This is a genomic window from Acinetobacter sp. X9, assembly GCF_054889255.1.
The window spans coordinates 2,249,187-2,364,529 of record NZ_CM142679.1 but is presented as its reverse complement, the minus strand read 5'-3'; the positions used below and the strand labels follow the sequence as shown (position 1 = coordinate 2,364,529).

The 115,343-nt window shown below is 38.3% G+C and carries 96 protein-coding genes (1 of these 96 only partly in view); 66 read left to right on the top strand and 30 right to left on the bottom strand.

What is annotated here, in order from left to right; genetic code table 11:
• The first annotated feature begins 246 nt into the window (after positions 1-246).
• Complete coding sequence (locus ACYU0V_RS11210) at positions 247-3,027, top strand: type VI secretion system Vgr family protein (RefSeq protein ID WP_461847478.1); 2,781 nt, start codon at positions 247-249, stop codon at positions 3,025-3,027.
• A gap of 7 nt (positions 3,028-3,034) precedes the next feature.
• Positions 3,035-6,037: a hypothetical protein gene (locus ACYU0V_RS11205; RefSeq protein WP_461847476.1), complete on the top strand. Its 3,003-nt coding sequence runs from the start codon at positions 3,035-3,037 to the stop codon at positions 6,035-6,037.
• A 28-nt stretch (positions 6,038-6,065) separates the two neighbouring features.
• Here ACYU0V_RS11205 and ACYU0V_RS11200 read toward each other — a convergent pair whose 3' ends face one another.
• Complete coding sequence (locus ACYU0V_RS11200; RefSeq protein WP_033850381.1) at positions 6,066-7,034, bottom strand: SUMF1/EgtB/PvdO family nonheme iron enzyme; 969 nt, start codon at positions 7,032-7,034, stop codon at positions 6,066-6,068.
• An 811-nt stretch (positions 7,035-7,845) separates the two neighbouring features.
• On the opposite strand from ACYU0V_RS11200, the gene ACYU0V_RS11195 reads away from it, so the two are divergent.
• From ACYU0V_RS11195 to ACYU0V_RS11105, 19 genes are all read left to right on the top strand, one after another.
• Positions 7,846-8,535: a hypothetical protein gene (locus ACYU0V_RS11195; RefSeq protein WP_461847474.1), complete on the top strand. Its 690-nt coding sequence runs from the start codon at positions 7,846-7,848 to the stop codon at positions 8,533-8,535.
• Positions 8,536-8,551: 16 nt separating this feature from the next.
• Positions 8,552-9,055, top strand: a complete 504-nt coding sequence (tssB, locus tag ACYU0V_RS11190) for a type VI secretion system contractile sheath small subunit (RefSeq protein WP_005041656.1) — start codon at positions 8,552-8,554, stop codon at positions 9,053-9,055.
• Positions 9,048-10,529, top strand: a complete 1,482-nt coding sequence (gene tssC / locus ACYU0V_RS11185) for a type VI secretion system contractile sheath large subunit (protein WP_014206356.1) — start codon at positions 9,048-9,050, stop codon at positions 10,527-10,529. The genes tssB and tssC overlap by 8 nt, the downstream gene beginning before the upstream one ends.
• A 49-nt stretch (positions 10,530-10,578) precedes the next feature.
• Positions 10,579-11,082: an Hcp family type VI secretion system effector gene (locus ACYU0V_RS11180; RefSeq protein WP_000653195.1), complete on the top strand. Its 504-nt coding sequence runs from the start codon at positions 10,579-10,581 to the stop codon at positions 11,080-11,082.
• 78 nt (positions 11,083-11,160) lie between these two features.
• On the top strand, positions 11,161-11,637 hold the full coding sequence (tssE, locus tag ACYU0V_RS11175) for a type VI secretion system baseplate subunit TssE (protein ID WP_002048404.1): 477 nt from the start codon (positions 11,161-11,163) through the stop codon (positions 11,635-11,637).
• A 16-nt stretch (positions 11,638-11,653) separates the two neighbouring features.
• The gene (gene tssF, locus ACYU0V_RS11170) at positions 11,654-13,465 is read left to right on the top strand and encodes a type VI secretion system baseplate subunit TssF (protein WP_461847465.1); all 1,812 of its coding nucleotides are present in this window, start codon (positions 11,654-11,656) and stop codon (positions 13,463-13,465) included.
• A complete protein-coding gene (gene tssG / locus ACYU0V_RS11165) occupies positions 13,429-14,427 on the top strand; it encodes a type VI secretion system baseplate subunit TssG (RefSeq protein WP_461847464.1) in 999 nt (332 codons plus the stop codon). The genes tssF and tssG overlap by 37 nt, the downstream gene beginning before the upstream one ends.
• Entirely contained in the window at positions 14,424-15,833 is a 1,410-nt protein-coding gene (locus ACYU0V_RS11160; RefSeq protein ID WP_461847463.1) for a hypothetical protein, read from the top strand. Before tssG ends, ACYU0V_RS11160 begins: the two co-directional genes overlap by 4 nt.
• A 30-nt stretch (positions 15,834-15,863) precedes the next feature.
• Positions 15,864-19,685: a type VI secretion system membrane subunit TssM gene (tssM, locus tag ACYU0V_RS11155; protein ID WP_461847462.1), complete on the top strand. Its 3,822-nt coding sequence runs from the start codon at positions 15,864-15,866 to the stop codon at positions 19,683-19,685.
• Positions 19,686-19,722: 37 nt separating this feature from the next.
• The gene (gene tagF / locus ACYU0V_RS11150) at positions 19,723-20,682 is read left to right on the top strand and encodes a type VI secretion system-associated protein TagF (RefSeq protein WP_014206363.1); all 960 of its coding nucleotides are present in this window, start codon (positions 19,723-19,725) and stop codon (positions 20,680-20,682) included.
• Positions 20,683-20,684: 2 nt separating this feature from the next.
• The gene (locus ACYU0V_RS11145; protein WP_461847461.1) at positions 20,685-21,452 is read left to right on the top strand and encodes an OmpA family protein; all 768 of its coding nucleotides are present in this window, start codon (positions 20,685-20,687) and stop codon (positions 21,450-21,452) included.
• 16 nt (positions 21,453-21,468) lie between these two features.
• Positions 21,469-21,732 carry a PAAR domain-containing protein gene (locus ACYU0V_RS11140; protein ID WP_004793184.1) on the top strand — a complete coding sequence of 88 codons (264 nt, stop codon included), beginning with the start codon at positions 21,469-21,471 and terminating at the stop codon, positions 21,730-21,732.
• Between the two features lie 148 nt (positions 21,733-21,880).
• Positions 21,881-24,562 carry a type VI secretion system ATPase TssH gene (gene tssH, locus ACYU0V_RS11135; protein ID WP_461847460.1) on the top strand — a complete coding sequence of 894 codons (2,682 nt, stop codon included), beginning with the start codon at positions 21,881-21,883 and terminating at the stop codon, positions 24,560-24,562.
• A 22-nt stretch (positions 24,563-24,584) separates the two neighbouring features.
• Complete coding sequence (gene tssA, locus ACYU0V_RS11130; RefSeq protein WP_461847459.1) at positions 24,585-25,679, top strand: type VI secretion system protein TssA; 1,095 nt, start codon at positions 24,585-24,587, stop codon at positions 25,677-25,679.
• A 16-nt stretch (positions 25,680-25,695) separates the two neighbouring features.
• A complete protein-coding gene (tssK, locus tag ACYU0V_RS11125; RefSeq protein WP_005076735.1) occupies positions 25,696-27,060 on the top strand; it encodes a type VI secretion system baseplate subunit TssK in 1,365 nt (454 codons plus the stop codon).
• Between the two features lie 17 nt (positions 27,061-27,077).
• Positions 27,078-27,884 carry a type IVB secretion system protein IcmH/DotU gene (gene icmH / locus ACYU0V_RS11120; RefSeq protein WP_002114531.1) on the top strand — a complete coding sequence of 269 codons (807 nt, stop codon included), beginning with the start codon at positions 27,078-27,080 and terminating at the stop codon, positions 27,882-27,884.
• Between the two features lie 12 nt (positions 27,885-27,896).
• Positions 27,897-28,520 carry a hypothetical protein gene (locus ACYU0V_RS11115; RefSeq protein WP_373883152.1) on the top strand — a complete coding sequence of 208 codons (624 nt, stop codon included), beginning with the start codon at positions 27,897-27,899 and terminating at the stop codon, positions 28,518-28,520.
• A gap of 4 nt (positions 28,521-28,524) precedes the next feature.
• Positions 28,525-29,478 carry a M15 family metallopeptidase gene (locus ACYU0V_RS11110; protein ID WP_032003326.1) on the top strand — a complete coding sequence of 318 codons (954 nt, stop codon included), beginning with the start codon at positions 28,525-28,527 and terminating at the stop codon, positions 29,476-29,478.
• Positions 29,479-29,495: 17 nt separating this feature from the next.
• Positions 29,496-30,653 carry a winged helix-turn-helix domain-containing protein gene (locus tag ACYU0V_RS11105; RefSeq protein ID WP_461847457.1) on the top strand — a complete coding sequence of 386 codons (1,158 nt, stop codon included), beginning with the start codon at positions 29,496-29,498 and terminating at the stop codon, positions 30,651-30,653.
• A gap of 38 nt (positions 30,654-30,691) precedes the next feature.
• Here the strand turns inward: ACYU0V_RS11105 and ACYU0V_RS11100 are convergent, their stop codons facing one another.
• Positions 30,692-31,147, bottom strand: coding sequence for a GNAT family N-acetyltransferase (locus tag ACYU0V_RS11100; protein WP_174724732.1), 456 nt, complete (start codon positions 31,145-31,147; stop codon positions 30,692-30,694).
• Positions 31,148-31,259: 112 nt separating this feature from the next.
• Here ACYU0V_RS11100 and pdxR point away from each other — a divergent pair, with 112 nt between their 5' ends.
• Positions 31,260-32,735: a MocR-like pyridoxine biosynthesis transcription factor PdxR gene (pdxR, locus tag ACYU0V_RS11095; RefSeq protein WP_461847456.1), complete on the top strand. Its 1,476-nt coding sequence runs from the start codon at positions 31,260-31,262 to the stop codon at positions 32,733-32,735.
• 274 nt (positions 32,736-33,009) lie between these two features.
• Here the strand turns inward: pdxR and ACYU0V_RS11090 are convergent, their stop codons facing one another.
• The gene (locus ACYU0V_RS11090; RefSeq protein WP_262452736.1) at positions 33,010-33,669 is read right to left on the bottom strand and encodes an epoxyqueuosine reductase QueH; all 660 of its coding nucleotides are present in this window, start codon (positions 33,667-33,669) and stop codon (positions 33,010-33,012) included.
• Between the two features lie 454 nt (positions 33,670-34,123).
• Between ACYU0V_RS11090 and ACYU0V_RS11085 the strand changes: the two genes are divergently transcribed.
• From ACYU0V_RS11085 to ACYU0V_RS11075, 3 genes are all read left to right on the top strand, one after another.
• On the top strand, positions 34,124-34,417 hold the full coding sequence (locus ACYU0V_RS11085) for a hypothetical protein (protein ID WP_016141447.1): 294 nt from the start codon (positions 34,124-34,126) through the stop codon (positions 34,415-34,417).
• Between the two features lie 202 nt (positions 34,418-34,619).
• Entirely contained in the window at positions 34,620-35,084 is a 465-nt protein-coding gene (gene soxR / locus ACYU0V_RS11080) for a redox-sensitive transcriptional activator SoxR (RefSeq protein WP_461847455.1), read from the top strand.
• A 163-nt stretch (positions 35,085-35,247) separates the two neighbouring features.
• The gene (locus ACYU0V_RS11075) at positions 35,248-35,682 is read left to right on the top strand and encodes an I78 family peptidase inhibitor (RefSeq protein ID WP_031947948.1); all 435 of its coding nucleotides are present in this window, start codon (positions 35,248-35,250) and stop codon (positions 35,680-35,682) included.
• Between the two features lie 71 nt (positions 35,683-35,753).
• Here ACYU0V_RS11075 and ACYU0V_RS11070 read toward each other — a convergent pair whose 3' ends face one another.
• Positions 35,754-36,377 carry a hypothetical protein gene (locus tag ACYU0V_RS11070; protein WP_461847454.1) on the bottom strand — a complete coding sequence of 208 codons (624 nt, stop codon included), beginning with the start codon at positions 36,375-36,377 and terminating at the stop codon, positions 35,754-35,756.
• A 470-nt stretch (positions 36,378-36,847) separates the two neighbouring features.
• Between ACYU0V_RS11070 and ACYU0V_RS11065 the strand changes: the two genes are divergently transcribed.
• Complete coding sequence (locus ACYU0V_RS11065) at positions 36,848-38,227, top strand: L-serine ammonia-lyase (RefSeq protein ID WP_461847453.1); 1,380 nt, start codon at positions 36,848-36,850, stop codon at positions 38,225-38,227.
• A 43-nt stretch (positions 38,228-38,270) separates the two neighbouring features.
• On the opposite strand, the gene paaZ is transcribed toward ACYU0V_RS11065, so the two are convergent.
• Positions 38,271-40,373, bottom strand: a complete 2,103-nt coding sequence (paaZ, locus tag ACYU0V_RS11060) for a phenylacetic acid degradation bifunctional protein PaaZ (protein ID WP_461847452.1) — start codon at positions 40,371-40,373, stop codon at positions 38,271-38,273.
• 264 nt (positions 40,374-40,637) lie between these two features.
• On the opposite strand from paaZ, the gene paaA reads away from it, so the two are divergent.
• From paaA to ACYU0V_RS10995, 13 genes are all read left to right on the top strand, one after another.
• Positions 40,638-41,576: a 1,2-phenylacetyl-CoA epoxidase subunit PaaA gene (gene paaA / locus ACYU0V_RS11055; protein WP_014206395.1), complete on the top strand. Its 939-nt coding sequence runs from the start codon at positions 40,638-40,640 to the stop codon at positions 41,574-41,576.
• Positions 41,577-41,608: 32 nt separating this feature from the next.
• Positions 41,609-41,899, top strand: coding sequence for a 1,2-phenylacetyl-CoA epoxidase subunit PaaB (paaB, locus tag ACYU0V_RS11050; RefSeq protein ID WP_000389648.1), 291 nt, complete (start codon positions 41,609-41,611; stop codon positions 41,897-41,899).
• Positions 41,900-41,911: 12 nt separating this feature from the next.
• Complete coding sequence (gene paaC / locus ACYU0V_RS11045) at positions 41,912-42,667, top strand: 1,2-phenylacetyl-CoA epoxidase subunit PaaC (RefSeq protein ID WP_086400001.1); 756 nt, start codon at positions 41,912-41,914, stop codon at positions 42,665-42,667.
• Between the two features lie 16 nt (positions 42,668-42,683).
• Positions 42,684-43,184 (top strand): 1,2-phenylacetyl-CoA epoxidase subunit PaaD, encoded by a 501-nt coding sequence (gene paaD, locus ACYU0V_RS11040; RefSeq protein ID WP_086400000.1) that lies wholly within the window; start codon positions 42,684-42,686, stop codon positions 43,182-43,184.
• A gap of 23 nt (positions 43,185-43,207) precedes the next feature.
• Positions 43,208-44,269, top strand: coding sequence for a 1,2-phenylacetyl-CoA epoxidase subunit PaaE (paaE, locus tag ACYU0V_RS11035; RefSeq protein ID WP_086355191.1), 1,062 nt, complete (start codon positions 43,208-43,210; stop codon positions 44,267-44,269).
• An 8-nt stretch (positions 44,270-44,277) separates the two neighbouring features.
• Positions 44,278-45,051 carry an enoyl-CoA hydratase-related protein gene (locus ACYU0V_RS11030; RefSeq protein ID WP_461847451.1) on the top strand — a complete coding sequence of 258 codons (774 nt, stop codon included), beginning with the start codon at positions 44,278-44,280 and terminating at the stop codon, positions 45,049-45,051.
• Positions 45,051-45,842 carry a 2-(1,2-epoxy-1,2-dihydrophenyl)acetyl-CoA isomerase PaaG gene (gene paaG, locus ACYU0V_RS11025; RefSeq protein ID WP_372544059.1) on the top strand — a complete coding sequence of 264 codons (792 nt, stop codon included), beginning with the start codon at positions 45,051-45,053 and terminating at the stop codon, positions 45,840-45,842. Before ACYU0V_RS11030 ends, paaG begins: the two co-directional genes overlap by 1 nt.
• A 2-nt stretch (positions 45,843-45,844) precedes the next feature.
• Positions 45,845-47,383 (top strand): 3-hydroxyacyl-CoA dehydrogenase, encoded by a 1,539-nt coding sequence (locus ACYU0V_RS11020; RefSeq protein WP_461847450.1) that lies wholly within the window; start codon positions 45,845-45,847, stop codon positions 47,381-47,383.
• Positions 47,384-47,395: 12 nt separating this feature from the next.
• Positions 47,396-48,604, top strand: a complete 1,209-nt coding sequence (gene pcaF / locus ACYU0V_RS11015; RefSeq protein WP_461847449.1) for a 3-oxoadipyl-CoA thiolase — start codon at positions 47,396-47,398, stop codon at positions 48,602-48,604.
• Between the two features lie 40 nt (positions 48,605-48,644).
• Complete coding sequence (paaK, locus tag ACYU0V_RS11010) at positions 48,645-49,934, top strand: phenylacetate--CoA ligase PaaK (RefSeq protein ID WP_017481515.1); 1,290 nt, start codon at positions 48,645-48,647, stop codon at positions 49,932-49,934.
• A gap of 53 nt (positions 49,935-49,987) precedes the next feature.
• On the top strand, positions 49,988-50,953 hold the full coding sequence (gene paaX / locus ACYU0V_RS11005; protein WP_000062822.1) for a phenylacetic acid degradation operon negative regulatory protein PaaX: 966 nt from the start codon (positions 49,988-49,990) through the stop codon (positions 50,951-50,953).
• Positions 50,940-51,545, top strand: coding sequence for a DapH/DapD/GlmU-related protein (locus ACYU0V_RS11000; RefSeq protein WP_022574860.1), 606 nt, complete (start codon positions 50,940-50,942; stop codon positions 51,543-51,545). The genes paaX and ACYU0V_RS11000 overlap by 14 nt, the downstream gene beginning before the upstream one ends.
• A gap of 77 nt (positions 51,546-51,622) precedes the next feature.
• A complete protein-coding gene (locus tag ACYU0V_RS10995; RefSeq protein ID WP_461847444.1) occupies positions 51,623-52,006 on the top strand; it encodes a PaaI family thioesterase in 384 nt (127 codons plus the stop codon).
• A 97-nt stretch (positions 52,007-52,103) separates the two neighbouring features.
• Here ACYU0V_RS10995 and ACYU0V_RS10990 read toward each other — a convergent pair whose 3' ends face one another.
• Positions 52,104-54,983 carry an HD domain-containing protein gene (locus tag ACYU0V_RS10990; protein ID WP_461847443.1) on the bottom strand — a complete coding sequence of 960 codons (2,880 nt, stop codon included), beginning with the start codon at positions 54,981-54,983 and terminating at the stop codon, positions 52,104-52,106.
• A gap of 766 nt (positions 54,984-55,749) precedes the next feature.
• Here ACYU0V_RS10990 and ACYU0V_RS10985 point away from each other — a divergent pair.
• Complete coding sequence (locus ACYU0V_RS10985) at positions 55,750-56,331, top strand: TetR/AcrR family transcriptional regulator (RefSeq protein ID WP_461847442.1); 582 nt, start codon at positions 55,750-55,752, stop codon at positions 56,329-56,331.
• Between the two features lie 50 nt (positions 56,332-56,381).
• Here ACYU0V_RS10985 and ACYU0V_RS10980 read toward each other — a convergent pair whose 3' ends face one another.
• Positions 56,382-57,293: a LysR family transcriptional regulator gene (locus tag ACYU0V_RS10980; protein ID WP_461847441.1), complete on the bottom strand. Its 912-nt coding sequence runs from the start codon at positions 57,291-57,293 to the stop codon at positions 56,382-56,384.
• A gap of 98 nt (positions 57,294-57,391) precedes the next feature.
• Here ACYU0V_RS10980 and ACYU0V_RS10975 point away from each other — a divergent pair, with 98 nt between their 5' ends.
• Positions 57,392-57,988, top strand: coding sequence for an NAD(P)H-dependent oxidoreductase (locus tag ACYU0V_RS10975; protein ID WP_461847440.1), 597 nt, complete (start codon positions 57,392-57,394; stop codon positions 57,986-57,988).
• Between the two features lie 54 nt (positions 57,989-58,042).
• Here the strand turns inward: ACYU0V_RS10975 and pobR are convergent, their stop codons facing one another.
• Positions 58,043-58,858, bottom strand: coding sequence for an IclR family transcriptional regulator PobR (pobR, locus tag ACYU0V_RS10970; RefSeq protein WP_005076648.1), 816 nt, complete (start codon positions 58,856-58,858; stop codon positions 58,043-58,045).
• A 141-nt stretch (positions 58,859-58,999) separates the two neighbouring features.
• Here pobR and pobA point away from each other — a divergent pair, with 141 nt between their 5' ends.
• Positions 59,000-60,214: a 4-hydroxybenzoate 3-monooxygenase gene (gene pobA, locus ACYU0V_RS10965; RefSeq protein ID WP_461847439.1), complete on the top strand. Its 1,215-nt coding sequence runs from the start codon at positions 59,000-59,002 to the stop codon at positions 60,212-60,214.
• A 147-nt stretch (positions 60,215-60,361) separates the two neighbouring features.
• On the opposite strand, the gene alr is transcribed toward pobA, so the two are convergent.
• Positions 60,362-61,654: an alanine racemase gene (alr, locus tag ACYU0V_RS10960; RefSeq protein ID WP_373883135.1), complete on the bottom strand. Its 1,293-nt coding sequence runs from the start codon at positions 61,652-61,654 to the stop codon at positions 60,362-60,364.
• 1,176 nt (positions 61,655-62,830) lie between these two features.
• Here alr and ACYU0V_RS10955 point away from each other — a divergent pair.
• Positions 62,831-63,451 (top strand): LysE family translocator, encoded by a 621-nt coding sequence (locus ACYU0V_RS10955; RefSeq protein ID WP_347745910.1) that lies wholly within the window; start codon positions 62,831-62,833, stop codon positions 63,449-63,451.
• A 239-nt stretch (positions 63,452-63,690) separates the two neighbouring features.
• Here the strand turns inward: ACYU0V_RS10955 and ACYU0V_RS10950 are convergent, their stop codons facing one another.
• Together ACYU0V_RS10950 and ACYU0V_RS10945 are read right to left on the bottom strand one after the other, a co-directional pair.
• Positions 63,691-64,941: an MFS transporter gene (locus ACYU0V_RS10950; RefSeq protein WP_461847438.1), complete on the bottom strand. Its 1,251-nt coding sequence runs from the start codon at positions 64,939-64,941 to the stop codon at positions 63,691-63,693.
• Between the two features lie 61 nt (positions 64,942-65,002).
• Positions 65,003-66,154, bottom strand: a complete 1,152-nt coding sequence (locus ACYU0V_RS10945) for an acyl-CoA dehydrogenase family protein (protein ID WP_461847437.1) — start codon at positions 66,152-66,154, stop codon at positions 65,003-65,005.
• A 331-nt stretch (positions 66,155-66,485) separates the two neighbouring features.
• On the opposite strand from ACYU0V_RS10945, the gene ACYU0V_RS10940 reads away from it, so the two are divergent.
• Positions 66,486-67,703: a CaiB/BaiF CoA transferase family protein gene (locus tag ACYU0V_RS10940; protein ID WP_461847436.1), complete on the top strand. Its 1,218-nt coding sequence runs from the start codon at positions 66,486-66,488 to the stop codon at positions 67,701-67,703.
• Between the two features lie 186 nt (positions 67,704-67,889).
• A complete protein-coding gene (locus ACYU0V_RS10935; RefSeq protein WP_461849938.1) occupies positions 67,890-68,735 on the top strand; it encodes an IclR family transcriptional regulator in 846 nt (281 codons plus the stop codon).
• Positions 68,736-68,799: 64 nt separating this feature from the next.
• On the opposite strand, the gene ACYU0V_RS10930 is transcribed toward ACYU0V_RS10935, so the two are convergent.
• Positions 68,800-69,609, bottom strand: a complete 810-nt coding sequence (locus ACYU0V_RS10930) for an enoyl-CoA hydratase (protein WP_461847435.1) — start codon at positions 69,607-69,609, stop codon at positions 68,800-68,802.
• 230 nt (positions 69,610-69,839) lie between these two features.
• On the opposite strand from ACYU0V_RS10930, the gene ACYU0V_RS10925 reads away from it, so the two are divergent.
• Positions 69,840-70,811: an NAD(P)H-dependent flavin oxidoreductase gene (locus ACYU0V_RS10925; protein WP_461847434.1), complete on the top strand. Its 972-nt coding sequence runs from the start codon at positions 69,840-69,842 to the stop codon at positions 70,809-70,811.
• 39 nt (positions 70,812-70,850) lie between these two features.
• Here ACYU0V_RS10925 and ACYU0V_RS10920 read toward each other — a convergent pair whose 3' ends face one another.
• The 6 genes from ACYU0V_RS10920 to ACYU0V_RS10895 all read right to left on the bottom strand — a co-directional run bounded on the left by ACYU0V_RS10920 (position 70,851) and on the right by ACYU0V_RS10895 (position 77,423).
• The gene (locus ACYU0V_RS10920) at positions 70,851-72,023 is read right to left on the bottom strand and encodes an MFS transporter (RefSeq protein WP_416658685.1); all 1,173 of its coding nucleotides are present in this window, start codon (positions 72,021-72,023) and stop codon (positions 70,851-70,853) included.
• A gap of 63 nt (positions 72,024-72,086) precedes the next feature.
• Positions 72,087-72,929, bottom strand: coding sequence for an IclR family transcriptional regulator (locus tag ACYU0V_RS10915; RefSeq protein ID WP_000081480.1), 843 nt, complete (start codon positions 72,927-72,929; stop codon positions 72,087-72,089).
• A gap of 109 nt (positions 72,930-73,038) precedes the next feature.
• Positions 73,039-74,244, bottom strand: coding sequence for a 3-oxoadipyl-CoA thiolase (locus ACYU0V_RS10910; RefSeq protein ID WP_017385561.1), 1,206 nt, complete (start codon positions 74,242-74,244; stop codon positions 73,039-73,041).
• Positions 74,245-74,258: 14 nt separating this feature from the next.
• On the bottom strand, positions 74,259-75,782 hold the full coding sequence (locus ACYU0V_RS10905; protein WP_461847432.1) for a 3-hydroxyacyl-CoA dehydrogenase: 1,524 nt from the start codon (positions 75,780-75,782) through the stop codon (positions 74,259-74,261).
• Positions 75,783-75,843: 61 nt separating this feature from the next.
• Positions 75,844-76,605, bottom strand: coding sequence for an SDR family oxidoreductase (locus ACYU0V_RS10900; RefSeq protein ID WP_000101928.1), 762 nt, complete (start codon positions 76,603-76,605; stop codon positions 75,844-75,846).
• A gap of 29 nt (positions 76,606-76,634) precedes the next feature.
• Positions 76,635-77,423 (bottom strand): enoyl-CoA hydratase, encoded by a 789-nt coding sequence (locus ACYU0V_RS10895; RefSeq protein WP_461847430.1) that lies wholly within the window; start codon positions 77,421-77,423, stop codon positions 76,635-76,637.
• A gap of 311 nt (positions 77,424-77,734) precedes the next feature.
• Between ACYU0V_RS10895 and ACYU0V_RS10890 the strand changes: the two genes are divergently transcribed.
• The 6 genes from ACYU0V_RS10890 to ACYU0V_RS10865 are packed head-to-tail and all read left to right on the top strand — an operon-like array spanning position 77,735 to position 84,189.
• Positions 77,735-78,889: an acyl-CoA dehydrogenase family protein gene (locus tag ACYU0V_RS10890; protein ID WP_000617391.1), complete on the top strand. Its 1,155-nt coding sequence runs from the start codon at positions 77,735-77,737 to the stop codon at positions 78,887-78,889.
• A gap of 58 nt (positions 78,890-78,947) precedes the next feature.
• A complete protein-coding gene (locus tag ACYU0V_RS10885) occupies positions 78,948-80,231 on the top strand; it encodes an MFS transporter (RefSeq protein WP_197970761.1) in 1,284 nt (427 codons plus the stop codon).
• 47 nt (positions 80,232-80,278) lie between these two features.
• The gene (locus tag ACYU0V_RS10880) at positions 80,279-80,947 is read left to right on the top strand and encodes a 3-oxoacid CoA-transferase subunit A (protein WP_000608704.1); all 669 of its coding nucleotides are present in this window, start codon (positions 80,279-80,281) and stop codon (positions 80,945-80,947) included.
• On the top strand, positions 80,947-81,600 hold the full coding sequence (locus tag ACYU0V_RS10875) for a 3-oxoacid CoA-transferase subunit B (RefSeq protein ID WP_000116037.1): 654 nt from the start codon (positions 80,947-80,949) through the stop codon (positions 81,598-81,600). Before ACYU0V_RS10880 ends, ACYU0V_RS10875 begins: the two co-directional genes overlap by 1 nt.
• 36 nt (positions 81,601-81,636) lie before the next feature.
• Positions 81,637-82,953 (top strand): outer membrane trimeric porin-like protein DcaP, encoded by a 1,317-nt coding sequence (gene dcaP / locus ACYU0V_RS10870; protein WP_461847427.1) that lies wholly within the window; start codon positions 81,637-81,639, stop codon positions 82,951-82,953.
• An 18-nt stretch (positions 82,954-82,971) separates the two neighbouring features.
• On the top strand, positions 82,972-84,189 hold the full coding sequence (locus tag ACYU0V_RS10865) for an MFS transporter (RefSeq protein WP_461847425.1): 1,218 nt from the start codon (positions 82,972-82,974) through the stop codon (positions 84,187-84,189).
• A gap of 20 nt (positions 84,190-84,209) precedes the next feature.
• Here ACYU0V_RS10865 and ACYU0V_RS10860 read toward each other — a convergent pair whose 3' ends face one another.
• Positions 84,210-84,659, bottom strand: coding sequence for a PaaI family thioesterase (locus ACYU0V_RS10860; RefSeq protein ID WP_079284144.1), 450 nt, complete (start codon positions 84,657-84,659; stop codon positions 84,210-84,212).
• A gap of 304 nt (positions 84,660-84,963) precedes the next feature.
• Here ACYU0V_RS10860 and ACYU0V_RS10855 point away from each other — a divergent pair, with 304 nt between their 5' ends.
• Together ACYU0V_RS10855 and ACYU0V_RS10850 are read left to right on the top strand one after the other, a co-directional pair.
• Positions 84,964-86,766: an acyl-CoA dehydrogenase C-terminal domain-containing protein gene (locus ACYU0V_RS10855; protein ID WP_461847424.1), complete on the top strand. Its 1,803-nt coding sequence runs from the start codon at positions 84,964-84,966 to the stop codon at positions 86,764-86,766.
• 196 nt (positions 86,767-86,962) lie between these two features.
• Positions 86,963-87,766, top strand: coding sequence for a thioesterase family protein (locus ACYU0V_RS10850; RefSeq protein ID WP_461847423.1), 804 nt, complete (start codon positions 86,963-86,965; stop codon positions 87,764-87,766).
• Positions 87,767-87,827: 61 nt separating this feature from the next.
• Here ACYU0V_RS10850 and ACYU0V_RS10845 read toward each other — a convergent pair whose 3' ends face one another.
• Positions 87,828-91,310, bottom strand: a complete 3,483-nt coding sequence (locus tag ACYU0V_RS10845) for an indolepyruvate ferredoxin oxidoreductase family protein (protein ID WP_461847421.1) — start codon at positions 91,308-91,310, stop codon at positions 87,828-87,830.
• A 204-nt stretch (positions 91,311-91,514) separates the two neighbouring features.
• Here ACYU0V_RS10845 and ACYU0V_RS10840 point away from each other — a divergent pair, with 204 nt between their 5' ends.
• Complete coding sequence (locus tag ACYU0V_RS10840; protein WP_461847419.1) at positions 91,515-92,456, top strand: LysR family transcriptional regulator; 942 nt, start codon at positions 91,515-91,517, stop codon at positions 92,454-92,456.
• Between the two features lie 252 nt (positions 92,457-92,708).
• On the opposite strand, the gene ACYU0V_RS10835 is transcribed toward ACYU0V_RS10840, so the two are convergent.
• Genes ACYU0V_RS10835 through ACYU0V_RS10815 form a run of 5 tightly spaced genes read right to left on the bottom strand, consistent with a single transcriptional unit; the run spans position 92,709 to position 99,222 of the window.
• Positions 92,709-93,611 (bottom strand): hydroxymethylglutaryl-CoA lyase, encoded by a 903-nt coding sequence (locus ACYU0V_RS10835; protein ID WP_461847417.1) that lies wholly within the window; start codon positions 93,609-93,611, stop codon positions 92,709-92,711.
• Positions 93,608-95,599, bottom strand: coding sequence for an acetyl/propionyl/methylcrotonyl-CoA carboxylase subunit alpha (locus tag ACYU0V_RS10830; protein ID WP_372550370.1), 1,992 nt, complete (start codon positions 95,597-95,599; stop codon positions 93,608-93,610). Before ACYU0V_RS10830 ends, ACYU0V_RS10835 begins: the two co-directional genes overlap by 4 nt.
• 11 nt (positions 95,600-95,610) lie before the next feature.
• Positions 95,611-96,414: an enoyl-CoA hydratase/isomerase family protein gene (locus ACYU0V_RS10825; RefSeq protein WP_461847414.1), complete on the bottom strand. Its 804-nt coding sequence runs from the start codon at positions 96,412-96,414 to the stop codon at positions 95,611-95,613.
• A 9-nt stretch (positions 96,415-96,423) separates the two neighbouring features.
• Positions 96,424-98,025 (bottom strand): carboxyl transferase domain-containing protein, encoded by a 1,602-nt coding sequence (locus tag ACYU0V_RS10820; protein WP_461847412.1) that lies wholly within the window; start codon positions 98,023-98,025, stop codon positions 96,424-96,426.
• Between the two features lie 24 nt (positions 98,026-98,049).
• Positions 98,050-99,222: an isovaleryl-CoA dehydrogenase gene (locus ACYU0V_RS10815; RefSeq protein WP_029424157.1), complete on the bottom strand. Its 1,173-nt coding sequence runs from the start codon at positions 99,220-99,222 to the stop codon at positions 98,050-98,052.
• A gap of 144 nt (positions 99,223-99,366) precedes the next feature.
• Here ACYU0V_RS10815 and ACYU0V_RS10810 point away from each other — a divergent pair, with 144 nt between their 5' ends.
• The 5 genes from ACYU0V_RS10810 to ACYU0V_RS10790 all read left to right on the top strand — a co-directional run bounded on the left by ACYU0V_RS10810 (position 99,367) and on the right by ACYU0V_RS10790 (position 105,556).
• Complete coding sequence (locus ACYU0V_RS10810; protein ID WP_002114305.1) at positions 99,367-99,984, top strand: TetR/AcrR family transcriptional regulator; 618 nt, start codon at positions 99,367-99,369, stop codon at positions 99,982-99,984.
• Between the two features lie 109 nt (positions 99,985-100,093).
• Positions 100,094-101,788: an AMP-binding protein gene (locus tag ACYU0V_RS10805; protein WP_461847410.1), complete on the top strand. Its 1,695-nt coding sequence runs from the start codon at positions 100,094-100,096 to the stop codon at positions 101,786-101,788.
• 71 nt (positions 101,789-101,859) lie between these two features.
• On the top strand, positions 101,860-102,531 hold the full coding sequence (locus ACYU0V_RS10800) for a class I SAM-dependent methyltransferase (protein ID WP_199996884.1): 672 nt from the start codon (positions 101,860-101,862) through the stop codon (positions 102,529-102,531).
• Between the two features lie 279 nt (positions 102,532-102,810).
• Positions 102,811-104,100: a DcaP family trimeric outer membrane transporter gene (locus ACYU0V_RS10795; RefSeq protein ID WP_461849936.1), complete on the top strand. Its 1,290-nt coding sequence runs from the start codon at positions 102,811-102,813 to the stop codon at positions 104,098-104,100.
• Positions 104,101-104,200: 100 nt separating this feature from the next.
• Positions 104,201-105,556 (top strand): aromatic acid/H+ symport family MFS transporter, encoded by a 1,356-nt coding sequence (locus ACYU0V_RS10790; protein ID WP_461847408.1) that lies wholly within the window; start codon positions 104,201-104,203, stop codon positions 105,554-105,556.
• A gap of 49 nt (positions 105,557-105,605) precedes the next feature.
• On the opposite strand, the gene ACYU0V_RS10785 is transcribed toward ACYU0V_RS10790, so the two are convergent.
• Entirely contained in the window at positions 105,606-106,844 is a 1,239-nt protein-coding gene (locus ACYU0V_RS10785; protein WP_372543831.1) for an SGNH/GDSL hydrolase family protein, read from the bottom strand.
• A 111-nt stretch (positions 106,845-106,955) separates the two neighbouring features.
• Here ACYU0V_RS10785 and ACYU0V_RS10780 point away from each other — a divergent pair, with 111 nt between their 5' ends.
• Positions 106,956-107,861, top strand: a complete 906-nt coding sequence (locus ACYU0V_RS10780; protein WP_161282036.1) for a LysR family transcriptional regulator — start codon at positions 106,956-106,958, stop codon at positions 107,859-107,861.
• On the opposite strand, the gene ACYU0V_RS10775 is transcribed toward ACYU0V_RS10780, so the two are convergent.
• On the bottom strand, positions 107,854-108,156 hold the full coding sequence (locus tag ACYU0V_RS10775; RefSeq protein ID WP_068528646.1) for a hypothetical protein: 303 nt from the start codon (positions 108,154-108,156) through the stop codon (positions 107,854-107,856). The two genes, ACYU0V_RS10780 and ACYU0V_RS10775, sit on opposite strands and share 8 nt — an antisense overlap.
• Before the next feature lie 905 nt (positions 108,157-109,061).
• Here ACYU0V_RS10775 and ACYU0V_RS10770 point away from each other — a divergent pair.
• From ACYU0V_RS10770 to ACYU0V_RS10760, 3 genes are all read left to right on the top strand, one after another.
• Positions 109,062-109,208: a hypothetical protein gene (locus tag ACYU0V_RS10770; RefSeq protein ID WP_002114459.1), complete on the top strand. Its 147-nt coding sequence runs from the start codon at positions 109,062-109,064 to the stop codon at positions 109,206-109,208.
• 266 nt (positions 109,209-109,474) lie between these two features.
• Positions 109,475-109,903 (top strand): hypothetical protein, encoded by a 429-nt coding sequence (locus ACYU0V_RS10765; RefSeq protein WP_039765735.1) that lies wholly within the window; start codon positions 109,475-109,477, stop codon positions 109,901-109,903.
• Positions 109,904-109,998: 95 nt separating this feature from the next.
• Entirely contained in the window at positions 109,999-110,220 is a 222-nt protein-coding gene (locus tag ACYU0V_RS10760) for a hypothetical protein (protein ID WP_002114549.1), read from the top strand.
• Between the two features lie 84 nt (positions 110,221-110,304).
• On the opposite strand, the gene surA1 is transcribed toward ACYU0V_RS10760, so the two are convergent.
• From surA1 to ACYU0V_RS10745, 3 genes are all read right to left on the bottom strand, one after another.
• On the bottom strand, positions 110,305-110,622 hold the full coding sequence (gene surA1 / locus ACYU0V_RS10755) for a surface antigen protein 1 (protein WP_000132045.1): 318 nt from the start codon (positions 110,620-110,622) through the stop codon (positions 110,305-110,307).
• Between the two features lie 115 nt (positions 110,623-110,737).
• Positions 110,738-110,965: a hypothetical protein gene (locus ACYU0V_RS10750; RefSeq protein ID WP_016141364.1), complete on the bottom strand. Its 228-nt coding sequence runs from the start codon at positions 110,963-110,965 to the stop codon at positions 110,738-110,740.
• A gap of 280 nt (positions 110,966-111,245) precedes the next feature.
• Positions 111,246-111,722 carry a CinA family protein gene (locus tag ACYU0V_RS10745; RefSeq protein ID WP_130172812.1) on the bottom strand — a complete coding sequence of 159 codons (477 nt, stop codon included), beginning with the start codon at positions 111,720-111,722 and terminating at the stop codon, positions 111,246-111,248.
• 317 nt (positions 111,723-112,039) lie between these two features.
• Here ACYU0V_RS10745 and ACYU0V_RS10740 point away from each other — a divergent pair, with 317 nt between their 5' ends.
• On the top strand, positions 112,040-113,458 hold the full coding sequence (locus ACYU0V_RS10740; RefSeq protein ID WP_461847400.1) for an iron-containing redox enzyme family protein: 1,419 nt from the start codon (positions 112,040-112,042) through the stop codon (positions 113,456-113,458).
• A 41-nt stretch (positions 113,459-113,499) separates the two neighbouring features.
• Positions 113,500-115,343 carry the 5' portion of a catalase HPII gene (gene katE, locus ACYU0V_RS10735; protein ID WP_461847398.1) on the top strand. It continues 301 nt past the right edge of the window, so the window shows 1,844 of its 2,145 coding nt (coding positions 1-1,844); the start codon lies at positions 113,500-113,502; the stop codon falls past the right edge of the window.

Here is a 115,343-nt window from a genome sequence, read left to right as displayed (position 1 = left end):
AGTCAAAAATTTGTGGATGCTATTAATAAATTTAAATTAAAAATGAATTTCTTAGAATACTAAAATATTAACAATTTTTAAAAGTGAATTAATAGCGTAAGTTTTTATTTCACTTTATATCTTTATTACGTTCATTATCATCATCCATTCTTGTATTCATATGGTTAAGTTTTCCTTTACAAAATAGACAGATGTTTCTGTATTTTATAAAATAATGCCAATCCTGACAAAGTTTTCATAAAAAAGATGTTATCTCATATACATAGAATTCTAGAAGATTTGGGTATCAGCTCGCAAAAGCGCGTGCTTCATGTTCAGTTTTCTAATCCATCGTTGAATACTCAAGTCTTTTTACAAAGTATTGAAGGACAGCATCAGCTAAATGAAGGACTGACTGCCGATTTATTTTGTCTTTCTACCAATGCCCATATTTCATTAAAACAATTTATTGGTTGTCAGGTTGCAGTCGATCAAGTCACTGATCAGGGGCAGCTATTTAGAACTACAGGAATTATTACAGAAGCCAGTCAGGGGCAGAGTGATGGTTCATTAACATTGTATAAACTGAGATTGCAAGATCCAACCGCACTATGGCATAAACGCCGCAATAGTCGTGTGTTTATGAATAAGAGTGTACGGGACATTACTGAAATTCTATTTACAGAATGGCAAAACAAAAGCCCGTTGTTTGCTTCTGGTTTAACTTTAGATTTAAAAAACCTAAGCCAAGACTACGATGTTCGACCTTTTGTCATGCAAAGTAATGAAACAGATTATGAGTTTTTAACTCGACTTTGGCGTAGTGAAGGCATTAACTGGTTGGTTGATGAAGCTCAGCTTTGGGTCGCTGATAGCTCGGATGAGATTCAACCACAAAAACTACGTTTAATTGATAATAATGAATCATATTTAGCATTAGACCGAAGAAATATCCGTTATCACCGCAGTAGTGCAGTTGAACAACAAGATAGTATGACGAGTCTTGTGCCAACTCGAAGCTTACAAGCTACAGCCGTGCATGTGCAACGCTGGCAGGCTGATGTTTTAAGTCAAGAAGAAGGCATGGGAAGTGTTCAGTCAAAGCATAGTCATAGTGTTAATCAGGATAATGCGAGTTTAAGTCTAGAACAGGCATGGCACCTTAGTCCTGCTTGGATGCAAGACTTAAAAGGTGAAGATCAAGCTACCGCATCGGGTCACCAGCAGCTAGAAAAACTCAATCAAAATCTATCTGATTATTATGCATTTCAATCAAAATACTTTCATGCACAAACCACGGTACGTGATGCGCAAGTTGGCTATTGGTTTGAATTGAATGAACATCCAGAAATAGATACGCATAACGGATCAGACAAAGAATTTCTGATTATTGGGAAAAGCTTCTATCTGCAAAATAATTTGCCCAAGGATTTGCAACAGCAAATCAATCAACTTTTTAGTCAAAGCCAATGGCAAAACAATCAATCAGGGCCAAATGACCAAACCGAGCGTCAGGGTAATGAACTCATCTTGTCGCGTAGAAATATTAAAGCGGTGCCTGAATATAACCCGCTAGAACACCGACCAGCTGCTCACCCACAGCGCGCTAGAGTAGTGGGGCTAGAAGGTGAAAGTATCCATGTTGACCAATGGGGACGTATTAAAGTCCGTTTCCTATTTACCCGAGCTGATGACCATAGCCATGATGGTGGAGCAGGAAGTAACGACAATGACACCGACTCTGCTTGGGTCGATGTATTGACCCCATGGGCAGGTGCAGGTTATGGTGCACGCTTCTTACCTCGCGTAGGTGAGATCGTGGTGATCGATTTCTTTGACGGCAACATTGACCGCCCATTTGTAGTCGGACGCATTCACGAAGCTGAACGACATCCAACTCAGTTCGATCAGAAAGGCCAGTTACCTGATACCAAAAAACTGAGCGGCATTCGCTCTGAAGAAGTTGATGGCAAAGGATTTAACCAGCTACGTTTTGATGACACTACAGGCCAGATCAGTGCCCAGCTACAAAGTAGCCATGCTGTAAGTCAGCTAAACTTGGGTAACTTAAGCCATCCAAAAGACAAGGCAGAGGGTGAAGGTCGAGGTGAAGGTTTCGAGCTACGAACAGACCAGTGGGGGGCAGTCAGAGCAGGCAGCGGCTTACTCATTAGTACACATAAACAGGACCAAGCTCAAGGTGTACACCTAGAGGCAGCTGAGGCTAAACAGCAAATCGAAGGCGGCCTCAACAATGCCAAGGCACTTAGTGAAGTAGCTAAAAATCAGCAAACTGACCCCTTAGATATGCTTGAGAATATTCAGACGTTCTTAGAAGTCCTCAAACAAGAAGATCCTAAAAAAGCTGCTGAGTTTCAATCAGCAGTGATGCTGCTGGCATCTCCAAAAAGTATTGCTGTAAGTAGTAATGAAGATATACACCTCAGTGCAAATGGTCAGCTTACTCAAAGTGCTGGAGATAGCATTAATATTAGTACGCAAAAGAATATAGTGAGTCATGCGAGCCAAAACATTAGTCTATTTGCCGCTCAGGAAGGTGCTCGACTTTTTGCTGGCCAAGGCAAAGTAGAAATTCAGGCTCAAGGTGATGGCTTAGATGTCATTGCTCGAAAAGGCGTACAGATTACTTCAACCGAAGACACGGTTTTTATTACTAGTCCAACTGAAATTAATCTGATTGCAAATGGATCTCAAGTTAAGTTGAATGGTTCAGGTATTTTTCCTGTTACGGGCGGTAAGCTTGAGGTGAAAGCAGGGCAGCATTTATTTATGGGGGGAGAACAAGTTACTCCTCCTAAAAAGCAGGAAAATAAACCTTATTATTTGACTTTTGAAATTACTGATTTAGATGGAAAGCCAGCGAAAAATGTAGAGTATATTGCATTTAGAATGAATGGTAGCCGGCAAAAGGGGCGAACTAATGCCCAAGGTTTAACTCAAAGATTTGAAACTGATGGCTCAGAACAAATTTCTATTCATATTAGTGATGAAAATGCTTCTAAATATAAACTAGCGGCAAAAGGTTAGAGATATAATGACTCCTTATACTACGTTTGAATATACAATAGTATTTTATAATCAAAGAAATCAAGAATTACCAAATGTAAAATACAGCATAATCTTTTTCTGTGAAGATGGAACAAAAAAGACTTATGAGGGTGCTACAAACCCAAAAGGACAAACAAAACCAATTTCATTAAATCAAAATGGAAAATTGCATATTTTTGTTGAGGGGCATGAAACTATTTTTAGCCCTAAAAAGATTATAAAGCCTATTTTGGCTGAAGGAAGCAGTATTGTTGAAGTAAACTCCATAAGCCTTAAAAAAAATACTTTTTTCTTAACAAAAGCTCAGTATGAACTCAAGCAGAGCAAAGCAAATAAAGATTTAGAAGAGCTAAGAAAAAATGCTAAATCAGTTAAACAAAAAAACTTTTTTAATTTATCAAAAATACAACCAACTTTTCCTTTAGATTTAGCAGAAGAATTAAATGAAAGAATTAATATGTCTTATGAGGAATATAAAAAAAAGAATACTCATGTTGTAAAAAAAACAAAATATCTTAAGTTTAAAAACTATGCTTTATATAGATTTATTGATAGCGCAGGGAATGGAATTCCAATTGTAGATTATCAAATCTTTGGACAAGGTCAGGATAAGCCCTTAGTAAACTTGAAACCAGGGCCACCTGATAAAAAAGGGTATACCCAATTAGCTTATACGCATTTGAAGAGTAGAGTTATATATACTTTAGGAACTACTAAAAAAAATAGTGAATGGTATGAGCCAATAACTTGTGTAGATAAACAAGTTATTTATCAAATTATTTTCCCGACTTCAACAGCGGTAACTCAACCTGATATTAATCATAAGGAAAATATGGGTGCAAGACAAAAACCACCTATTGTGATTAACCCGTGTACCAATGAAGTGCTTGTTTTGCCGCCTGCAGTCTATGCTGAATTTGATAAAAAAACTAAGATATTATCTGATGCAGTAAAGGAAGTTCACAAGTCTAATAAAGATCTAACGCAAGCAATCCAAAGTCGTGATTTGGAAGAAATTAAAGAATTGGAAAAGCGTTTAAATATAAATCAGGAAAAGGCCATTGAAAAGATTAATGGTGAATTTAAGCAAAGAGCTGATTTAAGAGAAGTATGGGTAGTTGAGAGCACAGGTAAAACAAACGAACAAGCATCTAAATATAATTTAAAACGACGTTATTTAAAAGTTACTGAATATGAGGAGTTAAAAGCAAAGCGTAGAAATCCTCAGACAAATGTGGATGTAACTGCGAATCAATATACAGTACAACAACCTGCACAAATCCGTAGTAGTTTTGAAAAACTTTCCCAGCAACTTTTGACAGCAAAAGGAAGTATTGGAAGTGATGAAAAAGCTGTTTATAACTTGATAGGAGGTTTGGGTGGCGAAATTGCTGAAGAGTATAAAAATAGTAGGGATATTACCGTTACCCAAGAAGCACAATGGATGCGCATGGTCGCTGGGGCAAGCGGTGAAGGCTCAATAAGTGCTGCACCTAAAGGGGTAAGTATTAAGGCTTCTGGAGATATGTCTACTAAATGGACATTATTTGAAGGAGTGAAAGAGTGGCGGAAATTTTATCCTTGTGAATCGGGCTGGAAACTTGAATATGATAACTATGATTTAGGAACAATCCGTTTTTTAATTGGGGCGGAGATATCCGGTTTTTCAGGAGCAAATTTAGGGATCGCTGGTAATCTATCTGTTGATATTTCTTATCAAGGCACAACACAGGTTATAAAAGCTGTGGTAAGACCTCCTGAAAGATCTATGAGTCAAATGGTAGATCATAATAAAAAACCTATGTTTCAGCCTGCACAAGGGAGTTTAAAAATAATTGGTGCTAATCAGCAAAATGCACAGAATCAGGGAAATATTGGTATTAATGCTTTTGCTGGAGCCCAAATACAAGGTTTGCTTAAAGGGGCTGTAGAGTGGTTTAAACCTAAAGGTGATGGTAGTGGTGAAGGAGAATTTGTTGCGATTGCTTCAGCTGCAGCTGGAGGTGGTGTAAGTGCGGGTGCGGGGGCGCAAGGTCAATTTCAAATTGGCTATGATCAAACTTCGGGTAATTTTAAAATATTGGTAGCAGCTCATTTGTGTTGGGGGGTAGGAGCGAAAGGAGTTGCATCATTCGTTGTAGGAACAGAGCATTTTTTAAGTTATCTTGGTTTTATAAAATCCCAAGTTGCCCATGCAGGATTTAAGACACTTTTATATATAAATCAAACAGCATTTCTATTAGCTGCACAAGTTCTGGCTTATTGTATAGGGGAGAATCATCCAGTAATTAGTGATATAAATAGAATTGCAGCTTCATATGGAGACTGGATTAGAAGGCTGGATATTGATCAAGGGCGCTATAAAACTGCACAGAATATTAATTCTAGTTCTGGAAAGAAGGAGTTGTTATATGCTACACCAGAGACTAAAGGAATATTATTATACGCGGTAACTCATTGGACAGATAGAACTGCTCCTATTTTTGATATGAATGTTAAATTCTCAGATATGAAAATTGAATTTTTCCCAACTCGTAAGACAGCAGTAATCAATATTTTTAAAACATGTATTTCTACAGAAGAGTGGGAAAATACGATTCAACATATTCATCCACGTGGCAATAAGCTTACTCAAACTCAATTGGGTAAAGTGGAGGGAGATATTATTCGCTTTCTTAATTATGGAAGTGATGAGAAATATGCACAAGATATAATCCGTTGTCTAAATTCTGGTGTCGAATATAAAGGTACCCAAATTAATGCATGGCTTCAGGATTATTTAAAATATCGTAAAGGAGCAAAAAAGATAGCAGGTTCTTTGAATTACATGTTGGTAAAAAATCAGGATGATAGTCGATTTAAACAGCTAGAAATACAGCAGGGTGTATGGGGTGATTCAGAGGAAATAACGCTCATAGCAAGTAATTCAAATGTTTTATCACCTTTTGATCAGGATGATACAGATAAATATGAAACATATAATGTGTAGCTATATTATATGTTTCATATAATTCGGTTTAATTAACCGCACATCTGACAGAATTATTTTGATTTAAGTCAAGATGATGTTTTTTTGTTAATTCATCTTTAGCAGCTTTGGGATCTTCTATAGGGTGAATAGCATGCCTACTAAAAGTGAAGCCTCCAAACATTTGTAGGGATTGTCCTTCAGAAGGAATTGAGCTACGTACAACTTTGAGGCTACCTTTTGTGGGTCCTTGAGGGTTTTTTTCAGGAGATTTGCTGTAATACTGTGGATCATACCAGTCTAGCATCCACTCATAATTATCAGTAATCATGTCATAAAGGCCTAGAGGGGTTGCGGGAAACTTTAATAACTCAGGAATATTTCTAAAAGCGTTTAATTTATTTTGTTGATTTTGACGTTGTTCAAAACTCCAAACATTTCTACCATTATCGATTTTACCGTTGTCTGTAGGATAAAGAATATATTGTCCTCGATTTCGCGCAGCATATTCCCATTGAGCCTCGGTCGGTAAATCCATTTTTAAATTAAGTTGTTTTCCTAACCATTGGCAATAATTTCGGGCTTGTTGCCAATTTACTCCTGCTGCTGAATTGGGAGCTCGATCTTGAATTGATAGTTCATCAAATTTACCAATTTTTTCTTGGCCAGTAACTTCTGTGTATATATCAAAGTCAGCATAAGTTGCTTTTGTTGCGCTTAATGCATAATTGTCTAAAGTGACTTTGTGTAAAGGTTTGCTATCAGCATCACTATCGTATGGTAATTTATCTGGACTTTTTTGCTCACCAAAATCCCCCATCATAAAAGTACCACCTTTAATCTCTACAAGATTCTTTTTTGTTTTATCAAGTAGTTGTTGTAGCTTCTTTTGTTGCTCTGAAGAGAGATTTTGTTTAGTTGTAAATGCTTGGGTTTGCTCTGTATTATTTGTTGATTTTGCGCAAGCAGTCAACGTAATACTCGAAAGTAGAATGATGGCTAAATTTTGTTTAATCATCTTATTTAAAAATCATGTGGTTGAGTAGTGATTTGATTATTTTAGTAAGAGACATAAGAGATATAAATAGAGGTTTTGTTATTCGGATGTAGAAATAATTCGCTTTTCTAAAGAGTAAATGTTTAAATATATGACTATAAATTCTTTGTCTTAACATTTTTTTTATAAACTATAATCTTGCTGCAACTTCCTTTTTATCATTTACTCATCTGTAATTTTATTGTTTTATCAATTTCCAATGGGATGTAGTCAAGATTCAGAAATATATAATTCTTAAAAATTTGTATTCTATGTGAACTTGGTTGCTCACTTTCTGGGATCACATTAGCAAGTGTAATAAAAATATACTAAATAGACCGATTAGTCTTGACAATTTTATTTTTATTAATGTTGAGTTTCTACTTTCATAAATTTGAAATGTATCTTTTACAATCATTTAATTCGTTTATCTTTTAAATTAAATAAAATATTTTTAAGAAAATGTTTCATAAATCTTAACTAAGTGATATTTATGATAATTTTTGGTTTAGTTTTAATTTTTATTTAATTTATAAAATTCAACAACTTATTTTTAATTACAAAAAATAACAATATTATATTTTTATAAGAATAACTTTATTAAGCTATATTTTATGAGCATCTTAACTATTTACTTTTGGTTTAAGTTGATATGTTTTTTATATAAAATATGTTTGTTTATATGATAAACTGCGTCTAAATTTTTTGAATATAAGGTTTTTAGACTGATTTTTTAATGTTTTAAGGATATTAACTTTTCAGTAAGGCCTTGAATAAATAAGAAAACAGAGGAATGAAAGTTGTGTTGAAACGAAGTATTTTGATACTTTTTTTGACTGGAAACATTATCGGTCTATCATATGCTCAAGCAGCAGAACTAGAGCCTGTAAAACTTAAAAAAAGTTGTATTAAGAAGAACCCTCTAGCTGAAGGTCAAAATGATCCTGAGCTATTGAATATTTTTAAGCAAGTTTGTGATAGCGATAATACAACTCAAAAAAATGATTTATTAGCTAAAGCTGCTATGCGGTTTTATCAGACCAATCAACCAGTTAAAGCATTGAATTTAGCAAGTCAATTGCAAAGTCAAAATATACGCGGTTCATTAATAACAGATGTCTTGTTTTTATCTGGTGTGAGCATTGCAAATAATTCTTTGCAGCAAATGCGTACTCAGGAAATGAGATATTTAAGCAATGATGTGACTTATCCTCCTGCAAAGCAGTTAATTGAAAATATTCATACTGCTATGCCTGCCCCAGACCCATCGAGTTTTAAAGCGAGTTCAGAAAGTAGCTCAGCTGATAATGAAAAAAGAAGTTATAAAAAACAGTATGTAACACGTAATAAAGCGAGTGCTTCTAGAACGTCAAATAAACGAGTTTCAAGCCCAGCAAAGACGACTACAGTAAAACCTAAAACTGCACCTGCAGCTACTGTTAATAAATCAAAAAGTTCGCCTTTTGACCCTTTAATTAAATAATCCGGAATAGAATCTTATGGCTAAGAGAGAGAGCGTACAAAAGAAGCTTCAGCGAATTCGACCTCCACGTGTTCAGCTTACATATGATGTCGAAATTGGTGATGCAAAAGAAGCGAAAGAACTACCATTCGTTGTGGGTGTGATGGGTGATTTTTCGGCTGCATCTGAGCTTGAGCGTACAAAATTAAAAGATAAAAAATTCATTAATGTTGATTTAGATAATATTGATGAAGTTATGGAGTCATTATCTCCAAGAGCTGCTTTCCAAGTAGACAATACCTTGACAGAAGAGGGCGGTAAGATCGCTGTTGATTTAACATTCAAATCAATGGAAGATTTTCGTCCAGAAAATGTGGTTCAACAGGTTGATCCATTAAAGAAACTTGTTGAAGCTCGTGAGCGTTTAACTGACTTAAGAAACAAAATTTCTAACAGTGAACGTTTAGAAGACTTACTTGATGAAGTTCTTAAAAATACAGATCAGATTCGTAAATTAAGTGCGGAGGCTGATCATGAATAATACTCAATCTGCAGCAATACCTCTTGTTGAAAATGAACAGGTTAATCTCTTAGACTCGATTGTTGAAGAAAGCCGTATTGCCCGAAATGAAGAAGAACATTCACGTGCAAAAAGCTTAATCGGTGAGCTTGCTAAAGAAGTAATGGCAGGAACAATTACCGTTTCTGAAAATATGACTTTATCAATTGATAAGCGTATTGCAGAAATTGATGCGCTGATTTCAAGTCAATTAAGTCAGATTATGCACAATGAACAATTCCAAAAAATTGAGTCAACTTGGCGTGGTCTCTATTATTTCTGTCAAGAGACACCATCTAACCCTCTTATTAAAATTCGTATGTTAAATACGACTAAGAAAGAGTTGGTAAAAGATTTCCAGGGCGCTACAGACTTCGATCAAAGCACCTTATTCAAAAAAATCTATGAGGAAGAATACGGATCTTTTGGTGGTGCACCATATTCAGCGCTCATTGGTGATTTTGAATTCGACCGTACGCCTTCTGATATGTATTTGCTTGAGCAAATCTCTCATGTTGCTGCAGCTGCTCATGCGCCATTTATTTCGGCCGCTAGCCCAAGCATTCTTGGTCTAGAGTCATTTACTGATATTGACCGTCCTAGAGATGTTTCAAAAATCTTTGAAACAGCTGAATATGTTCAATGGCGTTCATTCCGTGATAGTGAAGATGCTCGTTATGTTGCTTTAACATTGCCACATGTGCTTGGTCGTCTTCCTTATCATCCAAAGGAAGGAACAGCTACTGAAGGCTTTAACTTTGCTGAAGATGTTTCAGGCGCAAACCACAATGAATATTTGTGGATGAATGCTGCTTATGCTTTCGGTACTCGTTTAACAAATGCATTTGATATGCATGGTTGGTGTGCTGCAATTCGTGGTGTTGAAGGTGGTGGTTTAGTCGAGGGCTTGCCTGTACACACTTTTAAAACACAAGATGGTGAAGTGGTATTTAAATGCCCAACAGAAATTGCAATCACTGATCGTCGTGAAAAAGAATTAAGCGATTTAGGCTTTATTCCTTTAGTTCACTGTAAAAACACTGATTACGCTGCTTTCTTTGGCGCGCAATCAACTCAAAAACCTAAAAAATATGACAATGATACAGCAAATGCTAACTCTGCTTTATCGAGTCAAATTCAGTACATCATGGCTGTTTCACGCATTGCTCATTATTTAAAAGCAATGATGAGAGATAAAGTGGGTAGCTTTGCTTCTGCTGGAAATGTTGAAGCATTCTTAAATGAGTGGTTGTCACAGTATGTATTACTTGATGATGGCGCTTCTCAAGAAGCAAAAGCTCAATACCCTCTACGTGAAGCGTCTGTAAAAGTTGTAGAAGATCCTGCTCAACCAGGTCACTACAAATCTGTGGTTTTCTTGCGACCACACTTCCAGCTGGACGAGTTGTCGGTTTCTTTACGACTTGTCACTGAGTTACCTCAGTCCTCAAATTAATAAAGGTCAGCGAAAGAATAACTTTAAATTACAAATAGGAAAGTTCTAAATGAAAGATATATACGTTGAGTTTCGCGGTAAATATAAAGTTGATGGAGAGTCTCGTGACTCTGAGCACAAAGGCTGGTTAGAAGTTAACTCTTGGTCTCATAACATTCGTCAACCTAAATCTGCTACTTCAAGTAGTGTTGGTGGTCATACTGCTGAACGTGTTGAACATTCAGATATGGTTTTTGTTAAAGATCTAGATGCAACTAGCCCGAAATTATGGGAAGCATGTTCAGCTGGTTATACATTTGATGAAGTACAAATTGACTTCTACCGTGCAAATGGTGATAAGCGCATCAAGTACTTACAAATCAAATTGAAGCATGTTCTAGTTTCTAGTGTAACTCCAACAGTTAATGAAGAAGGTGTTCCAACAGAAGCGTTTGGTTTGAAATACGCAGCTGTTGAATGGACTTACAATCAACAAGATATTAACGGTACTGCTAAAGGTGCTGTTACTAAGAAATGGTCACTTTCTAACAATACGGCTTCTTACGCAGCGTAATTGTTTAAGTGAATATTTGGTGGAGGCTGACTTAAAGTTAGCCTCTGCTGTCTTTAAGTATGCTTGTTGTGAACTCGAATGAATTTAGATCGGCTTTATCCATATGGATTTCGTTCAACTTTGTTTGACCGCTTAATTCCTGAAAGTGAAGATTATGCAAAAGGTCTTTCTATTCAGCAGTTAAGAGAATCAGTAGCAAAAGATTTAGAAGACTTACTTAACAGTCGAGTCGCTAAATTGGATCATGTAGTTGATGATTACCCGCTAGTTAAAAAATCTATACTTCAGTTCGGTATTATTGATTTTGTGGGGCTATCTACAGCCAATCCGCTAGATCGTGACAAGATTTGCCAATCTATTGAACAGTCAATTGCAGCTCATGAACCTCGGTTAAGACAAATACGTGTAGAGATGTTGTTGGATGGGCACAATATGGGGGCATTGTGTTTAAGCATTCAGGCGTATCTAAATATTCATCCACTGTATGAACCTGTCGTTTTTGATGCATTGTTAAAACCGACAACGCAGCAATATGTAATTTCAGCGAGAACCTAGGCATAGTGGGTGTGTTGTGATAGAAGAGCTTTTACCTTTTTACGAAAAACAACTACAGGAATTTGGTCAGCAATCTCGTGAATTTGCTCAAAAATATCCGAAAATTGCTCAGCGTTTATCTTTAAATCAAGAGCAGATTGATGACCCGCATATCGAACGTCTTATACAGGCATTTTCATTAATTTCTGCTCGTATTGATAAGAAACTTGCTGATAGTTATGACGTATTTACACGTTCTTTATTTGAGGTGATGTTCCCTCAATACTTACGTCATTTTCCGGCTTGTTCAGTAATAAGCTTTGAAGATATAAATAAAATAAAACAGCTCACAGAAGCGCATATTGTTCCTGCACACACAGTTTTGAAGTCCCGCAGTTTTAAAGGCGTTCAGTGTGAGTTTAATACCACGCAAGAAGTCAAATTACTCCCGATAAGCTTGCAAGCGCTAGAATTCAAAAGTACACCTAGTGCCCATATGCATTTAAGTCAAAATGCGACTTTAACTTTTAAATTTGAAATTTTTAATCATGCTCATGTATGTTTAATAAATGAAAAACTACCTATTTATTTAGATGCAATTTCTAATTTTCCACTTCAAGTACTAGACAGTATTTTTAAGAAGGGAACATCTTTTGCCATTAAAGTAGGGCAGAAAATTGTTGAACTAGATAGAAATCCATTTGAGTTAACAGGTTTTTCCGAGCAAGAAAGTCTGTTGCCACTGGATCAGCATACTCATCATGCTTATCGTTTGCTGATGGAGTATTTTTGTTTTCCTGAAAAATTTAATTATCTAAAACTTGATTTAGGTTTTTTAAAGCGCTTATCTCTAGAAGATGGTAATTTTGAGCTGCTTATACATTTTAAATTAAATTTAAATGATCAAGCTGTGGTCCGAAATTATTCGGAATTAAATGTCGCTAATTTTAAATTGTTTACTACACCAGTTATTAATTTATTTGAAAAATACGCTGAACCACAAAAAATTGTACATAAGCAATTAGAATATCCGCTGATTACAGATGCTCATCATCCTGAGTTTTATCAGGTATATTCAATTACTGAAATGAATATGGTTCGTGAAAAAACGAGTCAAGAAGAAAGCTATGTTCCGGTGCTGCCTTTTTTTGCCATGAGTCATTATCATGCTGATACGGCGCGTTTTTTCTATGCAGTGAACTATCAAAAGCTGCAGCCCAATTTTGTCGAAATGGGGTATTCAATTATTTCTAAAAATTTAAATCCTTCGTCAACACGTTCGGATTTTATTAGCACAAAACTATTATGCTCAAATCGTGACTTACCACATGAAGCATTAGGGCAATCTAATAATATATTAAACCTTAATGATAGTAGTTTGGCTCGCCGCGCTATTGTTTTAAAAAGACCTACGAAACCTTATCAATTTGGCCAAAGTCAGAGTGAGCAGTGGCGTGTTATTTCACACCTTTCATTAAATAGTTTAGCTTTAATGAAAGGTGATGCGGTATCTCATATTAAAGAGTTACTTGCTTTATATAATTTACCTTTATCAAAAGAAAATTATCTAATTATTGAATCAATCAAACATCTGGAATTTTCACTTACTCACAAACTTGTAGATGGAAAGCCATTCCCAATGTTTGTAAGAGGAGTAAAGGCAGAGTTACAAATTGATTCATCTGTATTTAGAGGTCATAGCCTATACATTTTTAGTCAGTTATTAAGTCGTGTTTTTAATTTAAAGGTTCAAATTAATAGTTTTGTTGATTTGGTTGTTAAGGATTATTCATCTCAGCAGGAGTTATACCAATGCAGTCAGAACGTTGGTGGCAAGACTCTTCTGTAACAGCTGAGCTTTTTACAAAGCCAAAGTCTTTTGAGTTTATCCAAGCAACACGGCTATTAAGACACGATTCAAGTCGTACAGTTAGTTCATCTTGGAGTGATCATTTTAAGTTTGAGACATCCTTTAATTTAAATTTTCCTGCTACAGAGATTGAAAATTTAGAATTAACGGACGAGCGGATTTATATTACGAATTTAATTGTTGGTCTTACTGGTATACAAGGTGCTTTACCTTATACGTATACGAATAAGATTAAGCAAGCTCCACGTCAGCAACGAGCTGAAACTAAAGAGTTTCTAAGCTTATTTAATCATAAGCTTACTGCTCAATATGTAGATTCTAGTATTACTTATAATCTACCGATTAGATATGAGATAGAACATAAAAATGACTATTTAGATATTCTGCATGCTTTGAATGGTTATGTGCGTTCACAGCATCAACAAACTGATCTTGATGAATATTTTGCAGAATTTTCAGGATTAATGCAGGGGCAAAATAATACAGTTCATGCATTAAAAACGATGCTGTCGTGTATTTTTAAACATGAAATTACGATTAAAGAATTTGTACAAGAATCCTTTAAGCTAGCGAGTGATCAGTTAACAACTTTAGGTGGAAGTCAGCCGAGTCTACTTGGTGTTAATACTTTTTGTGGGGAAACCATTCAGCAGATTGACGGAAAAATTGAAATTCAAATTGGACCATTAAAACGTCAGCAATATCTCAGTTTCTTACCAAATCAAGAGTTAAGCTTAAAGCTTAAAAAACTTGTAGAAACGTGGTGTAGTCCAACTTTATCAATAGATTTACGGCTTATCTTGGATGAATCAGAAATACAACCTGTTTGTCTCACTCATAAGAATCAGAGTGGGTTAGGCCAGGGTTCTTTTCTCATATCACGACAACCCAAAGTACATAGTCATGAAACCTGCTATAGCCTTATTGGAGAGACAATATGATTAAAAAAATATTACTCTCATTCATTGCTATTTTTTCAGTAGTTAGTGGAATTATTATTTTCTACTGGCGTGATGTTCAATATAATCCTGATAAAGGAGATTTTTTCCTTTATTTCTTAGTTTTACCAGCAATAATTACATTGGTGATTTTATCACCGTGGTTAATTTATAGTGCTTATACAACGTATAAAGACAAAAAAGAGCAAGCTATAAATCAAGATAAAGATGACGTTAATTCAAAACAAACAGCGGTAACTGATCAACCATTAGAACAGCTAGATTTCAATATTTATTCTGGTTTTGCTTTACATGCTTTTGGTGAGAATGAAAGCATTATTGAGCAGCTACAAAACTTTAAAAGCCCAGAGCTGGATGATCAACTGTTAAATTCTTACGGATTGCCTCTTTTATCTTACCGTATTAAAGATTTGGATGAAGAGAATCGTGAGGAGAGCGAATATGCTTCTCCACGACAAGTTCGTATGATGTCATTAATAAGACAGCAACTCGAACAAAATATAGAAAATTTATATCTTCTAGCTGAGCATTTAAAGCGTTCAACATTATTTTATGAGTCGCAACAAGCCCGTGAATATGATATGCATCCAGCATGGGTAGATCCCGACTCTGAATATGACGATGTTGAAATGCCGATCGTAGAAGTTTATCGCTTAAATCGCTTAAATCTTCACATCCTTCTTTCGGAGGATTTGTTACATATCTGGAATGATGACCACAGTAATGAATTAATTTTAGAGTTTTTTACTGAAATTGGTATTTCTGCTCAAAAAATCCATATTGAATATCATTTTTTTGGAGAGCAACTGGCTTACCAAGAGTTAATGCATTTATTAAAGGGTATTCATAAAAGAGAGCATGAGATGTTCTTTTTGGTCGTGGCCGATTCGGAAATTGATCAAGATCTAATTGATGAAAAATCTTGGATGATTAAAGATTATATTCCTGCTGAATTTGCAGCAAGCTGTTTACTCGCAGATCCTTTAGTAAAAATTCAAGAATTAGAACCGACTAAAGCACTGAAAGTGGTAGTAGGTCAACAAGATACAGCGAAGCTTTTTAATAATTTTGAATTTAATGATTTACCTCAGCATGAAGGTGATGAGCCTTATGTACTGATTTTGTCAGATCAGACCGATATAAAAGTTTCGAAGAAATTGCAGCAACACTTTCTTCAAACGCCTGTAGAACCGCATCACTATATTTATGTGAAATCTTCATTAGGGCATACCCAACATTTAGCTGATATTTATGGCTTTATGCTGAGCATGCATTTCCCTGAACATATCATTCCTTTTGTCTTTGGAGAAAATACGGTGTCAGCACATACGTTTGTGCAGAGTATCACTGAAAACTCAGAAGATGATGCGATGGTGTTGAATAACTAATTTAAACTTTGGACTTAGAACGAGAATAGAATGCATACAATTTTAGGCTACTTGTGGCAGTACATCACGAATCCTAAAGCAATTATCGCCTTGTCATTGTTCGTGGCATTGATGTCTTCATATACTTCAATTCCTCGTCATATATTCTGGGCTTTAGCAACTGCCTATGCTTTGGGTCTTATTGTTTATGGTATCTATTGGCTTATTCAACGAAGAAAGCATGCTGCTCAAGGTGAAGAGTTAGCTGAGGCGATCGAAAAAGATAACCAAGCTGAATATGGCAAAAATAAAGATAAAGAAGAGCTTCAGCTAGTTAGTCAACAAATGAAAGAATCAATTCAACTGATTCGTAAATCTAAGTTGGGTGATAAAAAAGGCAATGCTGCATTATATGAGCTTCCTTGGTATATGGTTATTGGTAACCCAGCGGCAGGTAAAAGTTCAGCTATCTATAACTCTGGTTTAAAGTTTCCTTTTGAAGAAACGCATCAGAAAATGGTATCAGCTGGCTTAAGTGGTACTCGAAATTGTGACTGGTTCTTCTCTACAGAAGGTATTTTGCTTGATACAGCGGGCCGTTATTCTGTTTATAGCGAAGATCATTCTGAGTGGCTAGGTTTCTTAAATATTTTAAAAAAGAACCGTTCTAAAGCACCAGTTAATGGTTTGATTCTAATTGTTAGTATTGCTGAGCTAATTAGTCAAAGTCCTGAAAACTCATTAAAGCTTGCTAAAAATTTACGTGCTCGTATTCAAGATTTAACCGAACGTCTAGAAGTGGTTGTACCTGTTTATTTAGTCTTTTCAAAAATGGATTTGATTGCAGGTTTTACTGAGTTTTTTGAGTTTTATGAAGCTCAAGAATATAACCAAGCTTGGGGGGCAACGCTTCCATATGAGCAAAATTCTTCTCATAACGCAGTAGATTTGTTCGAAAAACATTACACCATTCTTTACGATGGTCTAAAAGGGGTAAGTTCGACTCATTTAAGTCGCCGTCATTCGCAAAATATCTCACCAAGCGTAATGACTTTCCCATTAGAATTTAAAACACTAAAACCAGCTTTAAAAAGCTTTATTGGTACACTTTTTGAAGATAACCCATATCAATTTCAACCTGTTTTCCGTGGGTTTTACTTCACCAGTGCTTTGCAGGAAGGTGTAATTGAAAGTCCAATGACTGAACAAATTGCACAAGAATTCCAGCTGACACAAATTGCTCAAAATGATTTAAAAGACCATTCAAAAATTACTCCTAACCATGGCTATTTCTTAAATGGTCTATTTTCAGATGTTATTTTAAAAGATAAAGATCTCGTTAAGCAGCATGTAAATACGGGAAGAAAACGTCAACGTTATATTGCATTTATTGGTGCTTTAGCAGGTGTTTCAATAATTTTGGGTGTATGGGTTTGGTCTTATCGTAATAACCAGCAATTAATTGGTGAAGTTCAAGCAGATTTAAATAAAGTCGTTCAATTAGAAAGAGCCTCTGGTCAGCAACTGTCTACCCAATTAGAAGCTTTACTTATTCTTCAAAGACGTCTACAGCAGTTGGATGAGTTTGATGAAAATAGACCACTTAAGTTTAGTTTTGGTTTATATCAGGGCAATGAGCTTCGTGAAAAGCTAAAAGCTGAATATTTAAAAGGTGTTAAGCAGATTGTGTTAACACCAACACAGCAAAATATTGCTCAATATTTGCAACGTGTAAAAAATAATGAAGCAACATTAAAAGCGAACCACACGAATGTTGAGATCAAGCAAACTGCTCAGTCTCAACAATATTTGGAACCTTCAGATACCAATCCTCAAGATGCTTATAATGCATTAAAAGCTTATTTAATGATGAGCAATCCGCAATATATGGATGCTAGTCATCTAAGCGATCAGGTTACGCGTTTCTGGCGCTCTTGGTTAGATGCAAATAAAGGTCAAATGCCGCGTGCAGATATGATTCAAGAAGCTGAACAGATCTTGTCGTATGCAATGACCTTAGCAAACGATAAACAATTCCCAGTTTTAGAAGCAGATTCGCAAATTGTTGATCAAACTCGTCAAGTATTGCTCTCTGTTGTTCGAGGGATGCCAGCGCGTGATCGTGTTTATAACGAAATAAAAATGCGTGCTGCGGTACGTTTCCCAGCACTGACTGTAAGTCAGATTGTGGGTGAGGCAAATAAAAATATTGTATTGGGTAGTTATGCATTACCAGGCGTATTTACCCAAAAAGCTTGGAATGACTATGTAGAAAAGGCAATTGAAGAAGCTGCAGATAAGCCAACAGACAGTAAAGACTGGGTGTTAAATAGTCGTCAATCTGATGATTTAACTTTCTCAGGCAGTCCAGAGCAAATTAGAAAGCAGCTAACAGCGCTTTATAAGCAAGAATACATTGCGGAATGGAGAAAATTCTTAAGTGGTATTCACTATGCTAAAGCTGGCCAATTTGCTCAGCAAGTAAAAAATATTGATGTTTTAGGTGAACCGCAAAACTCTCCAATTAGAACATTAATTGAAAGAGTTGCAGTCGAAACAAACTGGGATAATCCGGTTGTTCAAGCTGAGCTTGCAGCTCCGCAAAAAGGATTTATTGCCTGGTTTAAACGTAAAGTTCTAAATCATGATGACAAGCAAGTTGCTAATCAAGTGGCAAACAATACCCAAGGCGTTATTTCTCAAGAATACCAAATGTTCTACCAGTTGGTTCGCAAGCGTGATGATCAACAAGGTAAGTCATTGCTTGATGAATATATGACAAATTTAGCACTCGTTCGTAGTAAGTTTAATGAGCTTAAAAATGCGGGTGAAATTGGACCTAATGCAATGACATTAGTCAAGCAAACCCTTAATGAGCAAACGTCTGTATTTAACCAAACTCAAAAAATTGTCGATGAAAAAATGGCAGTTGGTTTCAATGAAATTGATCAGCGATTACTACAAAAATTGGTAGTTAGTCCACTTACGCAAGCTTTTGAAAGTTTAATTACACCGACCCAAGACGAAATTAACAAATTATGGATAATGCAAGCCTATCAACCATTTACAGCAAATCTTGCTAAGAAATATCCATTTAACTCATCAGCTTCTTTACAGGCAACAAGTAGTGAAATTGGTCAAATCTTGGGTGAGAACGGTAGTATTTCTCGCTTTGTCAAAGAAAGTCTTGATCCATTTGTGATTCGTCGTGGCTATACGTTAACGTCTAAAACTTGGAAAGATTTAGGTATTAGTTTAAATCCTCAATTCGTTATGAATTTCCAAAGATATGTTGCACCAGCCAATGGTATGGCGACAGGTGAGTTGAATGCTCAAGCGCAAGCTGCTCCAGCGACTAACCAATCGAACTTCCAGTTCTACCCAATTCCAAACCCACAATTGCTTTCATATACCGTTGATATTGATGGTCAGCGTATGACTTATGAAAACGGTGTTCAGCAATGGGTTAACTTCATTTGGCCAAACCAAGGCAGTATTCCAGGTGCTCGTATTACCGCTGTAGATTTACAAGGTCAAACGCATACTATTTTTGATGAACCAGGTGAGTACGGTATTAACCGTTTAATTGATAGTGCTCAACGTAAGGAACAAAATGGCGGATTTGAAATGCTTTGGCGTAGTAAAACTGATCCATCATTATTTGTAAAAATGAATTTCCGTCTAATTAGCAGTAATTCAGGCAGTATTGGTTCAAGCCGTGGTTATGCAGGTATGCAACTGGTTGATAAAGTCACTGCCGACAAAGCAGCTCGTGTAGTATCTGCTCAGCAAGCGCCAGCTCAAGCTGCTCCTGCAAGAACTGAAAATCCTGTTTCAGCACTTGCTCAGCCTTCTGCGGGAGTTAAACCATGACATGGAAAATAACCTCTATGCGAAAGGAGGAGCAATAATGCAAACATTAAAAACAACTCCTTTGTATTACGGCAAGAGTCCTGCACGAGGCGACTTTTTAAAAACAAAAGGTCAGAATGCTCTAATACAGTTGCTTGATCAGTGGATTACTGAAGCATTGGAATACGCAATGCAATCAGGCAGCTTTAAAGAAGCTTATAACACGTTACCTTCACTGGATTTCTTTATTGCGAATCCGAAAGAAAATATGTTTTTAGCGGCAAATCTTCTCGCAAGTGAAGATAGTTCAGGTCGATCTTTTCCAATGGTACTGAGCCATTTGTTAGAAATTGATTTACCGTATGATAATTTGTTGTATGCGCCTTATAGTTATAAACATGTACTCGTTGATTTATTTCAAAACAATCGTGCTTTAAAAGGAATTAAAGATTCAGATCTGTTACTTGGAAAATTAGGTCACTTACAAAATCAAATTCAGGTTTTAACTGAACGTGAATGTGTAGGTTTCTATGAAAATCATACGATGCACTCATTTGCTCAGTTAATGAAGTTAAGTATTTATGAATTAGCTCAAAGTATGATTGGTCTGGGATTATTGCTACAGCCAATTTTACAAAATGGAACCAGTCGGTTAAATAAAGTTTTAATTTTACCTATTAATAATCCTGCTTACAGTTATGAAATAGCAGCATTTTGGGTCAGTATTATTTGCCGTTTTTTAAAAGAACATAATACTGAGGTGCTGATAGGTTTGCTACATCGAGAGCAACCCGTATTATTCTTTGGTTTTCAAGGAGCTGATATTTTAGCCCTTAGCGATATTTTTACTCAGAATATGGATAGTAAACACTGGGTTTCTTTAATAGAAGCACAATGGATTGATACTTATTTGGAGCAGAATGCTGGTTTAGCTACGCTAGAACAATCATTATGCCAACGCCAACTAAGTTTAAATCAAGGTTTAAAACTATTTAGACAGACTTTTTTGGGTGAATAATAATGAATCAACGAAATCAAACTAAACTTTCACAGTTCATAAAAGGCTGTTTTATCTATGCAATCGCTAACTATGCTTTAGCTCAGCCGATTGTCGTAGAAGGTGTGGTTCCTAATGAGGCGAGTAAACAGGCTATCTTATTAAAAATGCAGTCTGTTTATGGCGCTGATCAGGTTGTAGATAAAATACAAGTGAGACCCGTAGCTGCTCCTAATGGTTGGAGTGACTCGGTAACTCGAGTGATTACGCCTGATCTTAAAAAGGTTTCACAAGGCAAATTAAGCGTAAATGGTACTCGGTTTGAGTTGAGTGGAAAAATGCTGAACCCAGCAGATATTCAGCCTACAATTCAATCTTTTCAAGGATTAGTGCAGCCACCGTACCAACTGTATTCACAATTATCAGTCAATCAGGCTGAGCAGAAAATCATTGACGACGCACTTAAAAATCGAATTATTGAGTTTGAATCTGGTAGCGTAGTTTTAACTGATGCAGGTCAAAAAATTCTAGATGAGATGGCTATTGCCTTAAACAAAGTTGGTGGCAAGAAAGTCAAAATTATTGGTCACACTGATAGTTCTGGCGATGCGACTAAAAACTTAAAACTTAGCCAAGACCGCGCATTAGCAGTTAAAAACTATTTAATTAGTAAGAGTATTCCTGCCGACCATTTATCTACAGAAGGTTTAGGTTCATCTAAGCCAGTTGCAGATAACACTTCTCCGGAAGGAAGAAAGAAAAACCGTCGGATTGAGTTTACTGTTCTATAAATATAAGGAGAAGAACATGGCTAGCCCTTACATTACGATTGGATGCCCAACAACTGGTGGAGGGCAAGTCATTTCAGGAAACAGTACATTTTTAATTGATGGAATTGCAATTGCTTGTGTAGGAGATAAGGCAACTTGTCCGTTACACAAAACGGTTTCTACGATTGTATCGGGAGATCCAAATATGCTTGTCATGGGAAAATCCGCAGCCCGTGTAAATGATTCATTATCATGTGGCTGTAAATTATTGCCAAAACAGAGTTTAGTTAATCAAGGATAAGGATAGAGATATTTTTATATAGATATAAATATCTACTAAAACATATTAACGCTTGAAATGATGAGTAGTTTGTCTGATAAAGCTGAATTTTGTTAATATACAGGCATTATGATTTTAAGCATTAAATTATTTAAAAATATTGAGAGTAATGATGAGTAATTTAAAAATTTTAATTACAAAACTTTCTACAGTTGCACGAACTGCCTTAGAAAAATCGGCTAATGCTTGTGTTATTCAACAAAATTACGAAATTGAAATTGAGCATCTATTTTTAGAATTACTTAATCAATCTTTAGAGAATGATTTAAAAATTTTATTAAAGAAATATAAAATTTCATCTGAAGCTTTAGCTGATGATCTAAAAGAAACAATTTCTCAATTACCAAAAGGTAATACTCGAACTCCTATTTTTGCTAAATCTATTGTTCGTTTGTTTGAACAAGCTTGGTTATTAGCTTCGGCTGAACAAAATCCAGTTATTCGTAGTGGTCATTTATTAGTTGCTTTATTAACTGCGCCTGATTTATATCAAATTGCCACTCGAGCTTCGAGTTTATTTGACCTTTTACCGATTGATTCCATGAAACACAAGTTTCTTGAAATTTGTGAGAAGAGTGTTGAACAACAAGATGAAACAAAGACATCTTCTGATCAAGCTGAACCTACAGACACAACTGTAGCAAATACCAAAGTAGCTAAAACACCTGCACTTGATCAATATACGATTAATCTCACTGAAAAAGCGAAAAAAGGCGGTATAGATCCAGTTATTGGACGTGAATATGAAATTCGCTTAATGCTCGATATTTTAATGCGTAGACGCCAAAACAATCCGATCTTAACCGGAGAGCCAGGTGTTGGTAAAACAGCTGTAGTGGAAGGTTTGGCTTTAAAAATTGCTCAAGGTTTAGTACCAAATACCCTTAAAAATGTACATTTACATGTGCTTGATATGGGACTTTTACAGGCGGGTGCAAGTGTTAAAGGCGAGTTTGAAAACCGTTTAAAACAGGTTATTCAAGAAGTTCAAGCTTCTACTCATCCTATTATTTTATTTATTGATGAAGCGCATACTTTAATTGGTGCAGGTGGACAAGCAGGGCAAAATGATGCTGCAAATCTTTTAAAACCAGCACTTGCACGGGGTGAGTTACGCACAATTGCTGCGACTACTTGGGCAGAATACAAACAATATTTTGAAAAAGATGCTGCATTGAGCCGACGTTTTCAGGTAGTAAAAGTAGAAGAGCCAACTGAAGAAGTTGCAGTAGATATGTTGCGAGCGATGATTCCAGTCATGCAGCAGCATTTTAAATTGCAAATTGATGATGAGGCGATCGTTACTGCAGTTCATTCTTCACATCGATATATTAGTGGCCGCCAACTTCCAGATAAAGCAATTAGTGTGCTTGATACGGCTGCAGCACGTGTTGCGTTGACTCAAAATGCTCAACCTGTAAAGCTTGATCAGTTAAAGGCTCAAGAACATAACTTAAAGCTTGAACAGCAAATTTTAGAAAATGAGCATCGTCAGATTCCAATTCATCATGAACGATTGGAAGCTTTAAAAGCTAATTTACAATCTTTGCAAAAAGAGATCCAAGAAACCGAAGAGCAGTGGCAAAAAGAATTAGAACTTGTCCATAAAATTCAAGAGTTAGAAGCACAGAATCATGCTAATGAGTCTGAAGCTTTCGATCAGATTAATTTACTGCGTAAAGATCTTGCTGAAATTCAAGGCCAGCAACCATTAGTATTTGAAAGAGTAAATTCTCAAATTATTAATGAAATTATTTCTGATTGGACCGGAATTCCTGTTGGAAAAATGGTTAATGATGAAATTAAACAAATATTGACGCTTGAAGATAAATTGGGCGAGCGTGTAATGGGGCAAGATTATGCACTTACACAATTAGTTCAAGGCATTAAAACTTCAAAAGCAAAACTTGAAGATCCTAATAAGCCACAAGGGGTATTTCTTTTAGTGGGACCGAGTGGTGTAGGTAAAACTGAAACTGCATTAACTTTGGCAAATGAGTTATATGGTGGTGAGCAGCATTTAATCACAATTAATATGTCTGAATATCAAGAAGCGCATACGGTATCTTCATTGAAAGGTGCGCCTCCAGGATATGTGGGATATGGCCAAGGCGGAGTTTTAACAGAAGCTGTTCGCCGTAACCCGTACAGTGTTGTGTTGCTTGATGAAATTGAAAAAGCTCATAGTGATGTTCAGGAACTGTTCTATCAAGTATTCGATAAAGGTACTTTAGAAGATGGTGAAGGTCGAGTAATTGACTTTAAAAACACGACTATTTTGTTGACTTCAAATGCTGGTTCAAGTGCCATTATGCAGGCTTGCTTAAATAGACCTGTAGAAGAATGGCCTACAGCTGAAGAGTTGATCGACCACTTAAAACCAAGTTTATATAAACAATTTAAGCCTGCATTTTTAGGCCGAATGAGAGTTGTACCTTATTTCCCACTGCATGATGATCTACTTGTACGAATTATTAAACATAAGCTAGGCAAAATCACAGCAAGAATTGAGAAACAATACGGAACACAAGTCCAGTATTCTGATGATTTGGTAGAGCTCCTCTTAAGCCGTTGTACAGAAGTCGATAGTGGTGCGCGTAACGTTGATAATATTTTAAATTCTACAGTGTTACCTGCATTAGCTACAGAAATTTTGGTGGCTTTAGCAGAGCAAAAACTAACAAAAGTTATCATGATTGATGCTAAAGATGACGAAATTCAATATGTACTAGACCCAGTTGTAAAAGCTGCTAAAAAAAGGACTAGTAAAAAATTGAAGTCAGAAGTTTAAAATTGAATAGAGCTAAAATTAGATGAATATTGATATTTCTGAACTACTCGAACCCATTAGTGATAGTTTGCCTTGTGGTGATGACTTTTCGTTTTCTAATGAATTTCATGAAATTAAAAAAGCGAAGACACAAGATGATCTATTACTAGATCAAGGTGATTGGGTTGCTGAGCGCAAACAAGCCGATTGGGACTTTGTAGCAAAGAACACGAGTGTTTTGCTAAAAGATAAAACAAAAGATATCCGTCTATTAACTTGGCTCTTAGAAGCTTGGGCTCATCTTTATGGTTTTGAAGGTATGGCTAAAGGTTTAACTTTAAGCCATACCATGCTGAATCAATACTGGCAGGAAATTCACCCTGTTATTGAAGATGATGACTTAGATCAACGCATTGGTTTATTACAAGGTTTAATTAATCAACTTCCGATGTTGTTAAAGAAAGTTTCTTTAACTAATACGGTTCCTTATTATAATTTACTTGATTACGATAATTTTCTATATCACGAAAATGTTCGCCGTAAACAAACTGAAGAGTATGACAGCCAGTCGGGACCATCTGAATTAGAGCAATTCGACCAAGCCATTTTTAATACTTCTAAAACTTTTCAATATTCTAATTATCAAGATTTTAGTTCAGTCTTAACCGAGTGGGATGTTTTAAAACAGACTCTTGATCATTTAATGGGATTAGATTCGCCGAGTTTTGCTGCTATTGATTCGGCATTTGAGACTATTCACAGCACATTACGTAAGATTTATAAAGCAGAAGCTTTTGGTACAGGGCTTGCGCCAATCCAAGAACAAGCTACTGTTATCACGAGTTCATCTATGGAAAATCAAGTGCCTGTACAAGTTGTTTCAGATCAGCCAGCTTTTCAGCCTCAAGCACAAACGCACTTGGCTAACCGTGAGCAAGCAATGAAAGTATTGCAAGAAATCGCAGATTACTTCCAAGCAAATGAACCTCATAGCCCTGTGAGCTATATGCTTCAAAAAACAATTAAATGGAGTCAAATGCCATTACACGAGTGGTTAGCGCAAGTCATCAAAGATGAGCATCCATTACAAATGGTTCAGGAAATGTTAGGTGTGCAGCCTAAAAATGAATATGAATAAAGATTGGTAAAGACATATGTTTAAAGCTGAAAAAGTCCTGTGGGGCGAAGGTTTATTTTTAAGACCTCAACATTTCCAAATTCAAGATACCTATCATGAACAACGCCTAAATCATACGGTTCGCGCAGTTGTACCTTTTTCGTATGGTATTCAAAAATTGAGTTTCGATGAGGCTCAGTTGAGTACGCATATTCTTGCTCTTGAGTCTGTAGAGATGATCTGGCAAGACGGTGAAATTTATCAGGCACCGGCATATGATCTATTGCCTGAACCAATTTTATTAGATGATCTTAATTTACGTGGTGAGATGCTAATCTATTTAGCATTGCCGCTTTTACAAGCAAATAAGCAAAATCTAATTGATCAAAACCAAGCGCAAAAGGGTAGATATCAATCTCACCTTGTCGAAACGCATGATCTATTTACGAATGCTACCGAAGCAGATATTAGTTTGCTACGCCGCCGTGCTGTTTTTAAATTATTAGATGTACATAGTAATCCAGACCATAATTTAGATGGTTTCTTATATCTGCCGATTGGAAAGATTAAGCGACAAAGCTCTGGCGCTTTTGAAATTGACCGAAAGTTTATTCCACCAATTTTGCATGTGGATGCCTCTGAATCACTCATTTCAAACTTAAAAAGAACACTGAATGTGATTAAGGCAAAAATTAAGACTATTCAAACCAATAACCGAGAAAATGAACAGAAGTTAATTGAATTCCGTTCAGGTGATATCGTTTCATTCTGGTTAGTAAATGCCTTAAACACAGCTCATGCTGGCCTAAATCATTTTGTGCAATATCCACAAATCCATCCAGAACGTTTGTTCTTCGAATTGTTACGTTTAGCAGGTTCTTTATTAACCTTCTCGACGGCTTATGATGTTGATCAGTTGCCTGCCTATAAACACCATAATTTACAAGAAAGTTTTTCGCAGTTAGACACGATTCTACGTGATTTACTCGATACGATTATTTCGAGTCGTTACATCAGTATTGCACTTAAAGAAATCCGCCCTTCATATTGGGTGGGAAGTCTTGAGACCGATAAGATTACTCGAGATACTCGACTTTATATTGCAGTATCAAGTAGTGCAATGCAGACACATGAGTTGATCCAGATCGTACCTTTACGATTCAAGATTGGTAGCACTTTAGATGTAGAGCAACGTGTAGTTGCTGCATTACCTGCAATTCCATTGCATCACTTGATTCAGGTTCCAACAGCGATCCCAGTACGTTCTGGTGTGAGCTATTTTGAAGTTGAACCGCATCATGAATTATACCAGCGCATGTTAGATTCAGAGACGATTTGTATTTATGTTCCGGCTGGCTTCCAAGATATCAGTATTGAACTGATTGCTGTTATGAACGCTTAAAGGTAAAGGAGAGAAAAATGTCACAATCCACTGGTGCTCCTTCTTTATTTGACGATGGGCAAATTGGAACGGGTGGGAACAATAATAGCCAGTCTCAGGCAAAGCTACAGGCAATCAATCTTATTGATTTATTGCATGATGGCTTTTATTTAGTTTTTTTGATTCGAAATCAGTATGTGCCGGCAGATGCTCAGCAGTTTCGTGAAAAAATCTTAAATTTACTCAATCAATTTGAGCAGCAAGCTAAAAAGTTGCAATTTTCAGCTGATGATATTCATGATGCTAAATATGCATTTTGTGCTTTGATTGATGAAACAATCGTAACGCAACAAGACCCAAGCTATTTTAATTTACAAAATGCTTGGTTAATTAGCCCATTGCAATTGAGCTTGTTTGGTTCTCAGTTGGCTGGGTATCGTTTCTTTGAAATTTTGGAGCAATTGCGAAGTCGTGGAAAAGAACGTCTAGCTGCGTTAGAGGTATTTCATTACTGCCTTTTGCTCGGTTTTCAGGGTAAGTACCGAATTGAATCTATTGAAAGTCTCAACCACCTAGTATCAAGAGTGGGTGATGAAATTGACTATTTAAAAGGGAAAAAAGTTGCGTTTTCGCCGTTCTCGGCAATTCCCGATCAAATACGAAATATTATTCATCGCGAAGTACCTTTCTTTTGGATTTTGATCTTTTTATTGATTTTTGCATTACTTACCTTTGCCGGTTTAAGATTTATGCTGAACAATCAAAATGATAAAGCATTATCTAACTATCAAAATGTGATTTCTGCTCCTCAAGAGCAAGCACATATTACAATTTATTTACCTTGATGATGGAACGAAATGGCTCAGGAAAAACCAACTTCTATTCGAGTTTTACAATCGAATAAAAAAAAGCCGAAATCACCAGTACTTTATATTGTGATTGGTGTGATTGCAGGGGTGTTTGTCAGCATCTCGCTATTCCTGTTCTTGTCTCAACCGAATTCGCCAGAATCAGCAGCAATTGAGAGTAAATCAACGGAAGAGCAAATTTTAAATCAAGATGCTGCACATTCTTCAGATGAACAAAATCAGGTTGCTGTAAGTCAAGATAACGAGACGGACTCAATGAGTCGTGATGGCTTTGAACAGCCAAAAGATAATGAGTTAAGCAATATTTTTAAACCTGTTCCGCATAAAACTGTTGCTACGAATGAACAACGAGTTTCACCATTTGATGAACAGCTAACAGGTGAAAAGAAAGTTCAGGTTGTACCTCAGCTACAAACGGGTGCAGCTAAAGCGGCTCAACCCAAAATACAGCCAGCTCAGCAAAAACCTGTGAGTAAGCCGCAGCAGCAACAAGTGGCGCAGGCTAAACCTGTAGTTGAGAGTAAAGCTCCAGCCGAACCAGAACCTGAGGTTGAGCCACCTAAGGCATCGGTAGATATTAAAATTACACGAAGTCCTTTTGCCGTGAATTAATGAACTGATGATCTTTCTCATTTTCTTTTGCTTTACATGTTTGGCAATTGGTTTAGCGTTTTTAATGTCTTATGAACTCAGGAGTAGAAGCAAAGATTTTGTTTTGTCATTACTGCCCCAAGGGCGTAAACAGCTTAATCAGGTTAAACAATTTGCTCAAACCATGAATCAGGCAGCTGCTCCTGAAAAATTACAATCTCATTGGCATTTACAGCAATGGTGGATTGTAATTGCAGGCTTTTTCTTGTTTGCCAGTATATTAGTTTTTGCTTTTACTCGTCCTATTAGTTCAACCCGAATTGAAGCTGAATATCTGAAAAAAACAGATCCTCAAATTTATGCACTTTTAAATGGTGAAATATTATCACCACCGCCAGAAGTAGATGAAAGTCTAATTGAAGCCGCAATTGTTGAGGCCACCCAGTTAGAGCAGCAATATTCGTCTCAAAATAGTGGAGCTATTAATTCTTCACCGATTGATAACGCCAGTTTCGATGGTCGAGCTATTCTGGACACAAATTTAGTTGATCGTAAATGGGACAAAATGAACCCACGCTATAAACAGCGTTTACTCATGGTCTTTAAAATCATGAAAGAACAATATGGTTATGAGTTGGTTTTATTAGAAGGCTATCGTAGCCCAGCACGTCAGAATATGTTGGCGGGCAATCCAAATACGACTAGAGCGAGAGGGTATCAAAGCTATCACCAATTTGGTTTAGCAGCTGATGTAGCATTTAAGCGAAATGGAAAAGTGGTTATTTCTGAGCGAGATCCGTGGGCAATGCAAGGCTATCGATTATATGGGCAAGTCGCCGAATCGGTTGGTTTGACTTGGGGTGGACGTTGGAAATCTATCCAAGATTATGGGCATACTGAGTTCCGAATGCCGGGCTTGAGAAAAACTCAAGAAATGGCAGAAAAACTTATTGCTGAAAGTTCGAATGATATAAGTTAAGAAATTAAGGATTTTCTATGACTTCTTCTTTGAAACAGCTCACTTTATTCAATCAAGGCCTAGGAAAAACCAGTCGATTTGCAAAAGGCTTGGAAGGCACTTTACAGGCGATTGAGCATTTAGGATATGTACAAATTGATACCATATCGGTTGTAGAGCGAGCTCATCACCATATATTGTGGAGTCGAGTACCTGATTATGAGTTAAGTCATCTCAATAGTTTGGTTGGTGAGCGGCAGATTTTTGAATATTGGTATCATGCCGCATCTTATCTTCCTATGAAAGATTATCGCTATGCATTGCCTGCCATGATGTCTGTCAGGAACGGAGAAAGCCGTTATTTCAATAGAGGTGATCAACACCTTATGAATGAAATTTTGGCGCGTGTTCGTGCTGAAGGAAAAATTCGTCTACGTGATATTGATAAAAATAATAAAAAGAGTTTGGGAAACTGGTGGAATACCGGACCAGGCCGTCGTGCTTTTGAGCAGTTATATATGCAGGGTGACCTGATGATCTGTGAGCGCAACGGAATGGAAAAGGTCTTTGATTTGACCGAGCGCTGCTTGCCTGAAAATATTGATTTAAGTATGCCTACGCTTTATGAATATGCGCAGTATTTATTTAATAATACGCTTCGAGCACATGGTGCATTTACATGGAAACAATTAGTTCATCTAAAGAAAAATGATTTAAAAGAAATTATGCGTGTCGTTCTGAAAGAACATATTGATGCAGGTGTTGTATCAGCAATTAAGCTTGAGAAAGGTCAAATGCTATATGTGGAGGTCGCTGCATTAGAACAAAAGTTTAATACTGAGTTCGGTTTAAAAATACTTTCACCTTTTGATAATTCTCTTATTCATCGTGACCGTTTAGCTTCTTTATTTGAATTTGATTACCGCATTGAATGCTATGTACCAGCGGCCAAACGTGTATATGGTTATTTTTGTTTGCCGATTCTATATCAAGACGAGTTAGTCGGCCGACTAGATTGTAAAGCGCATCGCTCTATCAAAGAGTTAGAAGTAATTAGCCTACATTTGGAAAAAACAGTAAAAAATAAGGAGCTCTTCTTCTTCGAACTGCAACAAGAGCTCAAGCGTTTTGCTGTGTTTAATCAATGCTCAACTATTAATGACAAAGTGATTAAGCTTATTCGTACTAAAATTTAAACACCAAAAGCACTCCAACTTTTGGTGTTTTCATCTTTTTAGTTCAAAGGCATACGATATTCAATAATTCCTGGTTTTTGTGCAATCCAGTCATAAAGCTTTTGCGCTGTTACATTGGTTTCTTGAGTATGCCAATATAAACGGTCACAGTTGTGTTTGATTGCTTGCTTCTGCACATATTCAATGAGTTGCTTACCAATATGCTGTCCACGAACTTCAGGTGAAACATACAGGTCTTCTAGATAACAGTAATTATTTTCTGCCCACGTTGAACGATGAATAACATAGTGCACAATTCCTAAAACCTGCTCACCTTGTTTAGCAACGGCACAGTACATAGGTTCATTCTCATCGAAGAAACGTTCCCATGTTACTTTTGTGACATGATGGGGTAAATTCACTTGATAAAAATTTTGGTAAGCAAGCCAATACTTTTCCCATTGTGAATAATCTTGCTGCTGAACAGGAACGATTTGAAGATCTTGATTTTGCATAATAATTACACTCTGTTTTAAAGTAATAAAAAATCGACAACTAGAGTGTAGTTTTGATAGTGGTATTTTTATAAGATACACTTTTGATATTTTTTACAGTACCAGTTTTAATATGGCAGCTCCGATTTCTGCATCTTTTCCACATTTAATTTTGCCAAAAGGCCAGATTAAAGATGGACTATATACGGCTTTGCGTGATGCAATTTTAGATGGAAGGCTAACTGCCAGAACAAAATTACCCTCAAGTCGTGCTTTGGCAGAGATGATGTCAATTTCAAGAAATTCTGTATTGGCGGCTCTTGAACGATTACTAGATGAGGGATATTTATTTACCAAACCAAGTTCAGGTACCTATGTTGCTGAGGTTGTGCCGGATCAGTTAATACATGTTCAAAAAAATTCAAAAGAAAAGTCTAAAAATACTCATCGTTCCTTAAATATTAATCCGAATATTGAAGCTTTATTGGATTCATGGCGAAAGCAGTCATGGTTAAGTAAAAAGAAAAAGATGTTTCATGTAGGGGTAGGCTGTATTGATTTATTTCCTCATCAACTGTGGGGCAAGTTATTAACACAAGCTTGGCGGCAGTCGTATTATCAGCTTGGTCAATTTTACGACCCACGTGGCTATCTACCTTTGCGTCAGGCAATTTCTGAATATGTTCGCTCCACTCGAGGCCTGAACTGCAACGAAGAGCAAATTATTATCGTAAACGGAACGCAGCAAGCTATTCATTTAATGGCCTATGCCTTACTTCAAGCAAATGATGAAGTCTGTTTGGATGAGCCGGGATATGATGCAGCTTTTAAGATTTTTCGAAGTTTTGGTGCGCAGATAAATTTGATCGAGAGTGATGAGGAGGGAATGCAAATTTCTGACATTACTGATCATTACTTCAAAAGCAAACTGGTCTATACAGCACCTTCACATCAGTTTCCTTTAGGGGGAACTTTAAGTTTAGCTCGCCGTTTTGCTTTATTAGATTGGGCAAACAAACAAGAAAAATGGATTTTTGAAGACGATTATAATAGTGAGTTTCGCTATGGCACTCACCCAATTCAAGCACTACAAGGTTTAGATCAGCAGCAAAGAGTCATTTATTCTGGCACTTTTACCAAGATGATGTTTCCAGAGTTTCGTTTAGGGTTCATGGTTGTACCTGAAGCATTAATTGAAACCTTTAGTGCAGCTAAATACTATACTGATGTACGAAGTTCATATTTAGAGCAGGTCGCTTTAGCTTTATTCATTCAACAAGGCCACTATGCTCGACATGTACGTAAAGTTCGAAAGGCATGCTATGAGCGTCAACAAGTATTAATTAACGCTATTAATGAACACCTCTCAGATGTACTCGACGTTCAGCCAACAGATTCAGGCATTCATCTTATATGTTGGTTAAAAGCACCATGGACAGAGCAGGAGTTTATTTCTTATTGCTCGGCATTGAACTTAGAGATTCAACCTCTATCAAGATATTGTCAACTTGAGTCGAAAAAAGCAGCAGTTCTGTTGGGCTATGCTGCACATCAACCTGAGGAACTGATAGAAAATATTAAGAGATTAGCCATCAGTATCAAAAAGTAAAATAGCTAAACTTTTCAAAATAATATCTGGATTTTAGAGCGATTTTATTTTTAATGAGAAGGGCAAAATATTTATTCGATTTTAATATTTTGATGAAATTTTAAAAAATTTAAATTTAAAAGATTTATTAATCTTATTTTAAGCTAACTTCATTATTCTAATAATATCAAAGCTCAGTACAGTACACCTTTTGGCCACATTCTCCAGATGTGGCCTTTTTTTATTGGGAATAAATATAGCTTAGAATGAATTAATTTTTTAAGGAGAATAAGATTTAATCTTCTTCCATGGCATTACTATAGAACTTAACACCTAGTTTAATTCGGTCGCGACCATTACTCATACGCCAACGATTGGTGTCACGCAAAGAATATACACAGCCACAATATTCCTGCTGGTAGAATTCCTCCCGCTTACTAATTTCAATCATTCGGCTAGAGCCACCATTTTTGCGCCAGTTATAATCCCAATATTGAATATCTGGATAATGGGATGCTGCTCGAATTCCGCAGTCATTAATTTGAGCCATATTTTTCCAACGAGAAATTCCTAGCGAACTACTGATGAGACTAAAGCCATGTTCATGTGCATACAGGGCAGTTCGCTCGAAACGCATATCGAAACACATGGTACAACGAATGCCGCGTTCGGGTTCATCCTCCATACCTTTAGCTCGAGCAAACCAATTATCCGTATCATAATCTGCATCGATAAATGGAATATTATGCTTTTCTGCAAAACGAATATTTTCTTCCTTACGGATGAGATATTCTTTTACCGGATGAATATTAGGATTATAAAAAAATATTGAAAATTTAATTCCAGAATCAATTAATGCTTCCATAACTTCTCCTGAACAAGGAGCACAGCAAGAATGAAGTAATAATTGTTCATGTCCAGATGGGAGTTCTAATTTTAAACGTTGAGTTGACATAATAAAAAATTAAATTGCAATTCTAATAATTATATGTTTTTATTTTGTATAATGTGAACTGAATTATTTTCAATTAAACATGAAATTAATTTAATATCTTAAAATTTATTTATTACTTTATTTGTGGTTTAGTTGAATATAATGAAATAATTAGATTATTAAATACTAAAATTATTTATATAGACGCTTTTTAAATTTATTAACCCAAATACTATATAGTAATATAAAATATAGATAAATTTAATATTTTTTAAAATAATAATATTAAAAAACAGCTAGGTAAGTAATTGATTTTTCTAGATATAATTAAAAATTTTTTATGTTTTATTGTGATGTGTGTCACAAATAAACCTTATTTTTTCAATTAAAATATTTCTTTAGATTTGTAGCTTTAATAAATCTATACTATAAAATTCGATGTGTTTTTAAATTTAAGTTTGTGATTATTTGAGATATGAAAGATTGGCAATGTAAGTATTGTAATGGTTACATTATGGTTAATCATTCAAAGATCAGCGTAGGAGAAAAAGTTTACTTTTTGGTATATAAATTTGATGCAAAGAATGAACGGAAAAAATTATATAAAAAGGGAATTGTAGTTGCTCGCTATGATAATATACTTCACATTGAGTCACGTAAAAAAACTTATAAGATCGAACAAGCTAAGGTCTATCCATTAGGAGCACCAATGCCTTTTGTTTACAACATGTTTTGGATTTGCGGGTGCCCATGTACCCTACAAAATTAATTTCTTAAATTTAAATGTCGGCAGCTCATTTTATAAATTTAATTGAATTAGTAATCGTATCAAATTTATTTTCACAGCTTTTATAGAAAAGTTAAGAGCGATAAGCTCATAAAAGTGGCTTTTAGCAGTTAAGGTGTTTGGATTTTCATTTGACAAAAACAATAGGCTCTCTTATAAACCTCGAGTAAAGTTGAGGTTAATCATGATAAGTGAAAATAAAAAAGCTGACTCTAGTCGAGTTTTGACTGTGGGGGAAGTTGCAAAAAGGAGTGGAGTTCCTGTCTCGACCCTACATTTTTATGAGACGAAAGGACTGATAAAAAGTATAAGAACCAATGGTAATCAGCGTCGCTTTCCATTAATCGTTTTAAGATATATTGCGATTATTAAAGTTGCTCAAAGAGTAGGAATTCCTTTAAATGAGATTAAAGAGGCTCTTAGCGCATATCCTATGGGGAGCAAATTAACAGCTAAACAGTGGAAAGAGTTATCAAGCCATTGGCGAAAAGATCTCGATGATCGTATTCAAAAATTAAAGAGGCTACGGGATGAAATGGACTGGTGTATAGGTTGCGGTTGCTTATCACTAGAGCAATGTCCGTTAAGAAATCCAGAAGATATTTTGGGGCAAGAGGGATCTGGACCACGAATTTTGGAAAGGCCATGATCGCAATATTTTGATAATTATTTTTAGAAAGGAAAATCTTAAATTCCAATCAATTAAAGAAATGGTGAATAGAACTTCCAAGTGAGTTTTTTATTGTAAACAAGACACATGAAACATGAATTTTTTTGATATCTTTAGTTTTTTTATTAAGAAGCAAAAATTTATGAAAAAAATTATCTTTCTTGGTTTAGCGCTTGTTTCCTTAACGGCTTGTTCATCTGTACAACATAAAGATTCAACTCCACCAAAAATTGGTTCACCAAACCCAGCTAGTCAATATTGTGTTGAACAAGGTGGGAAATTAGAAATTAGAAATGAAGCAAATGGTCAGGTTGGGTATTGTCATTTACCAAACGGCCAAGTCGTGGAAGAATGGAAATTATTCCGTGATAATCAAGCAAACTGTGTAGCAGAAGAAGCTCAAAAATTAGTGGGTCAATCTGGCCTTACTGATGATCAAATTAAACAAAAAACTAAATCAGAAATTGTGCGCAAAGTGGCTCCAGGTCAACCAATGACTATGGATTATCGTACAAACCGAGTTACAGTTACTATTGATCCTGCTTCTAAGAAAATTACTCAAGCAACCTGTGGTTAATGTGTCTAATTAAAGTTTGCTAAATCAAATTTTAAAGAAAAGAGCCTGCTGAAAATGCAGGCTCTTTTACTTTAATTTTGGGAATAATGGATAACTGGATACTCTTTTTGTTGTGGCAGCTGTTGTAAAGCCTGATTAATTTTGATGAGAAAAATATCTACTTTATCTTGGCTTGGATTGTTGGTGTTGTATGAAGCTCTTTCTTGATAGTTAATTCCGCATCCAATAATTTTCATATTTGCAAGGTTAAAGCTCCAGTCATTTGCATTCTTGATCGAGATATCTAAATCACTATCACATTCTTTCCAGAGTTTTAAAAATTGATTGGAATATACAGGTGGAGCTTCTTGTGCTCGGTAGGCTGTAAATCCTTGCATTTCGGGATTAGCAAACTGAAGGAGATGATTGGTAGGCATTCCTCCCCAAAGTATAGCGGTGTCTTTTGGTAGCTTTATTCCTGTTATATGTTCTTCTTTAAGTGGTGCAGTTTGCTCATCTTTCTGTTTGGACTTTTGAGATTTGTAAACCAGTTTTGTTCCAACAGGAACTGCTACACCTTTGACTTGAGTGCTTTGTGTTGTATAGAAATAAGGCGAATCATCACGGTTACAGCCTGTTGGGTTATAACAACCAATACAACCACTTAACAATAAAACCGGACAACTTAAAACACTTAATTTTAAAATTCGATTCATTTTTTTTGTCTTTAATTATCTCTAGAAATTTAATATATCAGTATTTAAATCAATAATAAAAAAAGCCCCTAGCGGACTAGAGGCAGAAAAACATCAGATGCAAGAACAGGTGAATTATGCATCTGAGTTAAGTAGGTTGTATCAAACCATGTAAAGCACTTTACCAGTAAAAATGAATAAAAATAGGGAGGTGCGACTAATGGCTAATATTTATAGTTTTTTATTTGTACAACTTCCTGTGCTTGTTTTAAGGAAGGGCGCGCTAATACATTTATATTTGTTAATAAAAACTACAAAAGTTATGGCGGTGAAGAAGGTTATTTATAGTGATTGTTCAACCGTTGTCTTTTTGTGCTACTGCCGAAGAGTTATTCGTGCTTTGTACTTGGCTTAATGATAATTTTAGAGCTATCCGAAAGGACACAATAATGACGAACATACGAATAATAATGAATCGAAGGTAGGACCACGTGTTTATTAGTGTATTTGATCTTTTTAAAATTGGCATCGGCCCATCTAGCTCCCATACAGTTGGACCCATGCGAGCGGCATACAGTTTTGTGGATGATTTATTGAAGCAAGACGATTTACAAGCAACAGCTAGAGTTCAGGTGAAGTTATACGGTTCGCTGTCGGCAACCGGTGTTGGTCATGCGACAGACAAGGCTGTTCTGTTAGGTTTAATGGGCTTTGATCCTGAACATATCGATACCCAAGTAAGTACAAACTTGATTGAAGATGTTCTTGAAAATAAAGCCATCCAGCTTAATCAGCAAAAGAGTATTGCTTTTGACTATAAGCATGATGTGCTTTTTTTAGATGAATCTTTGCCTTATCACCCCAACGCAATGGAACTGATTGCGTATAACGGGGCTCAAGAAATTTTATATGCAGAAACTTACTATTCGGTTGGTGGCGGTTTTATTGTTAGCCAAAGGCAATTAGCAACAACTCAAACTGAAACAAACGGCGTTAAGGTTCCATATCCATTTCACAGTGCGGCTGAGCTTTTAAGCTTATGTAGAACTCATCATTTATCAGTGAGCGAGTTAATGCTTGAAAATGAAAAAAGCTGGCGGAGTGAAGCTGAGATTCGCAGCAAGATTATGGAAATCTGGAAAGTGATGCAGCAATGTATTCACAACGGATTAATTAATGAAGGCATATTACCGGGCGGTTTAAACGTAAAACGTCGGGCTAAAAAAATTCATGATAAGTTATTAAATAAGAAAAACTCAAACCTGATTGTGACGACTTTTCATGCGATGGAATGGGTCAATTTATTTGCCTTAGCGGTAAATGAAGAAAATGCTGCTGGCGGTCGAGTAGTGACGGCACCTACAAATGGGGCCGCAGGAATTATTCCGGCGGTTTTATATTACTACGTGACTTTCTCTAAAGACTTTTCCGAAGACAAAGTAGTTCGCTTTTTTCTAAGTGCGGCAGCCGTCGGCATTTTATGTAAACTCAATGCTTCTATTTCTGGTGCAGAAGTAGGGTGTCAGGGGGAAGTCGGCTCAGCATGTGCAATGGCTTCGGCGGGTTTAGCCGAGATTTTAGGAGCATCGCCTGAACAGGTGGAACATGCGGCTGAAATTGGGCTTGAACATAATTTAGGGTTAACGTGTGACCCGATTGGTGGTTTGGTTCAGGTGCCTTGTATTGAACGAAATGCAATTGCGGCTGTAAAAGCCATTAATGCAGCTCAAATGGCACTTCATGATGACGATGAACACTTTGTCACGCTAGATAAAGTGATTCAGACCATGAAAGAAACTGGCAAAGATATGTCTGAGAAATATAAAGAGACTTCAAAAGGCGGCCTCGCTGTTAATGCTATTGAGTGTTAAAAAAATGAGATGGGGACGAGGTGACCCCATCTCATTTTAACCATTAAGCCTCGCGAGCAACTAAAGTTAAAATGTCGTAAGTTGCGACAAGTTCCCCACGTTGGTTTTTGACTTTAATATCCCATACCACAACGCCATGCGCAGGCTGAGACGGGTCTTTTTGTGGTTTAGGTGTTTTTTGTTTACAGGTGAGTTCAACCTGAATCGAGTCACCAATTTTAACCGGTTCAACAAAGCGTAAGTTGTCCATACCATAATTGGCAATCACAGGACCTTGTGCTGCATCTACAAATAGACCTGCTGCAGCAGACACAATGAAATATCCATGTGCAACACGCTCACCAAAGAAAGACTCGGCAGCCGCAATTTTGTCGGTATGTGCGTAGAAGTAGTCGCCGCTTAAACATGCGAAATTGACAATATCTGCTTCTGTTACTGTACGGCGCGCCGTTAATAAACGCTCACCAATCACTAACTCATCAAAAGACTTTTTAAATGGATGTACGCGGTCTTCATTAACTTTCGAGCCAGCAGTCCATGAGTGAGTAATTTGCGTCAGGCTATTTGGAGAGCCTTGAATTGCAGTGCGCTGCATATAATGTTTAACCGCGCGAATACCACCTAATTCTTCACCACCACCTGCACGACCAGGACCACCATGGACTAAATGCGGAAGTGGAGAACCATGACCTGTACTTTCTTTTGCTGACTCTGCATCGAGTACATGTACACGTCCATGCCAAGGCGCAATTTTTTGAATAATCTGTTCGATATTCTCATCGTTATTTTTAACGACAGAAGCCACTAAGCTACCTTCACCACGTGAAACAAGGTCAGCCAATTCTTCAATGTTTTGATATGGCATGAGTGTACATACCGGACCGAAAGCTTCTGTGGTATGTACATGTGTCGCTTGTAAAGGCTGTTCGCAGAGTAATAAAGTTGGAGCGAAAAAAGCACCTTTTTCAGGATGGTCTGCATTAAACTTAAAAGTCTCGCTACCACCAAAAACAATTTTTGCATCTTTGCTGAGCTCGGCAACTTTTTCTGCAACGTCATGTTTTTGTTTAATGCTCGCTAAAGCCCCCATGGTGGTTTCTTCTTTTTGAGGGTCACCCACTACAACTTTAGCAAGTTTGGAAGTTAGCTTCTCTTGTACCGTAGCTAACAAATTTGCAGGAACGAAAGCACGACGAATTGCAGTACATTTTTGGCCTGCTTTGGTGGTCATTTCACGGAAGACTTCACGCACAAATAAATCGACAGTTTCTTCATTTGCCTCAGGGCTTAAAATTGCGCTGTTTACCGAGTCGGCTTCCATGCTAAATGGAATCGAATATTTATTGAGGTGAGGGTGATTACGCAGTTTTTGGCCTGTGTAAGCAGAACCTGTAAAGGTCACACAGTCTTGTGGACCTAAGTGGTCGAACAAATCATAAGTCTGACCGCAAATGAGTTGCAGCGAACCTTTTGGTAATACATGCGCTTCTTCAATGGCTTTTACAACCGCTTGAGTTAATTGTGCACCATCGGTTGCTGGTTTCACAATACATGGCACGCCTGCAAGTAGCGTCGGTGCAATCTTTTCAAGCATTCCCCAAATTGGAAAGTTAAATGCGTTGATGTGAACGGCAACACCTGCTTTAGGACTTAAAATGTGCTTAGCACCGAAAGTGCCATTTTTAGATAATTGAATCCAGCTGTCTTCAGTAATAATTTTTTCGTCATTGAGTTCACGACGAACCAGACTTGAATAAGCAAATAATGTCTGGATACCGCCTTCAATATCAATCCATGCATCTTTACGAGTTGCACCTGTTGCATACGCAAGTTTGTAAAACTCTTCCTTACGTTCAAGTAAATATTGGGCAATTTGTTTTAAAGCATTAGCGCGTTGATGAAACGTCCAGTTGGCCAGTTCTGAACCATTTTGTTTGGCATATTGAACAACACGTTTCATATCGATGCCATGACTACTTACGGCATAAATCGCTTCACCTGTAATAGCATGATAAACAGGGCGCAGTTCTTCACTGGTCGAATGCCATGTTCCATAGACAGAAGAAGCAAGATGAGGCAGTTGATGCTCAGACTGCTGAAAATCTGTGTCAGTTGAGGTTCCTTCTAGGTGTGCTTGTTCAAGCATGACCAAACTCCTTTTTATTTGATACATCAATTATAAAAATTGCAAAAATATGATTCATAATTTCAGATTAATTTGTCTAAAAGTCAACTTTATTTTGATTTGTAAACGTAAAAATATTTTTTGTTTTTAATTAATATTTATTAATTTCAAATATTTATTTCTTGTTTATTGATTGGATTTAATTTGATACTAAAAAAGTGATTGACTTTGTTTTTAGTGTATCGAAAAATAGATTCAAGGGTGATGCCTACAGGGAATGAAAGAATGGAAAACAATTACCAGAAATTTGAACAAAATATTGCCAATGAAATTACGATCGAGGCTAAGGATCAAATGCCCGATGCCTATCGCAAAACATTGATTCGTCAAATCGGGCAACATGGCCATTCTGAAATTGTAGGTATGTTGCCTGAAGGAAACTGGATTACTCGTGCGCCGACTTTAAAACGTAAAGCGGTTTTACTCGCGAAAGTACAAGATGAAGCAGGTCATGGTTTATATCTGTATAGCGCGGCAGAAACCTTAGGTGCTGACCGTGATGACATGATGGAAAAATTAATTGATGGGAAAATGAAATACTCATCAATCTTTAACTATCCAACTTTGACTTGGGCAGATGTCGCTGCAATTGGTTGGCTTGTCGATGGGGCAGCCATTGTGAACCAAGTTGCGCTTTGCCGTACTTCTTACGGGCCATATGCACGTGCAATGGTACGTATTTGTAAAGAAGAAAGTTTCCATCAACGCCAAGGTTTTGAAGCCATGATGGCTTTGGCAAACGGTACGCCAGAACAAAAACAGATGGCACAAGATGCGGTAAATCGCTATTGGTGGCCAGCACTCATGATGTTTGGTCCAAGTGATGAGCATTCACCAAACAGCGCACAAAGCATGGCGTGGAAAATCAAACGCTTTAGTAACGATGAATTACGTCAAAAATTTGTCGATAACACCGTGCCACAAGTGTTGCAACTTGGCTTGGAAGTACCGGACCCAGATTTAAAGTTCAATGAAGAAACAGGCCACTATGAGTTTGGCGAGATCGACTGGCACGAATTTAATGAAGTGATTGCCGGACGTGGACCATGTAATCACGAGCGTATCGAAGCACGCCGTAAAGCATGGGAAAACGGCAAATGGGTTCGTGATGCAGCAGTGGTCTACGCGAAAAAACAGCAGCTTGAAGCGAACAAAGTGGCTTAACAAGATTTATGGAAAAATTTGAGGAAATCAAAATGGAAGATAAAAACAACTGGTCGCTCTACGAAGTATTTGTACGTAGTAAACAAGGCTTAAGCCACCGTCATGTAGGCAGCTTAAGAGCACCTGATGATGAAATCGCATTGCAACATGCTCGTGATGTTTACACGCGCCGTAATGAAGGAATTAGCATTTGGGTGGTTCGTTCTGAACTGATTAAATCATCACAGCCAGATGAAAAAGCTGAATTTTTCGATCCTTCTCTAGACAAGGTTTATCGTCACCCGACTTTTTACCATATCCCAGATGGCATTGAGCACATGTAAGGGGAATGGCAAATGAATCATTCAGTTTTATCTAAATTCTTATTACATATTGGCGACAGTCAACTGGTTTTATCTCAGCGTTTGGCTGAATGGTGCGGGCATGCACCTGAGCTAGAAATTGATATTGCCTTAGCAAATATCGGTTTGGACTTGTTAGGTCAGGCAAGAAACTTTCTGACGTTGGCAGGTCAATATGATGAAGCTCAACGTGATGAAGACCAACTTGCGTATTTCCGTACAGAACGTGAGTTTTTAAACCTCTTGTTGTGCGAACAGCCAAATGGTGATTTTGCACAAACGATAGTACGCCAGTGGTTGATGGATCATTATCATCTTCATTTATTTACTGCTTTAGCGCAAAGCTCACTTCCTGAATTAAGCGCCCTTGCTGTCAAATCTTTAAAAGAAGTGAAGTATCACATCCGCTTTTCGACAAGCTGGATGGAACGTTTAAGTTTAAGCACAGATGAAGCACATCAACGTGTACAAGGCGGATTAAATAATTTATGGCGCTTTACCGCTGAGTTATTTGAACTTAATGCAGACGAAAAAGCACTAGTTGCACAAGGCGTGATTCCAGATTTTTCAAATGAAAAAGAACAATGGAACCAAACCATTGCAGATGAGCTTAAGCGTTTTGAATTAAATGTTGCTGTAAATGGTGCTTATCGCCGTGGTGCGAAACAAGGATTGCATACCGAGCATTTGGGTTATTTGTTGGCTGAAATGCAATGTATTCAAAGAACTTATCCGGGAATGACCTGGTAAGACAAGGAGGTGAGCCATGCAAATGATTCGTCATTGCATCGACCAATGTTGGGATGTTCTACAAACGGTAAGTGACCCTGAAATTCCGGTTTTATCTGTTGTGGATTTAGGCATGATTCGCGGTGTAGAGATTAACGATCAACAAGAAATTATTGTTCGTCTAACTCCGACATATAGCGGTTGCCCAGCAACAGATATGCTCAAAGCACAAATTGTGGAGGCATTTGCCGCAGAAGCTTTGACACCGGTCAAAGTCATGGTCGATTTATCAGAAGCATGGACCACGGACTGGATGTCTGAAGCGGGTAAAAAGAAACTGCAAGTTTATGGCATTGCACCACCTGAAGGGTTGGCGCATCAATGTGGAACTCATGTTCACTTAACAAATGGTGTCGAGTGCCCACGTTGTAAAAGCCGACATACCCGACTGTTAACAGAGTTTAGTTCTACCGCCTGTAAAGCACTTTATAAATGTCAGGACTGTCTTGAGCCTTTTGATTACTTCAAATGTATTTAAGTCTTTAGATAAGGAAATCAGCCATGAGCCAATTTGTACCATTAAAAGTAAAAAGTATTACACCGCAAACCGATCAGGCAATTTGTATTGCATTTGACGTTGTACCTGAACAACAAGAACAATTTCAATTTCAACCGGGTCAACACTTAACCATTCGCCATTTAACCGAAGCGGGTGAAATCCGTCGTTGTTATTCAATTTGTAGCTATGCGGGCAAAGAAGACATCAGTATTGCGGTTAAAAAAATTGATCAAGGGCAATTTTCAAACTGGGCAAATGACCATTTAAAAGTGGGTGATGTGCTTGAAGTGATGCCACCACAAGGTGTGTTTTTTCAAAAAGCAGCCAAGATCGGTGGACAAAACTATTTAGGCGTTGCTGCGGGCAGTGGTATTACCCCAATTTTATCGATTGTTAAGCAAGTTTTATTTGAACAACCTGAAGCGAAATTTACCTTGCTCTATGGCAATCGCTCATGGAAACAAACCATGTTTGCCGAGCAAATTATGGATTTGAAAGATCAGTTTAAAGAACGCTTTCAGCTCATCAATATTTTTTCTCGTGAGTTCAACGATAGTGAACTGATGAATGGTCGTATTGATGAAGAAAAGCTAAAACAGCTTTTTGATTTTGATGTGCTTGAAACGAGTTTTGACCATGTGTTTGCCTGTGGTCCAGACGAAATGATGAATGCCGTAGAAAGCACTTTGCCAAACTATGGTATTGCAAAAGAAAAAATCCACACTGAACGTTTCCACACAGGCCAAGCGCGTAAACGTAGTGTTGAAGCGGATGCAAATCGTAAAGAAGAAAAAGTAAACATCATTTTAGATGGTCGTGAGCTGATTGTTTCTGTGGCTCAGGACGATGAAAGTATTCTTGATGCGGCTTTACGTGCTGGTGCCGACTTACCGTATGCCTGTAAAGGTGGGGTGTGTGCGACTTGTCGTTGTAAAGTTGTTTCTGGTGAAGTCGATATGTTCCTTAACTATAGCCTTGAAAAAGACGAAGTTGAAAAGGGCTATGTGCTGAGCTGTCAAACCTTACCGAAAGGCCCAAATGTTCGTTTGAGTTTTGATGAGTAGAGGCTGTCATGCAAGAGTTGATCAAAGCCAGCACAGCAACTGACGGTGTTTTGTTATTAACCCTAAACCGTCCGGAAAAAAGAAATGCTTTAAACAATGCAACATTGCAGTGTTTATGCGATTTGCTCGAAGAAGCTGAACACAATGCTCAAGTCAAAGCGGTGGTTTTAACGGGTAACTCACAATGTTTTGCGGCTGGAGCAGATCTTAGCGAGTTGGCTGCAATGGACGCCGTGACTTTGCAACTCGATATTCGTCCGAAGCTTTGGCAAAAAATTGATGCGTTTAGTAAGCCACTGATTAGCGCAGTCAATGGTTATGCCTTAGGCGCTGGGTTTGAGTTGGTTTTGCATTCAGATATGGTGATTTGCGGTGAAAATGCCCGTTTTGCATTACCTGAAATTGGCCTTGGGATGTTGCCGGGTGCAGGCGGAACACAGCGTTTAGCACGCTTGGTTGGACAACAACTCACCATGCGCTGGGCCATGACAGGTGAGATGATTTCGGTAAAACAGGCAGAGCAACACGGCATTTGCAGCCAAGTGGTTCCGACCGAATTAACCGTTGAATATGCGGTTCAACTGGCAGCCAAAATTGCGAAACAAGCGCCTTTAGCGATTCGCGTGATTAAACAATCAATTAAAAGTATTCATGAAACAACGTTAAGTCAGGGACTCAAGTTTGAACGTCAAAACTTTGTCTGGCTGGCGGCTACAAAAGATCGAAACGAAGGGATTAATGCTTTCTTTGAGAAAAGAAAGCCAGTGTTTAGAGGTGAGTGATGGACTATCAAAATATTATTGCTGTAGAAAAAAATGGTGTTGGCTACCTGACATTTAACCGCCCAAAAGCACTGAATAGCTTTAACGTTGATATGCATCGCGAAGTGGCTGAGGTTTTAAACCTTTGGGCCAAAAATCCGGATGTTCGCTGTGTTGTGATTAGTGGCGAAGGCCGTGGCTTCTGTGCAGGGCAAGATTTAGGCGACCGTGTAGTAGACCCAAATGCTGAAGCTCCAGATTTAGGATATTCCATTGAAACTTACTATAACCCGCTCATTAAAACGATTGTAAATATGCCAAAGCCTGTGATTTGTGCCGTAAATGGTGTGGCAGCAGGTGCAGGGGCAAATATTGCACTGGCATGTGATTTGGTGATTGCAGCTAAATCGGCAAACTTTGTACAAGCCTTTTGTCGCTTAGGTTTGGTTCCGGACTCTGCGGGTACATGGTTTTTACCACGTGCCGTGGGCCATGCACGTGCGATGGGATTGGCTTTGTTAGGTGACAAGCTCCCAGCAGAAACCGCAAAAGAATGGGGCATGATTTGGGATGTTGTTGAAGACGCCGAGCTTAAAGCAAAAGTGACTGAACTCGCTGAACGTTTAGCGAAACAGCCTACATTTGGTCTATCTCTCATTAAAAAAGCTATTCATCAATCAAGTAATAACACCTTTGATGAGCAAATGCTTTTAGAGCGTGATTTACAACGTATTGCGGGTCGTTCCGAAGATTATCGTGAAGGGGTACAAGCGTTTATGAATAAACGTGAACCAAATTTTAAAGGGCGCTAAGCATGACAGATTTAGACTTATCTCGTGCCCGAATTGCCGTTATTGGTTCTGGCACCATGGGCATCGGCATTGCCCAGTTAGCCATCGTTAATGGGCACTCGACCGTTTTATATGATCTGGACGCTCAAAAAGCGCAACAAGCCGCTCAAGGCTTAGAGCAGACGTTTAAAAAGCTGGTTGAAAAGAGCAAGCTCACACAACAGCAAGTTGATGAAGCCTTAGCGCGTTTAACGGTAGTCAATCAAGTTGAAGCACTGCGTGATGCTGACTTGGTTATTGAAGCAGTTGTTGAGAAAAAAGAAGTTAAACAGTCTTTATTTAAGCAACTTGCTGAAATTTGTAGTGCGCAAACCATTTTTGCAAGCAATACATCTTCAATTTCAGTAACTGCAATTTCGGCGGGCATTGCTCATCCTGAGCGCGTGGTAGGTTTACACTTTTTTAATCCTGCGCCAGTCATGAAACTGGTTGAAATTGTACAAGGCTTAAAGACACCAAACAGCTTATGTTTGGCTTTAAAAAACTTGATGTTGGGCTGGAAAAAAATTCCGGTACTCACCAAGTCGACTCCCGGGTTTATTGTTAACCGAATTGCACGTCCATTTTATGCAGAGGGCTTTAGAGCACTGCAAGAACAAGTCACCAGCTACGACCAGCTAGACTATGCCTTAAAGCAATGCGGCGGTTTTGCGATGGGGCCGTGTGAACTCACCGACCTCATTGGGCAAGATGTTAACTTTTCGGTAACCCAAAGTGTTTACCAAGAGTTTTTTTACGAGCCACGCTACCGTCCAAGCCTGATTCAAAAAGAATTGGTCGATGCAGGTGCTTGGGGCCGTAAGTCAAAACAAGGCTTTTATAGCTATAACGAAAAAAATCAGTACGAGACATTTCAGCCTCAAGCTGTGGTTGCCAAGCCAACTGATGCACATATTCAGCTAAAAGGGACTTGGTCTCAGCTACCTGCTTTTTTAACGCGTTTAGGTTTAAAAAGCGGATCTGCGAGTGATGACAATATCCTTCAAATTGATGATATCGACTTACGTTTAAGCCAAGGTGAGTCAGCCAATATTCATTACTTAAGCCGTAAAGTAGTTTTAATGGATTGGCATCATGATTTTGAGCATGCGGAAGCTTTAGTACTTAGTCATAACGAACTTTGTGAAGCAAGTGATCTGGCTAAAGTTGAGGCTTACTTTGCACAGTTTGGCATGAGCGTGATGTGGATTAAAGACCATCCGGCACTGTTAACCTTACGCACCATCGCTTTACTCATTAATGAAGCGTGTGAAGCAAGTTTACATGGTGTTGCGAGTCTGGAAGATATTGATAATGCCATGAAATATGGAGTGAATTATCCTAAAGGCCCTTACCAGTGGTTGACACAAATGGGCGGTGCTTATGTGCTCCAAACCTTAAATAACTTATATGCACTGTATGGAGAGGAAAAATATCGCGCGAGTATCTATCTCAAGCAATATGTAGCAAAAACTCAAAACATTGCTACCCAATATTCACGTGATATGACTGAATTTGCATAATCAGGAGTCAACATGGAAGACGTTTTAATTTGCGATTTTATTCGTACCCCAATTGGACGATATGCAGGTGCCTTAAGTGCAGTACGTGCAGATGATTTAGCTGCATTGCCCATCAAATATTTAAAAGATAAACACCCGAACCTACCGTGGAATACGGTAGACGAAGTGTTTTTTGGATGTGCTAACCAAGCAGGTGAAGACAACCGTAACGTTGCACGTATGGCAACACTCTTGGCAGGCTTACCTGATACAGTGCCAGCCATGACCGTCAATCGTTTGTGTGCTTCTGGTTTAGATGCGGTAGGCCTTGCAGCGCGCTCAATTAAGGCCGGTGAAGCACAGTTTGTGTTGGCAGGTGGTGTAGAGTCGATGAGCCGTGCGCCATTTGTACAAGCTAAACCGACCGAAGCGTTTAGCCGTACACCTGAAATTTATGACACCACCATTGGCTGGCGCTTTGTAAATAAGCAACTTAAAGCGCAATACGGCACCGACAGCATGCCGGAAACTGCGGAAAATGTAGCTGAAAAATATCAGATTAGTCGTGAAGACCAAGATGCGTTTGCCTTGCGTAGCCAACAAAAAACCGCTGCGGCACAACAAAACGGTTTCTTTAACGATGAGATTTTGCCTGTCGAGATTGTAGACCGTAAGAAAAATGTGAATGTGGTGAACCGTGATGAACATCCGCGTGAAACGACACTTGAAGCACTCGCAAAACTAAAAGCGCCATTTAAAAAAGAAGGTGGCTCGGTGACTGCCGGAAATGCTTCTGGTGTAAATGATGGCGCTGCTTGTGTATTAATTACCAACCGTGAATTTGCAGATACACATGGTTTAAAACCTTTAGCACGTGTAATTGGCATTGCAAGTGCAGGGGTTGAACCCAAATATATGGGTATAGGTCCTGTTCCAGCTGTGCAGAAAATTTTAAAGCAAACAGGTTTAACGCTAGATCAGATGGATGTGATTGAGCTGAATGAAGCATTCGCGGCCCAATCCTTGGCTTGTATGCGTGAACTTGGTTTAAAAGATGACGATGAACGCGTTAACCCAAATGGCGGTGCGATTGCGTTAGGCCATCCGCTCGGTATGAGCGGTACACGTTTGGTGATTACGGCAACACGTGAACTAAAAAAACGAGGTGGACGCTATGCACTTTGCACGATGTGTGTAGGTGTTGGACAAGGCGTTGCACTGATTTTGGAAAACTTAAATTAATTCAGACGGTTTTTAAAATTACATAATGAGGAGAGAGGCGATGGACAGCCTTACAACGGATAATGTTGAACAATTAACACTTGCAGAGCTTAGAGAGCTGCAAACTAAACGGTTAAAACAAACCCTGACTTTTGTATATGAAAATAGTCCGGTCTATAAGAAAAAGTTCGATGAAGCGGGTGTACATCCTGATGACTTCGTGACTTTAGACGATCTGGCAAAGTTTCCATTTACCACCAAACAGGATTTAAGAGACAACTATCCGTTTGGGATGTTTGCCGTACCGCAAGAGCAAATTGTGCGTTTACATGCGTCATCGGGCACAACGGGTAAACCGACGGTGGTGGGTTACACCCAAAAAGATATTAATACGTGGTCTGACATTGTTGCGCGTTGTTTACGCATGGCAGGTTTAACCGCGAAAGATATGGTTCAGGTGGCTTATGGCTACGGACTATTTACAGGTGGACTAGGTGCACATTATGGTGCCGAGCGCTTAGGTGCAACGGTTATTCCAATGTCTGGCGGGCAAACTGAAAAGCAAGTTCAGCTCATTCAAGACTTTAAACCTACCGCAATTATGGTTACGCCATCGTATTGCGTGAGCATTATTGAAAAGCTCGAGCAACAATTTGGTACGGCACGTAATACGTCTTTAAAAGTCGGTATTTTTGGTGCCGAGCCGTGGACCAACGAACTGCGCCGTGAAATTGAAGAACGCCTCAATATTAAAGCACTCGATATTTATGGTTTGTCTGAGGTGATGGGGCCGGGTGTTGCGATGCAGTGCTTAGGTGAGGGCGAGGGATTAACCATTTGGGAAGATCATTTCTACCCAGAAATTATTAACCCTGAAACGGGTGAAGTCTGCAAAGATGGCGAACTTGGAGAGCTAGTCTTTACGACTATTACCAAAGAAGGCTTACCAATTATTCGTTACCGTACTCGTGATTTGACCCGTTTGCTCGCTGGTGAAAATTTAGCAATGCGTAAGATGGATAAAATTGTGGGCCGTAGTGATGACATGCTGATTATTCGCGGCGTAAACGTTTTCCCGACTCAGATTGAAGAGCAAATTTTGCAAGTTCCGCATTTAGTTCCAAATTATGAAATTTTGGTGACTAAGAAAGGCCATATGGATACTTTGCATATTCGTACAGAGATGTGTCATAACTGTACTATACAGGCCAATCAACTTGCTCAGGAGTTGATGAAACGCATTAAAACCATGATTGGGATTAGCGTTACTGTAGAAGTTGTAACGGAAGCGACCTTACCTCGTTCGGAAGGTAAGGCAAAGCGGGTAATCGATATGCGTCAGATTGCTTAACATCAAGATCATTCAGGGTATAGAATCTATACCCTGAAACTAAACGCCAAGACATGAGTATGAGTGCAAAAATACAGCAAATAATTGATTCTGTTGTAAAGAATGAGACCTTAAGTGGAACTTCGCTTATTTCGACAATTTTTGGAGATTCAGTACTTCATCGGGGTGGAAACATTAGTCTTGCAAGCCTGATTCAGTTATTAGAGCTATTTGGTTTTAATGACCGCGCTGTAAGAACCTCTGTTTTTCGTTTAGTTAAAAATGATTGGTTATGTTCAGACAAAATCGGCAGAACCAGTTTTTATCGCATTACCGATTCAAGCCGTTCGACTTATTTGCAGGCCGAGCAACGTATTTATAACGACCAGATGAAAGAGTGGGACCATTATTGGGATCTTATTCTGATGTCTAGCCTCGACACTGAAAATAAAGCGTTGTTAAAGAAAGAACTCGAATGGTTAGGGTTTGCCAATATTTCGACAAACTTAATGGCTTATCCGGGTTGTAACCGTATTGAACTGCAACGCTTATTGGTTGACTTAAATATGAGTGAGCAAGTGGTGGTGTTTAAAGCCGAAACATTGCAGCTCTTTAATAACTCGGTCGATACCATTGGTCGTATGCTCAGAACCAACTGGCCTATCGATGAATTGCGCCAAAGATATTTACAGTTTCTCGATATTTTTAGAGAAATTGGCGTGTTGCTGATGCAGGAAAACGAACAACTCGAACCTGTTCAGGCCTTTCAAATTCGAACTTTGCTGATTCATTATTATCGACGGATTTTATTGAAAGACCCTGCATTACCGCTTGAGTTGTTGCCAACTGACTGGCCTGCGATTAGTGCACGAACTTTATCAATGAACATTTATAAAAAAGTATTTGAACCTGCGGATGAATACTTCTTGTCTGTTGCTGCAACAGCAGAAGGGCCTATGCCAAATGCCACAGCACACTATTGGCGCCGTTTCGGAGGTTTGGTTGCGACAAATGAGAGGTTAAATCATGCCTTGTTATAGTATTGACGGTGTTATTCCGGTAGTAAGCCCAGAGGCTTTTGTACACCCAACCGCTGTTTTAATTGGTGATGTGATTATTGAAGCAGGCGTATATGTAGGGCCATTTGCTTCATTGCGTGCCGATTTTGGCCGTATTCATATTAAGCAAAATGCCAATATACAAGATAGCTGCACCGTACATGGTTTTCCGCAAAGCGTGACTTTAGTTGAGGAAATGGGGCACATTGGGCATGGCACAACTTTACATGGTTGCCGTATTGGAAAAAATGTTTTGGTGGGCATGAACAGCGTAATTTTGGACTATGCCGAAATTGGTGAAAACACCATTATTGGCGCAAATAGTCTTGTCAAAACCAAAGATATTATTCCGGCAAATGTATTGGCAATGGGAAGTCCTGCCAAGGTAGCACGCGATTTATCAGAACAAGAAAAAAAGTGGAAAACCAGAGGCACGCAAGAATACATTGAGCTTGCACAGCGCTGCTTAAACTCAATGCAAGAAGTTCAGCCTTTAAGCTCAGAGCTAGATGACCGCCTGACCTATAAGGACTTTAGTTCTTCAAACTATCAGATTAAACAAGATAGTGTTTAACGGCTTTTAATCAGTCGATTTCAATACAGATAGATTTATAACACTTAAGGAATACTCGCACGAGTAGGGAGACGTTTGTGCAAAAAATGGAAACTACAGCGGTTGATCAATTCGCAGGGCTATTGGGTGTTCAAGTGCTGCATCGAAGTTTTGATGAAGCGCGTTGTCAGCTTAAAGTGAAAGACGAGCACATGAATGCATTGGGCGGTGTGCATGGTGGTGTCATATTTTCTTTAGCCGATATTGCTTTTGCGATGGCTTGTAACGCAGGGGATGCGCCATATACTGGCCTACAGGCGGATATTCGCTATATGAGCGGTGCAAAAGATAAGGTGTTATTTGCAACGGCAACCAAGGTCGGCAGTAGTAAAAAATTTGCGCATTATGAAGTGTTGATAACAGACGGTTTGAATAATAGAGTCGCGTTGTTTACATCTACGTGTTACAGACTTGCGCCGTGATATGGGGTAGGTTTTGAAAAAAGCCCCTGTGAAAGCAGAGGCTTTTTATTAATAAGTAAAATTGGCTAGATACTTTATAAACCTTATTTAAAAAACTCTATATATCAAATTTATTTTCTATTTTTTTAAGGTTGCTATCTTTAAGAATGTTGCGAATATGTTCAATTAATTCCTTATTTAATCTTTTAATGTCTTCAATTTTAGTTTCTTCATATTTTCTATGTTTAAATATCCAATTAACAAAGTTATCTGATTCTTCATAAAAATTTTGATCTGTTAGATTATATTTGAAATTTAAAGGTAAGATTAATGAATCTTCTTTGTAAGAAGAATAATGGTAAATATCAGCCCAATTAATTTTTTTCTTAATTGATAGATTTCTAAAACATCCCCAAGCTGGAAATATAATTCTACATCCTATAGGAGATCTCTTCCCATTAATTTTATCGACAATAAGATCTTTAAATAGTGAATTTGAAATAGGTTGTATATCTTTTTTGTGAAAACATATAATTTCTAATTCATATGTATTGTATTCTTCATAATAATAAAAGTCATCTTTTGTAATTAAGTATTTTATAATTTGAAATAGGCCTTCACGTGATTCATTGGAAATGAAGTTTGGGGGGATTTTATTTTCAAGGTGATTAGTGCTAAATCCATTACAAGTGGAAATTTTTTTAATTTCTTCATTTTTTATTTTAGCTATTAAATCTTTTAATAAAATCGTTTTATCATCTAAAATTATGGGGAATTTATTTAAATAATCTAAATATTTAACATCAATATCATAATATTTTTTATCTGTAAGATGAACTATATAGCTAAATGCTGCAAAAGGTTTTTGTTCTTCATCTAACTCATTGAAATATTTTTCAATATAATTGCATAATCCTTTTTTTAATAAACTTAAAGCTTTTTCGTGAGCATCTGGTAAAATTTTTTCTCTATTATAAGTTAAGAATTTTTCTGATTTAGTGTGATAGAAATCCGCAATATAATCAACACATTCGAAGTATGCGTGTAAGTCTTTAAACTCCTGACCTCTGAAGTAGTTTTTAAAATAATTATGAGAGCTAGAATCATTAAACTCAATGTTTTTAAACAAAATAGACGTTTCTATATCGAAGTATAATTTCTCATCACTCATGTTTTCATTTAAATTAGAGGAAATAGGAGACTTTAATAGAAAATTATTAATACTATTATGTATTTTAATTGTTTCAATAAAGGATAGATTTGAGTCTTCATCCATAAAATCGAATTCTCTTAGCTTTTTGCTAATTAAAAATTTTTCACTGGATGAATAAGATATGTTGATTGGTAAACTATCAATATCAATCTCAATTATAAACTCAGTGCCAAAATCAATATTTTTATTTATTTTTTCAACAACTACACTTTTACTTTTACTATTAAAACTAATTTTTAGTTTTTTATTATCTAAAATAGAATAGGTAGTCATTGTAAATTTGTTGGAAATTAAAAATGCGCTTTGTAAACCAATACCGAATGCTCCTGAGGGTCTAAACCATTTTGGCATTTCTCGAATTCTTCTTTGTTTATCTTTATTTTGAGAAGAACTGCCTATTTCTAACATATATTGTAAATCATTAAAGCTTATACCAGTTCCTTGATCCTTTACCTTTAGTATCCATTGATTTGAGTTTTCTTCTTTCGGTTCGAAAGTTATAGTCATTTTATAATTGTCGTAAATTTCTTTTAATTTAGAATCAGTTGGAATTAAATTTTTAATTTCATCTTTATGTTCAATCCATATTCTATGTAATGTTGAATCAACAGCATTCTGTAAAATTTCACGGATGCAATCAAATTTTGAAGAATATAATCCCGTTCCTCTTACTAATTTTAAAATAGCTTCTTCATTAATCTTAAAGCTTGGCTTTCGTCCTTGATTTAATATTAAGTACGGTTCATCTATATTAACCACAGGTGTCATTAATGTCGGTAAGCGTCCCAATTCTTTAGAAGGTACTATTTGATCCCAGTGTTGAGTCTGTTGATGATATTCTTGCTGTAACCAGTTAAACCAATCATAAGCAGCTTCATAAGATTCAGGGGTAGGGCATAAACATTTTATTTCTATTCGTTCTGAATCGAGTCTAAAATGCTTAATTGAATGATGCTTATCATAATGTGCTTTACTTAAATTTGGTAAGTTATGCCCACACATTGACATCATTACTGGACAAAAACGATTATCATCTATATCTAATAAGTCCCCCATTCTTAATAAACAAGCAACATATAGAGGATGACAATCTTCAGAAGCCATTCCTGCTTCAGCTTTCGGTAAAGATCTTTTAAGATCTTCAAAACTATCACCATGAGATTTACAGATATCAGCAAGAACATCAAATAGTCGTTTAGGTAATAATTCATTTCTTGATGAATTCAAACCAATTTCTTCAACTGGATTCCTTACTATTTTTGCAGAATTTGTAGGATGTTTTTGTCTGTACCATTCGGCTAAAAGCTGAATGTATTGATGAAAAAAGTCATGAGCTGCAGCTTTTTGAGGTAACAAGGCTTTATTTTTAATCCATTTTTTAGCAAATCCTTTTAACTTATCATCACTACTAGCTTTTAAAGAATGTACAAATTCTTCAAATTCAGGAGTGTTCATATCTTCGATTTGTTTTTGAGTAATGACCATCCCGATATCATGATTATATGCTGCTTCTAAAATTAGCCATGTGTCAGTTGCACTCAAGAATTTAATTTTATCTCCCAGTAATCTTTCAATATTTACAATGATTTGTCGTGAATGGGATACATCATGACGACTATAATGCGGAAAAATAGAACTTACATTTTGCAGAGCTTTGCTAATAAGTTCTTGGTCGAAGCGCCATTGTGATTCTAGTAATTTTAGATGTGGATGCCGATTACAAATTATTCCGAAATGTTTTTCTAGACTATATAATTCCTGACCTGATGAAATTAAGTTATACATTTCGAACTACCTTTGTATTTAATAAGTGCAGATAAAAAAAGAATTTATTTTTAAAAATTAATTTTATAGATGATAAATTATTTTTCTTACTGTTAACAACAGGATTGACTACTTATATTCTAGAAATTTGATTATTGTCTATATAGAATTTTCATTTTAAAAATATCTATTTTCCCACCTCTATCACTCCCACTTAACAATAACTCCCTCATTATTTAGTCTTACTTTTCTAATGATTTAATTTAAAACAAATGGCATTTTGTGTGCTTGACTGCAATAGGGTTGGGCACTATTCTTTGCCTGCTGGCCACATTGCCAGTCGGTCGTCGCGGACCGCTGTAAGATCACATCAGATTTATTCCTTTCTGAGGGATAGTCTTATGTGTAGACTCCTCGTCTCCTCCCGTAGCGGTAGGACGGGAGAGGGACACCTTCGGGTGTGCTGGTTTATCTTACCCAGTCCGCGAACCCTTTCTCGTTCTGCCACCATAATTTTAATGTCGGCAGAACTCCCAATAAAAAGGAGTTGGCTTTGCACATCCATTATTTCTTGGCTCTCAATGCCAAAAGCTATAACGACACAGCTTAAAAATTAAAGCAGCTTGAACACTCTAAGGTTTTCAGGCTTAAAGTCATTTTTACTTAAAACTTAGCAACAACAAAACTTGAGATGTGCCAAGCACAGTCTTTACGGCTTTGCTATGCCTTTTTTTCTCCCAAAAAAGTATCTCATTTAGAAACAACAAGAATTTATAACGGTAAAACTATGCCAAAGTTAGTGCTTTCTTCCCGTGCCATACAAGTCATCAACAAGTCGATTGATTTATTTCACCATCGTGGCTTTCATACCGTTGGGGTAGATCGAATCGTGAAAGAGTGTGAAATTACCAAAGCGACTTTTTATAACTTTTTTCATTCAAAAGAGCGGTTTATTGAAATCTGCTTGATCGTCCAGAAAGAACGATTAAAAGAAAAAGTGGTCTCAATTGTTGAGTACGGCCAAGACACAAGCGCGACCGATAAACTCAAACAGCTTTATTTCTTACATACCGATGTAGAGGGGATGTATTACCTCTTATTTAAAGCCATGTTTGAAACGAAACTGACCTATCCAAAAGCCTATATCACCGCAGTGAGATATCGCACATGGCTGCTGAATGAAATCTATAGCCAGCTTATAAAACTAAAAAACGATGCGACTTTTCAAGACGCCAAACTATTTTTATATATGATTGAAGGCGCAATCATTCAGCTTTTAAGTTCAGATGGGGCAATTGATCGGGAAAAGATGTTGGATTGTTTCCTTAATGCGAATAAGACGGTCAATGCATTTGAATATAAGCAATAAACGTTGGCTTTGGGTATTAAAAAACCCTTGTTCAAGTGGGCAAGGTTTTTTTAATCTTGTTTGTTCAGTTCAGGGGGTAAATGCTGCGCCAAATAATCAATTGCAAGACGGGTTTTTAGCGGCATAAAAGGCAGTGTAGGCCATACCAAATGAATCGGAAAAGCAATGCTCGACATGGTTTCTAACACTTGTACGAGCTTACCTTTCTGTAATTCATTTTGAATGAGCCAGTCGGGTAGCCAAGCGATACCAGCTCCAGCAAGCGCTGCATTTTTAATGGCTTGTAAGTCATTTAAAAGAAGTTTTGCTTTGGGTTTTATAAATAAAGGTTCTGCATTTTCCTTTTGAAGTCGCCATTTCTGCATTTGACCAAAATGCGGATCGGCAATCGTGGCGTGCTGGTCTAAGTCTTCAATATTTTGTAGAGGACCTGCTTTATTCAAATAGTCAGGTGAGGCACAAAGTAGCATTCGATGCTCACCGATCGGTTTGGCAACCAACTGAGTGGTGTCAGGCAGTGAACCAATGCGGATGCATAAATCGAAACCTTCTTCGACCAAGTCTACATTTCGATCATTAAATGAAATTTCTAGCTGTAAGTCCGCATGCTGCTGAGCAAATTTAACCATGAGCGGGGCAGCAAAGAGTTGCCCGAACAGCACTGGCACAGACATTCTTAACCGGCCTGTTGCATTAATTTTCCCTTGGTCTAACAGGGCCGCGGCATTTTGTATTTCACTTAACGCTCGGCGGCTATGCTCATAAAACAAAGCGCCTTCGTCAGTCATGCTGAGCGAACGTGTTGTTCTTTTAAATAAAGCAACGCCAAGCTGATCTTCAAGACGAGCAATATTTTTACTAATGGCTGAGCGAGTTAAATGCAATTGCTCGGCAGCTTTTACAAAACTTCCAGCTTCAACCACCGTCACAAATATAGAAATTGCACTGAGTTCATGTTGCATGATTGTTGCCTAAATGGAACCAATATTAAGAAATAATATCACCACTGTTGAATTTATTGTAAGAGTAATATGACTTCATCAAAAAATTGGAGATGGTCATGGCTAAAATATTGGTATTAAAATCCAGCATTATGGGTGAGGGTTCACAAACCAATCGCCTAATCGATATCATGCTTGAACACCGTAAAGACCAAGGTTTGCAAGATGACATCACCATACGCAATTTAGCTGAAATGAACCTGCCTGTATTAGATTTAGAAATTTTTCAGGCGCTTCGTGGGGCTGAAAATGTAAATCAAGACATTCAGCAAATTGTTGCTTTGTCGGACGAATTAATTGCTGAATTAAAAAGTGCTAATTTACTAATTATTGGCGCACCGATGTACAACTTAAATGTCCCGACTCAACTCAAAAACTGGTTTGATTTGGTGGCACGAGCAAGACAAACATTCCGCTACACCGAAACTTATCCTCAAGGTTTGGTTGAAGGGGTAAAAGCTGTGGTGGTAAGTAGTCGGGGTGGTATTCATGTCGGTCAAGAAACTGAGGCAGTCACGCCTTATCTCAAAGCAGTGTTAGGGCTAATGGGCATTCATGACGTCGATTTTATCTATGCAGAAGGCTTAGACATGCAGGCCTATCGCAGCAACGCATTAGATCTGGCAAATCAGCAAGTCAAAGAATTCGCCATTTAAAATCATGAGCTGAAACTCTTGTACCTCTAATTGATCACAAGAGTTTCAGTTTATTTAAATCACATTTCTAAGTTCATTTGCCGTGTTGCGCAGCAATGGCAAAATTTGCTGAACCAAATAGTCTTCTTGTACTCGGTTGGTTTGAGACATGCAGTTAAGCGCTGCTATGGCTTGACCTTGTGCGTTAAAAACGGGCACAGCAATCGCAATTACGCCAAGCTCATGTTCTTCTTTAGAAAGACAATAATCCGATAACGAAATACCTTTAAGCACTTCAAAAAACTTTGACTCATCTACAATGGTAAACGGGGTCAAACGCTTTAAACCATAATTTTTTACCCACGCGTGCTGAGCTTCTTCGGGCAGTGCTGCCAGCAATACTTTACCTGTAGACGTGGCATGGGCAGGCAGTCGGTTTCCTAAATGCATACCATAAGGGCTTACACGTAAATTATCTTGCTGTGGTAAATAGCTACGCGCAATTGGCACCACTTCGTTATCGTCTAACACCACAATTGAGAAAGTCAGCGACGTCTGCGCACACAAAAGATTTAAAAATGACTGAGCAACTTTAGGCAGATGGGCAGAGCTTAAATAAGAACTCGAAAAGCGCAGCACCCGATGAGTGAGCCAAAAGTAATGTTCATCGGTTTCTAAATAGCCTAAGTACTTTAAAGTTTTTAGATAACGCCTTGCCGCTGTACGGCTAATACCGGTTCGCTCAGCCACTTGAGTGACATTAAGCCGCTGGCGATCTGTTCCAAAGGCTTCCAGCAAAGCCAAGCCTTTTGCTAAGCCTGCAATATAATCTTCTTGACGAATTTTCTCATGCGAGTTCGGGTGCTCTAAAAAAGCATCGAGAGAAGGCATCCTTTCATTCCTGTTATTTTGGTTGTTTCTGTCCGCTATTCGGACAAACTAAATGATAAACGGTTATTTTCGTCTTGGATACATAGTGCACAAAACTTAAAGCCAGTAATTTAAAAGTCAGGATGAAACAAGGATGAAGTTATGGATATTTTAAAGACACAGGTTGCAATTATTGGATCTGGACCAGCAGGGTTATTGCTTGGGCAACTTCTATATAAAGCTGGTATCGACCATATTATTGTTGAGCAACGTAGTGCTGAATATGTGGCTTCACGGATTCGTGCAGGAATTTTAGAGCAAGTTTCGGTCGACTTACTGAAACAAGCAGGTGTTGACCAAAATTTAAAAGACAAAGGATTACCGCATTCGGGCATTGAAATCTTAACCAATGGTGAATTGCATCGCGTTGATTTGGCAGCACTCACGGGTGGCAAACAAGTAACCGTATATGGGCAGACCGAAGTGACTAAAGATTTAATGACTGCGCGTGAAGCAGAGCAGCTCACTTCATTTTATGAAGCTCAAAATGTACAAGTGAAAGATTTTTACACTGCACCAAAAGTTGAGTTTGAGTATCAAGGTAAAGCTTTTCAAATTCAGTGTGACTTTATTGCTGGTTGTGATGGCTACCATGGTGTCTGCCGTGCCAGCGTGCCAGAAGATAAAATTAAGACGTTTGAAAAAGTTTATCCGTTTGGCTGGTTAGGAGTGTTGGCCGATGTGCCACCTGTAGCCGATGAACTCATTTACGTACAGTCAGAGCGTGGATTCGCTTTATGTAGTATGCGTTCAGAAACACGTAGCCGTTATTATTTACAAGTTCCTTTAACAGATCACGTCGAAGATTGGTCGGATGAAAAGTTCTGGGATGAGTTAAAAAACCGCCTAGACCCTGAAAGCCGTGAAAAGTTAGTGACAGGACCTTCTATTGAAAAAAGTATCGCGCCGTTACGTAGCTTTGTGACCGAACCAATGCGTTTCGGAAAACTATTTTTAGCTGGCGATGCTGCGCATATTGTTCCACCGACAGGAGCAAAAGGCCTCAATCTCGCGGCTTCTGATATTGCTTATTTATCAAGTGCGCTAGTTGAATATTATATCGAAGGTTCCGAGCAAGGTATAAATGAATACTCAGAAAAATGCCTACAACGTGTATGGAAAGCTGAGCGTTTTTCTTGGTGGATGACTCATTTATTGCATCGTTTTGAAACTGAGAGCGAGTTTGATCACAAGATTAAACAAGCCGAGTTAGGTTATGTGCTTGGCTCGATCGCAGGTAAAACCACATTGGCCGAAAACTATGTTGGTTTGCCTTATGAGATTAAGCAAATTGATAGTTTTAAGCACGCAAGCTAAAGGCTAGATAAAAAATAAAAAGGGCATGCAAATGCTCTTTTTTATGTAAAAAACTGGATGGAATAAAATCGCTTAAAAGATGTAATTCGGCTAAAAGTAGCCCGATACTTTTCAAAATATAGGGCTACCTATCACTTCACCTAAAGTTTAGTTGGCCTTTGCCGCAACTTTATTATTGGTTAATATCACTTGTTGCTGAGATTGAAGGGGTTTAATCACTTGTGGGTTAGAGTTACTCCAAGGGATATAGGCTTCTGTCAAAATATGACCTGTAAGACTCGTTAAATCACTCGTTTTAACTTCCGCATTGCCTTGACGACCAAATAATACAACTTCATCACCTGCTTTGGCCTCTGGAATATCTGTTACATCAACCATAACAGTATTCATTGATACTCGACCAACCACTGGCGCTTTTTGTCCATTTATTAATACAAAAGCTTTATTACTAAAACTACGACGGTAGCCATCCGAATAACCTACAGGGAGGTTTGCGAGTCTAGAGTCACGTTTCAAAGTATAGGTTTGGTCATAACCTACAGTTGAATCTTTCAGGTAATTATTAACCGCGGCAATTTGTGTTTTAAATGCCATCATACCTTTAAATTCAGGGTGATTAGGAAAATCCCCATATATAATTGCGCCTGCACGAACCATATCTAAATGTGATTCAGGAACATTTACAGTAGCAAATGAATTAGCGGTATGTAATGTTAATTCTTTACGATTCAGTTTGGCTTTTTTAATCAACCATGCAGTTTGTTCATTAAATTGCGCCAGACGCTCACGGACAAATTTTTCATCTTCTACGGCATAGTGGGTCATAATGCCGTCAATTTTAAGATGGGGAAGTTTGGTGATCGCCACAGCTTGTTCTTTGCCTAGAGCCGTAGACATTTCAAGACCATTACGATCCATACCACCCGAATTTAAAGCCAAGCTGTAATGAACAGTTGTATTGTTCGCTTCTGCCCATTTAGACATACGGGCAGCTTGGTCATAATTACCTAAAAGCTCTTCAATATTTAAAGCCTGTGCATTGATAATTTCACTATCTGTGGCGGTACGTAAACGTGTAATTTTGCCTTTATAGCCATGTTTACGCACCATAGCCGCTTCAGCATTACTAGTAATGCCAATACAAGATACGTTTAACTTCATAACACTTGGCATAAGTAGGTCAATACTATGGCCGTATGCGTTAGCTTTCATGACTATACAAAGTTGTGTTTTGCCATTAAGTAACTGATTTGTCCTTTTAATATTATCTTCAAAAGCTTGAGTATCAATTTCTATCCATGCATTTGCTGTAGGTGCAGGGCTTACTTCATTTGTAACATGGGGAGTAAGTAAGGGAGCTGCATGAGCAAATTGCACCGAACCGAATAATATTAATGCACAACTATAAGCGAGATGAGAAAATTTTGTTTTAAGTTTCATGAGTTTTTAATCTTTCCTAATTGAATATATTTTACCTTTCGGTATATTTCTATGATTAATTACAGCAATACAATTAATTTGTTTTGCGAAATCATATATTTTTTCGTAATAATATTTCCTCCTTAAAATATTATGAGAAGTATTAAGCGAGCCTAAAGCCACCTTAATTTTATTAAAAAATATTGTCATGATTTAAATCATATTAATTAAATCTAAATATACATCCGTAAAAAAACAATAGAAAAATTTACTATATTTTCTAAGTGTTATTTTTTTAATCTAATTGTACCTATTGTTTTTTATTTAATTCTATAAAAATTATGATTTTTTAAAAAATATAGAGTTTTATTTTGGTTGGAATTTAGTCTATTATACTTTGTAGATGATATTTATTATCATTTGATATTTGATGGGTTGTTGATTAAATATATGTAAATTAATGTTTTTTTTGATAAAATTTTTCTTGGGATTTTGAATATGTAGATTTATAAAAATAAAATAATTTTAGAGTGCTATGACACAATTGCTCAATTTTTAAGCAAAATATTTATTTTTAAAAATTACTAATAAATTAATTTATTTTTTTAAATAAAATATTTGTTAGTCAAAATAAATAATTACCTGACATTAGGTAGTAAAATTGAGATTTAAATTTTCATGAGACAACGCAACTAAAGGCTTTATTTTCCTTGTTTGAGCTAATTTTTTATCCACTGTTATGGCTAAATTAAGATCAAACTATTAAGGTGTATTTAATGAGGTATTTAAGTGTTTTAGTTTTAATAAAGATAATAAGTATATAATAACTTTAATGAAAAAATAGTTTTTTTATAGTTGTGAATGTGGTTGTAAGTTTTTATTTATTATTATATTTTAATTCTGAAAGATAGTAGTGTAGATATCAGTTAATTGTAAACGATATCTAAGAATCAACTTTTAAGTGAATCCCTATATCTATTGGAAGATTAAATAATGAGCTTTTTGATAAGTCTGGTGGTTAGAATATAAAGCTCATCTATGAAAATATTAATAAATAATTATTAATGAGTAGATGGATGGATACCCAAGAATTCTCTTATTTAAAATTGTCAAATTAACTTCTTTAATGAAGGTGAACTCTAAGTAAGTTTCTCTAAATAATTATATTTTTAAGAAATACTTAATGGAAGAATAGGTGTGAACTATAATTTTTTAACCTTTATTATAACTGTGTTGATTATTAATCTATCACCAGGTCCTGCTATGATTTATGTAATGAATCAATCATCAAAATATGGAATAAAAGCAGGATTAAAGGCAGCAGCAGGGGTGGAGTTTGGTGTCTTCTTCTATGTTTTGTTAACGGCATTTGGGTTAATGGTTATTTTTCAAGAAATTCCTATGCTATACAAAGTTATTCAATTCATGGGTGCTTTGTACCTCATTTATTTAGCATATCTATCTTGGCCTAAGTGTAAATCAATAGAAAGCCTCAATATTCTTTCTCAAAACTCTTCAGAATCAGCCCGCCATACATTTAGCAAAGGGATGTTGATTAATTTATCTAACCCAAAGATTGGCCTCTTTTTTGTTAGCTTGTTACCACAATTTGTACCTTCAGATTCTCACCCAGCTTGGCTGTATTTTCTCTTATATGGGCTAATTTTTAATTTTGGAGGTATTTGTGTGAATATGGCAGTTGGAGCAATGGCGCGAAAATTAAAAACTATTATACAAAGAGCATCATGGTTTGATTATGTTCCACCGCTTTTGTTCTTATCTATTGCTGTTTTAAGCATAGCGCAGGTGGGGTTGTGAGTTTGTATTATTGGAATTTCTATGTACACAAAGCCACGTTACTATTTTTAAGCTTAGCTCCCTTGGGAGCTAAGCTTACCTAAAAAATTAAAATGAAGAGTAGATACACTCTACATATGTGGAAATAAGGAATAACTTTAATGAGTAAATTCCTTATTTCCGGCTAATGATTTAAAACTAATGTTTAGATCGTTAGCACCATCAATCAGATAGGCATATGACCTATCTGATAGATCTTTTTATGACTTTTGAGGGTCATATAATTTTTCTTTAATGAATAGGGCTGGTATCACGCCACAAATCAGGTAGGCAGCACCCATGACGACAAAACCTAAACCAATAGACCCGCCAGAGGCTAAGAAACCAATAGTTGCAGGGGCTAAAGCAGCACCTAAACGTCCAACGTTATAAGCACCGCCAATGGCTGTACCGCGAATAGCGGTCGCAAAGCTTTCAGTCATGTAGGTTGCATTTACGCCATACGGGATGCCGTAGAGGAAACCAAAGGTCACCAGTAAATATAGAATGTTGCTTGGCGAGTTATAAAAAACAATCAGAGGTAGGAAAATAGCAGTGCCGATTGCACCAAAGGCATAGGTAAAACGACGTCCTAATTTATCGGCCATCATGCCCGCAAGAACTTTACCTAAAATCATAGCGGTATATGTACCTACCATATAGGCGGTCATTTCCTTAAATTTCATACCCAGTTCACTTTCAAGGTATGACGGCATCCAGTTATTTACACCATAGTAGCCAAACTGTAAAAAGCCTGCGGTTAAAGCCCATAAGATAAACATATTGCGGTTTCGTTTATCTTGGAAAATAAGCTTAAATGCCGAAGTTTTTTGAGCATTTTGAGCCACAACTGGTTGTTGTAGTCGAGACTTTTGCCATGCTTCTGGTTCTGGTACAAGAATATGCATGAGGAAAGCAATAACAACAGGAATAATCGCAACATAAAACAGCATGCGCCAGCCATAATCAGGAATAATCCAACCTGCAAGCAAAGTCGCAACAATATAGCCAACCGTCCAACCTGCTTGTAAAGTGCCCAGTACTGTGGTGCGATAACGGGTTGGGACATACTCGGCCATGAGGGTATTACAGGCGATATAAAGTGAACCTAAACCCAGTGATGCAAAAAATCTTAAAATACCAAACTGAAGAAAGCTTTGGGTGAAACCTAAGCCACAGGTGAGGAGCGAGAAAGTTAAAATAGAAATAACCACAATACGCACACGACCAAATTTATCGCACGCCCATCCCCCAAAAATCCCACCAACAGCCATGCCTGCCAATGTGAAACTGCCAAGCATACCTGCTTGTACTGAACTTAATCCAAAATCTGCCTTAATACTATTTAAGCTATAAGACAGTAGCATCAAATCTGCACCATCTACCAACAGTGCTAGAAAAGCAAAAATAAAAGCTATTTTCCACGTATGAGGCTGTATACGAGAAAGACCTTCTTTGTAATTTGTAGCCATAATCCATTACCTACATTTGATAAATAGCACTTCAAATCGTTTTAAAGTGCTTAAAACTTGATTAAGACGCAGCGCGAATCATGTTTCGGGCAATAATCATTTGTTGAATTTGAGTGGTCCCTTCATAAAGACGGAACAGACGAACATCTCGATAAAAACGTTCAATGGCATATTCACTGATATAGCCCGCACCGCCGTGAATCTGTACGCAGCGATCAGCAACACGGCCACACATTTCGGTTGCAAACATTTTTGCGCAAGAAGCTTCGGTGCTAACGTTTTGTCCTGCATCGCGTAGGCGGGCAGCGTCTAAGACCATACATTTAGCTGCATAAATTTCAGCTTTTGAGTCAGCAAGCATGGCTTGAATGAGTTGAAATTCGGCAATCGGTTGTCCAAATTGCTTGCGTTCGATAGCGTAATTTAAAGAATCATCTAACATTCTTGTTGCTGCGCCGACGCTCAAGGCCGCAATATGCAAACGGCCTTTATCGAGTACTTTCATGGCCGTTTTAAAACCGACACCTTCAACACCACCAATGAGCGCTGAAGCAGGGATGCGACAATTTTCAAAAATAACGTCACAGGTATGGGCACCTTTTTGTCCCATTTTTTTATCGCGTTTGCCAAGAAAAATGCCCGGAGTTTGGCTATCGACAATAAAAGCAGAAATGCCACCAGCGCCTTTAATATCAGGGTTTGTACGTGCCATGACTGTAAATACACCAGCGTGAGGAGCATTGGTAATAAAGCGTTTGGTGCCATTTAAAATATAAAAGTCACCGTCTTTTACTGCGCTGGTTTTTAAAGAGGCGGCATCAGAGCCTGCATCTGGTTCGGTTAAGCAAAACGAACTGATCACTTCACCACGTGCTAAACGTGGCAAGAAAAATGATTTTTGTGCTTCGGTCCCATCAATAATCAGGCCACTTGAGCCAATGCCATTATTGGTCCCAATGAGAGAGCGAAAAGCAGGAGAGGTACGACCTAATTCAAAAGCCACATAGACTTCTTCTTCCATCGTCAGGCCAAGACCTTCGTACTCTTCAGGAATGGTTAAACCAAATAAACCGAGAGCTTTCATTTGCTCAACGATATCTTGAGGAATTTCATCCGTTTCAGCGACTTCATTCTCATGAGGAATTAATACACCTTCAACAAATTGTCGAATCATATCAACAAGTTGATCTAAGGTTTCCTGATCACGAATCATAGTCTCGTCCTTTTACTACATGCAGAAAACATCAATGTGATGTTCGTAAAATCACCAATATTTGAAGCGATAGTAATCAAACGATGAACGCAAAACAATATATTTTGAAAATTAATTTCGCAATGCGATACTTTGTTGTTGATTTATGTTTGGCTAATTTATTGATTTATTTGAGCTATATTTTCTTATAAAAAATCATTATTTTTAGTGGAAAATTAAAGTTTGATTTTTAAAAAGAGCTGTGTATATTAAAAATATATATCGCTATGCGAAATTTTAAATGGATAAGTTTTCCTATAGGAAATAAGTCACAAAATATAGTGGGATGAAGATGGGTGCTTTAAATGGAATTCGGGTGCTTGACTTAAGTCGGGTATTGGCTGGACCTTGGTGTGGACAGATTCTTGCCGATTTAGGTGCAGAAGTAATCAAGATTGAACGACCGAAAGTCGGTGACGATACCCGTTCTTGGGGGCCACCTTGGATGAAAGATGACTCAGGCCAAGACACTCAAGAAGCTGCTTATTATCAGTCTACTAACCGCAATAAACTATCTGTTGCCATCGACATTGCCAGTCCTGATGGTCAAGAATTGATTAAAGCCCTCATTCAAGACACCGATGTCGTGATTGAAAACTACAAAGCGGGTTCTTTAAAAAAATACGGTTTGGACTATGAGTCTTTATCTGCAATTAACCCTGAACTGGTGTATTGCTCGATTACAGGTTTTGGTCAAACTGGCCCAAGAGCAGAAGAGCCTGGTTATGACTTTATTATTCAGGGCATGGGCGGGCTTATGTCAGTCACGGGTGAGCGTGATGATTTGCCGGGTGGCGGTCCACAAAAAGTAGGGGTCGCATTTTCTGATTTAGCTACAGGACTTTATTCTACGATTGCCATACAGGCTGCTTTACTCAACCGACATGTGACAGGTTTAGGCCAATACATTGATATGGCTTTGCTTGATGTTCAAATTGCCACAATGGCGAATCAGGGAATGAACTATCTTTCATCGGGTAATATCCCTAAACGTTATGGCAATGCACACGCCAATATTGTGCCTTATCAAGTGTTCAAAGCTTCTGACCGTGATTTTATTATTGCATGTGGAAATGATACTCAGTTTATTCAACTCTGTCGAAGTATTGGTTTACCCGATTTACCAAATGATGCACGTTTTGCCAGAAATGCAGACCGGATTAAGCATCGTGATGAAATTATCGGGATTTTACAAACTCACTTTTTAACAAAAACAGCAGATGAATGGGTAGATGCAATCTATGCGGCTAAAGTTCCCGTAGGTGTAATCAATAACTTGGAACAAGCTTTTCAAGAGCCTCAAGTGATTGCCCGAGAAATGTTAGTCGAAATGAACCATCCTCAACGTGAGAAATTGAAGGTAATTGGGTCACCAATCAAACTTTCTAGAACACCCGTTGAATACAAAACAGCACCGCCACTGTTGGGTGAACATACGCAGGCCGTTTTGGGAAGAGTGGTCTCTTCAGAAAAACTGGCTGAGCTCAAAGAAAAGGGCGTAATTGGGTAGGTGGCTTAAAAGCGGAAGGTTAAAATTATATTTAAAATCAGAAAATAAAATATTTAATCTTTCGCTTTAATGAGTTAAATGAAGTTATCTTTTAGATGCAGACTCGGATGTTTGCTCTTTTGCTATTTATAGAAAAAATAGATTATAATTTTCGCAGTGCGAAACAAAATATGGATTGGTATGACAATGAACGACGCAGTTGATGCAGAACAGACAGAAAAATTATTAGTGCCTTTAAGGCATGAATTATTACATCCGATTGAAGACATGCAGGATGAAAATGATCGCCAATTTATTACTGCATTAGCACGTGGTTTAGAGCTATTACGTTGTTTTACACCGAAGCATCAACATTTGGGTAACCAAGAGCTTGCTCAAATGACAGGTTTGCCAAAACCAACCATTACTCGCCTTACACATACCTTGTCGCGTTTGGGTTATATCAAACAAGTGCCTAACTCAAGCAAATTCCAGCTTTCAGTAGGTGTTCTTGCATTTGGTTATTCGATGCTGTCTAACGTATCGATTCGTTCTATTGCTCATCCATATATGAAAAATTTGGCAGACTATGCGGGCGCTGCTGTAGCTATGGCAACACGCGATCGACTGAACATGATTTATCTTGATGTGGTACAAGGCAAAGGCAATATGACCATGCGCCGTCAAGTCGGAACCTATTTACCGATTCATTTAAGTTCTATGGGGCGTGCATGTTTAGCCGCAATGCCTGAAGATGAACGAGAATTTTTACTTGATGCCATCCGTAGCAAACACAAAGAAGACTGGATCAAAATTAACCGTGATCTAGACAAAGCTTTTAAAGACTACCAAGATTTTGGATACTGTTTTTCAATCGGCGAATGGCATAAAGATGTAAATTCGGTTGCAGTCCCACTTATTCATGAACAACATGGTTTGCTGGTGTTTAACTGTGGTGGTCCAAGTTTCATTATGAACCGTGAAAAACTCGAAGAAGATATTGCACCGCGTCTTTTACACATGGTGAATAATATTCGTACTGAGATTAGTTAAACGTATTTAATTTATTTATAAGAGCCAGCTTTGATCTTCAATGCTGGCTTTTTAGTAGGTGTATCTAGACTGTTTGGTTGTGAAAGTTCGGTTTCCGTTTTTCTTTGAAAGCACTTAATGCTTCTTTAAACTCGGAACCTTGTAAACAACGCGAGAAAATAGTCGACTCATGGTCAATACGATTGAGTAGATCATCGATTGGCATATCTCTTAGTAACTTTTTACTGAGCTGTAAGGCTTGGCTTGGTTTGTGAGCAAGTTTAATTGCTATATCTTCAATCACTTGATTCAGTTCAGTTGCCTCAAATATTTCATTTACCAGACCATAATTCTTTGCTTGGTCTGCCGAAAACTTTTCACCGAGTAAAATAATTTCCGAAGCTCGAGCAAAGCCCAATAGTCTTGGCAAGATGTAACTTGAACCCGCTTCAGGTACAAGTCCCAAATTCACGAAGGGAAACTGAAAAATAGAATTTTGGCTTGCATACACAAGGTCACAATGTAGAAGCATAGTGCTGCCAATGCCAATTGCCACACCATTTACTTTAGCAATAATCGGTTTTGGAAACGTTGCTAAGCTTTTTAAGAAAATAATCGAAGCGGGTGGTTCGGAACTTGATGCGTCGCGTTTTTCAAATGCATTGACATCATTGCCGCTAGTAAATGCGGAGTTTTCACCAGCAAGCACAACGACATGAATATCTTGATTAGTTGCAGCCTCATCTAATGCCTGACTTAAAGCTGCATACATTTCATAATTAATTGCATTCTTTTTAGTGGGATTGCTCATGGTGAGCGTTAGTATATGTTTATCTAAACGCTGTTGAATTGTGCCTGTTTTAAGCTCGCTTTGGGTTTTATTGTCCTGCTGCATTATTCATTCCTTTAAATAACTTTCCGTCTAAAATTTAAACTTATTAAAATAATGCTATCGAAAAACAATTCCGTTATCAATTATTTTGTTTTATATTGTGGTATAAAATTTTGTATTGTGAAATTTTTACCTTAAGTCACTTTAAATGATGATAAGATTTATGTGTAAATAAGCATCTAGCTCTGCTAAGGAAATGAGAAGCTAGCTATAGAACAGTGAGTGGGAATAATATGAAGACCAAAATTACAGAACTATTTGAAATCGAGCATCCAATTATTCAAGGTGGTATGCATTATGTTGGTTTTGCAGAGCTTGCTGCTGCGGTTTCTAACGCGGGTGGGTTAGGTATTATTACTGGCTTAACTCAGCGTACACCTGAAAATCTGGCAAAAGAAATTGCACGTTGCCGTGAAATGACTGATAAGCCTTTTGGGGTAAATTTAACCTTTTTGCCTACGGTGAATACCCCTGATTATCCGGGTTTTGTAGAAGCAATTATTAAAGGTGGAGTCAAGGTCGTAGAAACAGCAGGGCGTAATCCTGAACAAGTCATGCCGTATTTAAAAGCTGCTGGCATTAAAGTAATTCACAAATGTACTTCGGTTCGACATAGCTTAAAAGCTCAGCAAATTGGATGTGATGCGGTTTCTGTAGATGGTTTCGAGTGTGGCGGGCATCCTGGTGAGGATGACGTGCCAAATATGATTTTATTGCCTTTAGCAGCCGATGCATTAGAAATTCCGTTTGTTGCCTCAGGTGGAATGGCAGATGGACGCTCACTCGCTGCTGCTTTAGCGATGGGAGCCGATGGAATTAATATGGGAACGCGCTTTATTGCGACTCAGGAAGCTCCCATACATGCAAATGTGAAACAGGCGATTTTGAATGCAACCGAACGAGACACGCGTTTAATTATGCGTGCTTTGCGAAATACAGAACGTGTCATGAATAATGCTGCTGTAGAAAAAATCGTAGCAAAAGAAAAAGCACTTGGCGATAACATTAAATTTGAAGATATTATTGAAGAAGTTGCGGGCGTCTATCCCAAAGTCATGATTGATGGGGACGTTAATGCTGGCGCATGGTCATGCGGTTTAGTCGCAAGCTTGATTCATGATATTCCGACATGTGATGAACTGGTCAGCCGAATTGTCAAAGAGGCAGAAGATATTATTCGTGGTCGGTTATTAGGGCTTTTATAACGAACCATTAGCCTACTTTATATAAGATCAGCACAAGCTTTAATTGTGCTGATTTTTTGCATCACGTACACAATAATAAAGACATAAAACGGCAAAAATTAAACCTAAAATACAGACACCTGTCCAACCGTAGTGTTTCCAGGCATAACTTCCTGCCGTTGTGCCTAAAGCGCCGCCAGCAAAGTAACCTGTCATATAAATGGCATTAAACCGCGAACGTAATTCTTGATTAAGTTTAAATACAATACTTTGGTTGGTGACATGCACAGCAGAAAGAGAAGCGTAGAGAATAAGTAAGGCAATAATATAAAAAGCGAAATGGTAGGGTAAAAGTGAAAAAAGAATCCAACTTAAAATAAGCCCAATGCCGCAATAAATTGAAATTTTATGAATGTAGCCTTGATCAATAAATTTACCTGAAAAATTGGCAACGAACGTCCCTAATACCCCAACAAAACTGAAAAGGCCAATGGTAAAGTCGCTAAAAAAATAGGGTGCTGGAGCCAAAAGCAACGACATGGTGGTAAAGGTTAAACTTACACAAGCAAATGTAAAACCACCAATATAAGTTCTGGTTCTTAACCGTCGGCTTTGAATAAAAATCTGTGGTAAAGAGCGAATAGTTTTTGCATAGTTTTCAGATTTGGTTGGTGGAAATAACCCGATATTACGATGCAAAATAATGGCAATAATAAGTAACAAAAAGCCACTGACCAGATAAATAATATTCCAAGCGAAAAGCGTAGACATCAGCCCTGAAAGGGAACGGGCGAGTAAAACCCCCATCATCAGTCCGCTCAGTAAAAAGCCAACCACACGGCCGCTTTGTTGAATCGGAACCAGACTTGCAGCAAGCGGTAATAACAGTTGGGCTGCACTAGAAAATAGACCAGTAATGATGGTGCCAAGCAGTAAAAGATAAATATTGTGCGAAAACCCGCTAATAATTAATCCACTTGAAGCCAATAACATAAAGATAAATAGCAGCTTGCGCTTTTCTATTATGTCTCCCAACGGCATTAAAAAGAGTAAGCCACATGCGTAGGTGATTTGGGCTAGAGTTGGCACCCACGCTGTAGTCGTTTCGGTTAAATCTAGGCTTACACTAATTGAATGAATAAGTGGCTGACTAAAATAATTTCCACCTGTACAAATGCCTGCGGCAATTGCCATTAAAATAATGGTTGGGGTATAGAGTGCGTTTTTCATCATGCCTTAGTCATAATGAAAGTGGACCTTTAATCAACACAACCATGACTATTTTAAGCACGACTGTTAATGCGTTTCATTCAAAGCATCTTGAATGTTGTGCACCATGTGGATTAAACGTGGTCCAATTTCACCTTCAAGTTTTTCCGGATTTAAATGAAAACTTGGCGCACCACAGTTAAAAACATAAAGACCGTGTTTCGAGCTGACCAAAGGTACAGCCACTGAGTTCACTTCTTTATGCCACTCACCTAAAGACAAACAATATCCATAATCTTGGTAATCACGGAAAGCTCGTTCTAAAGAACGTTTTATGGCTGGCCAGTTTTCTGGATTTTTTTGTTTCAATGCATCAAGTAGAAAATTGCGCTCACGTTCAGGGGTCGCAGCCAAGCATGCTCGGCCCATTGAACTACTATGGATTGGCAAAGTCGAACCAATTGGACGGCGCATATTTAATGCAGTTTCAATTTGCACAACATCGATATACACCATATTTAAGCGGTCACGCGTTGCCATCGCCACAGGCGCTTGAACATACTGACTCATCTCTTCCATATATTGATGAGCAATATTACGAATCGAGATGTTAGATAATGCTGCGTATCCTAAAGATAAGACACCAATATCTAGTGTGTATTTGGTCGAGTTAGGCAATTGTTTTAAATAACCTAATGACACAAGGGTATTGGTAATACGTGCAATGGTCGGTTTAGGTAAACCTGTCATTTTTGCTAATTCTTGATTGCCAAGCACCTGATTATTTGCAGAAAAGCATCTTAAAAGTTCTAAACCGCGCGCTAAAGAAGCAATAAATTGCGGGTTATTTTCTCGATGTATATGCGAAATAGGATCTAAACGTATCTCATCAAAATTTATTGGTTTCTCAGTTTCCGTGTTTTGAGACATTCGATCCTCAAATATAATTAAAGCAATAGTTTTGCCATTATATTTCGCTCTGCAAAATAAATCCATTCATCACTGCGCTGTTGTGATGAATGGATATCTGGTTCAATGGTTATGAAACGTTTTCAATCACCATTGCAAGACCTTGGCCTACACCAATACATAGGCTCACCACGGCATATTTTTTCTTACGGCGAATTAACTCCCGCGCTACTGTTAACGCAAGACGAGCGCCAGAGGCACCAAGTGGATGACCAACTGCAATTGCACCACCGTTGGGGTTCACACGCGGGTCATTAAAATCAACATTTAAACCTTTTAAACAAGATAAAACCTGTGAAGCAAACGCTTCATTAATTTCAATAATATCCATGTCATCTAAAGTAAGGCCAGCACGAGTAACTGCTTTTTTAATGGCTTCGATCGGGCCTGCACCCATAATACGTGGTTCAATACCCGCAGCTGCTGCTGACAAAATTTTAGCCATTGGTTTTAAGCCATATTTTTGACCTGCCGCTTCTGAACCAATCAAAAGTGCTGCTGCACCATCATTAATACCTGAAGCATTACCGGCAGTGACCACGCCACCTTCAAAGAGTGGTTTTAACTTTGTGAGTGCTTCAACAGTTGAGCTTGGGCGAGGATGTTCATCTTCAGAAACGAGTTTAGGGGGTAATTTTTTGCCTTGGAAAACCTCAATTGGAGTAATTTCGTCGGCAAAGAAACCTTCTTCTTTGGCTTTTTGATATTTAGCTTGTGATTGGGCTGCAAATAAGTCTGCTTGCTCACGACTAATACCAAAATCGGCTGCAACGTTATCACCTGTTTCAGGCATTGAATGTCCGCCGTACTGAGCAATAATTTTTTTATTTGGAAAGCGAGAGCCAATGGTGGTGTCATAAATTTTTGCATCACGGCTATAAGCACTTTCTGCTTTACCCATCACAAAGGGTGCACGTGACATACTTTCTACACCACCTGCGATATAGAGCTCGCCTTCACCACAAGTAATGGCGCGTGCTGAGTCAATGACAGCGCCTAAACCACTAGCACATAGGCGGTTTACTGTCTGGCCCGGTACAGTGACTGGTAAACCTGCAAGTAATAATGCATTTCGTGCCACATTACGACTGTCTTCACCCGCTTGATTGGTGTCGCCTAAGATCACATCTTCAATATCAGCACCCGGAACACCAGTTTTTTCTAATAGTTTTTGAATGACGGTGGCTGCTAAATCATCAGGGCGAATTGAGGCAAGTTCACCTGCATGGCGGCCAAATGGGCTACGCAAACCATCATAGATATATGCATTTAACATTGAGAAATTCCTTTTCAAGACTCGTGAGTAAAAGTAAGAGGTAAATGAAGTGCGACATGACGCTGTAACCACGGGCTAGGGCGGTAACGTGGGTCATGCGTAAGTGCTGTTATACGGTTCAGAATGAGTAAGATTTTTTGGCTGCCGACTTGATCACCCCATTCAATTGGGCCAAATGGATAGCCTAAGCCAAGACGTACCGCCGCATTAATATCATCTACCGTGGCAACATTTTGCTGGGCAATATCACAGCCTAAATTAATGACCATTGCTAAAACACGCTGCGCAACAAAGCCAATACTTTCAGCAATCATACTCACCACATTTCCATCTAGATTGAAAATAGAGTGAGCGGCTTGTCGGTATTCAGGTTTGGTAACAAGTGAAGGCATCAAGGTTCGATGCTTTGCAATGCCATAAAGCATGTCTATAGCAACAGCTTGTTCGGGGTTAACGCCTAGGCGGGTCGCCGCTTGGGTTGTGTCTTCACCGTAACAAGCGAGCAAACATAAGCTATCTGTTTGTGGTTCCGAATTGGTGTCTAGGACAATATTGTGTTGAGTTAAATAATCTTCGAGCTGTTTCTTATCGTCTGAAAAATCGGCAGCTACCCAAACTTTTGGATATTGCGCTAAACGCTCTACAAATTTGGCAGATTGTTCACCTGTTTTTGAACCGGTTTCATAGTTATAAAAACCTTGATTGACCTTCCGTCCAAGTTGCTTGGCATCTAGCATTTGCTTGGTGAGCGGGTTCGGTCTGTAGCGGGCTTCTTCATAGTACTGGTGATAAATCGACTCCATCACCGGATGCGAGACATCAAGGCCAGTTAAATCGAGTAATTCAAAAGGACCCATTCTAAAACCAACGCCGTCACGTAAAATTCGGTCAATTTCACTAATATCACAGACATTTTCATTTAAAATTTTGAGTGCTTCGGTGCCATAAGCTCGACCTGCATGATTAATAATAAATCCAGGGGTGTCCTTCGCTACAACAGGACGATGACCAAATGCACGAGATAAATCGTTTAAAGCATCAATAATAAGTGGGTCTGTTTTTAAACCACGAATGACTTCGACCACTTTCATGAGTGGAACTGGGTTAAAGAAGTGATAGCCTACAACACGCTCAGGTTTTTTGCAGTTTGCAGCAATCGCTGTAATAGAAAGAGAAGAAGTGTTAGAGGCTAAAATAGTATTATCCGAAACAACGTCTTCAAGTTGTTGCATCAAGCTTTGTTTGATATCGAGGCGTTCAACAATTGCTTCTACAATCAGGTCGCAATTTTTTAAATCTTCAATTTGATGGGCGACAATTAAATGGTTATTTGCTGCTGCTGCTTGCTCAGATGTAATTTTATTTTTGTCGACTAACTTTTGAAATGTAGCAGCCAGTTTTTCTTTTGCCTGTTCTGCTGCACCTGCTTTGGCATCATATAAATAAGTGGTATGACCTGACTGTGCAGCAATTTGAGCAATACCACTGCCCATGACACCTACACCAATCACAGCCATGCTTTTAATATCATAAGTCATGTCGATCATCCTGATTATTGATCTATATTTGAAATTAAACGGAAAAATAGGGTTGGGTGATTTAGCTTAAACATTGTTTATCACCATCAATTGGTAAGATTTGTCCTGAAATTGAGCGGCCACTATCTGATGCTAAAAATAGGCATAAATCTGCAATATGTTTTGGATTGACAAAATATTTGAGTGACTGATTTTTCAGTGCATTTTGAGTCACTTCTTCAAGTGAGGTATGCGCTACATCGGCACGGGCCTGTAATACGCGTTGAACCCGATCACCATCGACTGCACCCGGAAGAATAGCGTTAACTCGAATATTGTCTGCACCGAGTTCCATAGAAAGGGTTTTGGTAAAACCGATCAGCCCCCATTTTGAGGTGGAGTAAGCTAATCGGTATGGATAGCCTAAGCGTCCGGCAATAGATGACATATTAATAATCACGCCTGCTTCTGCTTTCTTTAAATAGGGAATTGTTAATTGGGTAATTAAAAAAGTGCTATTCAGGTTTAAATTTATAACTGTATTCCAATCTCCAAAACTTAGCTCATCTGCAGCAACAGTCGGGCCTGAAATGCCTGTGTTATTAACTAAAATATCAATACCGCCAAGTTTCTGAACTGCATGACCAAACATGAGTTTAATTTGCTCATGATTAGCTAAATCACAGGTATATATGTGCAGCTTTGGATAATCTTTTTGAAATTGTTCTAGGCTTTTAGCATTAATATCACAAACGAAAACCTCATCCTGATTGTTTAAAAAGACTTCAGCAATGCATCGTCCAATCCCTGAGCCACCTGCACTAATCAATACTTTTCTGGCCATTTTCATTCCTTTGTTATTATGATTTTAAGTTATTTACCTTGATAAGATGGTTTACGCTTTTCGATAAAAGCTTGAACGCCTTCATTTTTATCTTCGGTAGAAAACAACAACTGGAATGCTTTTCGTTCTAGCGTTAAGCCTGCATTTAATGGAACATCTTCGCTCATTAAGGCAACTTCTTTAATTTGTTGCAGGGCAATAGGAGGCATTTTTGCGAGGCTTTGCGCCATTTGAATCGCAGTTGGAATAGTTTGGTCATCTTCGGTGACTTGCGAAACAAGACCGATGGTATAAGCTTCTTCGGCTTTCACCATGGCACCCGTCATAATCATGCGCATGGCATGGAATTTACCGACAGCACGAAATAAACGTTGTGTACCACCAGCACCCGGCATTAAACCGACTTTAATTTCTGGTTGACCAAAAGTCGCGCCTTTACCAGCAATAATAATGTCAGCATGCATTGCAAGTTCACAGCCACCACCTAATGCATAGCCATTTACAGCAGCAATGACTGGTTTAGGGTACTGGGCAATAGCATTCCAATAACGTTCGGTATGACGCAGTAACATTTCTGTGGAAGTTGCGGTTGCCATTTCTTTTAGATCTGCGCCTGCGGCAAAGACTTCTTCACCACCTGTGAGCACAACAGCATTGATCTCATCGTTAAAGCTTAATTCGGTAAAAGCTTGTGCTAGTTGTTTGCGAACCTCTGTATTCAGTGCATTTTTTGCTTCAGGTCGGTTTATTTTTACAATCGCTATTTTTTGAATAGAAAAGTCGACTTCTACGAAATTATTCCCTATTGATACACTCATTTTTGAATTCCTTGTTTCGCACATCAAAACTATATTCCTTTTATGATGCTTATTTTGGAATTTATTTCAAGTCTTATTTAGTCCATTAGAGCAATTATGATTTATTAAATAAGCTAAGTTATTGATATTGAGTAATGGTGATTTTTTAAATTTCGTTAAACGAAATTAATTTTCAAAAAAGCTTGAAATTTATATTTTCGTTCTCGTACTATGAAACACATCCGCAGTAAACAAGATTTAAAACATGGTATCCAGACTAGCTGGAGATGGCTGATGGGTACGATGGAAATACATAAAAAGGGAGATCACAGATGATCCGTGATGAAGGGATGTTGGAGCAGTTACTTTCAACAATTCGAGATTTTGTAAAAAATGAATTGATCCCTCGTGAAAACGAAGTGGTAGAGAAAGACAAAATTCCGGATGACATTGTGCAGCAAATGCGTGAGCTTGGTTTGTTCGGTCTTACAATTCCCGAAGAATATGGTGGCTTAGGTATCACCATGGAAGAAGAAGTCAGAGTTGCATTTGAACTTGGACAAACTTCACCAGCTTTTCGTTCTTTAATTGGGACTAATAACGGTATTGGCTCAAGTGCAATTTTGATTGATGGCACAGAAGAGCAAAAGCAAAAATATTTACCTCGTTATGCAAGTGGCGAAATTATTGGTTCATTTTGTTTAACCGAGCCTGAATCTGGCTCTGACGCTGCCTCTTTAAAAACCAGCGCAGTTAAAGACGGTGATTTTTATGTGTTAAACGGCACCAAACGTTTTATTACCAATGCACCTCATGCTGCAACTTTTACCGTAATGGCTCGAACCAATCCTGAAATTAAAGGGTCTGGTGGTATTTCAGCTTTTTTAGTCGAGGCCAATACACCAGGCATTACGTTGGGCAAAATTGACCAAAAAATGGGGCAAAAGGGTTCGCACACTTGTGATGTGATTTTTGAAAATTGCCGTGTGCCTGCTTCTGCATTGATTGGTGGCGTAGAAGGTGTTGGTTTTAAAACGGCCATGAAAGTGCTTGATAAAGGGCGTTTGCACATTGGTGCCTATAGCGTGGGTGTTGCCGAACGCATGTTAAACGACGCATTGCACTATGCGATTGAGCGTAAACAGTTTGGTCAACCTATTGCAAACTTCCAGTTGATTCAAGCCATGCTTGCCGACTCAAAAGCCGAGATTTATGCAGCTAAATGTATGGTTTTAGATGCAGCTCGCCGTCGTGACAATGGCGAAAACATTAGCACAGAAGCATCATGCGCCAAAATGTTTGCGACTGAAATGTGCGGACGCGTTGCTGACCGCTGTGTACAGATTCACGGTGGTGCAGGCTATATCAGTGAATATGCCATCGAGCGTTTTTATCGCGATGTGCGTTTGTTCCGTCTATATGAAGGAACTACGCAAGTTCAACAAATTATTATTGCTAAAAACATGATTAGGGAAGCTACAGCCTAATAAAAAATCAAATGCCATGAGGCATTGGATGCCTCATGTTCCTTCTGAGGATATGGACATGACAACAGAAACAGTTACCCAAAATACGGCTAGCAGTGAAGCTATCCAAACACCAAAAAAGATTTGGATTACCGCATTTATATTCGCTTTTTTAACATTGTTGTGTGATGGGGCAGACTTAGGTTTTTTGGCATTGAGCCTGACCAGTCTTAAAACAGAATTTCATTTGACGGGTGTACAAGCTGGAACACTAGGCAGCTTAACGCTTTTCGGTTCCGCTGTGGGTGGTCTGATTGGCGGCTGGGCGTGTGACCGTTTTGGGCGAGTTCGCATTATTGTATTCTTTATTGCTTATTCTTCAGTTTTAACTAGTGCGCTGGGTTTTACTGATTCTTATATGCAATTTGCAGTTTTAAGAACATTTGGAGCGATGGGCTTAGGCGCACTTTATATTGCCTGTAATATTTTAATGTCTGAAATGGTGCCAACCAAACATCGCTCGACCGTTTTGGCTACTCTCATGACTGGTTATACACTGGGTTCTTTACTCGCGACCTTATTAGCTGGACATATTATTCCTGAACATGGCTGGCGTTTCCTTTACTGGATTGCAATTGCGCCTGTGGTGTTGTCAGTTTTAATGCACTTTTGTGTACCTGAACCTGAGTCTTGGAAAAAAGCGCGTCAATTAAAAGCGTTAGAAGTTGCTCAAAGTAACCAACCTAAAAAACGTCAAAATCCATATTTTGAGATTTTAAGAGATAAAAAACATGGCACCATGTTTGTTCTCTGGATTATTAGTACGGGTGCATTGCAGTTTGGCTATTACGGCGTGAGTAACTGGTTACCTGCTTATTTAGAGTCTGATCTTGGCATCAAGTTTAAAGAAATGGCCATGTATATGGTCGGTACTTTCCTGATTATGATGTTTGCTAAAGTGATCGCAGGAATCGTTGCCGATAAATTAGGACGACGCGCTGTATTTGCTTTTGGAACCATTGGTACAGCACTGTTTATTCCTGTCATTGTCTACTTAAATACCCCAACCAATATTTTATGGATGATGCTGTTTTTCGGTTTCCTTTACGGTATTCCATACGCAATTAATGCCACATATATGACAGAAAGCTTCCCGACTTCGATTCGAGGCTCGGCAGTGGGTGGTGCTTATAACATTGGCAAAGTACTTTCTATTTTCTCTCCATTAACAATTGGTTATCTATCGCAAAATGGTTCTATTGGCTTAGGGCTTTTGGTGATGGCTGCAGCTTATTTTATCTGCGGTGTAATCCCATTGTTATTTATTAAAGACCGACTATTTAACCCGCAAAAGGCAGAGTGACAGATCAATCTGTCACCTTAAATTAAGGATGAAAAGGGACAAGTGAGATGATAAATAAAATCACCAGTGACATTGAACCAATTTTAAAAGCTATTCCTGATGGGGCAACCATCATGACAGGCGGGTTTGGTGTGACTGGGCAACCTGCTGAATTAATTGAAGCCTTAATCGATTTAGGAAAAAAAGAACTCACCGTTGTAAATAACAATGCGGCTTCTGGTGATCGTGGCCTAACCAAGCTCATTATTGCTGGCTGTGTAAAGAAAATGATTTGTTCATTTCCGAAATCTGCTGGGTCAACCGTTTTTCAAGACTTATATAGAGCGGGAAAAATTGAGTTAGAACTAGTTCCACAAGGTAATTTGGCTTGTCGGATTCAGGCCGCAGGGGCTGGTTTAGGGGCTATTTTTACGCCGACTGGTTATGGCACCAAAGTTGCCGAGGGTAAAGAGACCCGAACCATTAACGGTAAAAATTATGTGCTTGAATATCCACTTGAAGCTGATTTTGCACTGATTTATGCCGATAAAGCCGACCGCTGGGGCAATTTAACTTACCGCAAAGCAGCCCGCAATTTTGGGCCGATCATGGCAAAAGCCGCCAAGACCACGATTGTTCAAGTGAATGACACCGTAGAGCTAGGAACGCTTGACCCAGAGTGCATTATTACACCGGGAATTTTTGTTCAGCACGTTGTAAAAGTAGGAGATATCTAATGTCAGTTCAAAAACGTTCTCGTGAAGATATTGCCAAGCTCATTGCCAATGACATTCCGGAAGGTTCATATGTCAATTTAGGAATTGGCTTGCCGACCAACGTTGCTAAATTTTTGCCTAAAGACAAAGAAATCTTTTTACATTCGGAAAATGGGGTTTTGGCTTTTGGCCCACCACCACAACCAGGTGAGGAAGATGAAGACTTAGTAAATGCCGGAAAAGAACTTGTCACTTTGTTAGACGGTGGATGCTTTATGCATCATGGCGACTCGTTTGACATTATGCGTGGTGGCCATCTGGACATTTGTGTGATTGGTGCATTCCAAGTTGCGGTAAATGGAGACTTGGCAAACTGGCATACCGGTAAGGCAGATGATGTGCCGGCAGTTGGCGGTGCTATGGATTTGGCAGTCGGTGCAAAAACGATTTATGTCTATATGGAGCATGTCACTAAAAAAGGTGAGCCCAAAATTGTAAAAGAACTGAGCTATCCAATAACGGGTGAGCAGTGTGTAAACCGTATTTATACCGATTTATGCATTATTGAACTCAAAGACCAAAAAGCTTACGTCAAGGAAATGGTAGACGGCTTAACTTTTGATGAATTACAGGCAGTCACTGACTGTGAACTAATCGATGCACGTGTAGCCTAAATACACACGGAAAAACGCTTCTTTAAGGATTAAAAGATGAAAAAATTAATTTTAGCTGCAGCTTGTGCTGCGGCTTCAGGGACTATTTTTGCAAATTCTTCAGATACGACAGAACAAAGAATTAATTTGCTAGAAACCGAGCTGCAAAAATTAAAAGCAGAACTTGCTGCTCAGAAACAAACTCAAAATAATTTACAGGTCAAACAGGTAAAGATCGAAGAGAACATTGAAAAAACTAAAGCGACTGTAACAGAGAAGCCTGTTGCTCCTTCGTGGGTCACTTGGACGGATAATGTTAAGGTTTACGGTATCGCTCGTATTGATGCAGCGGTTGATTTCAAATCATCACCAGACTCGGGCGGTAGAACGACTAGCAGCCTGTATCGAACACCTTTTGAAAGTGAAAAACGTTCAAATCATGCACGTTCGGATGCCATGATTAATGCAAGCCGACTAGGTGTTTATTTTAATAGTCCTAATAAAGCGGTTACTGGAAATATTGAAGCCGATTTCTTCGATAGCTCTAACATGGGAACGGGGGATGGTAAATTCCGTATACGTCATGCTTTTTTCACCTATAAAGACTGGACCTTTGGTCAAACATGGTCACTCATGTCCAACATGGAAACCCGTACTGAAGCTGTTGACTACACTCAATTTGTGGGAACTTCTTATACACGTACTCCTCAAATTCGCTATGACTGGAAAATCGATGCCAATAATGATTTAAAAGTAGCCTTAGAATATACAGGTTCGAGAGTCTCGGCATTTCCAACTTTAACGGGTCGCTATAGCTTTAAACAAGGCCCTTTAACGGCACTTGCTCAAGGCTTTATTAATGAAAAATCTACAGATGTCGCAACTGCCACGGTGAAGAAAGTAAGCTGGGGCGCTGGAGGCGGCTTAAAATATCAACTCTCCCCTCAGCAGTCGGTACAAGCAAATTATCAATATATTGTTGGTGATCAAAAATTTATGCCTTATACCACGCAAAGTGGTTTGGCAAATTCAACAAGTTTAAATGCCGCGGGTGATTTCTCTTTAAACGAAGACAAAACAGATTTGGTTATGAATAAGTTGAATAGCATCAATATTGGTTATTCATATAAATTCAATGAGCAATGGCGTGCAAACTTATCGGCTTCGATGTTTGATTATGATGACGACACTGCTTATGCCAAACTCAATCCAGATGCTAATAAACGCTTAACGGACTACGCAGCTAACGTCTTTTATTCACCAATTGAGCAAATGGATATTGGTATGGAATATCATCAAGGCAAACGAGAAGTATTTGATGGCAGAACCGCTGATGTGTCACGCTTAAACTTTGTATCGATGTATAAATTCTAAAATGGGACGTAGTTAAAAATGGAAAAAATAGTTGAGCCCAATGCAGAAAATATACTGTCAAAAAGCTTTATTTTTATCATGGCAATGACATGTGGCATTTGTGCGGGTTCAAACTATTATAACCAGCCCTTAATCTATTCCATTGCAGAAGCATTAAAAGTCAATGCCGATCAAGTCGCCTTAACTATTGTGATTAGCCAACTGTCATATGCAGTTGGCCTTTTTATATTGGTTCCCTTAGGCGACTTTTTTGAAAAGCGCAGTTATATTTGCTTGCTGATGTGTTGTACGGGGCTTGCACAAGTAGGGTTATCTTTAAGTCAAACCTTGTCAGCTTTATATGGCTTTACCTTTTTAGCTACATTCTTTTCGATTGCGACTCAAGTTTTGGTTCCTTTCGCCGCAGGTTTAGCCAGCCCGAAAAAAAGCCCTCAAGTTGTAGGCACTCTCATGAGCGGTTTGTTCTTAGGAATATTGTTGGCGCGTTCTATTGCAGGCTTGCTTTCTACAGTTTGGTCTTGGCATGCGGTTTATTTAATTAGTGGAATCGTCATTTTGGTGTTTGCTTGGGTGATGTGGGTGAAGTTGCCAGTTGCACGTAAGTCTCACCAACTCAATATTCTACAGATTTATGGTTCACTATTTTCATTAGCAGCTCACCAGCCGCATTTATTACGCCGTGGTTTTGCTGGTGGAATTGGCTTTGGAATTTTGGCTCTGATTTTCACCACTATGACTTTTATTTTGGCGAATGAGCCTTATCACTTTAACGATTTCCAGATTGGTTTATTTGGGATTGTTGGATTGGCAGGTGTATTTGCGACTCCTTGGGCAGGTAAGAAAATTGCAGCGGGTCTTGAAAATAAAATTGCAGTGATTTGCATGGGGTTATTAATAAGTGCATGGATACCACTATTTTTTGCCCAGCAGTCTCTGCTTGCCTATGCTGTTGGTGTAATTATGGCGTACTTTGGTTTGTCGGCATTTCATGTACTCAACCAAAATTTGGTCTATCGAATTTCGGCTGAGGCGCGTTCCCGTATTAATTCAATTTATATGACTTTATATTTTGGTGGAGCCGCCTTAGGTTCTTTTATTGCGGTGTATGCTTGGAAACACTGGGGATGGGAAGCATGTGCTGCCTTAGGTTTAGTGATGGCATTGGTGAGTTTTACGATTGATCGTTTAGATTTTTATGAAATGAATAAGATTGCAAAGCCAGAAAAAGCTCCATAAACAGGAGCTTTAAAATTTTATTATTTGCGAATAATCATTAAGGTTGCCGAGGCAAAAGCATACACTTTGCCGTTTTCATCTACGATTTTACCTTCGGTACTAATAATATTGCGACCCGCATTAATTAACTCGGCTGTCGCATAGTAAGACGTATCAACCTGCATAGGGCGAATCATTTTTACATTTAAATCAATGGTTCCATAACCAACGCCATGTTCAAGTAGGGTATGAGCTGCGCTGCCTGTCGCAGTATCTAAAGCTGTGGCGCAAAAGCCGCCGTGTACACCGCCTTGTATATTTCTATGTTCTTTGCGAGGGGTAACTTTATAAGTTGCTTTACCTTCGGAAACTTCAACGAGTTCCATTGGTATGGTGTGAGCCATAGGTGATGGAGAAACTTCACCATTTTTTAAAGCGGTTAAAAACTCAAGACCTGTGTATTTCGGGCTTTCCATAAATCGTCCTTGGATGATTAAGCAGTCTAATCACGATACTATAAATTGATTTTTTACGGAATGAAATTTTGCAATACAAAATTTAAATTTATTCTTATTAAGAAGTACTAATTACTTTTCATATTATATTTGTATTTTAAAACATATGTTTATATTTTATTTTTATGGCTAAGTTAGGATAATTTTATTAAATTAGTGAAAATATATTTTGCTATAAGAAATTTTTTGATATTTTGGTGAGATTGAAACAATAAAAGTCCATTTCAAGGAAAAACGATATCTGCCCATGATATAGGCAGTGAAGTGAAAGGAAAAAACTATGCCTTTATACAAAGCTCCATTACGCGATATGCAATTTGTACTGCATGAAATGCTTCAAACAGAACAGAACTATCAAGGTTTAAGCAACTATCAGGAAAGCGTAAATCGAGAATTAATTGATCAATATTTAGAGGCGGCCGCAGATTTTTGTGAAAATGAGTTGGCACCGATTAACCAAAATGGTGATCAGGAAGGGTGCCATTTAAATCAAGGTGTAGTTACAACGCCGAAAGGTTTTAAAGAAGCCTACCAAAAATATGCCGAGCTTGGGTTTACCTCACTAACCGCCGATCCGGAATATGGTGGGCAGGGCTTGCCGACATTGCTACGGATCGCTATTTCAGAAATGTTATGTGGCTCTAATTGGGCTTGGGCGATGTATCCCGGCTTGTCTCATGGCGCAATGAGAACCATTGAGCATCATGGTACCGAGCAACAAAAACAAAAGTTTTTGACTAAACTCATTAGTGGTGTTTGGACGGGAACAATGTGTTTAACCGAATCACATGCGGGCTCGGACCTTGGGTTAATTAGAACTAAAGCAGAACCAAATCCTGACGGTAGCTACTCAATTACAGGCGAAAAGATTTTTATTTCAGCGGGTGAACACGATCTTTCAGAAAATATTATTCATATTGTTTTAGCCCGTTTACCTCAGGCACCCGCAGGGACTAAAGGCATTTCTTTATTTATTGTGCCTAAATTTAATGTGAGTAATGACGCTCAGGTGCTGGACCGTAATAAAGTCGTTTGTAGTGCGATTGAACATAAAATGGGGATTCATGGCAATGCCACCTGTGTGCTGAATTTTGATGGTGCCAAAGGCTATTTGATTGGTCCTGAAAATCGCGGGCTCAATTGTATGTTTACCTTTATGAATACCGCACGAATTGGAACTGCAGTACAAGGACTCGCTGCTTCTGAAATTTCATTTCAAGGCGCATTAAGTTATGCCAAAGAGCGCCTTGCCATGCGTTCGCTATCTGGTCCTAAATATCCTGACAAAAATGCCGATCCAATTATTGTGCATCCTGCTGTACGTTCGATGTTAATGACACAAAAAGCTTTTTCTGAAGGTGGCCGTGCGTTGGCTTATTTTTTGGCTCAGCATGTCGATAATGTCGAAAGTTCAAATGATCAGGAGCAGCAAAAACATTCCGATGAATTACTGGCTTTTTTAACGCCAATTGCTAAGGCTTTTTTAACCGAGTCAGGTAATGAGTCTGCCAAGCATGGCGTTCAAGTCTTTGGCGGTCATGGCTTTATTGTTGAGCATGGTATGGAGCAAATTGTACGTGATGCGCGTATCTCAACATTGTATGAAGGAACGACCGAAATTCAGTCTTTAGATCTGCTTGCACGTAAAGTCCTCAAGTCGGAAGGCAAACTTTTAAAGAACATGACTGATTTAATTGATCAATTTATTGGTCAACAGCAATCTAGTGAAACCCTGAAACCTTATCTAGAAAAATTAGCTGAGCTTAAACAGCAATGGCTGTCACTGACCAAAACTATTGCCGACAAAGCGAAGCACAACCCTGAAGAAATAGGGGCCGCTTCAGTAGATTATCTTTATTTTTCCAGTTACGTCGTGTTCGCTTATTTATGGGCTCGAATGGCACAAGTTGCCCATGAAAAATTAGAATCGGGTACACAAGAAGAAGCTTTTTATAAAGCAAAGTTAACGACAGCTAAGTTTTTCTATCAAAAGCTTTTGCATCGTACACGGAGCCACGCTGCTTCTATTGAGTCTGGAGCTGAATCTGTAATGGAACTTGATCAAGATGCTTTTGCATTTTAGTGAATAGGCATTTTTAAGATCACTGGGTGAAATTGACATGCAAAATTTTACCTAGTGATTAAATTTGTAATTTTAGACTCATGAGTTTTTGGTAGGAAAAACCAGTTGAGCCAAATAAATAGAGGGTTAACATAAGCATTAAAACGTGAATTTTCATCAAATATAGATGTTGGATAAGGACTACGGAAAGAAAATCATGAATGCTTATTATCAATTACTGAATAGAACAATTGGTCCTCAAGGTGAAGTTATTGCTCATTATTGCTCAACTGTTCATGCACAAGGGGCTTGGAACCCTCATGAACAGCATATGGCCCCTGCAAGTGGCGTAATCGCAGCTGAGTTAGAGCAATTTTCACCACGACAAGATATGCGAATTGGTCGAATTAGTTTTGATATTTTTGGATTGATTGCATTTGGTGAGTTTACGATTAAAACGCATGTGATTCGTGCCGGTAAAACCATTGAATTGATTGAAGCCGAAATGCAAGCACAAGGTAAAACCTGTATTGTGGCTAGAGCATGGCGCATGTGTACTCAAGACAGTTCCGATATTGCTGGGCTTGAAGATCAGCCAGTTCATCATCCAGATACCATTACAGAATGGACAGGTATGAAAAGATGGCCGGGTGGTTTTATCCAGACATTAGTCACTAAAACTAATGATCAACATCGTGCGGGAAAAGGTATTGTTTGGCTAAACAATGATAAAGAAATAGTTGAAGGACAGCCGACGACAGATTTTGCTCATTTAATTGGCATGGTAGATGCGGCAAACGGCATTGTACCAAGACAAGAAGGAGAATTTACTTGGGGCTTTCCAAATCTTGATTTACAAATCCACATGCACCGTTATCCGCAAGGGAAATGGCTAGGTCTGGAAACCGTTCAGCAATATGGTTCGGATGGTATTGGTTTAACCAGTGCGGTTTTACATGATGTGTATGGTCCATTTGGACGAAGCGAGCAGATTTTGACTTTACGTAAAATGGCTAAATAAATTTTTGAGCCAATAAAAAAGTCATCCCTAAGGATGACTTTTTTATTTTGAGATTTAATTTTTAGTTACGGACTTTTAGCAGTGTTGGGGTAAGTTCATCCCAACGTTGTTTTGCAGCGTCCATTGCTTTCATTTTGATATGCCCATAACCACGAACTTCTGCTGGTAATTTTGCAATTTGTTCAGCAACTGCCAAGTTATGATTGTCTGGTGCTTCAACAAGTGCTTCAACAAATGCGATGTAGCGGTCGCGCCAAGCTTGTTCGTGTTGACGTTCTTCTTGACGTGCAAATGGGTCAAGGAAAGTTTCACGAAGCCATTGTAAGCGAGCAAGCATCATCATTGGGAAGCGCATCCAGTAACCAAACGCACGTTTACGGACATTTTTCAGACCACCAAGTAACGCTGGCGGAGCAAGATGATACGTTAAACGTAAGCCTTTACCGAATTGGGTTTCGATCGATTCTTTGAAGCTTTTACCTGTTAAAAGACGTGCAACTTCATATTCATCTTTATAAGCCATGACTCTATAAAGCTGAGTTGCAATCGTACCTGTTAATTCTTCTGGTAACTTTTTAGCAGCTAATTCTACAAGCGTACGGTATTTAGCTGCATAAGCTTCATTCCAGTAGTCTGTTAGACGAGCAGAACGGTCTTCAACAAGTTCAGCCAAAGTTTGTGGTGTTTTAGTTTTTGGCATTGCCGCAAGTAAACGTGCAGCTAAAGTCGGGTCACTTGCAAGATGACAACCCACGCGGAAAGCTTCGATGTTCTTTTCAACAGCCGTACCATTTAGGCGAATTGCTTTTTCAATGCTTTCACGTAATAGCGGAATGCGACCAGATTGCCAAGCCATACCAAGTAATAACTGGTTAGTATAGATCGAATCACCTAAGAGTAGTGTTGCGATGCGAGCTGCTGGCAAAGAAACCAGTTGACCTTGACGAACACGACCACGAAGACGATCAATTAAATCAGTAATAGGTGCATACCAGTCACGAGATTTGATAAATTCAGAAGTAGGGGTGCTGTCTTCATTCACAATAACTAAAGCATCATCTTTTAAGCGAGATAGAGCAGCACTACCACCAGCGACTACCGCATCTGCACCAATCAATAATTCACATTGGCCCGCTGGAATTTTCGTAGAAGAAATTTGCTCATCAGTTGCCGCAAGTTGAACGTATGAATAAACCGTACCACCTTTTTGGGCAAGTCCAGCCATGTCCATAACACGTGTTGCTTTACCTTCTAGGTGAGCTGCCATACCAAGAAGTGCACCAATAGTCACAACACCTGTACCACCAATACCACCCACCATAATACGACTTGGAACGTCATATAACTGAGGAATAACTGGTGATGTTGGCCAGCCTGCACCAATTCCTTCAAATTTAGCTGGACGTTTCATATCACGTGTATGAACAGTCACAAAACTAGGGCAGAACCCTTCAGCACAAGTGAAGTCTTTGTTACAGCTACTTTGGTTAATTTGACGTTTGGTGCCTAAAGCAGTCTCTACTGGCTCAATAGATAAACAGTTTGATTTTTTCGAACAGTCGCCACAGCCTTCACAAATATCACTATTAATGTATAAGCGCTCAGCCGGATCAGGGTAGGCATCACGTTTACGACGACGGCGTTTTTCACTGGCACAGGTTTGTACATAGATTAAAGCGGTGACACCTGTAACTTCACGGAGCTCGCGTTGAACTGTATCGAGTTCATTACGGTAGCGAATTTCTACACCCGGTGCAATGCCGTCTTCTTCATTTAATAGTTTAACTTCATCAGTAACAATAACTTGTTTTTTAATACCTTCAGCAGCAAGCTGACGAGTTAACTGTGCAACGCTCAAATGACCATCTACATGCTGACCGCCTGTCATAGCGACCGCATCGTTATAGAGAATTTTATAGGTAATATTCGTTTTTGCAGCGATAGACTGACGAATTGCTAAGTAACCTGAGTGGAAGTAAGTTCCGTCACCAAGGTTAGCAAAAATATGTTTTTCATTGGTAAATGGTGATGCACCCACCCAACTTACACCTTCACCACCCATTTGAGAGAACGTTTCGGTACCGCGGTCAAGTGAAACGGCAATATAGTGACAACCGATACCGCCTAACGCGCGGCTACCTTCAGGGACGACTGTTGAAGAGTTATGTGGGCAACCACTACAGAAATAAGGTTTACGTTCAGCGAGATCAATAACACGTTTTGATTCTTGCTCTGCTTTTAACAGTAAGTCGATTCTGCTTTGGATTTGTGTTTTTAAGTTTTCTGGAATATCGAGTTTTAAGAAGCGAGCAGCCAGCATTTTTGCAATAGGTTCAGGCTGATATTCATAGTGACCAATGAGTGGTGCTTCTTCAATAGAAGTACTCCATTCGCCTTTGCCGTCAGTTGCTTTACCAATCACATGTGGACGTTTGCCATCAGGCAGTGAGTACAGCTCATCTTTAATTTGTGTTTCAATAATTGGACGTTTTTCTTCAATAACGATCAGTTCTTGTAAACCTTCGGCAAACTCACGAACGCCTTGAGGTTCTAAAGGCCAAATCAGACCAACTTGATAAACACGTAGCCCAAGCTGTTGGGCAGTTTCGTCTTCAATACCTAAAATGCGTAGGGCTTCAATTGTATCTAAATAACCTTTACCACTTGCGGCAATACCAATACGGGCATTTTCACAAGGCCATGTAACGGTGTTGATTTTGTTGGCACGGGCATAAGCCAAAACAGCAGGTAAGCGATATTTATAAAGACGTTCTTCTTGCTGAATGCCATGATCTGGCCAGCGAATATTGACGCCGCCCTCTGGCAAATTAACATCTTCTGGTATAACCGGAGTAACACGGTCTAGGTCGACATGAACAGAAGCAGAAGTCTCTACAATTTCACTCACCAGCTTCATTGAAGACCAAAGGCCAGAAAAACGTGAAACAGCAATGGCGTGAACACCAAAGTCTAAAATTTGTTGAACGGATGTTGGGTAGAAAATTGGAATACCACAACCAATCATGACATGTTCGGACTGGTGAGGGATTGTAGAAGATTTACATGAGTGGTCATCACCAAATAAAGCAACAACACCACCACGTTCAGAGGTACCAGCTAAGTTAGCATGGCGGAGTACATCGCCTGAACGGTCAACACCCGGGCCTTTACCATACCACCATGAAGACACTCCATCATATTTGCCTTGGCCTGAAAGATTAACTTGTTGGGTACCCCAAATTGCGGTAGCAGCCAAGTCTTCATTTACACCAGGTTGAAATACAACATTATGGGATTTAAGTAATCCTTGAACTTGCCAAAGGAAACTATCATAGTTACCAACAGGAGAACCGCGATAACCAGAAATAAAACCAGCAGTATGATAACCATTCATCGCGTCACGGCGAGTTTGGGCAAGAGGCAACCGAACAAGTGCCTGAATGCCGGTCATATATGCTGTACCGTTATCACTTACATATTTATCTTCAAGTGACACATCCTTTGTTGCAATAATATTTGGAGTGACTTTTGTAGCTATATTCATTTATATCTCCTTAGAATTTTTAGTAGCTCGGACTACTTTCTTTTTTCAACATCCAGTTGAATATTTGGAGCAAGTGACATACGAAATAAAAAAAGATCGGTTCCTCTTCTTAAAAAGAATTAGTGCCAATGTATGTACATTTAGTCATTGTGGTTGAACTAAACTGGTGCAACAATCCGTAATTTAGGAAAACATATTTACGTTATGCGCAAAAATCTCGATGGTGGACTATTGCATGCAATGCATGCATTCCTGAAAGTGATTGATAGCGGGAGTTTCACAGCAGCAGCTGAGCAGATGGATCTGACCACAGCACAGGTTTCACGTCTTATCAGCGAGCTAGAAACACGCTTAGGTACAAAATTAATACAACGCTCAACGCGCCAGCAGGCACTGACCGATATTGGTGCGACTTATGCAGAGCGCTGTCGCCAAGTCATTTCAATGGTGGATGAAGCAGAATCAGAAGTAACAGGGACGGCATCTAAACCGAAAGGGCGTTTACGTGTGTTAAGCATGGGAAGCTTTGGGCATCATTATGTTTTTCCAGTAATGGCCGAATTTTGTAAGCATTACCCTGAACTAACCGTGGAATATACGACCTCACAGTACGTTCCAGACCTGTTGGCAAAAGGGGTGGATGTCAGTCTTTATCTGACTGAATCATTAACAGATTCTCGTTTTGTCGCACGCAGAATTGGCACTATCTTTTCTGTTTTATGTGCTTCACCTGCGTATCTAGAAAAACATGGTGTGCCTGAGTCCCCTGAAGACTTAAAAAACCACGCCTGTTTACGCTTAGTAAACCCATCTATTACACCAGATTGGCACTTATTAAATACAAGTGGTGAGTCTTACCAAATTGATACTGGCGGGCAACTCATTGCAGATAACCCTGAGTTATTGTTAGATGTGGTGCAACAAGATATGGGTGTGGCGCTATTGCCGATGTTTTCAGCTTTAGATGCAGTTCAGAATGGAAGATTATGCCATATCTTGCCAGAGTGGCGTTCACCCGATATAGGGGTTTATACCTTATTGCCTTCACGTCATTTCATTGATGCTAAAACGCGTGCATGGTTAGATTGGGTGGAAGAACATATTTCGCCAAGAATTGAAATGGATGCATCTTATTTTTATAAATAATAAGATAAATTTTTTAAGGACTACAATTGAAAAAGGATAAAGAATAATACGGATTTAGAACAAAAATAGGGTAAAGAATGCTTCTGTTGAGAGAGGCATTTAATACAGAGATAAATGATAAATTTTAAAAAAATTGCATGAGGGATTTAGTCCCAATTCCTGAACGAAATGAGATAAAGATGAGATAGCATGATCTGGTACTTTGCCTTATATTAAGCCTTATACCAGATGCTGAGCTATTTTAATTTATGGCTATGCACATTTGGTTTGCCAATAAGCATTTGCATAATTCGACAAGCTTTTTCGGTTTAATACATTGCTGATATTTTGGCTGGCTTGCATCAGTTTTTCTAAGTCAATGCCAGTTTCAAATCCCATGTGCGACAGCAAATAAAATAGATCTTCGGTCGATACATTACCCGAGGCACCTTTGGCATAAGGGCAACCGCCAAGTCCTGCAAGGGAAGAATCAAAAACACGAATACCTTGCTGTAAAGACTGATAAATATTGGCAATTGCCATGCCATAGGTGTTATGGAAATGCCCAGCTAAAACTTTACTGTCGAGTTCAGCAAGGCAGGCTTGCCAAACCTTTTGAACGCGATCTGGTGTTGCTGTGCCAATAGTTTCACCTAAAGACACTTCATAGCAGCCCATGTCATAGAGTCGTTTAACAACTTTGACCACTTGTTCAGGTGCAATTGCGCCTTCATAGGGACAATCGACAATACAAGAGACATAACCACGCACACGGATGTTATGTGCTTTTGCAGCCGCCATGACATCGCTAAATTTTTCAAAGCTTTCATCAATAGAGCAGTTGATATTTTTACGAGTAAAACTCTCAGAAGCTGCGGTAAACACCGCAACTTCTTTGCATCCTACCGCATGAGCAGTTTCAAAACCTTTGATATTGGGGGTGAGCAGGCTAAATTGCACATCGCTTGTTTGGGGTAACAGCTTAAATAGCTCATCACTTTGGGCCATTTGCGGTACCCATTTTGCCGAAACGCATGAGCCGACCTCAATCGATTTTAGGCCCGCACTGATTAGGTCATTAATAAAGTTTAAGCGTTGTTCGACAGTCAAAGCCTGCTTTTCGTTTTGGAGGCCGTCTCTGGGACCGACCTCCACAATTTTGACAAACTCACTCATGCAACTTCCTCCTGAGCAGGCTGAAATTCCACAAGTTCATCGCCAGCTTTGACCTGATCACCGACTTGGAAATAGGAATCTACAATCACGCCGTCTTTAGGGGCGCGGATGGTATATTCCATTTTCATGGCTTCAAGCGTCATTAAAATATCATCTTTTTTAACGCTATGATTTGCGCTTACCAAAACTTGAGTGACTACACCCGGCATTGGTGCTTTTAGGTGGCCTTCATCGGCTTGACTATCTGCCTGATTAAAGTCTTGGCGAATATAAGCAAATTTATAGCTTTGTCCATTTTGGAACAAGGTAATGCCTTGCTGATTTTGATTAAAAGATAGCTTTTGCTGAGTTCCACCAATTTGAACAGATGCCATATGCGCATCAAGCAATTGACCTGAAATCGGGTAGCTTTGACCATTATATTCTGCGGTGAAGCCATGTTCATTTGAGGCAAATTTGATTTGAATATTTTGGTTTAAATAATTCAGTTTAATACTGTACTGATAGGCAATATTTAAACGCCAAAGCGGCTGAGCTTGCCAAAGCTGTTTTTGGCTTGAGCTGTTGTTATTAAGTTGGCTTAAAAACTCAATAAATGCCGCTGCCACCACAAGTTCTGGTTTGATCTCTTCAGGGCTAAACAAGAAGTTTTGTTCACGTTGAATCAGGTTGGTATCAAGCTTGGCTTGTTTAAACGATTCGCTACGAACAATTTTTTCAAGAAAAGCAATGTTGTTGCCTAAACCATCGACATGAAATTGGCTTAGGGCATGTTGCATTTGAATAAGTGCAGCTTCACGGTTTTTACCCCATACGATGAGTTTGGCAATCATTGGGTCGTAATAGGTCGTGATTTCATCGCCTTCAACAATACCGCTGTCTACACGAACATATTGGTTTTGCGTTGGGTAGTGCAAATAGTCAATTTTTCCGATTGCAGGTAAAAAGCCTTTTTCGGGTTCTTCTGCATAGATTCGAGCTTCAAGCGCATGGCCGTGAATTTGGAGTTGGTTTTGTAGTTTAGGCAAAGGTTCGCCATAAGCCACACGAAGTTGCCATTCAACCAAGTCTTCACCTGTAATCATTTCGGTAACAGGGTGCTCGACTTGTAGGCGGGTATTCATTTCCATGAAATACGCCGTACCGTCTTGTTCCACAATAAACTCAACCGTACCTGCACCAACGTAATTTACGGCGCGTGCAGCATCAATTGCAGCTTGGCGCATTGCATCGAGCTTTTCGCTTGGCATTTGTGGAGCAGGGGCTTCTTCTAGCACTTTTTGGTGACGGCGTTGTACGGAACAATCACGTTCAAACAAATGTACATAGTTGCCATGTGTATCGCCAAACACTTGAACTTCAATATGGCGTGGTTGAATCACATAACGCTCAATCAAGACGTCATCATTACCAAAGCTCGATTTGGCTTCACGTTTACAAGAGGCTAAAGCATGCAAAAAATCTTCACTGCGTTCAACCAGGCTCATGCCTTTACCACCACCGCCAGCACTGGCTTTAATTAAAACAGGATAGCCAATTCGGTCTGCCTGTTGTTTTAAAAAGTCGGCATCTTGGTTGGTTCCGTGATAACCCGGTGTTAAAGGGACACCCGCTTTTTCCATTAAAGCTTTAGAGGTTGCTTTTAAACCCATCGCTAAAATGGCATCCACTGGTGGACCAATAAAGCAAATGTTGTGTTGTTGGCAAGCGAGTGCAAACTGGTCATTTTCTGAAAGGAAGCCGTAACCTGGATGAACCGCTTGGCTACCTGTATCAATGGCAGCTTGAATAATGCGGTCAGCTTGTAAATAACTTTGAGTTGCAGGGGACTGACCAATATAAACTGCTTCATCTGCAAGTTTGACGTGTTGTGAATTTGCGTCTGCATCTGAGTAAACGGCAACCGTTGCAATACCTAATTTTTTAGCTGTGCGAATTACGCGGCAGGCAATCTCGCCACGGTTCGCAATTAAAATCTTTTCAAACATGATGATCGTCCTTAATTGTTGTTATTCGAGTTAGAAACCCAAGCAGGCTGCTGTTTATTTAAAAAGGCACTCAGACCTTCTTTTGCCTCGCTGCCTTGACGAACTTGAGCAATATGATGTGCTGTCTGTTGCAGCAAGTCATTGCTCATGGTCTGGTTGCTGACCATTTGAATGAGTTGTTTTGAGGCCGCTTGAGCATGCGGGCCACCAAGTAATAGAGCATCAACAATTTCTTGAACTTTTTTATCTAAGTCTTCGGCATCTGCAACTTCATGGGCCAAACCAATGTGTTTGGCTTCACGTGCTGAAATCCGCTCGGCAGTTAAGAAGTAACGGGAAGCTTGTCTTGCACCAATCGCACGGATCACATAGGGACTAATGGTAGATGGAGCAAGCCCTAAACGAACCTCAGAAGTTGCAAACTTGGCATCCGTGCTGGCAATACAAATATCACATGCCGACGCTAAACCCATGCCGCCACCAAAGGCAATCCCATGCACGCGGGCAATAGTCGGTTGTTTAAGTGTTGCAAGTGCATCCAACATTTGCGCAAGTTTTAATGCATCTGCTTCATTTTCTGCTGAAGATGCCTGACCAGCCTGTTTCATCCAGTTGAGGTCGGCACCTGCCGAAAAGCTTTTGCCGCGACCCGCTAGAACCACAACACGTATATCATCACGTGTATTGATTTGTTTAAAGCAAGCATGCAATTCTTCAATGACTGTAGTATTAAAGGCATTGTGCAATTCAGGGCGATTCAGCCAAATATAGGCAACCTGATCTTGTTGTTCGAGTTGTAAAAATTGAAAGCTCATATACACCTCTTACATGCGGAACACGCCAAATTTGGTTGGCTGGATTGGAGCGTTCATAGCAGCTGAAAGGCTTAAGCCAAGTACTTGGCGAGTTTGCGCTGGGTCAATTACACCGTCATCCCAAAGTCGGGCAGAAGCATAATATGGATGACCTTGACGCTCGTATTGTTCACGAATGGGTTGTTTAAATTCGTCTTCTTCTTGTGCTGACCAATCGGCACCTTTTTGCTCAATTTGATCACGTTTTAAAGTTGAGAGTACGCTTGCTGCTTGTTCGCCGCCCATCACAGAAATACGAGAGTTCGGCCATGTCCATAAAAAGCGTGGCGAATAAGCACGGCCACACATACCGTAGTTACCTGCACCAAACGAACCACCAATAATCAAAGTGAGTTTTGGTACATTTGCGGTTGCAACTGCCATAACCAATTTGGCACCGTTTTTTGCAATCCCTTCATTTTCATACTGGCGACCGACCATAAAGCCTGTAATGTTTTGTAGGAATAACAATGGAATATTGCGCTGTGTACATAGTTCAATAAAGTGCGCACCTTTTTGTGCAGACTCAGAAAATAAAATCCCGTTATTGGCAATAATGCCGACCGGCATACCATAGAGTGAAGCAAAACCGGTAATCAGTGTTGAACCAAAACGTGCTTTAAACTCATCAAAACGAGAGCCGTCTACAATACGGGCAATCACTTCACGCACATCGAAAGGCTTACGCGCATCACTTGGTACCACGCCATAGAGTTCCGATGCATCAAATAAAGGTTCATCAACTTGTTTATTTAAGTCGTTTGGTTTTTTATTTAAGTTCGCAACAATGTTTCGTGCAATGGCAATTGCATGTTCATCATTTTCAGCTAAATGGTCAGCTACACCCGAAAGACGTGTGTGTACATCGCCACCGCCTAAGTCTTCACTACTCACCACTTCGCCAGTCGCAGCTTTTACCAGAGGAGGGCCGCCTAGGAAAATCGTACCTTGATTACGGACAATAATGGTTTCATCCGACATGGCAGGTACATATGCACCACCTGCGGTACAGCTACCCATCACCACAGCAATTTGGGCAATCCCTAGGCTCGACATGCGTGCCTGATTATAGAAAATACGCCCGAAGTGATCACGGTCTGGGAAGACTTCATCTTGCATTGGTAAATAGGCACCGCCTGAGTCCACCAAATAAATACAAGGCAAGTGATTTTGTTCAGCAATTTCTTGTGCACGTAGATGCTTTTTAACTGTAAGGGGATAATACGTTCCGCCTTTAACCGTTGCATCGTTGGCAACGATCATGCAAGTGATGCCGTTGACTTGACCAACACCTGCAATCACACCTGCGGCAGGAACATCATCTTCATAAACGTTGTACGCTGCCAATTGACCAATTTCTAAAAATGCCGTGCCGACATCAATCAGTTGATCAATACGTTCACGGGGTAAAAGTTTACCTCGAGCCAAATGTTTTTGACGGGCATTTTCACCGCCGCCTAAAGCAATACGCTGAGCAACTTGTTTGAGATCTGTGACCAATGTTTGCATGGCTTGCTGGTTTGTTTTGAAGTCTTCGCTTCGAACATTAATCTTGCTTTGTAATTGGTTCATAAGATGCGTCCTTATTTATAATTATTATTTGGTTTCATTGAAAAGTTCGCGGCCAATCAGCATGCGGCGAATTTCAGAAGTTCCGGCACCAATTTCATAAAGTTTTGCATCGCGCCATAAGCGGCCAGCAGGGAATTCATTGATATAACCGTTGCCGCCTAGACTCTGGATTGCTTCACCCGCCATCCATGTTGCTTTTTCGGCAGAATATAAAATGGCACTTGCGGCATCTTTACGTAGGCTGCGGTCATGGTCGGCTTTATCACATGCAGCACCAACAGCATAAACGAGTGCTTTACATGCCAACCAAGTTGAATACATATCTGCAAGTTTGCCTTGCATAAGTTGGAATTCACCTAAAGCTTGGCCAAACTGTTCGCGTTGATGTAAATAAGGAATTACCACATCCAGACAGGCATCCATAATGCCTAAAGGGCCAGCACTTAAAACTGCACGTTCATAGTCCAAACCACTCATCAGTACTTTTGTACCGTTACCCACGCCGCCGAGTACGTTTTCAGCAGGTACTTCTACATTGTCAAAGAACAGAGGGTAAGTGTTAGAGCCACGCATACCGAGTTTGTCTAAATGGTTACCGTGACTAAAGCCTTTCATGCCTTTTTCAATTAAAAAAGCTGTCATGCCTTTCGCGCCAGCTTGCGGATCAGTTTTAGCGTAAACCACGAGTACATCTGCATCACCGCCGTTAGTGATCCACATTTTTGAACCATTTAAAACGAAGTGATCACCTTTTTGCTCAGCACGTAATTTCATGCTAACAACATCAGAACCCGCATTCGGTTCAGACATCGCAAGGGCACCCACATATTCACCGGAAATCAATTTTGGTAAATATTTCTGTTTTTGCTGCTCGTTACCGTTACGGTTAATTTGGTTTACACATAAATTAGAATGAGCACCGTAAGACAAACCAATGGCTGCCGAAGCGCGCGAAATTTCTTGCATGGCAATAATATGAGCTAAATAACCCATATTGGCGCCGCCATATTCTTCAGAAACTGTCATGCCTAAAAGGCCCATATCTCCGAATTTTTTCCAGAGATGTGCAGGGAATTTGTTGTCTTGATCAACTTGTTGGGCAATTGGTGCAATTTCTTTTGCACAAAAAGCGGCTACCGAATCTTGAAGCGCAATTAAAGTTTCATCTAGACCGAAATTCAAGCTGCGTAGGTTCATGATATCTTCATCCTATTGGTTATATTTGTTGTCCATAAAATATTTTGTGGGTATTTGATAATTACCATACAATGATTTTTTAAAAAAGTGAATACTGATTCATAAAATGATTTACAATTCATTTTATTTGTTAGAGAATAAATTATGAGCTATAAACGATCATCTTTAATGCAAGAGCGGATGGAGCAAAATCGTAAGTCGATTTTGAGTTCAGCCAGAAAGTTAATTTCAGAGGGAGGTTTTAAAGACGCGCAAATACAAACAATTGCAGAGCAAGCGGGCGTATCAAGTGGTCTGGTTTATCGCTACTTTGATAATAAAAGCCAAGTGCTGATTGAGGTTTTGTCCGAAGCCATTAATACGGAACTATTGGTGATTGATTCGATTACTGAAAGTGACTTATCGGCAAAGCAGAAATTACATAAGGCTGTGGCAACCTTTGTAAAACGGGCACTGAATAGTCCTCAGCTTGCATATTCACTCATGTTTGAACCCGTCGATTCAACGGTTGAACATGAGCGTTTTCGTGTGAAGCAATTGATTAAACAAAGTATTAAAAAAATACTTGCGGATGGAAATGCAAGTGGTGAGTTTGTCTTGGATGATTTAAATACAGCAGCACTGTGTGTTGTCGGTGCCATGACCTATGTGGTGGTTGAACCCCTAGACCCAGCTCAAAATACAAAATTTGATCATGCGCATAAAGACTATTTTTCAAAACAGATTGCTGACTTTTGTGTAGATGCTGTGCAGAGGAAATAGGGCATATAAAGGATAAAACAACACAAAGAAGGCAGTTTAGAAAAATAGTTGCAGTAACAACAATTAGATCAGGTAAGAAGAGAATAAAAGAATCAAGGAGAATGATTCAATGCAACAAGAACGGTTAAGCTACGCCTCGGGACCAAGCACACAGCCCTTATTGGGTATGACCATTGGTGAACAATTTGATCAGGCTTGTCGGCAATATGCTGAAAAGGAAGCAATCGTTAGTTTTCATCAAAACAGACGATTAACCTATAAAGCTTTACAAGATGAAGTAAATGCTTTTGCTTGTAGCCTTTTAAAATTGGGATTAAAAAAAGGTGATCGATTAGCGATCTGGTCACCTAATTGTGTGGAATGGACGGTAACCCAATTTGCAGCTTTTAAAGCAGGGATTATTTTAGTCAATCTCAATACAGCTTATAAGAGCCATGAACTTGAATATGTGTTGAATAAAGTCTCATGCAAAGGATTGATTATTGCTTCTCAATTCAAAACGACTGATTACCAAGAATTACTCACAAAAATTGCCCCTGAGTTAACCACCTGTACTGACAAAGTGCTCAGTTCAGCACGATTACCACATTTAAAATTTGTCATTAAAATTGATGACCAGCAACATACGGGTATTCATCGCTTTAGTGATTTAGTCACTACACCAACTCCTGAACAGCTAGAAGAGTTAAAACTATTAACCAAGCAACTTCAGTTTGATGAAACCATTAATATTCAATTTACATCAGGTACGACTGGTAACCCGAAAGGGACCATGTTGACTCACCATAATATTTTAAATAATGGCTATTTTGTCGGTGAAGGCATCCGCTTAACCCCTCAAGATAAAGTCTGTATTTCTGTACCGTTGTTTCATTGTTTTGGCATGGTGATGGGAAATCTAGCATGTGTTACGCATGGTTCAACCATGGTCTATCCATCGGCGGTATTTAATCCTTTAGAAACTTTAAAGGCTATTCATCAAGAGTGTTGTACGGCAGCTTATGGCGTGCCCACCATGTTCATTGCCACCTTAGAACATGAACAGTTTAATGAGTTTGACCTGTCGAGCTTAAGAACGGGCATTATGGCAGGTAGTCCTTGTCCAAGAGAAATTATGCAGCGGGTTATAGACCGCATGCACATGTCTGAAATCACGATTTGTTATGGTATGACTGAAACCTCGCCAGTGAGTGTACAAAGTTCGGTAAATGATTCGATTGATAAACGAGTAAGCACAGTTGGGCATGTTCATCCGCATGTTGAAATTAAAATTGTCGATTTAGAAGGGCAGATTGTTCCGCAAGGAACTTTGGGTGAGCTATGCGTTCGCGGTTATTCAGTGATGGCTGGCTATTGGGGCGAAGAAGAAAAGACCAAAGAAGTCATTGATTCAGCTGGCTGGATGCATACAGGTGATATTGCCGAAATGGATCAAGACGGTTTTATTAAAATTAAAGGCCGTATTAAAGATGTGGTGATTCGCGGTGGGGAAAATCTCTTTCCAAAAGAAATTGAAGACTTCTTATACACTCATCCAGATGTAAGCGATGTCCAAGTCATTGGCTTGCCAGATGCCAGATATGGCGAAGAACTCTGTGCTTGTATTATTTTGCATGAGCATCATCAAATTGATGAAGACAGCATTCGCCAATTCTGCAAAGAGCATATTTCTCATAATAAAGTGCCGCGCTATGTCCGATTCTTTAATGAGTTTCCAATGACAGCTTCAGGCAAAGCGCAGAAGTTTAAATTGCAGGAAATTATGCGAGCTGAACTTAACTTAACTGGAAATGTCTTTGACTAAAGAGGTTAAAAGTTTGGTCAAAGTGCAGCAAACTATAATTTGAAAGGCAGCTTAAATAGAGGATAAGCAAAATGGCAAAAGACTTTAATAGCCCAAAGGTAGTCGAAGGATATGACGAACATATTCGTAAATTAATTCCAGGTTATGAGGTGATCCATCAACAGGTGGATGCCATTTTGCAATCAGTGTTACCACCAAATGCTCATATTTTAATTGTGGGTTGTGGCACGGGGTATGAACTCGAATATTTACTTAAACGTCATCCAAACTGGAAATTTACGGCAGTTGATCCATCTTTGACTATGCTGCAAAAAGCTCAGGAGCAGGTTGAACTTTTAGATAAATCTTCTCAAGTCACCTTTGTTCACGGTGAAACGTCAGCTTTACCTCTTGAGAATTGCTTTGATGCTGCACTTTCTATTCTTGTGGCTCATTTTATTGCAGATGACATAAAACCTGTTTTCTTTAAAGATATTTATGATCGTTTAAAAGAAAAAGCTGTTTTGCTGACCTACGATTTAATGACGTGTGTAAATCCACAGCATCTTCACGCTTTACGTTATTTATGCTTGGCACAAGGTTTAACAGAAGAACAATGTCAAAAAATGTTAGAGCGTATGGCGCAAGACTTTTTTAGCCTAACCACTGAAGGATATATAAAACTTTTAGAAAAAACTGGTTTTGAAAGTGTGCAGCCTTATACACAAATTTTGACATATCAAGGGTTTATTGCAAAAAAATAATAGATTTCGGAAAGCGTTAATACGGATATAAAACCTGCATATTCTCAATGAGGAAGAGAATATAAAAACTGAAAAAAATTAGAAGATTTAGCTTTACTTAAAAACAAATTAAAAGTGGTTTTCAGGCCGCTTTAGGGAGGTTTTGTCTAAAAAATATGATTGAAGGTCTTTCTTGTGAAAGAAAAGCAAATTTTAAGCACCTATTTTAAATAGGTACATAACAAAAAGGATGTCGAGATCTTTAAGTCGAATTAAAGATCAAAAAAGGAAAGTTTTATGATAAATGCTTTAAATACAACGGTTCAAAAAAACCTGTTGGCTGTTTCTGTGACCCTGTTTGTGTCTTCTGCTTTTGCAGGTCAAACAGATCCTGAAATAGCACAACTTCGCCAAGAAGTGAAAGAGCTTCGGGCTATGTTACAAGCCAATATGCAGGCGCAAAAATCTTTATCGCAAGGACGAGTGGAACTAGCAAATTCAGCGACTCCTCAAGCCGCAACCGTACCACCAATACAGCAAGGTTTAACCAAGTCTGGTGCAGAATTTAACTTATATGGTTATATACGGGCAGATGCTTCTTATCAAATGAAAGGGGCATCTACGATGTATAACAATATTAGCGGTGTTCCACTTGAGAACACGCCAGAAGAATCTGCACAAAAAGACCAGTTGCACAGCACCGTTAATGTGACACGTTTCGGGTTGAATTTTAAAACCCCGACGGCCGCGGGTGAGGTGGGCGGAAAGTTAGAAATGGACTTCTTTGGGGCAGCCACTCGTGATCAGTTTCGGATACGCCATGCTTATTTAACGTTTGATAAATGGCTTATCGGTCAAACGTGGTCAACATTTATCGCACCCGAATATTATCCGGAAACGATTGATGCGGGCACATTTGTAGGCAGTGCATTATTAAGATCGCCGCTAGTTCGCTATAGCGATAACTTAACGGCAAATACAAGCTTTGCAATATCGGTTGAAGATCCGAAATATACTGCGACTTCAGATCCTGACAATAAAATGCGCTTACCAGCTTTGGTAGGACGCTTAAATCATAAATTTGCCAATGGCTCGATGTTGTCGGGACGTAGTTTTGTTGCTGAAAAAAGAACTAGTCATGATGAGGAAGTCGCTTGGGGCGTAGGCTTGGGCGGTAAATACCAAATTACACCTGATACATTACTCAAAGCCGATTATTACCATGTCAAAGGAGATGGGCGTTTCTTGCTATGGAGTAACAGCGGCTATGCAATAGATGATCAAAACAATATGCATAGCAATGAATTTGATACTGTTTCTTTCGGTATTACTCATCAATTTACACCGCAAATTCGCTCGACTTTAGGCTACGGCTATATGAAAGCCAAAGATGATAACCGTTTTGCTGAATTACAACGTAATAGCACCACTCAAAACAAAGAGCTTTGGCAGGGCTGGGTGAATGCACTGTATAACCCATACAAACCAATTACCTTGGGCGTCGAATATGTGTATGGCGAACGAGAAACTTTTGATGGACGTAACGGGATTGATAACCGCTTCAATATGATGGCGAGTTATGACTTTTAATTTATTCAATAAAACCTTGAATAATTTGTTTTTTCTTTAGGGTGCAATATGTCGTTTTAAAAAATTGAATATGAATTTATCTCACAAAGGAGGTGAGTAAATGACAACATCTAAATTAAATGTAAATGAAGTTATTGATCAGGCCAGATTTACCCCTTTTCACTGGAGTATTTTACTTTGGTGTTTATTAATTATTATTTTTGATGGCTACGATCTGGTGATTTATGGCGTTGTATTGCCTTTGCTAATGCAAGAGTGGTCGTTAACAGCTGTACAGGCGGGGATGTTAGCAAGTACGGCACTATGTGGAATGATGTTTGGGGCGATGTTCTTTGGAACATTGGCAGATAAAATAGGCCGTAAAAAGGTAATTTTAATCTGTGTGACTTTTTTTAGTGGTTTCACCTTTTTAGGTGCTTTTGCATCAAACCCACTTGAGTTTGGGGTACTTCGGTTCTTGGCGGGACTAGGCATTGGTGGGGTCATGCCAAATTTAGTTGCACTTACATCAGAATATGCACCTAAACGTATAAGAAGTACGCTGGTGGGGAGTATGTTCAGTGGTTATGCAATTGGGGGAATTCTTTCAGCATTAATCGGTAGCTATTTGGTTGAAAGTCAGGGGTGGCAAATCATGTTTTTAATTGCCGGTATTCCATTATTTTTATTACCTGTCATTTGGAAGTTTTTACCTGAGTCTTTAACCTTTTTAGTTAAGACGGGTAAGACTGAGCAAGCACAGCGCATTATTCAAAAAATTTTGCCTGAACAAAACCTAACGATTAATACTCACTTTGTGCTTAATGAGGATAATGTTCCAACAGGTAGTTCTGTAAAGGGATTATTTCAACAAGGCCGTGCTTTCAATACACTCATGTTTTGGCTCGTGTTCTTTATGTGCTTGCTCATGGTGTATGCCTTAAGTAGCTGGTTACCAAAACTCATGCTGGCAGCAGGTTATTCACTCGGAAAGAGTATTTTGTTCTTGCTTGCTCTAAATGTTGGCGCAATGATCGGTTCAATCGGTGGCGGTATTTTGTCTGATAAATTCCATCTAAAACCTGTAATTATGGGAATGCTACTGGCAGGTGTTGTTGCTTTAGTCGGTTTAGGTTTTAAGTCACCAGCCTATGTTTTATATGGTTTGGTGACTGTGGCAGGAGCAGCAACGATTGGTACTTCAATTCTTCTTTATAGCTACGTTGCACAATATTATCCATTAAGTGTGCGTTCTACCGGAATTGGTTGTGCCTCTGGTGTAGGTCGAATTGGGGCTATTGTTGGACCTATCTTAACGGGCCTATTATTAGGTTTAGAGTTACCACATAAAATGAATTTTGTGATGATCGCAATTCCTGCAATTTTAGCGCTTTTCGCCGTCATGGTTTTAAGACGATATGCAGCTGAAAAACAGCCTATTACACCAAAACTTAATGTCGAGTTAGAGGGTAATTAATCCATATGGATACGGGTAGGAAACAAATTCCTATCCGTATCTGGACGTTTTATTGATTAACTAATTCGTTTAAATCAACCAGATTTGCCATTTGTTGATTACCACGGTCATTCGGATGTAAATGATCTCCTGAATCATAAATTGGATTTAATCGATCAGGATGTTTAGGGTCTTTTAAACCTTGCTCAAGATCAAGTACTCCATCAAATGTATGGTTGGTTCTCATCCAGTGATTAATGCGCTGGCGTAATTCATCTTTATTGGGTTGATAGTAGTTATCTAACGGTGTATTGGGTAAAGCTCCCGAAAATGGTAATAAGGTTGCTCCAATCACTTGAATACCTTGGCGATGTGCTTCATCTACAACACGTTTATAACCTTGAGTGAGTGCTTCAAAAGTCGGTATTTGTTGTTTAGGTGCAAAAGCAGTACCAGGCCATGAAATATCATTAATACCCACCAGAATAATTAATGTTTTCACACCTGAATATTGAAATACTTCACTTTTTAAACGTTTTAAAGCACTGTCACCCATACCGTCTGTGAGTAGTCGATTTCCTGAAATTCCACTATTAATGACCGCGACTTGATGTGGTGATAAGCGCTTAGCTAAAAAGTCGGTCCATCTTGCATTTGCGTCTAAAGTTGCAGTTGCTCCATCGGTAATGGAGTCTCCAATGACTGCAACAACATGTGCTTTACGCTTTGGTTTTACTTCGATAGCCGATAATAATAATCGTGCAGTTGTGGTTTTGGCACTGCTAGGCGTATTTAGGTTCGCAGTCTGGTTGCCCGTAATGAGCCAACTAGTTTGTTTCGCATCCCAATGAAAAGTTTTAAATGTAGTGGGCTTTTGAATAAAGGTATTTACCATTAACTGTGCATGATCTGGAACAGGGAGCGAGATTGGATCACTTATCAGTTGTTTGCCTGGTAAAATTTGTGCTTTAAGCTTTCCAGAGAAATAAACTGGATAAGCACTCTTTGATTTAAGATTTTGTCCTTTGACTAACCCCACAGTAGTTTTATCAATATAAAGCGGTTGATCCCCATATTGATTGGTAAAAACGAGCCTAACAGCTTCACCACCTAAACTAATTTGACTAATTTGTTTAATGGTCTGATTAGATATTTGATCGGGAATATTTGTCGGGAAAACGAAATCTTTATTCCAGACTTTTTGTGGACTAGCTGCCCAAGTGGTAATCCATTCGCTCTTTTGTACTTCTGCTTGTGCAAAGCTCGTAAATAAAACAAGAGAGAATAGGGTGGGTTGATAAAGTTTCATCTCGTAAACTCTTTAAAACGAATTAAAGTTATCTTGAAACAAATTGCTGGCTTGTTATAGCGACATAAGCGGAATAAGATTTGTGAATGAAATTCATAAATAGATTTTGTTATGTCATATTTTGATATTAATCGGTCTGGTGAGTTGGCAATTTTTATTCGGGTAGTCGAGTTAGGAAGCTTTTCAGCAGTCGCAAGAGCTTGTGATATGACGCCGTCTGCTGTGAGTAAGTTAATTTCACGCTTAGAAAAAAGACTTGGAGTTAGACTGCTTAACCGTTCAACACGTCAGTTTCAACTCACCAGTGAAGGATGTCAATTTTATGAGCAAGGCGTTCACATACTTAATAATCTGGATGAACTAGAACAATCCGTTACTGCAAATCACATGCCGCAAGGGCGAATTAGAATTCATACCAGTCTTTCATATTGGACACATTTTTTATTGCCTTGTATTTCTCTATTTAACGAGTGCTATCCACAAATTGAATTAGAGGCTCATTTGAGTGATGAAATCATTAATTTAGTTGAGCAAAGAATTGATGTCGCAATTCGTACAGGACCTTTGAAAAGCTCAAATTTGGTTGCTCGCTCACTCGGAAGCACTCAGAAACATTATGTATGTTCACCTACATATATTGAAAAGAATGGTTGTCCGCAGCATCCAGAAGAGTTATACGAACATCAGCTTTTAGACGTAAGTTACCAACGTCAAAATAAAACGTGGCTTTTTAAAAAAGACGATCAAGAAATCACACTTGCTCCCACTAAGGTTTTAAGAGTAAATCATGGAGAAGCCATCTTACAGTTAGCGCTTGCAGGTGCTGGTATTGCACAGCTTAACCAGTTCCAAGTCAAAAAAGCTTTAGAACAAAAACAGTTGGTCAAAATCCTTGAAGACTGGAATATCAAGGCTTCAGAAGAATTTCATGCTGTTTGGATAGGACATGATAAATATGTCCCTAAGCGCGTAAGGGCTTTTTTAGATTTCTTGGTAGAGCATACAAAAGTTAGTTAATGGAGCCTTTTCTTGCGCTTAACTGACATTGGTGCATAGTTTCATTCATAGTTTCCACAAAGTGCATATTCGCATTAATATTTTGTAAGCTTACTTTGGGTAAGTTCTCTACAAACTGCGGCGAATAATGTTTTTCTAAAGAGTTATAAATACAGTTGCATTGTGAAAGTGCACGACCTGCCCAAACACAATGTGTATTAAATTCATTTTTACTGATAGACCTGCAACCTAATAAACTTATAGAACTTATTAATAGAGTGCAGATTAAAACAATACGATATAAAAAAAACATCATTATTGCTCTTCATTGGTTGTTGTTATCGTTAAGTCATGTTTATAGAAATTTTCTAGTCTTTATCGAGCGTTAAATATGGAAATATTTACTCTGAAAAGATAGGAAGGCAGAAACATATAACTGTAGGATATTTTCTTAAAAATAGTTTCAGTGAAGTCGATAACGTGATGAAGAGTAGAAGAAAAAACACGATATAAAATAATAGTCATTAGAGACTCCTTGATGAAAGAAGTTGCGCCCAATCACTGCTATTAATTATGGTGGTGAAACGAAAGAGGGTTAGCAGACTGATACCTAAGAAACCAGCACACCCGAAGGTGTCCCACTCCCGTTCCTCCGTCAAAGGCACGAGGGGCTACACACCAAAAAACTTGTTTTTAGTGCGCTTAGGTAGACGGTCTGCTAAAACCGACTGACAAAATAGGTCAGCCGGAGCATCATAAGCTGAGCCTTAAAGCGGGTCAATTGCAAAAATAAAAGATTGGTTTATATAAACAAATATTAATATTTTTAAATTTTCATTAATAAAATAATGAGTTATTTAGAATTGAAAATATTGAATAATGGTTCAATAGAGGTTAAAAAATAATTTTTAATGTTTATATATCAAATATTTATTAATTGTTTATTTATATAGTGTTTGCAATTGTTGACTTGATTCAACATAAGTCAAAAAAGAGTAGGGAATTTTGATTTTATGAATATGCTGTAATCAAATAAATAGCTGTTGCCAAATTTTAATTAAAATATCAATTGCAAGAAAAGTAATTTTTTAACATTTATTTTATTTAGCTTTTTACAAAAGCTTGCACAACCTACAAAACTTAAGAGAACCACAGCGGTAGGCCAACATAAGATAATGTTATTCATAAATCTACATCTTAAGATTTATAAGGGTGACCTCAATGTTAAGAATTTTTTGTGCAGTGAGTATGGTAGTTGCAATCGCAATGGGTATGAGTGCATGCCAAGATCGAAACTCAACAGATGATGATGGAACACATGGCTCGAATGATCCAGCAACTACTCAACAAATGGATAAAAATTCATAATTCTTTTGTTTAAGAAAACTCACTTTTAAGTGAGTTTTCTTATCGTTATTTTCTATAAAATATGTAACATAATAAAAAAAGCAATTATATAAAAATATAAAATTAATCAATAAATTAGTCTGTTATAGTCTTTACATCAATTTGTTGTTATTGAATTGTTGCGCCAGTAAATTATAGTTTCAAAAAATTAATAAAATAAACACAAGAAATTACTTATATTCATCCAAAATTCATTTTAGTGAATACAATTTTTTAAAGGTAAGGATATGCCCCAGTATTTAAAAGTAGCTGAGAAAATCTATCAAAATGTTAAGGAAAAAAAGGGGTTTACAGATGACCCTATGGAAGATCTTAACAATTTAATGATTGAGCTCAGACATGAGATTAAGGGGACAAAGCTTAAACTTTTATACAATTATATTGATTTCGCTGAATTGCTGATTAAGCCTCTTCAGGAATCTAAAATTAAATTGGATTTAAGTATTATTCCGAAGAGTAAAAATACGCAAGAATTTGTGTTATGGCTTGCAGGTTTTATTGAGCGTATTACTACAGGTGGCCAAGAAAAGTTACCTCCAATTCGCGATAAAGTTGCATTGCCTGCATATGCTTATGAAGAAACATATCCTGCTCAAGAGACTCCCGTGAATAACGGAGAAGAAATTATTGAATATTTTAAGAAAAACCAAAACTGATATTTTGTTTACGTATGGCTCAAGTCTATTGTTAGGCTTTTGCGTTAAATAAATGGGAAAAACCAGTAACTTCAGTCAAGAAATAAGGTGGTGGTATGTTTGTATATTTTACTGATGGAACTTGCATTAATGATTCTGAAATTTATGGTGTAAAAGCTAAGCAAGAACAAAACAGATATGTCGTAGAAGTTACGATCAAGCCAACACATACACTATCTACAACGCCAGATGTACAATTTAAAAAAGAAATTTTTGATGATCCGCACCAAGCCAATCAATATCTTAGTAATAATTTTAATATGCCGCCGTTTTTCTAATTTATAAATATTTCAAATAATAAAAAAGCTTATTTCCCAGGGCCAATAGGAAATAAGCTATATGCTTTGGACCAATTAAGGATGTTACATGTCATCCCATGCATCTTTAATGGCTTGTTTTGCATGTTCCCATTTTAATCGGGATTCAGCTTTGAGTTCTTCCCACTTTTGTTGCAAGCTACCTTCCATATCTTCAAACTGAGTTCCTTCTTTAGATTCTGAACGGGCACGGTGACCTAGTTCATAAGCAGCAGAAAAATCACGATCATAATCCAGATCTGGCGTAGTTAATTGAGCTTCTTGGTAATAAGGTCGAGTAAGATAACTTTCTCGCCAGCGAGAGTCAGAATAATTATGGTCGCCAGCTACTAGTTGAGCATGGTCTGTATTTTGATCTGTCATCAGTTTTTCCTCATCTCTTATTTAATTTTATGCTTATGTTAAATTTAGGAAGGTGAGGGCACCTTCCTAAATAAAATGAATGACCGCATCAAATGACATTTAAGTCAGCAACGGATTAGCGTTGCTGATTGTTGTTATTTGAGTTTTGTTGGCCTGAATCTTTTTGATTCGAGCCTTGTTGTTGACGGCGGTTGTCATTTTGCTGTTGTTGCTGATTGTTTTGTTGCTGTTGATCGTTTTGCTGTTGGTTGCCTTGTTGCTGCTGGTTATTACGGTTGTCGTTTTGCTGTTGTTGTTGCTGTTGATTATCGCGTTGATTGCTTTGATTATTAGTAGTGCTCATCTTTAATTACCTCATATCATTTATGATGTGTGTTTTATCTGAGAGCTTCAGATAGGTTTATTTAAACATGAAAATTTTCATTGTGTAGTCTTGGGGTGTTACCCTATATTTAAATGTAACTATGAAGATAAAATAAAACCTTGATTTCTATAAAATGTAAATTTAATGAATAAACATAATTAATATGAATGTGGTTAAAATTACATTTAGGTACATTGGAATTAACTAAACACTATGATCATTTCTAAATATGTATTTGTTATTTTTTATGAAGGAGCAGCTATTTTTTATTATCCAATATTACATATTTTATATCTTGCGTAATGTAGTAGAGGAGTTGTCTAAGTTTAAAATATGCTGGCCCTTTAAATATGCGTCTAAAATTATAAAAATTATTTTTATAATAAATACAATAAAAAAAGGTGCCTACAGGTTTTTCTTTATTTTCAGAACCTCCTTTTTTTAATAATCCTGTACACGCAATATAAAGATCGGCATTCAGGAGTTCTTTACCTTTTTTGATCATTTCTACAGTGACTTGCATCGACTCAGGTGTATATTTTTCAATGAGTTCAGGTGAAATATGAAGTGTATTTTCTTTAACACGTAAGTCGTAACTGACTAAGCTCCCAATAAGAATATCACCTGAATAGGGACTCAAAGAAAAGCGGTAAGCTAAATAACCTGCCGAAGCACTTTCAAAAAATGCGATTTTAACTTTTTCTTGTGCTAGTAATTTGCAGCATGAGTTAAACATTTGTATTCTCCTTACAATTGTTTTTAATTTAGTTATAAGATTATTTTTAATTTGTTTTTGTTAAGTTTTTAGTCTTTATAATTTTAAAAGTAACTCAAGTGTAATTAAAATTTATAATTTATATATTTTTTTATAAAAGCAAATATTTAAATTATTCTAAAGTTGAGAATGTAAATTTTTGTTATGTTTTATGTTGTTGAATTTTAATAATTTAAAAATTATATGTTATTTCTTGATAACGTAATATAACAAAGATGGTCTGGGATTATGGTTTTCATAAAGTATGGTGGTTTATATCTCACTAAAGGAGAATAGAAATGCCTGTTGTAGTGAAAAAAAGATTATTAGACCTATTACAAGATAATCAACAGAACTATTACGAATTATTTGTTTTTTTCCTTGATCCTGATATTTCTAGTTTTGAAAAAGAGAAGAAAGCAAGAGATTTTCTTAATGAAGAAATAGATAAAATAGATCAAAAGGAAATTGATTTTCCTGCAACTATAAATACAGTTAAAGAATGGTGTGAAAACGACAATAAACAAAATTGTGAGTTATTTCAGGCTTATCTAAACCGTAGACAAAGTGGGGGTGAGAGAGAGTATTTCCAGAATGTCGGTCAGGCATTTGAATTTTTAATTAAAGTTTCTCCAACTAAAAAAGTAGACGGTGCATGGCTATATAGCTCAGTTCACTACTGGAACGATCCGGTTTTTCATGACCTTATTATTACTTATCTAGAAGAGCTGGGACTCGGTGAGCCGAAAGCAAACCATGTCTGTATCTATGATGATTTGTTACGTAGTCTGGGGCTTGATAGTTTTGATCTGCTTTTAGAAGATGAATACTATCATAATGCCGTGATTCAGCTGGCGCTTGGCTATGCTCCACCAGAGTTCATTCCCGAAATTGTCGGCTTCAATTTAGGTTATGAGCAACTACCGCTGCATCTACTCATCAGTAATTATGAACTTGCTGAACTGGGTATTGATTCTAAATATTTTAATTTGCACATCACTATCGATAACATTGATAACGGACATGCAGATAAAGCAATTAAATTTATAGAAAATATTTATGATAAATACAGAGATAAAGAAGCTTTCTTTAATAAATTAAAACGTGGTTTTGCTCTTAATAATCATGGTGTTTCTTCTTCAAAAATTATTAAAAATTTAAATCTTGAAGATTTAGTCCTTAAAATTTTAAAAAGAAAAGCGCTCGTGGGGCAGCTAATACATAACGAAACTAGACAGTTCGGATGTAAAACCATTAACCAATGGTTATCAAACCCAGAAGACGTTAAAGGCTTGGTTACACATCTTATTGATCACAAATGGATTAAATTTAATACCGACCCTGAGCAGAGTGTGTTCTGGCGGATGATTAATGAAGAAAATGGAAAAATGTTTGGTGTATTTAACCCTGTGGAACGTCAAATTATTCATGACTGGATTGCTGGTACTGATCATTCTTCTAACTACTTGGCCTACAGCAGAGAACTTAAGAATAGCCAGCGTATTCAAGATTATCTGTTTAGCTATATTTCTGATGGTGAACTGGATGCACTCCAAGAGCGTATACGTCAGACACCTGATCTTGCCATAAAAATATGCAAGCTGACTCCGTTTTTGGCCCCAGATTCACACCATAAAAGCATTGGGCTTTGGAGCACACGTAAATATGTCGAGCTCCTTTTTCCATATTTAAGTTCCTTTAACAAAACTAACTCTTGAAGTTTTTAATTCACCCCACGTTTAACTTTAAAACATAGGTAATGAACATGACTGATAATGTTAAATCAACAAATAAAACAAGTGAAATGGCTGGTGCTGACGCTGCAAATAAAGCCAATACTACCCAAAAAACTGAACAATTAGACTCAGTCAGAGACGATGCAACCAATGAAGCATTAACCACAAATCAAGGGGTTAAAATTGCTGATAACCAGAATAGTTTAAGAGCAGGTATTCGCGGTTCGACACTATTAGAAGATTTTATTTTACGAGAAAAGATTACTCATTTTGACCATGAACGTATTCCTGAGCGTATTGTGCATGCACGTGGCGTGGGTGCTCATGGTTACTTTCAGGCTTATGAAGGAAATGAACGCTTAACAAAAGCCGGTTTTTTGACTGACCCAACCATTCAAACTCCAATTTTTGTACGCTTCTCAACAGTGCAGGGACCACGTGGTTCTGCTGATACGGTTCGTGATATTCGTGGTTTTGCCATTAAATTTTATACTCAAGAGGGTAATTTTGATTTAGTCGGCAATAATGCGCCTGTGTTTTTTGTGCAAGATGGGATTAAGTTTCCAGACTTCGTTCATGCTGTAAAACCTGAACCAGATACAGAAATGCCAACAGGAGCATCTGCACACGATACTTTTTGGGATTTTGTGTCTTTAGTACCTGAGTCAGCACACGCGGTGATTTGGGCAATGTCAGACCGTGCTATTCCTCGTAATTTACGCTCAATCCAAGGGTTTGGGGTTCATACATTCCGTCTTATTAATGCCCAAGGTAAATCACATTTTGTGAAATTCCACTGGACACCTAAACAAGGTTTAAGTGCGTTAGTTTGGGATGAAGCTCAAAAGCTTGCTGGTAAAGATCCAGATTTCCACCGTCGGGATCTTTATGAAGCCATTGAAAATGGGGTTTATCCTGAATGGGAACTCGGTGTACAAATTGTTGAAGAAGAAGACGAGATGAACTTTGACTTCGACTTATTGGACCCGACAAAAATTATTCCTGAAGAATTGGTTCCAGTGACACCAATTGGCCGATTTGTTTTAAACAGAAATGTAGATAACTTCTTTGCAGAAACAGAGCAGGTGGCTTTCTGTCCGGGACATATTGTGCCAGGAATTGACTTTACAAACGACCCGCTTCTACAAGCACGTCTATTTTCATATACCGATACACAGTTAAGCCGTTTAGGTGGACCAAACTTCCATCAAATTCCGATCAATAAACCTGTGTGCCCATTCCACAATAATCAACGTGATGGTATTCACCAGCATACGATTCATAAAGGGCAGGCTTCATATCAACCAAACTCAATTGATAATGATTGGCCAGCAGAAACCCCACCTGCTGCTTCAAACGGCGGTTTTGAAAGCTATCCTGAACAGATTAGCGGACAGAAACTTCGTCAAAGAAGCGAGACTTTTTCTGATCATTTTTCACAACCGCGCCTTTACTACAAAAGCCTTGCCCCTCATGAGCAAAAGCATGTGGTCGATGCCTATACTTTTGAATTAAGTAAAGTGCAACGAAAACACATTCGTGAGCGTCAAGTTCAACAAATTTTAGCAAATATTGATCTCGACTTAGCACGACAAGTAGGCGCTAATTTAGGAATTGAAGTGCCTGATTTGACGCTAGATTATAAAAAAACTGCAGTTGAAAAATCGGCTAAATTATCTTTCTTGGCTTTCCCGCCCCAAGATATTCAAGGTCGAAAAGTTGCAGTACTCATCCATAATTTAGTCAAATCTGATGCATTAGAGGCTATGAAAAAATGGGCAATTAAAGAAGGGGTGACTCTTCATTTATTAGCGCCAAGCTTAGCTCCAGTAAAAGATCATCAAGACAGTATTATTACGGCTGATGG

Bases quoted from the DNA above. Each gene is read 5' to 3' on its own strand.
- ACYU0V_RS10975 (WP_461847440.1), top strand. From the start codon at position 57,392: ATGGCTAAAATATTGGTATTAAAATCCAGCATTATGGGTGAGGGTTCA.
- tssB (WP_005041656.1), top strand. From the start codon at position 8,552: ATGGCTAAGAGAGAGAGCGTACAAAAGAAGCTTCAGCGAATTCGACCT.
- ACYU0V_RS10785 (WP_372543831.1), bottom strand. From the start codon at position 106,844: ATGAAACTTTATCAACCCACCCTATTCTCTCTTGTTTTATTTACGAGC.
- ACYU0V_RS11030 (WP_461847451.1), top strand. From the start codon at position 44,278: ATGCAAGAGTTGATCAAAGCCAGCACAGCAACTGACGGTGTTTTGTTA.
- ACYU0V_RS10980 (WP_461847441.1), bottom strand. From the start codon at position 57,293: ATGCAACATGAACTCAGTGCAATTTCTATATTTGTGACGGTGGTTGAA.
- ACYU0V_RS10750 (WP_016141364.1), bottom strand. From the start codon at position 110,965: ATGAGCACTACTAATAATCAAAGCAATCAACGCGATAATCAACAGCAA.
- ACYU0V_RS10855 (WP_461847424.1), top strand. From the start codon at position 84,964: ATGCCTTTATACAAAGCTCCATTACGCGATATGCAATTTGTACTGCAT.
- tssE (WP_002048404.1), top strand. From the start codon at position 11,161: ATGAATTTAGATCGGCTTTATCCATATGGATTTCGTTCAACTTTGTTT.
- ACYU0V_RS10770 (WP_002114459.1), top strand. From the start codon at position 109,062: ATGTTAAGAATTTTTTGTGCAGTGAGTATGGTAGTTGCAATCGCAATG.
- ACYU0V_RS10800 (WP_199996884.1), top strand. From the start codon at position 101,860: ATGGCAAAAGACTTTAATAGCCCAAAGGTAGTCGAAGGATATGACGAA.
- pcaF (WP_461847449.1), top strand. From the start codon at position 47,396: ATGGAAGACGTTTTAATTTGCGATTTTATTCGTACCCCAATTGGACGA.
- tssG (WP_461847464.1), top strand. From the start codon at position 13,429: ATGCAGTCAGAACGTTGGTGGCAAGACTCTTCTGTAACAGCTGAGCTT.
- ACYU0V_RS10985 (WP_461847442.1), top strand. From the start codon at position 55,750: ATGCCAAAGTTAGTGCTTTCTTCCCGTGCCATACAAGTCATCAACAAG.
- tssK (WP_005076735.1), top strand. From the start codon at position 25,696: ATGTTTAAAGCTGAAAAAGTCCTGTGGGGCGAAGGTTTATTTTTAAGA.
- ACYU0V_RS10790 (WP_461847408.1), top strand. From the start codon at position 104,201: ATGACAACATCTAAATTAAATGTAAATGAAGTTATTGATCAGGCCAGA.
- ACYU0V_RS11090 (WP_262452736.1), bottom strand. From the start codon at position 33,669: ATGTCAACTCAACGTTTAAAATTAGAACTCCCATCTGGACATGAACAA.
- paaE (WP_086355191.1), top strand. From the start codon at position 43,208: ATGAGCCAATTTGTACCATTAAAAGTAAAAAGTATTACACCGCAAACC.
- surA1 (WP_000132045.1), bottom strand. From the start codon at position 110,622: ATGACAGATCAAAATACAGACCATGCTCAACTAGTAGCTGGCGACCAT.
- tssM (WP_461847462.1), top strand. From the start codon at position 15,864: ATGCATACAATTTTAGGCTACTTGTGGCAGTACATCACGAATCCTAAA.
- ACYU0V_RS10915 (WP_000081480.1), bottom strand. From the start codon at position 72,929: ATGTCTCAAAACACGGAAACTGAGAAACCAATAAATTTTGATGAGATA.
- ACYU0V_RS11140 (WP_004793184.1), top strand. From the start codon at position 21,469: ATGGCTAGCCCTTACATTACGATTGGATGCCCAACAACTGGTGGAGGG.
- ACYU0V_RS10825 (WP_461847414.1), bottom strand. From the start codon at position 96,414: ATGAGCTTTCAATTTTTACAACTCGAACAACAAGATCAGGTTGCCTAT.
- ACYU0V_RS11205 (WP_461847476.1), top strand. From the start codon at position 3,035: ATGACTCCTTATACTACGTTTGAATATACAATAGTATTTTATAATCAA.
- ACYU0V_RS10760 (WP_002114549.1), top strand. From the start codon at position 109,999: ATGTTTGTATATTTTACTGATGGAACTTGCATTAATGATTCTGAAATT.
- paaD (WP_086400000.1), top strand. From the start codon at position 42,684: ATGCAAATGATTCGTCATTGCATCGACCAATGTTGGGATGTTCTACAA.
- ACYU0V_RS10885 (WP_197970761.1), top strand. From the start codon at position 78,948: ATGACAACAGAAACAGTTACCCAAAATACGGCTAGCAGTGAAGCTATC.
- paaA (WP_014206395.1), top strand. From the start codon at position 40,638: ATGGAAAACAATTACCAGAAATTTGAACAAAATATTGCCAATGAAATT.
- ACYU0V_RS10925 (WP_461847434.1), top strand. From the start codon at position 69,840: ATGAAGACCAAAATTACAGAACTATTTGAAATCGAGCATCCAATTATT.
- ACYU0V_RS11085 (WP_016141447.1), top strand. From the start codon at position 34,124: ATGAAAGATTGGCAATGTAAGTATTGTAATGGTTACATTATGGTTAAT.
- ACYU0V_RS11160 (WP_461847463.1), top strand. From the start codon at position 14,424: ATGATTAAAAAAATATTACTCTCATTCATTGCTATTTTTTCAGTAGTT.
- ACYU0V_RS10830 (WP_372550370.1), bottom strand. From the start codon at position 95,599: ATGTTTGAAAAGATTTTAATTGCGAACCGTGGCGAGATTGCCTGCCGC.
- ACYU0V_RS11200 (WP_033850381.1), bottom strand. From the start codon at position 7,034: ATGATTAAACAAAATTTAGCCATCATTCTACTTTCGAGTATTACGTTG.
- ACYU0V_RS10850 (WP_461847423.1), top strand. From the start codon at position 86,963: ATGAATGCTTATTATCAATTACTGAATAGAACAATTGGTCCTCAAGGT.
- ACYU0V_RS10940 (WP_461847436.1), top strand. From the start codon at position 66,486: ATGGGTGCTTTAAATGGAATTCGGGTGCTTGACTTAAGTCGGGTATTG.
- ACYU0V_RS10935 (WP_461849938.1), top strand. From the start codon at position 67,890: ATGAACGACGCAGTTGATGCAGAACAGACAGAAAAATTATTAGTGCCT.
- ACYU0V_RS10890 (WP_000617391.1), top strand. From the start codon at position 77,735: ATGATCCGTGATGAAGGGATGTTGGAGCAGTTACTTTCAACAATTCGA.
- icmH (WP_002114531.1), top strand. From the start codon at position 27,078: ATGTCACAATCCACTGGTGCTCCTTCTTTATTTGACGATGGGCAAATT.
- ACYU0V_RS10840 (WP_461847419.1), top strand. From the start codon at position 91,515: ATGCGCAAAAATCTCGATGGTGGACTATTGCATGCAATGCATGCATTC.
- ACYU0V_RS10905 (WP_461847432.1), bottom strand. From the start codon at position 75,782: ATGACTTATGATATTAAAAGCATGGCTGTGATTGGTGTAGGTGTCATG.
- pobR (WP_005076648.1), bottom strand. From the start codon at position 58,858: ATGCCTTCTCTCGATGCTTTTTTAGAGCACCCGAACTCGCATGAGAAA.
- ACYU0V_RS10810 (WP_002114305.1), top strand. From the start codon at position 99,367: ATGAGCTATAAACGATCATCTTTAATGCAAGAGCGGATGGAGCAAAAT.
- ACYU0V_RS11115 (WP_373883152.1), top strand. From the start codon at position 27,897: ATGGCTCAGGAAAAACCAACTTCTATTCGAGTTTTACAATCGAATAAA.
- ACYU0V_RS10815 (WP_029424157.1), bottom strand. From the start codon at position 99,222: ATGAACCTACGCAGCTTGAATTTCGGTCTAGATGAAACTTTAATTGCG.
- ACYU0V_RS11210 (WP_461847478.1), top strand. From the start codon at position 247: ATGTTATCTCATATACATAGAATTCTAGAAGATTTGGGTATCAGCTCG.
- tssH (WP_461847460.1), top strand. From the start codon at position 21,881: ATGATGAGTAATTTAAAAATTTTAATTACAAAACTTTCTACAGTTGCA.
- ACYU0V_RS10910 (WP_017385561.1), bottom strand. From the start codon at position 74,244: ATGTTAAATGCATATATCTATGATGGTTTGCGTAGCCCATTTGGCCGC.
- pobA (WP_461847439.1), top strand. From the start codon at position 59,000: ATGGATATTTTAAAGACACAGGTTGCAATTATTGGATCTGGACCAGCA.
- ACYU0V_RS10780 (WP_161282036.1), top strand. From the start codon at position 106,956: ATGTCATATTTTGATATTAATCGGTCTGGTGAGTTGGCAATTTTTATT.
- ACYU0V_RS10930 (WP_461847435.1), bottom strand. From the start codon at position 69,609: ATGCAGCAGGACAATAAAACCCAAAGCGAGCTTAAAACAGGCACAATT.
- paaG (WP_372544059.1), top strand. From the start codon at position 45,051: ATGGACTATCAAAATATTATTGCTGTAGAAAAAAATGGTGTTGGCTAC.
- ACYU0V_RS10740 (WP_461847400.1), top strand. From the start codon at position 112,040: ATGCCTGTTGTAGTGAAAAAAAGATTATTAGACCTATTACAAGATAAT.
- ACYU0V_RS10775 (WP_068528646.1), bottom strand. From the start codon at position 108,156: ATGATGTTTTTTTTATATCGTATTGTTTTAATCTGCACTCTATTAATA.
- ACYU0V_RS10845 (WP_461847421.1), bottom strand. From the start codon at position 91,310: ATGAATATAGCTACAAAAGTCACTCCAAATATTATTGCAACAAAGGAT.
- ACYU0V_RS10895 (WP_461847430.1), bottom strand. From the start codon at position 77,423: ATGAGTGTATCAATAGGGAATAATTTCGTAGAAGTCGACTTTTCTATT.
- ACYU0V_RS11075 (WP_031947948.1), top strand. From the start codon at position 35,248: ATGAAAAAAATTATCTTTCTTGGTTTAGCGCTTGTTTCCTTAACGGCT.
- paaB (WP_000389648.1), top strand. From the start codon at position 41,609: ATGGAAGATAAAAACAACTGGTCGCTCTACGAAGTATTTGTACGTAGT.
- paaZ (WP_461847452.1), bottom strand. From the start codon at position 40,373: ATGCTTGAACAAGCACACCTAGAAGGAACCTCAACTGACACAGATTTT.
- ACYU0V_RS10875 (WP_000116037.1), top strand. From the start codon at position 80,947: ATGTCAGTTCAAAAACGTTCTCGTGAAGATATTGCCAAGCTCATTGCC.
- tagF (WP_014206363.1), top strand. From the start codon at position 19,723: ATGCAAACATTAAAAACAACTCCTTTGTATTACGGCAAGAGTCCTGCA.
- ACYU0V_RS10950 (WP_461847438.1), bottom strand. From the start codon at position 64,941: ATGGCTACAAATTACAAAGAAGGTCTTTCTCGTATACAGCCTCATACG.
- ACYU0V_RS10805 (WP_461847410.1), top strand. From the start codon at position 100,094: ATGCAACAAGAACGGTTAAGCTACGCCTCGGGACCAAGCACACAGCCC.
- paaX (WP_000062822.1), top strand. From the start codon at position 49,988: ATGAGTATGAGTGCAAAAATACAGCAAATAATTGATTCTGTTGTAAAG.
- ACYU0V_RS10880 (WP_000608704.1), top strand. From the start codon at position 80,279: ATGATAAATAAAATCACCAGTGACATTGAACCAATTTTAAAAGCTATT.
- tssA (WP_461847459.1), top strand. From the start codon at position 24,585: ATGAATATTGATATTTCTGAACTACTCGAACCCATTAGTGATAGTTTG.
- ACYU0V_RS10835 (WP_461847417.1), bottom strand. From the start codon at position 93,611: ATGAGTGAGTTTGTCAAAATTGTGGAGGTCGGTCCCAGAGACGGCCTC.
- ACYU0V_RS11070 (WP_461847454.1), bottom strand. From the start codon at position 36,377: ATGAATCGAATTTTAAAATTAAGTGTTTTAAGTTGTCCGGTTTTATTG.
- dcaP (WP_461847427.1), top strand. From the start codon at position 81,637: ATGAAAAAATTAATTTTAGCTGCAGCTTGTGCTGCGGCTTCAGGGACT.
- ACYU0V_RS10920 (WP_416658685.1), bottom strand. From the start codon at position 72,023: ATGATGAAAAACGCACTCTATACCCCAACCATTATTTTAATGGCAATT.
- ACYU0V_RS11180 (WP_000653195.1), top strand. From the start codon at position 10,579: ATGAAAGATATATACGTTGAGTTTCGCGGTAAATATAAAGTTGATGGA.
- ACYU0V_RS10765 (WP_039765735.1), top strand. From the start codon at position 109,475: ATGCCCCAGTATTTAAAAGTAGCTGAGAAAATCTATCAAAATGTTAAG.
- alr (WP_373883135.1), bottom strand. From the start codon at position 61,654: ATGAAACTTAAAACAAAATTTTCTCATCTCGCTTATAGTTGTGCATTA.
- ACYU0V_RS11145 (WP_461847461.1), top strand. From the start codon at position 20,685: ATGAATCAACGAAATCAAACTAAACTTTCACAGTTCATAAAAGGCTGT.
- paaK (WP_017481515.1), top strand. From the start codon at position 48,645: ATGGACAGCCTTACAACGGATAATGTTGAACAATTAACACTTGCAGAG.
- soxR (WP_461847455.1), top strand. From the start codon at position 34,620: ATGATAAGTGAAAATAAAAAAGCTGACTCTAGTCGAGTTTTGACTGTG.
- ACYU0V_RS11195 (WP_461847474.1), top strand. From the start codon at position 7,846: ATGAAAGTTGTGTTGAAACGAAGTATTTTGATACTTTTTTTGACTGGA.
- tssC (WP_014206356.1), top strand. From the start codon at position 9,048: ATGAATAATACTCAATCTGCAGCAATACCTCTTGTTGAAAATGAACAG.
- ACYU0V_RS10990 (WP_461847443.1), bottom strand. From the start codon at position 54,983: ATGTATAACTTAATTTCATCAGGTCAGGAATTATATAGTCTAGAAAAA.
- ACYU0V_RS10745 (WP_130172812.1), bottom strand. From the start codon at position 111,722: ATGTTTAACTCATGCTGCAAATTACTAGCACAAGAAAAAGTTAAAATC.
- ACYU0V_RS11105 (WP_461847457.1), top strand. From the start codon at position 29,496: ATGACTTCTTCTTTGAAACAGCTCACTTTATTCAATCAAGGCCTAGGA.
- ACYU0V_RS11000 (WP_022574860.1), top strand. From the start codon at position 50,940: ATGCCTTGTTATAGTATTGACGGTGTTATTCCGGTAGTAAGCCCAGAG.
- paaC (WP_086400001.1), top strand. From the start codon at position 41,912: ATGAATCATTCAGTTTTATCTAAATTCTTATTACATATTGGCGACAGT.
- ACYU0V_RS10865 (WP_461847425.1), top strand. From the start codon at position 82,972: ATGGAAAAAATAGTTGAGCCCAATGCAGAAAATATACTGTCAAAAAGC.
- ACYU0V_RS10900 (WP_000101928.1), bottom strand. From the start codon at position 76,605: ATGGCCAGAAAAGTATTGATTAGTGCAGGTGGCTCAGGGATTGGACGA.
- ACYU0V_RS11020 (WP_461847450.1), top strand. From the start codon at position 45,845: ATGACAGATTTAGACTTATCTCGTGCCCGAATTGCCGTTATTGGTTCT.
- pdxR (WP_461847456.1), top strand. From the start codon at position 31,260: ATGGCAGCTCCGATTTCTGCATCTTTTCCACATTTAATTTTGCCAAAA.
- ACYU0V_RS11100 (WP_174724732.1), bottom strand. From the start codon at position 31,147: ATGCAAAATCAAGATCTTCAAATCGTTCCTGTTCAGCAGCAAGATTAT.
- ACYU0V_RS10945 (WP_461847437.1), bottom strand. From the start codon at position 66,154: ATGATTCGTGATCAGGAAACCTTAGATCAACTTGTTGATATGATTCGA.
- ACYU0V_RS10820 (WP_461847412.1), bottom strand. From the start codon at position 98,025: ATGAACCAATTACAAAGCAAGATTAATGTTCGAAGCGAAGACTTCAAA.